The sequence below is a fragment of the Pseudomonas sp. 58 R 3 genome (assembly GCF_900006605.1).
Classification (GTDB): Bacteria; Pseudomonadota; Gammaproteobacteria; order Pseudomonadales; family Pseudomonadaceae; genus Aquipseudomonas; species Aquipseudomonas salomonii.
Genome location: NZ_CVTT01000040.1, coordinates 57,672 through 173,014 on the forward strand (window position 1 = coordinate 57,672; position 115,343 = coordinate 173,014).

Below are 115,343 nucleotides of genomic sequence, written 5' to 3' on the forward strand. Positions count from 1 at the left end.
CGAACTGATCGCCGAGGCGCGCAAGCTGGGTTTCTACACCAACCTCATCACTTCTGGCATCGGCCTTACCGAGCAGAAAATCAGCGACTTCAAAAAGGCTGGCCTGGACCATATCCAGATCAGTTTCCAGGCCAGCGATGAGCAGGTGAACAACCTGCTGGCCGGCTCGAAAAAAGCCTTCGCGCAAAAGCTGGAAATGGCCCGCGCGGTGAAGGCCCACGGCTACCCGATGGTGCTGAATTTCGTTACCCATCGGCACAATATCGACAAGATCGATCGCATTATTGAATTGTGCATTGCCCTGGAGGCAGACTTCGTCGAACTCGCCACTTGCCAGTTCTACGGCTGGGCGCAGCTCAATCGTGTGGGCTTGCTGCCGACCCGGGAGCAACTGGTACGCGCCGAACGCATCACCAACGAATACCGCGCCAAGCTCGAAGCCGAAGGCCATCCGTGCAAGCTGATCTTCGTGACACCGGATTACTACGAGGAACGCCCAAAAGCCTGCATGAACGGCTGGGGCAGTATTTTTCTGACAGTCACACCGGACGGCACCGCCCTGCCTTGCCACGGCGCCCGACAGATGCCGGTGCAATTTCCCAATGTGCGCGACCACAGCATGCAACACATCTGGTACGACTCGTTCGGCTTCAACCGTTTTCGCGGCTACGACTGGATGCCCGAGCCGTGCCGTTCATGCGATGAAAAGGAAAAGGACTTCGGCGGCTGCCGTTGCCAGGCGTTCATGCTCACGGGTGATGCGAGCAACGCCGACCCGGTGTGCAGCAAGTCCGAGCAGCACGGCATCATCCTCAAGGCGCGGGAAGAAGCCGAGCATGCCACCCAGACCATCGAGCAGTTGGCCTTTCGCAACGAGCGCAATTCACGGCTCATCGCAAAAGGCTGACGGCCTCAGCGCTTGGCGATGATGTACACCGCGTGGATGATGCCGGGGAAGTAACCGCACAGGGTCAGCAGGATGTTCAGCCAGAACGCCCCGCCGAAACCCACTTGCAGGAACACACCCAATGGCGGCAGCAGAATGGCGATGATGATACGAATGATGTCCATGGGTAAGCTCCAAAAAATCGGCTCGTGTGAGCCGTGTAGCTAATCGACCTTGGGCGTTCGTGAGGGTTCAGTGGGATCTGGCGTTGGGCCATCCTGAAGAGAGCAGACAAAAAAACGCCCCCAGCCAAAAGAATCAGGCTGGGGGCGCCGCGTATGCCGCGAGACGGTTCAGGAATATGAGGTTAAACGGCGATGCCCTTGCGACATTGCAGTTGGGCGGTACGCACGCGGGAGAACGCGCGCGCCAGGCGCAGGAGCATTTCGTCGATGTGGCTTTTGCTCACGTTCAAGGCTGGAGTAAAACGCAAACAGTCGGGTTGCGGGGCGATAAGGATCAGGTCTTCGTGCAATGCAGCCTTTACCACGGCATCCGCAGAATCATCTGACAGTGTCAGGCCCCACAGGAGTCCGTTGCCGCGTAGTTGCCCATGGCCGTAGCGGTAGGCCAGCCGGGCAAGGCCTTCTCCCAGGTACAGGCCGGATTCACGTACCTGCTCAAGAAAACCGCTTTCCAGCACGGTGTCGAGTACGGCAACACCGGCAGACGCCATCAGTGCATTGCCGTGATGCGTCCCCGCCAATTCCCCCGCTTCGAAACAACAAGCCTTGCCGCGCGCCAGCAACGCCGCCAGCGGCACACCGCCGCCCAGGCCTTTGCCGAGGGTGATGATGTCGGCACGCACGCCGTACTGTTGTTCGGCCAGCAGGCTGCCGCAACGCCCCATGCCGGTTTGCACTTCATCGAGGATCAGCAGGATCCCCAGTTCACGGCACAGCCGCTCGACTCCCTTCAAATAGTGCTCGGTGGCAGGAATAACGCCAGCTTCACTCTGGATCGGCTCCAACATGATGGCAACCGTTTGGGCATCGACGGCGGCGTGCAGCGCCGGCAAGTCGTTGAAGGGCACATGGCTGAAACCCGCCAGTTGCGGCTCAAAACGGTTGCCGCCGGCACTCGTCGAGGCTGCCAACGCCGCAAAGCTTCGCCCATGACAGCCGCCGCTGGCGCTGATAATGCGATAGGCACCACCGCGATACAGCTGGCCCCATTTACGCGCCAGTTTGATCGCGGCTTCACAGGCTTCCGAGCCGCTGTTGAGCAAGTAACCCTGGTCGCTGCCGGTGTGGTCGCACAGCTGGTCGACGAGGTTCAGTTGGGCGCGGTTGTGCAGGCCATTGCCAGGGTTGATGAGCATATGAGTCTGATCGGCCAGGGCTTTGATCAATACCTGCGGGCTATGGCCGAGGCTGTTGGCGGCGCTGCCCTGGCTGAAATCCAGGTAGGCGCGCCCGTCGCTGTCCCACAGCCACGGGCCCTGGCCACGCACAAACACCTGCGCGGGCCTTGCCACAGTCGGCATCAGGGATTTACTCGAGCCGTCATGGCGCGTATCCACGATCAAATCGTCCAGGCTCGGCGCAGGGCGACGAAACAGATTCACAGCTCACCCCCGATGGCAACCGGACCTTGGTCGATGCCCCGTACAAACACACCCTTGAGGTTTTTTGCCTTGCCTATGTAAACGCCATCAACATAAACGCTATTCATTGCCCGATCCGGCCCTGTAAGCCCTGCGAATAGGCGCTAGACTAGGCGCCCGAGGGGCCATCGGCCATTTCGATTTTCCAGCTTTTTCGATAAGTAAGTCTTATGGATTTCAAGCAACTGCGTTATTTCGTCGCGGTGTATGAGGAAGGCCACGTGGGCCGTGCTGCGGAGCGCCTGTCGATCTCGCAACCGGCCCTGTCACAACAGATTCGCCAATTGGAACAGAACCTGGATGTCAGCCTGTTCGAGCGCAGCAGCAAGCGCCTGTTGCCGACATTGGCAGCACACACCTTGTACAACCACGCATTGCCGCTCATCGATGGTATGCAGCAAGCCGTCGAGGCCTTGCGCAACTTCAAGGGCCAGGCGATGCGCACCTTGGCCATTGGCGTGCTGCAAACCGTGCACACCAGCCTGGTCCCGCAGATGCTCGAGCGCGTGCGCAAAGCCCAGCCGCACCTGGTCGTGCAGATCTATGAATTGACCGGGCTTGAGATCGAGCGGCGCTTGCTCAACGGCTCGTTGGATATCGGCATCAGCTACCTGCCACCCCGCCAGCCGGGGTTAACGGGCGTGTTGCTGTACGAAGATGAACTGAAGGTGGTCATTCCCGAAGACCATCCACTGCGCGAATTCAAGAAAGTCTCGCTGAAACAGGCGGCCGAGCTGCCGATGCTGCTGTTGGGGGAAGAGTTCCAGGTGCGGCAGATCTGGCAAGGCCAGTTATCCAATTTAGGACGACGGCCTCAGGTGCAGGCGGAGTTGAATACGATGGTCGGGATTCTCGACAGCCTGCCTCATACCCAGCTCGCCACCGTATTGCCGGGGCGCTCCCAGGATGAGCACAACAGCAAGGCGCTGCTGTGGAAGCCGTTGAGTGAACCAAGAGTGCCGCTGAAGGTGGGCCTGGTGTGCCGCGACGTCCAGCGCCAGCAAGCGACGGTAGCGTTGTTGCGCACCTTGCTGGAAGACGTGATGAATGCCCCGCAGGCAAGCGCCTGACTTTTTCGCGGGCAAAAGAAAACCCCGCCGAAGCGGGGCTTTGCAGACTGTTTCCCTGACATCCATTTCACTCCGCCGTCCTGGCAGAATCCTACGTGTCCGTGTTGTTGCTTTGCGCTTCCTGCGCGACGTCCATGTGAAGTAGATTATCCGTGGATCCAATTTGGCGATAGAGGACGAATAGCAGCACGTCATGTAAGAGAATGCTTACACGCCCTCCAAGCCCTTAGAACAGTGCTTCATCCAGCAAAAACAATGATTCGCTACCGGCTTTTACCGAAGCACTCAGCGAATGAATACGCGGCAGCAGGCGGGCAAAGTAGAAGCGCGCGGTGCCCAGCTTGCTGGCGTAGAAGTCTTCTTCAGCCTCTTTGCCCAACGCGGCCTTGGCCATGCGTGCCCACATATAGGCATAGGCCATGTAGCCAAAGGCATGCAGGTACTCAACCGAAGCCGCGCCGATTTCATTCGGGTTGGTTTTGGCGCGGTCCAGTACCCAGGCGGTCAACTCATCCAGGTTATCCACGGCAGCGCTGAGCGGTCGGGTGAATTCAGCCAGCTCGGCGCCTGAAGCCGCGATGAACTGGCGGATCTCGTCAGCAAACAAGGTGTAGAACGCCCCGCCGCTGCCGACGATCTTGCGCCCCATCAAGTCCAGCGCCTGAATGCCGTTGGTGCCTTCGTAGATCTGGGTGATGCGCACATCACGCACCAACTGCTCCTGGCCCCACTCGCGGATGTAGCCGTGGCCGCCAAAGATCTGTTGGCCGAGCACGGTGGTTTCCAGGCCAAGGTCGCTGAGGAAGGCTTTGGCAACAGGTGTCAGCAGCGCCACCAGGTTGTCCGCACGTTCGCGGGCGGCGGCATCTTCACTGAACTTGGCGATGTCCAATTGGGTGGCCACGTAGGTGGAGAACGCGCGACCGCCTTCGTTCGACGCTTTCATGGTCAGCAACATGCGGCGCACATCCGGGTGCACGATGATCGGGTCGGCCACTTTGTCCTTGGCCTGGGCGCCGGTCGGTGAGCGGCTCTGCAGACGGTCGCGCGCGTATTCAATCGCGTTCTGATAAGAGCGCTCGCCCGACGCCAGGCCCTGGATACCCACGCCCAAACGCTCATAGTTCATCATGGTGAACATCGCCGCCAAGCCACGGTTCGGCTCGCCCACCAGGTAACCCACGGCTTCATCGAAGTTCATCACGCAGGTCGCAGACGCCTGGATGCCCATCTTGTGTTCGATGGAGCCGCAGCTCACCGGGTTGCGAGCGCCCAGGCTGCCATCGGCATTGACCATGAACTTCGGCACCAGAAACAGCGAGATGCCCTTTGGCCCGGCCGGCGCATCCGGCAGCTTGGCCAACACCAGATGAATGATGTTGTCGGTGAGGTCATGCTCGCCGCCGGTGATAAAGATCTTGGTGCCACTGATGGTATAGGAGCCGTCCGCCTGAGGTTCAGCCTTGGTGCGGATAATGCCCAGGTCGGTCCCGGCGTGCGCTTCGGTCAGGCACATGGAACCTGCCCACTCACCCGAATACATTTTCGGCAGGTAGGTGGCTTTGAGCGCTTCGCTGGCGTGGGTGTTGATGGAAACACAGGCGCCGGAGGTCAGCATCGGGTACAGGCCAAACGCCAGGCTCGACGAGTTGATCATCTCTTCAACCTGGGCCGACACTGCCTTGGGCATGCCCATGCCGCCAAAGATCGGGTCGCCGCCTACGCCCACCCAGCCACCTTCGGCGTAGGTCTTATAAGCCTGTGGGAAACCATCCGGGGTGCTGACGGCAGTGTCCGCCCAACGGCAACCTTGTTCGTCGCCATTACGGCTGAGCGGCGCGATGGATTTGGCCGTGACCTTGCCGGCTTCCTCAAGGATCGCCTCAACGGTTTCGGCATCTACGGTGTCTGCCAATGCCGGCAATTGGGCCCAGGTGTTGGCGACCTCAAAAACTTCGTTGAGGACGAAGCGCATATCACGCAGCGGCGCTTTGTAATCAGCCATGGCAAACCTCGTGAGAACAGGAAAAGTGATTCGATAGGATCGGTTTTACAGGCTCCGAGTGTACCCGAACAACATTTGAGACACATAGGGTCTGTTAGTGACCAGCAAGTATTTTCGGGTCACACGAAGAGCTAATGTGGGAGCTGGCTTGCCTGCGATGCGAACACCTCGGTACATCAGTTACACCGAGTTGATGCCATCGCAGGCAAGCCAGCTCCCACATTTTGACCACAGTGAATCAGTCGCCTTTACAGCGCAAACAACTGCGCCGGCAAGCTCATCAGGCACTCACTGCCCGCCTCCACAGCGGCGCGGTGCGTTGCAGTACGCGGCAACAGGCGCTTGAAGTAAAAATCACAGGTGGCCAATTTGGCTTGGGCAAACTCGGCGTCGTCATGCGACTGGGCCGCAATGGCCATGCGCAACCACAGATACCCCAGAATGATGTAACCGCTGTACATCAAATAATCCACCGCCGCCGCGCCCACCTCATCCGGGTTTTTCATGGCGGCCATGCCAACCTTCATCGTCAGCTCGCCCCATTGCTGGTTCAGTTGATTGAGCTGCTCAACATGGGCCTTGAGCTGCGGGTGCTCGGCATTCGCCGCGCAGAACTTATGCACAAGCTTGGTAAACCCGCGCAGCAACTTGCCCTGGCTGCCCAGCACCTTACGGCCCAGCAAGTCGAGGGCCTGAATGCCATTGGTGCCTTCATAGATCGGCGCAATCCGCGCATCACGCGCCAGTTGCTCCATGCCCCATTCGCGAATGTAGCCATGGCCGCCGAACACCTGCATACCGTGGTTGGTCACCTCCAGCCCGGTTTCGGTCATAAAGGCTTTGCAGATAGGGGTGAGGAACGCCAACAGGTCTTCGGCCTCCTGGCGTTGGGCGGCGTCACTGTTCAAGTGCGCGGTGTCGAGCAGTTGGGCAGTGAAGTAGGTCAGCGCCCGATTGCCTTCGTTGAAGGCCTTCATGGTCAGCAACATGCGCCGCACGTCGGCGTGCACGATGATCGGGTCGGCGGCTTTATCCGGGGCCTTGGCGCCGGTCAGCGAGCGCATTTGCAGGCGGTCGTTGGCGTATTTGATCGCGCCCTGAAAACTCGCCTCACCATTGCACAAACCCTGCATGCCTGTACCCAGGCGCGCGTGGTTCATCATGGTGAACATGCAATTGAGGCCCTTGTTCGCCTCGCCAATCAAAAAGCCCTTGGCGCCGTCGAAGTTCAGCACGCAGGTGGCCGAGGCCTTGATGCCCATCTTGTGCTCGATGGAACCGCAGTGCACCGCGTTGCGCTCGCCTGAATCAGCATGGAACTTGGGCACGATAAACAACGAGATGCCCTTGGTGCCCGCCGGTGCGTCCGGCAGTTTGGCCAGCACCAAGTGAATGATATTGGCGCTCAGGTCGTGCTCGCCGGCCGAGATGAAGATCTTGCTGCCGGTGATCGCATAACTGCCATCCGCCTGGGGCACGGCGCGGGTCTTGATCAGGCCCAGGTCAGTGCCGCAGTGGGCTTCGGTGAGGCACATGGTGCCGGTCCATTCGCCGGCGGTGAGTTTGCTGAGGAACGTGGTTTTCTGCTCCTCGGTGCCGTGGGCGTGGATCGCCGACATGGCGCCGTGGGTGAGACCCGGGTACATGCCCCAGGAGGTGTTGCTGGAGCCGATCATCTCGCTGAGCACCAGCCCCAGGGACAGCGGCAAGCCCTGGCCACCGTAGGCCGGGTCCGCCGCTACGCCATGCCAGCCACCTTCCACGTACTGGGCGAAGGCTTCCTTGAAGCCCTTGGGCGTGGTGACCACGCCGCTGTCGAAGTGGCAGCCCTCTTCATCGCCACTGCGATTAAGTGGCGACAGCACGTTTTCGCAGAATTTGGCGCCTTCTTCGAGGATCGCGCTGACCATATCGGGGCTTGCGTCGGTCGCGCCCAACGCGGCGTAGTGGCCGTGAAAATCAAACACGTTGTCGATCAGAAAGCGCATGTCGCGCAGGGGAGCTTTGTACTCAGGCATGGCAATGTCTCCGGCAGCAGATGCCTTCAACCTACTGCCGGCCACCGCCTCGAACAATCACTGTAGAACCGCTGAATACACCGCCATCACTCAACCGGCAGCGCTCTCCATGCGCACCGCGCCACGGCGGTTCTGGCCGGAGGCGACCACGCAGTTACGCCCGGCGCCCTTGGCGGCGTAGAGCGCCTGGTCGGCGGACTTGAGCACTTCTTCGGGCGTGCGCTGTTCGGCCTGGCGCTCGGCCACGCCGATGCTGACCGTCACCGACACACTCGAGGCGCCACTGCCCGCCCGGCGTTGGCGGCCCTGTTGGTCATCGTGGGGGCGGTCCGGGTTGCGCAACTTGATGTCGTAGTTGGCGATGATCTCGCGGATCTCTTCCAGGTGCGGCATGCACTCGTCCAACGTCTTGCCGGCGAACACCACGGCAAACTCCTCCCCGCCATAACGATAGGCACGCCCGCCGCCATTGACCTTCGACAATTTGCTGGCCACCAGCCGCAGCACCTGATCACCGACATCATGGCCGTGGGTGTCGTTAAAGCGCTTGAAGTGATCGACGTCACTCATCGCCAACACATAATTGCGCCCCAGCCGCTGCATGCGTTCGTTGAGCGCGCGCCGCCCCGGCAAGCCGGTGAGTTCATCCCGGAAGGCCATCTGATAAGCCTCGTGCGCCACGCCCGCGGCAATCATCAGCATTACCTGGCTGCACATGATGTTCAGGGTGAACGGCAGGATGAACGTTTGCGGCAGCATCCAGAACAGCCCCAGCAAACCCACCAGTTGTGCGGCGTGCAAGGGCCGTGGCTGATACCAGTACTGCGCCGCCAGGGTGACAAAACCCATCAGGAACATCGGGTACGACAGCTGGATCAGGCTCATCCAACTGCCATGCAGCGCCGGCCAGCGAATCTCCGCCAGCCAGTTCAGCAAGGCCTGGGGAAAACTCTGCTCAAGTGCCAGGGCCACGCTGCAAAAGGCAAAGAGCACGGCGCAGCGCGCCACGAAGTCGCGGAACAGGTGGGTTTTCTCCTGCCACAGCGCGTAGATGCTGAACAGCAGAGGCAACAGCAAGCAACACAGATGGAACACCACGGCGGCGTCTTCGCGCACGCGGCCGTTGTCGCGGTAGTAGTCGGTCTGGGTGTCGAGCAGGAAGTAAACGACGTACACCGTGATCATCAAAAACAGCTCGCGCTGGCGCCGATACACCGCGCAGTAGGCACCGCCGAGCAACAGCACCAAGGTCGGCAACACATTGAACAGCGAGGTGAAAAACACGCTGAGGTCTTTGATATACGCAGCCGAGAGCCCGGCCAGCAACAGCAGTAACGAAGGAAGAAAATGACTGAAACGAACAGCGGACACGCGTGACAAGGGTAAAGCTCCGACCCGCTCAGAAAGATGGCACAGTGCCTTCACTGAGCACAGTTAAGCACATTCAATGTGACCTGTATCACATTGCCATCACTGTAACGGCAGCCAGGCGCAATCCCTGAGTGCTGTGCTGTGTTTTTTATCGGCGCATAAAAAAACCGCCGCTTCCAAAAGAAGCGGCGGCTTTCAAGAGACCGGCAGGGCTTAGTAAGCCAGGCCGAAGTCTTCTTCTTTCATGTCCATCAGGTTGTTGGCGCCCGACAGCATGGTGACCTTATGGGTCTGGGTACGCGGCAGGATGCGCTGGAAGTAGAAGCGCGCAGTCTGCAGCTTGGCGGTGTAGAACGCCTCTTCGGTGGTGCCGGCAGCCAGTTTTTCGGCTGCCAGGCGTGCCATGTCGGCCCAGAAGTAAGCCAGGCACGCGTAGCCGGAGTACATCAGGTAATCCACCGAGGCGGCACCGACTTCTTCACGGTCTTTCATCGCGGCCATGCCGACCTTCATGGTCAACTCGCCCCACTCTTTGTTCAGCGCTGCCAGCGGTGCAACGAATTCCTTAACGGCTTCGTTGCCTTCGTTGGCCTGGCAGAACTTGTGCACGATCTTGGTGAAGCCTTTGAGCGCTTCGCCTTGAGTCATCAGCACTTTGCGGCCCAGCAGGTCGAGTGCCTGGATGCCGGTGGTGCCTTCGTACAGCATCGAGATGCGGCTGTCGCGAACGTTCTGCTCCATGCCCCACTCGGCGATAAAGCCGTGGCCGCCGTAGATCTGCACGCCGTGGTTGGCCGATTCAAAACCGACTTCGGTCATGAACGCCTTGGCGATTGGGGTCATGAACGCCAGCAGGCCGTCGGCTTGCTTCTTGGCTTCGTCGTCGGTGCCGTACTTGACGATGTCCACTTGCTTGGCGGTGAAGTACACCATCGCACGGTTGCCTTCAGCGAAGGCTTTCATGGTCAGCAGCATACGGCGCACATCAGGGTGCACGATGATGGGGTCAGCGGCTTTGTCTGGCGCTTTCGGGCCGGTCAGGGAGCGCATTTGCAGGCGGTCGCGAGCGTATTTCAGGCCGCCCTGGAAGCCGATTTCAGCGTGGGACAAGCCTTGCAGCGCGGTGCCCAGGCGAGCGGTGTTCATAAAGGTGAACATGCAGTTCAGGCCTTTGTTCGCCGGGCCGATCAGGAAACCGGTGGCCGCGTCGAAGTTCATCACGCAGGTGGCGTTACCGTGGATGCCCATTTTGTGTTCCAGGGAGCCACAGGTCACCGCGTTGCGCTCGCCGATCGAACCGTCTGCGTTCGGCAGGAATTTAGGCACGATGAACAGCGAAATGCCTTTGGTGCCGGCCGGTGCGTCCGGCAGGCGGGCCAGTACGATATGGACGATGTTGTCGGCCATGTCGTGCTCACCGGCCGAGATGAAGATCTTGGTACCGGAGACTTTGTAGGAACCGTCGGCCTGAGGCTCGGCCTTGGTGCGCAGCATGCCCAGGTCGGTGCCGCAGTGCGGCTCGGTCAGGCACATGGTGCCGGTCCACTCACCCGAAACCAGCTTGGTCAGGTAAGCGTCTTGCTGTTGCGGGGTGCCGTGCTCGGAGATGGTGTTCATCGCACCGTGGGACAGGCCAGGGTACATGCCCCACGACCAGTTGGCGGCGCCGACCATTTCGCTCACGACCAGGCCCAGGGATTCCGGCAGGCCTTGACCACCGTGCTCCACGTCGTGGGCCAGGCTCGGCCAGCCGCCTTCAACGAACTGTTTGTAGGCTTCTTTGAAACCAGTAGGGGTTTTTACGCCTGACTCGCTCCAGGTGCACCCTTCGATGTCACCCACGCGGTTCAACGGTGCCAGCACTTGCTCACAGAACTTGGCGCCTTCCTCAAGAATGGCGTCAACCATGTCCGGGGTAGCGTCCTGGCAAGCCGGCAGGCTCTGATAGTGCGCTTCATAACCAAGCAGTTCGTCACGAACGAAGCGAATATCACGCAAGGGGGCCTTGTAGTCAGGCATAGCGATAAACCTCTGCTGATGTATCTGGGATGAACAACCGCGTGGATTTGTTATGGCGGTCAAACAGGTGTTTGAAACATACGTTTACGACCTGGGGTTGTCAAGCATCGCGCCGACGCCGTTTGTCATGACGCGCATCAATGCCATGCACGGCAAGGCCTGCGGCGCAGTGCAACGTGATTTTGAAAGTGTAGAGGTTCCCAGGGGCGAATCAGCACAATGTGGGAGCGGGCTTGCTCGCTCCCACAGTAGAGCCCTATACAGACAGAGAGAGGGGATTAAGCGTAGGTATCGATCAAGGTGCCGAGCATTTCATCCGAAGCCTTGGCGACTTTCGCGCCCAGCTCCACTTGAAACTTGCCTTGGGCCATTTCGACCATGTTGCTCGCCGAGTTGGACGGCTGGGCGCGATCGTTGGCTTGCAGACGATCACTTTGTGCATCCGAGGGCTGGGTAGTCGCGGCGCCGGCGATTTTTCCGGCGGCCTGGTCGACGCGGTTCTGCCCGGCCTGAATGGTGCTCAGCCCCGAATAAAACGCGCTGCTTCCAGAGATTTCCATGGCGTAAGCCTGCCTTTAGAGAATCGTGAACTTGAATTGAAGCAGACATCCTGGCAAAACGCCCGTCAAAAACACTAATGGCATAATGCCTTAGCGATAGCCAAAATCAGTCAAGCAGGTCCAATTCCAGGTACTCGGCCACCACTTTCGCGCTGGCCTGCTTGAGCTTTGGCACCCGCCCCAGGCACGGCGCAGGCAACCGCTCAGCCAGGGTGGCGAGGTTTTCTTCCAGACGAGAGGTCTTGGGGTCGATGATATTCGCCACCCAGCCCGCCAACGGCAAACCGTCTCGCGCGATGGCTTCGGCGGTGAGCAGCGCATGGCTGATACACCCCAGACGCACGCCCACCACCAGAATCACCGGCAGCTTGAGCGCAATGGCCAGGTCCGACAGGTTGTCCTGATCGGCCAACGGCACTCGCCAGCCGCCCGCGCCTTCAATCAAGGTGAAATCCGCGCGCTGCGCGAGTATGTGCTGCATCGGTTTCAACAATGATTGCACTGTAAGCGCCGCACCCGCTTCCCGCGCGGCCAAGTGCGGCGCAATCGCGGGCTCGAAGGCCACCGGGTTGACCTCGGCATAGGTCAGCGGCAGCGAACATTCGGCCAGCAGTGCCAAGGCGTCGGCATTGCGCAAGCCTTTTGGGGTGACCTGGCAGCCTGAGGCCACCGGCTTTCCGGCGGCGGTGCTTTTACCCGCCAGCCGTGCGGCATGCAGCAGCCCGGCGGCGACGGTGGTTTTGCCCACATCAGTGTCGGTGCCGGTGATGAAATAAGCGGCGCTCATAAAGGTTTCTCCAGTACGGCGTACACCACTTGGTACGTGGCGGGCAGGCCCTGGGCCTGACGAAACTGCTCGTAAGCGTGCACCAGTGCAACAATCCGCGCGCGGCCCGTCAACCCTCCCGGTCGGCCGGGGTTGAGGTTATGCGCGCCCAACGCCTTGAGCTCATGGGTCAGGCTGCGCACATCCGGGTAATGCAGTACGTGAGGCTGGCGCTCCAGGCTCAGCACCCGTAAACCGCTGGCGGCACACAGCTGTTGGTAAGCCTCGAAGGTGCGAAAGCGGTTGACGTGAACCAGGCCATCCGCCGCACGCCAGCTTTGGCGCAACTCATCCAGGGTGCCCACGCACAAACTCGCAAATGCCAGCACGCCACCGGGTTGCAGCACGCGACAAGCCTCGCTGAGCACCGCATCGAAATTCGCGCACCACTGCACCGCGAGGCTGGAGAACAGCAGGTCGAAGCGCTCAGTTACCAGCGGCAAGCGTTCTGCATCACCCGCGATAAAGTGCTGCGCGCCACCCAAAGGCCGCGCATGGCTGAGCATGCCTTCGGCGATATCCAGCGCCACCCCTTGGCTTGCCGGCAACAAATCGCCCAGCACACGGCTGAAATAACCCGTGCCGCAACCCACATCCAGCCAGCGTCGGGGTGCGATGGCAGCGGGCAGGCGCGACAACAGCTCATGCCCGACTGCGCGCTGCAACTCGGCGACGCTGTCGTAACTGGCGGCGGCGCGGGAAAACGAGGCCGCCACCTGGCGCTTGTCCGGCAAGCCGCCCGGCAGTAGCGGCTGGGATAAATCAGTCATCAACACACTCATGCAAAAAAGCCTGGATGGCCCCCGCTACTCCGTGAGGGTCTTCCAGAAGAAAAGCGTGACCGGCCTGTTCAATCAGGCCGATTTCTACATCAGGCAGCAGGGCCAACAGGTCACTCGCAGCTTCGGCGGGCACCAACCCGTCCAGCCCCGCAAACAGGTGCAGTTGCGGGCCGCGATACGCCTGCAAAGCGGCGCGGGTATCCAGTTGAGCAAGCAGTTCCAGGCCAGGCATCAACACGCTCGACGACGTATTCGGCGCCCCGCTGACCAACAGGCGCGACAGCCCGCGCGGGTCTTCGGCACCTTTGGCGCATAACAAACCGAAACGTTTAAGGGTGACTTGAGAGTCGGCGTGGCAACCCGCGAGGAACGCGTCGAACGTCTCGGCAGGCATCGCACTGGGCCAGCCTTGATGGGCGACAAAACACGGGTTGCTCGCCAACGTCAGCAGGCCGCAGCAACGCTCGCCGCGCCGCGCCGCCAACTCGGAGGCGAGCATGCCGCCCAGGGACCAGCCGCCCAGCCAGGCGTTGTCCGGCAGCGTGGCGTCGAGTTCGTCGAGCCATTCCTCCAGATCGCTGGAAGCCAGCACCGGCAACGGTTCGATATGCACGTGCAGGTGTTCGTCCAAACCCTGCAAGGCGGCAGCCAAAGGCTCCAGCGGTGACACGCCGAGCCCCCAACCGGGCAGCAATACCAGTCGATCACGCATGGTCGGGCTCCGTAATACTTAACAACCGGAAACACTCATCCAATGCGCTTAACAATAGCTGCACCTGCGCCGCGCTGTGGGCCGCCGTCAGTGTCACGCGCAAACGCGCACTGCCGGCCGGTACGGTCGGTGGGCGGATGGCCGTCACCATCAGGCCGCGTTCGCGCAACATCTGCGACAGGCGCATGGCGGTGGCGCTGTCGCCAATCAGGATCGGCTGGATCGGCGTGAAGCTGTCCATCAAGCGCAGGCCAAGCTGCTCGGCGCCCTGGCGGAACTGGCGGATCAGGCCATTGAGGTGCTCACGTCGCCAATGCTCGGTACGCAGCAGCTCCAGGCTTTTCAAGGTGGCGCAGGCCAATGCCGGTGGCTGGCTGGTGGTGTAGATGTAGGGCCGGGCGAACTGGATCAGGCTTTCGATCAGCGCTTCACTGCCTGCCACAAACGCCCCGGCGGTGCCGAACGCTTTGCCGAGGGTGCCGACCAATACCGGCACGTCTTCCTGGCTCAAGCCGAAGTGCTCGACAATTCCGCCGCCCGTAGCACCTAACGGTCCGAAGCCATGGGCGTCATCGACCATCAACCAGGCGCCTTTGGCGCGGGCCTCACGGGCCAGCGCAGGCAAGTCGGCCAGATTGCCGTCCATGCTGAACACCCCATCGGTGACCACCAACGTATTGCCGGTAGCCTTCTCCAGGCGCTTGGCCAGGCTGCTGGCGTCGTTATGCAGATAGCGATTGAAACGCGCCCCGGACAGCAAGCCGGCATCCAGCAGCGAGGCGTGGTTGAGCCGGTCCTCCAGTACCGTATCGCCCTGCCCCACCAACGCGGTGACCGCGCCCAGGTTGGCCATATAGCCGGTAGTAAACAGCAGCGCACGCGGGCGCCCGGTGAGGTCGGCCAGCGCTTCCTCGAGTTCATGGTGCGGCGTGGCATGGCCGATCACCAGGTGCGAAGCGCCACCGCCCACGCCCCAGCGGGACGCACCGGCGCGCCAGGCTTCGATCACTTGCGGGTGATTGGCCAGGCCCAGGTAGTCGTTATTGCAGAACGCCAACAGCGGTTGCCCATCCACCACCACTTGCGGGCCTTGCGGGCTCTCAAGCAAAGGGCGTTGGCGATAGAGGTGTTCGGCACGGCGGGCAGCGAGGCGCGCGGCGAGATCAAAAGACATGCAGGCCTCGGCAGATCAAAGAACTTGAGACTGAATGCGGTCCCACAGTTGGATTGCATTCCAAAGGTTGGAGCTGGGCGTTAAACCACCGCGTTATAGAACTGCTCGCTGCTCTTTTGCTCCACCAACGCCTGCTCAATCGCCGCCTGATGCACTTCGTCGGCGTGCTCTTCACGGGCTTCCGGCAAGATCCCCAGGCGCGAGAACAGTTGCATGTCCTTGTCGGCCTGCGGGTTGGCGGTGGTCAGCAACTTGTCGCCGTAGAAAATCGAGTTGGCACCGGCAAAAAACGCCAGGGCCTGCATCTGCTCGTTCATCGCCTCACGCCCAGCCGACAAGCGCACATGGGATTGCGGCATCAGGATGCGCGCCACGGCGAGCATGCGGATAAAGTCGAACGGGTCGATGTCTTCGGCGTTTTCCAGCGGCGTACCGGCGACCTTCACCAGCATGTTGATCGGCACCGACTCCGGATGCTCCGGCAGGTTGGCCAGCTGGATCAGCAGGTTGGCGCGGTCGTCGAGGGACTCGCCCATGCCGAGGATGCCGCCCGAGCAGATCTTCATCCCCGAATCACGCACGTAGGCCAGGGTTTGCAGGCGCTCGCCGTAAGTGCGGGTAGTGATGATGCTGCCGTAGAACTCCGGCGAGGTATCGAGGTTGTGGTTGTAGTAGTCCAGGCCGGCCTGGGCCAGGGCTTCGGTCTGGTCCTGATCGAGACGGCCGAGGGTCATGCAGGTTTCCAGGCCCATGGCCTTCACGCCTTTGACCATCTGCAGCACGTAAGGCATGTCTTTGGCCGAAGGGTGCTTCCAGGCGGCGCCCATGCAGAAGCGCGTCGAGCCGATGGCCTTGGCGCGGGCCGCCTCTTCGAGGACCTTCTGCACTTCCATCAGCTTTTCTTTTTCCAGGCCGGTGTTGTAGTGGCCCGACTGCGGACAATATTTGCAATCTTCCGGGCAGGCGCCGGTTTTGATCGACAGCAAGGTCGACACCTGCACGCGGTTGGCGTCGAAATGCGCGCGGTGCACGGTCTGCGCCTGGAACAACAGGTCATTGAAGGGTTGCACAAACAGCGCTTTGACTTCGGCTAAAGACCAATCGTGACGCAGGGTTGCAGAGGTGCTGGCGCTCATGGGCGATTCCTTGATTATGCTTGGGCTTACGCTGTGGGAAGGGCAATAGCGGCAATACCCGCAATACCCACAGTCAGTCACGACACGGATGCTCGGCATATTTAAGGAAGATTCATGCACTGTCAACTTGGATACAAACATCAGGTTTACATCTGGTTAGAAAACAACCAGATCTGTTTAATCTGCGATGAAGCGACAAACTCCAGCCACAACCTGTGCAATGTCTGCGAAATCGAACTGCCCTGGCTGTTGGAGCACTGCGAGGTGTGCGCCCTGCCACTGCCGATGGAGGGTTTGATCTGCGGCCCCTGCCAAAAAAAACCGCCGGCCTATAAACAGGTGATCGCACCCTGGACCTACAGTTTCCCCGTCGACACCCTTATCAGCCGCTTCAAACACCAGTCGCGCTGGCCGCTGGGCCATCTGCTCGCACGCTTGCTGGGGCAGTATCTGCAACACCGTTTCGACAACACCGAACTCACCCGTCCCGACTGCCTGCTGCCGGTGCCCATGGCGCGCAAGCGCCTGCGTGAGCGCGGCTTCAACCAATCGTTGATGTTGGCCCGCTGGCTCAGCGCAGACCTCGACCTCCCACACGATGAACACCTGTTGTTACGCCCCCATGAAACCGTCGCGCAACAAGACCTCGATGCCAAGACCCGCCAACGCAACCTGCTCACGGCGTTTGCGCTGGCGCCCGACGCCCAGGTGCGGGGCCGCCACTTTGCGCTGGTGGACGACGTACTCACCACCGGCGCCACCGCTCACAGCCTGGCCCGGCTGTTGATGGACGCCGGCGCCCGTCAGGTCGATGTGTACTGCCTGGCCCGCACGCCAAAACCGGGCACATGACTTGACTCACGTGCGTGGCGCCTGCAACGTCCGCTGACCTTATCGAAGCGTATCCACATGTCTCTGCCGACCTCCTTGAGCCAACACATCATCCGCCGTCCCCAGCGCATCGCCTTGCTGGCGCATATTGCCGAGCAGGGTTCGATCACCCGCGCGGCCAAGAGCGCCGGCCTGAGTTACAAGGCTGCATGGGATGCGATCGACGAGCTGAACAATCTCGCGCAAAAACCGTTGGTGGAGCGCAGCGTCGGCGGCAAAGGCGGCGGCGGCGCCAAGCTGACGGCCGAAGGAGAACGGGTGCTGCGCCTGTACCAACGCCTGCAAGTGTTGCAAGCCGAGGTGCTCGGTTCGGATGAGGACGCGAGTGACTTCAACCTGCTCGGCCGCTTGATGCTGCGCACCAGCGCGCGCAACCAATTGCATGGCCAGGTCAGCACCATCGAACACCAGGGCCGCAATGACCTGATTCGCCTGCAACTCTCGGGTGGCTTAAGCCTGAGTGCGCAGATCACGCACGACAGCACGCAACGGCTGGAGCTGGAGACCGGCGTTGAAGTGGTCGCCTTGATCAAGGCCGGATGGCTGGAATTGCTCGCCATCGGGCAGGCTGCAACACCTGGACACAATTGCATGAGCGGTGTGATCGAAACGATTCTCGAGGCCGATGACGGCCCCAGCGAAGTGCGCATCGCCCTGCCCAGCGGCCAGGTTTTATGCGCCCTGGCGCAGCCCGCCGCGCTTAAGGCACTGGCTGCGGTCGAAGGCGCAGCGGTCCGGGTGCAGTTCTCGCCCAACAATGTGCTGCTCGGCACACCGGCCTAGGCGCCCGCCGTCTTCAAGCTGCAACAAATTCGTCACGAGCGCTCCTTAAGGTGTCTGCAAAAACCGCAGGGAGCCTGAAATGAGCCTACTAGAAGAAAACCAAGCCACCGACCTTGAACAGATGGTCGGCCTCACCCGCCGCCGTTTTATCGGCGCCGGTGCCCTGTGCGGTGCCGCGATGTTCCTGGGCGGCAACCTGCTCACCCGCAGCGCAATGGCCGTGAACGCAGCCACCGCCAGCCCCTTGCTCGGCTTTACCAGCATCGCCGCCGCCACCAGCGACGCCATCACCTTGCCGCCGGGTTACTCCGCCTCGGTGCTGATCAGTTGGGGCCAGCCGTTGCACAAGAACGCACCGGCCTTCGACCCGTCCGGCAACGGCACCGCCAAGGCCCAGGAACAACAGTTCGGTGACAACAACGACGGCATGAGCCTGTTTGCCTTCCCCGGCGACAACAACCGTGCGCTGATGGCCATCAACAATGAATACACCAACTACCGCTACCTCTATGCCCACGGCGGCGCACCGCAATCGGCTGAAGACGTGCGCAAGGCCCAGGCCAGCGAAGGCGTATCGGTGATTGAGGTGCGGCGCAAGGGCGACACCTGGCAGTTCGTGCAGGACTCGCGCTACAACCGCCGCATCCACGGCAATACGCCGATCCGCCTGAGCGGCCCCGCTGCCGGCCATGCCTGGCTGAAAACCAGCGCCGACAACACCGGCAAAAAAGCCCTCGGCACCTTCCAGAACTGCGCCAACGGCAAGACCCCGTGGGGCACTTACCTGACCTGCGAAGAGAACTTCACCGACTGCTTCGGCAGCAGCAACCCGCAACAAAACTTCGACGCCGGGCAAAAGCGCTACGGCGTGGTGGCCGCCAGCCGCGAGATCAACTGGCACCTGCACGACCCGCGCTTCGACATGGCCAAGAACCCCAACGAACTCAATCGCCACGGCTGGGTGGTGGAAATCGACCCGTTCGACCCGCAGTCCACGCCGGTAAAACGCACCGCCCTGGGCCGCTTCAAACATGAAAACGCCGCACTGGCAGAAACCCGTGATGGCCGCGCCGTGGTGTACATGGGCGACGACGAGCGTGGCGAGTTCATCTACAAGTTCGTCAGCCGCGATCCGATCAACCACCACAACCCCAAAGCCAACAAGAACCTGCTCGACCACGGCACCTTGTACGTGGCGATTTTCGATGCTGGCGACGGCAATGCCGACCACCCCAAGGGCAAGGGCGAATGGGTCGAACTCACCCACGGCAAAAACGGCATCGACGCCAGCTCGGGTTTCGCGAGCCAGGCCGAAGTGCTGATCCACGCGCGCCTGGCCGCCAGTGTGGTGAAAGCCACACGCATGGACCGCCCGGAATGGATCGTGGTCAGCCCCACCGACGGCCAGGTGTATTGCACGCTTACCAATAACGCCAAACGCGGCGAAGACGGCCAGCCGGTGGGCGGGCCGAACCCGCGCGAGAAAAACGTCTACGGGCAAATTCTGCGCTGGAAAGCCGATGCGGATAACCACGGCGCCAACACCTTCACCTGGGACTTGTTTGTGGTGGCCGGCAACCCCGGTGTGCATGCGGGTACGCCGAAGGGCGGCTCGTCCAACATCAACCCGCAAAACATGTTCAACAGCCCCGACGGTCTCGGCTTCGACAAGGCCGGGCGCTTGTGGATCCTTACCGACGGCGACTACAGCAACAAGGGCGACTTCGCCGGCATGGGCAATAACCAAATGCTGTGCGCCGACCCCAACACCGGGGAAATCCGCCGCTTCATGGTTGGGCCGGTGGCGTGCGAGGTCACGGGTATCAGCTTTTCGCCGGACCAGAAGACCCTGTTTGTGGGGATTCAGCATCCAGGGGAAACCGGCGGTTCGACCTGGCCGGAGCATCTGCCCAATGGCAAGCCGCGCTCGTCGGTGATGGCGATTCGGCGGGATGATGGTGGAATAGTCGGCGCCTGACAGGACCTTGTGGCGAGCGGGCTTGCCCCGCGTTGGGCTGCGCAGCGGCCCCAAAACAGCGGGAGCGCTGCGCACTCCAACGCGGGGCAAACCCGCTCGCCACAACAGCCACCACCTGGCTATGCTGTTACCATACCCGGCCGGACGCGGCGCCCTGCTGCGCGCAGGAGTTCGCATGGCCCACCCGTTTGAAACACTCACCCCTGATTTAGTACTCGACGCCGTCGAAAGTATCGGCTTCCTCAGCGATGCGCGCGTGTTGGCGCTCAACAGCTACGAAAACCGTGTGTATCAGGTGGGCATCGAAGACTCCGAGCCGCTGATCGCCAAGTTCTACCGCCCGCAACGCTGGACCAACGAAGCGATCCTGGAAGAACACCGCTTCACCTTCGAACTGGCCGAGTGTGAAGTGCCGGTGGTTGCGCCGCTGGTCCACAACGGCGAAAGCCTGTTCGAACATGCGGGTTTTCGCTTCACCCTGTTCCCACGCCGTGGCGGCCGGGCGCCGGAGCCGGGTAATCTCGACCAGCTGTATCGCCTTGGGCAATTGCTCGGGCGCTTGCACGCCGTGGGTTCCACCCGCCCGTTTGAACACCGTGAAGCCTTGGGCGTGAAGAACTTCGGTCACGATTCCCTCAACACCTTGCTCGAAGGCAATTTCATTCCCAAGAGCCTGTTGCCCGCTTACGAGTCGGTCGCCCGCGACCTGCTCAAGCGTGTGGAAGAGGTGTACAAGGCCACGCCACACAAGAACATCCGCATGCACGGCGACTGCCACCCCGGCAACATGATGTGCCGCGACGAGATGTTCCACATCGTCGACCTGGATGACTGCCGCATGGGCCCGGCCGTGCAGGACCTGTGGATGATGCTCGCCGGTGACCGCCAGGAATGCCTGGGCCAATTGTCGGAATTGATGGACGGCTATCAGGAGTTCCACGACTTCGACCCACGCGAACTGGCCTTGATCGAACCCCTGCGCGCCTTGCGCCTGATGCATTACAGCGCCTGGCTGGCCCGCCGCTGGGATGACCCGGCGTTCCCCCACAGCTTCCCGTGGTTCGGCAGCGAGCGGTATTGGGGCGACCAGGTGTTGGCGTTGCGCGAGCAACTGTCGGCGCTCAATGAAGAACCCCTGAAACTCTTCTGACTACCGATCGTCCCCACGCTCCGCGTGGGAATGCATCCTGTGACGCTCCGCGTCACGCACCTCAACTGCGGACGCAGAGCGTCCAACACGGCATTCCCACGCAGAGCGTAGGAACGATCATCCCATTGCCTGACAAAAATCCTTACAATCGCGCTTTGTAAGCTGCCTGAGCAAGGATTCTGCAATGCACGCCGCCAACCCCCGCAAGGGGTACATCCTGGGCCTGAGTGCCTATGTCATCTGGGGTCTGTTCCCACTTTATTTCAAAGCCATCGCCAGTGTTCCCGCCGCCGAAATCATCGTGCACCGCGTGTTGTGGTCGGCGCTGTTCGGCGGTTTGCTGCTGATGGTGTGGAAGCACCCCGGCTGGTTCCGCGAACTGCGTGACAACCCCAAGCGTCTGGCGATTCTGGCACTCAGCGGCTCATTGATTGCGGCCAACTGGCTGACCTACGTGTGGTCGGTGAACAGCGGGCGCATGCTGGAGGCGAGCCTGGGTTACTACATCAACCCGTTGGTGAATGTGCTGCTCGGCATGCTACTCCTTGGCGAGCGCCTGCGCCGCCTGCAATGGATCGCCGTCGGGCTGGCGGCGGTGGGTGTGGCGCAGCAAGTGTGGCAAGTCGGCAGTCTGCCGTGGGTGTCGCTGGTGCTGGCGCTGACCTTCGGCTTTTATGGTTTGATCCGCAAACAGGCGCCGGTCAAGGCACTGCCAGGGCTGGTGGTGGAAACCTGGATGCTGGTGCCCATCGCCGTCGCCTGGTTGTTGTTCAACCCGTCGGCCCACAGTGCGCAACTTGAGTTTTGGAGCACCTCCGAAGCCTGGTGGCTGGTGGCCGCAGGCCCGGTGACGCTGATCCCGCTGGTGTGCTTCAACGCCGCCGCACGGCATCTGCCCTACACCGCGCTGGGCTTTCTGCAGTACGTGGCGCCGACGCTGGTACTGCTGGAAGCGGTGCTGCTGTTCGGCGAACACCTGGCGACCAGCACGCTGATTGCCTTCGCGTTCATCTGGGCAGGCCTGGTGGTCTACAGCCTGGATGCCTGGCTGACGGTGCGCAAACGCTGATCAAATAACGTACAAACCTCTGCAAGCCACAGTGCACGTGGCTTGCAGGCATTCACCCCAAGGTTATCCACAGCCTGATCCCCGCCATTTGTGCACAAGCCCTTGAAACTGCTCGTTTTTTGCTCAACCGACGAAGAGGCCCGGTCAGCTTGGCCTGGCGCCGGGTCTCTACAGGTTATCCACAGGCCCATGCAAGATTTCCATGCATAACCCAGTGGACCGATTATTCCTCGTGGTGCAGTTCCACCATCAAATCATCGGCCAAGGTTTCCAGGGACAGCTGCAGGGTATCCAGGGACAACGCGGTCGGCACTTGCAGCAGCGCTTCGGCACTGAACAGTGGATCACCGCTCATGGGCGCCGGACGTACATCCGTGCTCAGGCTGGCCAGGTTCACGCCTTGTTTGCTCAGCAGCGCTGTGATTTCGCGCACGATGCCCGCGCGGTCATTACCTACCAGCGTCATCATGATCGATTTGGACGCCGAGGCCTGCCCGCTGCTGCCCTCGCCCACCAGCACACGGATTCCGTGTGTGGATAAGTCCTCCAGCGCACCCACCAGCGCCTGACGCTGTTCCGTCGGCACACTGACCCGCAAGATCCCGGCAAACTGCCCGGCCATATGCGCCATGCGGCTTTCCAGCCAGTTGCCGCCGTGGGCAGCAATGTTCTGCGCGATGCGTTCAACCAGGCCGGGTTTGTCGGCGGCGATAATAGTGAGTACAAGATGGTCCATGGCGAAGCCCTCGGTGGGTCGATCATCGATTATAGGCACACACCCTGTGGGAGCGGGCTTGCCGCGATGGGGCCTGTCAGTTACACATCGGTTGGCTGAGCTATCGCTATCGCGGGCAAGCCCGCTCCCACACACAGCCAAGGCCTGGAGAAGTGGCCAGGAACAAATCGTGTACCATTTTTATATTTATCTGGAACAATCCAATAGTTTTTTGAGAACATCCGATTCTCCGCTGTGACCGTACGACCAAAATGAGTCGCTAAACGACGTATTTAGTCTAATTTTCACAACCGCAAGTCATCATGTAGTATGCCCAACCGTGCACTACATAATGAAAATCTGAAACAGCGCATAAGCTCCGCAGAGTGAGGCAAGCAATGACTGAACACGTTCAAGTCGGTGGCCTGCAGGTCGCCAAAGTCCTGTTCGACTTCGTGAACAACGAAGCCATTCCCGGCACCGGCATTACTGCCGACCAGTTCTGGGCCGGCGCCGACAAGGTCATCCACGACCTGGCACCGAAGAACAAAGCCCTACTCGCCAAACGCGATGATTTCCAGGCGCGGATCGACACCTGGCACCAGACCCACGCCGGCAAGGCCCACGACCCAGTGGCTTACAAAGCCTTCCTGCAAGATATCGGCTACCTGCTGCCGGAAGCCGCAGACTTCCAGGCCTCGACCCAAAACGTCGACGACGAAATCGCCCGTATGGCCGGCCCGCAGCTGGTCGTGCCGGTCATGAATGCCCGCTTTGCCCTCAACGCCTCCAATGCCCGCTGGGGCTCGCTGTACGACGCGCTGTATGGCACCGATGCCATCAGCGAAGCCGACGGCGCCGAGAAGGGCAAGGGTTACAACAAAGTGCGTGGCGACAAGGTCATTGCCTTCGCCCGTGCTTTCCTCGACGAAGCCGCGCCGCTCACCGCCGGCAGCCACGTCGACTCCACCGGTTACAAGATGGTGGATGGCAAGCTCATCGTCAGCCTCAAGGGCGGCAGCAACAGCGGCCTGCGCGACGATGCACAGCTGATCGGCTTCCAGGGCCCTGCGGCCGAGCCGATTGCGATCCTGCTTAAACACAACGGCCTGCACTTCGAAATCCAGATCGACGCCAGCACCCCCGTCGGCCAGACCGACGCCGCCGGCGTCAAAGACGTGCTGATGGAAGCCGCGCTGACCACCATCATGGATTGCGAAGACTCCGTCGCCGCCGTGGATGCCGATGACAAAGTGGTGATCTACCGCAACTGGCTCGGCCTGATGAAGGGCGACCTGGCCGAGGAAGTGGCCAAGGGCGGCAAGACCTTTACCCGTACCATGAACGCCGACCGTGTCTACACCGGCGCGGATGGCCAGGACGTGACCCTGCACGGCCGTTCGCTGTTGTTCGTGCGCAACGTTGGCCACTTGATGACCATCGACGCGATCCTGGATAAAGACGGCAACGAAGTGCCGGAAGGCATCCTCGACGGCCTGCTCACCAGCCTGGCGGCGATCCACAGCCTCAACGGCAACAGCAGCCGCAAGAACAGCCGTACCGGCTCCGTGTACATCGTTAAACCGAAGATGCACGGCCCCGAAGAAGCCGCGTTTACCAATGAGCTGTTCGGCCGCATCGAAGACGTGTTGAACCTGCCGCGTAATACGCTGAAAGTCGGGATCATGGACGAGGAGCGCCGCACCACGGTCAACCTCAAGGCCTGCATCAAGGCGGCGAGCGAGCGTGTGGTGTTTATCAACACCGGCTTCCTCGACCGCACCGGCGATGAAATCCACACCTCCATGGAAGCCGGCGCGATGGTGCGTAAAGCTGCCATGAAGGCGGAAAAATGGATCGGCGCCTACGAAAATTGGAACGTCGATATCGGCTTGAGCACCGGCCTGCAAGGTCGTGCGCAGATCGGTAAAGGCATGTGGGCCATGCCCGACCTGATGGCGGCGATGCTTGAGCAGAAAATCGCCCACCCATTGGCTGGCGCCAACACCGCCTGGGTGCCATCGCCGACGGCAGCTGCGCTGCACGCGCTGCACTACCACAAGGTTGATGTGTTCGCCCGTCAGGCCGAGTTGGCCAAGCGCGAACGCGCCTCGGTGGACGACATTCTGACCATCCCTCTGGCCAGCAACACCGATTGGTCCGAAGAAGAAATCCGCAACGAGCTGGACAACAACGCCCAGGGCATCCTCGGCTATGTCGTCCGTTGGATCGACCAGGGCGTCGGCTGCTCGAAAGTGCCGGACATCAACGATGTGGGCCTGATGGAAGACCGCGCCACCCTGCGCATCTCCAGCCAGCACATCGCCAACTGGTTGCGCCACGGCATCGTCAACGAAGCCCAGGTGATGGAAAGCCTCAAGCGCATGGCGCCGGTGGTGGACCGTCAAAATGCCGGGGATGCGTTATATCGCCCGCTGGCACCGGACTTCGACAGCAACATCGCGTTCCAGGCGGCGGTGGAGTTGGTGATTGAAGGGACCAAGCAGCCGAACGGGTATACGGAGCCGGTGTTGCATCGCAGGCGTCGTGAGTTCAAAGCCAAGAACGGGCTTTGATTAAACGCTGAACAAAACAAAGCCCTGTTCGTAAGATCAGGGCTTTGTTCTTATCAGGCGGGTAATCACGCAAACACAAACGTGGCTTCTCCTGTACCGTTAATCGTAACTTCCATCTCCTCATGGACAAACGTCAAATTCATGTAGGTAATATAATTTGTATACGTATTCGGGGAACCCGCGTCTTTGGAAATAACCATAAATTTCCCGGACGTAGGAGCAATAAAATAATTACCCGACTCGTCTCTATAATCGATGTTTCCTCGATGCTTATCTATATCTCGCGGGAAGCTGAATTCATACGCTGCCTCGCGTGGAAACAGCGTATTCCCGTACTCAGCTGTCAACGAACCCGCCCCGTCGGTGATAACCGAAAAATCTCTCAGACTTGCTCTCAGATTAGAAGGCTTTACAAGGCGTGCCTTTCCATCCCTGAGAATTAGAATACTTGCGTCGTCGCTATTTGCTTGATCATTAGACTTTTTAATAGGCATAACGAGCTCCTGTGGAGGATGTAAGGTCCTGGCTGAAAACCAGAACTCTCCGGCCAAGTAAACAACCCGCCCACCTGCTTGCCTACTGTGAGAACTGACAGTTCAAATAAAAAAAGATAAACGGCAGTTATTGAGCCATCCCCAACTCGCGCTTGACCATCTTCGCCAACTTCACGCTATCAATCGGCTTGAGCAAAAAATCCACCACGCTCAAATGCATCGCATCGATCACATCCGGCGCTTCCGCGTCCCCCGACATGATGATGATCGGCAACGCCGCACGGGTTGAATCGCGCACCTTGCGAATCAATTGCAGGCCGTTGCTCGGCGCCATGCGCAAATCGGTGATCAGCAAACCGATGGAACTGCTGGAGCTCAACAAATCCCACGCTGCCTCACCACTGGCGGCGGTCATGCAGCGAATGCCATCCAGGCCCAGAATTTCTGCCAGCAATTCACGTGCGTCCTTGTCGTCATCGACAATCAACACCCGTTGTGGCGGCAGATCGGGCTCCAGCATCACGGCGCTCAGCGCCTCGCGCTCGGCATCACTCAAAATATCGTGGTCGGACATACGTTTCTCAGCAGTTCTATTCAAGCTCCCAGCACACTCGTCAGACATCTGCGGAAGGGCGAACAATGTGCACTTCGTCGGAAAGTTTGCCTAGTGGGCGTTCTACGGGGTTTGGACGATAGTCATGTAAGGTTTTTCCCTAGTTGTGGTGGGTTTTACCGAGACCTAGACTTACGTCCAATGGGCACCCGCCGCGCGGGAGTCGACCATGCAGGACGATAACGACAAAAAAACTGCGGTCACTGTTATGAGTAAAGCTGATGCTTTCACGCAGGCGGGAAAAACCGCCGTGTTGCAGAACATCCACGGCACTTTGCAATTCCTGCAACGCTTCCCTCCGTTTAACCAGATGGAAAACGCCCACCTGGCGTTTTTGGTCGAACAGTGCCAACTGCGCTTCTACGGCCCTGGCGACAGCATTCTCAAACCGTCCGGCGGGCCGGTGGAGCACTTCTATATCGTCAAGCAGGGCCGCGTCGTCGGCGAACGGCCGGACTCGACGCAAGCCACTTTCGAAATCACCACCGGCGAGTGCTTCCCCCTCGCCGCGTTGCTGGGTGAGCGTGCCACCCGCACCGAGCACAAAGCCGCCGAAGACACCTTTTGCCTGCAACTGAACAAGCCGGCGTTTATCAAGCTGTTCGCCCTTTCCAGCCCGTTTCGCGATTTTGCCCTGCGCGGTGTCAGCAGCCTGCTGGATCAGGTCAACCAGCAGGTGCAGCAAAAGGCCGTGGAAACCCTGGGCACCCAGTATTCGCTGAACACCCGCCTGGGTGAATTGGCCATGCGCCATCCGGTCACCTGCAGCCCGACCACGCCCCTGCGCGAAGCGGTGACGCTGATGCATGAGCAACAAGTGGGCAGCATCGTGATCGTCGATGCGCACAAGGCGCCGCTGGGGATTTTCACCTTGCGCGACCTGCGCCAGGTGGTCGCCGACGGCACCAGCGATTTCAATCAAGCCATCGCCGGCCACATGACCCAGGCGCCGTTCTTTTTAAGCCCGGACCACAGCGCCTTCGACGCGGCCATCGCCATGACCGAGCGGCATATCGCCCATGTGTGCCTGGTAAAAGACCAGCGCCTGTGTGGCGTGGTGTCCGAGCGCGACTTGTTTTCTCTGCAACGGGTCGACCTGGTGCACCTGGCCCGCACCATCCGCAACGCGCCTCGAGTGGAAAACCTGGTGGTGATTCGCGGCGAGATCGGCCAACTGGTGGAACGCATGCTGGCCCATGGTGCGTCGTCCACCCAGATCACCCACATCATTACCCTGCTCAATGACCACACCGTGTGCCGAGTGATCGAACTGACCCTGGCCGACAAAGGCGACCCTGGCGTGCCCTTCAGCTGGCTGTGTTTCGGCAGCGAAGGGCGCCGTGAACAAACCCTGTTTACCGACCAGGACAACGGCATCCTGTTCGAAGCCACGGACGCCGCCGAAGCCGCCGAGATCCGCGGCCGCCTGCTGCCACTGGCGCAGCAGATCAACCAAAGCCTGGCGCTGTGCGGCTTCAGCCTGTGCAAGGGCAATATCATGGCCGGCAACCCCGAGCTGTGCCTGTCGCGGGCTGAATGGGCGCGGCGCTTTGGTGCCTTTATCCGCGAAGCCACGCCGGAGAACCTGCTGGGCTCAAGCATCTATTTCGACTTGCGCGTGGTGTGGGGCGACGAGCGCGGGTGTGAGCAACTGCGCCAGGGCATTCTGGATCAGGTGGCCGATAACCGCTTGTTCCAACGTATGCTGGCCGAAAATGCCTTGCGCCAGCGCCCGCCGGTCGGGCGTTTCCGCGACTTTGTGCTGACGCGCAAAGGCACCGAAAAGGCCACGCTCGACCTCAAGGTGCAGGGCCTTACACCTTTTGTGGATGGCGCACGCCTGTTGGCCCTGGCCAATGGTATTCACACCAACAACACCCTGGAGCGCCTGCGCCAACTGGTGGCCAAGGAGGTCATCGAACCGCTGGACGGCGCCGCCTATGAGGAGGCGTATCACTTTATCCAGCAAACGCGCATGCAGCAGCATCAGCTGCAAACCCGCGAGAACCTGCCGTATTCCAACCGTGTCGACCCCGACAGCCTCAACCACCTGGACCGGCGCATCCTGCGCGAATCCCTGCGCCAGGCCCAACGCCTGCAAAGCAGCCTGACGCTGCGGTATCAGCTGTGAGCCTGTTCGGTTGGCTGCGTAAGAAAAAACCCGGGCTCGACGCAACCCAACAGCAGCGCCTGGCGCACTTGCCCAGGCCCGCAGCCTTGGGCGACGGGTCTTTACGCAGGCAACGCTGGGTGGTGGTCGACCTGGAAACCAGCGGCCTGAACCTCAACCGCGACCAGGTGCTGTCCATCGGTGCAGTGATCATCGAGGATGGCGCAGTGGATTTTTCGCAGATGTTCGAGCGCACCCTGCTACGGGCCAACACCAAGGTTGGCCCCAGCGTGTTGATCCACGGCCTGGGCCCCAGTGCGATTGCCGCCGGCAGCGACCCGGCCGAAGCCTTGCTGGATTTTATGGCCTTTGTCGGCGACAGCCCGTTGCTGGCGTTCCATGCGCCGTTCGACCAACACATGCTGTGCCGGGCGCTCAAGGACAGCCTGGGTTATCGGTTGACCCACCCGTTCCTTGATGTCGCCGACATCGCCCCGCTGTTGTGCCCCGACGCGAATATCCGTGAAGCCGGGCTCGATGACTGGATCAGCCACTTCAAGCTGCACGTGGGCGAACGCCATCACGCCAGCGCCGATGCATTGGCCACGGCAGAGCTGATGCTCATCCTGTTCAGCCGTGCGCGCCAACAGGGAATCGACAGCCCACAGGCGCTGCAAGAGCGCTTGAGCCAATGGACACGGCGCAAACAAACACCCTCTTTCTAGCGAAACGCGGAGCGTCCCAGGAGGCATTCCCACGCAGAGCGTGGGAACGATCGTCCGACAGACGCCAATTGCGCCCACTCCCGGCCTCTGACACAATCGCGAATAATTCTCGTTAGTTTAAACCCCTTGTTTATTCGGTGATGCCTTGTCGTCGGTCCAAACCCCACACAGTCAGCTTGTTGGCGCGTTGTATCGCGACCATCGCGGCTGGCTGTTGGCGTGGCTGCGACGCAATGTGGCCTGCCCGAGCCGCGCCGAAGACCTGAGCCAGGACACCTTCATGCGCCTGCTGGGCCGCGACGAACTGCGCGAACCCCGCGAGCCGCGCGCGTTTCTGGTGGCCATCGCCAAAGGCTTGCTGTTCGACTACTTCCGCCGCGCGGCACTGGAACAGGCCTACCTCACCGAACTGATGCTGATCCCGGAAAGCGAACACCCTTCGCCCGAACAACAGCAACTGATCCTCGAAGACCTCAAGGCCATCGACCGCCTGCTCGGCAAACTGTCGAGCAAGGCCCGCGCCGCCTTCCTCTATAACCGCCTCGACGGCCTGGGCCACGCCGAAATCGCCCAGCGCCTTGGCGTGTCGGTGCCGCGTGTGCGCCAGTACCTGGCCCAGGGCATTCGCCAGTGCTACATCGCGCTGTATGGCGAGCCGCTGTGACCGGCGCCAAACCGGTCACCGCCCGTGTGCTGGATGCGGCGATTGCCTGGCAACTGTCGCTGGGCTCGGGCGACGGCAGCGCTGTGGAACAAGAAGAGTTCGGCAAATGGCTGGCCAGCGATGAAGAACACGCGCGCGCCTGGCGCCAGCTGGGCATGCTCGACCAGCGTTTCAGCCTGGCCTCGGGCCCGGCGCGGGCGGCGTTGTTGCAGTCACGCCAAGGCATTCGCCAGCGCGTGCGCAAGTTGGGCAGTGGTTTGGCCAGCATCGCGCTGGTGATTGGCCTCGCGCTGTTTGCCGGTGAACGTTACGTGCCCATCCACTATTGGCTGGCCGACCAACGCACGGCCACCGGCGAACAACGCACGCTGAAGCTGGCCGACGGCACGCTGATCAACCTCAACACCCACAGCGCCATCGACGTGCGCTTTGATGAAAAACGCCGATTGATCGTGTTGCAGGAAGGCGAAATCCTGGTCGAAACCGGCCACAACGATGCGCGGCCGTTCTACGTGCAAACCCGCGACGGCAGCCTGCGCGCCCTGGGCACGCGGTTTATCGTCAGGCGCGAAGACGACGCCACGCGCCTGAGCGTGCTGCAATCTGCTGTGGCCGCCCAGCCTGAGGCGCTGCATCAGGAACAGATTTTCAAGCAAGGCCAGCAAGTGCTGATGCGCAGCGACGGCCTCGGCCCTGCGCGGGTGCTCACACCCGCCGCAGACGCCTGGACGCGCGGCATGCTGGTGGTCGACAACGCCCGCCTGGGCGATGTGGTTGCCGAACTTGGCCGCTATCGCACCGGCTACCTGGGCGTGGACAAAAACGTGGCCGACCTGCGCATCACCGGCAGCTTCCCGCTGCACGACACCACGCTGGCGCTCAATGCCCTGCTGCCGACCTTGCCGGTGCAGATCGAGCAGCACACGCCGTGGTGGGTGACCGTGAAGGCTACGCCTTAGGTTTTTCAGTGCCTGGGCGATCGCCTTCGCGAGCAAGCCCGCTCCCACAGTTGACCGCGTTTTTCCAGTTAGAACACGGTCAACTGTGGGAGCGGGCTTGCTCGCGAAGAGGTCCTCAAAAACACCATAACGCTTCAGAGCAAAAATATTTCCACCCAGCCCTATCACTTTTTGATTCTCGTCCGGCACCTAGGCAATTGAGAAATATTTTCATTCAGGAGCCGCCCCATGTCCCGCACGCTAGACACCTTGTTGCGCCCCAGCCTGTTAGCCGTGGCCATTGCCCTCAGCGCCCCGCTGACGAGCACCGCGCTGATCGCCGCCGAGCAAGCCAGCAACGTGCGCGCCTACAACCTGCCGGCTGCGCCATTGGCCAGCACCCTGAACCAGATCGCCAGCCAGGCCGGTTTGGCGCTGACGCTTAACCCATCGCTGGCAGCGGGCAAGACCTCGGCACCGGTCAAAGGCCAGTTCGATGCCCAGGATGCGTTGCGTGAGGCGTTGCGTGGCACGGGGTTGCAGTTGGAGCAGAGCAGTGCGGGGACGTTTACGCTGGTGGCCATTCCTGAAGGTGTCGTGGCGTTGCCAGAGACCAGCATCATTGCCCAGGGCAGCGATGAAAGCGCTTGGGGGCCCGTCGACGGCTACCTGGCCAAACGCACCGCGGCCGGCACCAAGACCGACACCGCGCTGGTTGAAGCGCCGCGCTCGATCTCCGTCGCCACCCGCGAGCAGATGCAGGACCGCAACGTTCAGAACCTGGATGACGCGGTTAAATACATGCCCGGCATCGTGTCCGCCAGCTACGGCAGCGACACCCGCTACGACTGGATGCGCGTGCGCGGCTTCGAGCCCACGCAATTCCTCGATGGCCTGCCACTGCCACGCGGCGTGTACGCCAACCCGAAAGCCGAAACCTGGAACCTCGACCGCCTCGCCCTGCTGCGTGGCCCGGCCTCGTCGGTCTACGGCCAAACGCCGCCGGGCGGCCTGCTGGACATGGTCAGCCGTCGTCCCAGCGAAGAACAAAGCAGCGCCATCCAAGTGCAATACGGCAGTGACAATTACCGCCAGATCAACTTCGCCAGCACCGGCAAGATCGATGATGAAGGGCAGTTTCTGTATGGCCTCAGTGGCGTGGTGCGCGATGCCGGCACCCAGATCGATCACATCGACAACAAGCGCTACAACATTGCGCCGAGCCTGACCTGGAATATCGACCCGGATACCAAGCTGACTTTTCTGTCGCAGTTCACCCGTGACGATACCGGTGCCACCAGCCAGTTTTTGCCCATCCAGGGCACCAAGCTCAAATCACCCCTGGGTGATATTTCCCATCACAAAAACCTGGGCGACCCGGATTACGAGTACTACGACCGCACCTACTACGCGTTGGGCTATGCATTCGAGCATCGCATCAATGACACCTGGCAGTTCCGTCAGAACCTGCGCTACACCAAGTCGGAGTTGTCATTTCAGACACTCACCGTAGGTGCGTATCCCTACACGATGGTTGACGCAGACGGCAACGTCGGCCGCACCTCGACAAACGTGGACGAGAACATCGGCCAATTGGCCCTGGACAACCACTTCCAGGCCGACTTCACCACCGGCGACATCTCCCACACCCTGTTGCTCGGCCTGGATCACCAGCGCACCGATACCTCTTACCTGTCGATTTACGGCGATGGCCTGAAGACCAACGTCAACAATCCGATTTACGGCCAGCCCATCGTTCGTCCCGCTCGCTCCGGGGCTTATTACGACTACAACCAGAAAACCGTGCAGACCGGCCTCTACGCTCAAGACCAGATGGCGCTTGACCAATGGCGCCTGACCTTGGGCGGCCGCGAAGACTGGGTGCATCAGGGCACCACGTACTTCAACCAGAAAGATGCGACCAATACCGACCGAATCAAACATTTCAGCGGCAACGCCGCACTCAGCTACGTATTTGATTCCGGCTTCGTACCCTATATTTCCTACGCTGAATCCTTCCAACCGGCGAGCAATGCCAGCGTCTCGGCGACCGAGTCCTACAAACCCACCGAAGGCAAACAGTGGGAACTGGGTATCAAGTACCAGCCACCGGGCTCGAACACTTTGCTCAGTGCCGCCGTGTATGACCTGACCCAGAAAAACGTGCTGGTAACCACCACTACCGCCGGCAGCATTCCAGTCACCAACCAGACCGGTGAAGTGAAGGTCAAAGGCCTGGAACTGGAGGCCGTGTCTGATGTGACCGACAACCTCAAAGTCATCGCTTCCTATACCCTGGCCAAATCCGAGGTGCAAAAAGGCGACTACAAAGGTAATCGTCTGCAACTGATGCCAAACCAGCAAGCAACCCTGTGGACAGATTACACCTGGCACACGGGTGTCCTCGACGGCTTCGGTATTGGCTTGGGTGCGCGCTACACCGGCAATACCTATGGCGACCAAGGCAATACGTGGTTGGGCAAGGCCGACGCCTACACCGTGTTCGATGCGGCCGTGCACTACGACCTCGGCCGTCTGGACAACAGCCTCAAAGGTGCCTCGGTAAAATTCAACGCGACCAACCTGTTCGACAAGGACTACATTTCAACCTGCGATGGTTTCTATTGCTACTACGGCGACCAACGCAGCGTCGTCGCCAGCGCCACCTATCAATGGTAATCGGCTGAGTTAACAACCGGGCCGCCCCTGTGGGCGGCTTCGGTGTGTCTGAAGGCTAGAAAATGAAAAGCAAAACCATCCGCCGCTGGTCCTTCATCCACACCTGGACCAGCCTGATCTGCACGGTATTCCTGCTGCTGCTCGCCCTTACCGGCCTGCCGTTGGTGTTTCACCACGAGATCGACCACCTGCTGGGCAACGAGCCTGAACTGGCACAGATGCCTGCCGATACGCCGCAACTGAACCTTGAGCAGTTGGTGGCCAAAGCCCAGGCCCATCGCCCCGGCGAGGCCATGCAGTACCTGGCGTGGGACGAAGACGACAAGAACGGCGTGATCGCGATCATGGCCGCCACGGCCGGCACCGAGCCCAACTCGTCCCACACCTTCATGCTGGATGCGCGCACCGGCGAGGCCGTGGAAACCCCGGCGGCCAATGGCGGGTTGACCCTGTTCCTGCTGCGTTTGCACGTGGACATGTTCGCCGGGCTGCCGGGCAAGTTGCTGCTGGCGTTCATGGGCATTCTGTTTGTGGTGGCAATTGTCTCGGGCACGGTGCTGTACCTGCCGTTTATGCGCCGGTTGAAGTTCGCCACCGTGCGTAAAGACAAGTCCACTCGCCTGCGCTGGCTCGACCTGCACAACCTGATCGGCGTGGTCACGCTGACCTGGGCGCTGGTGGTGGGCGTCACCGGCGTGATCAGCGCCTGCGCCGACCTGATCATCGCCGCCTGGCGCCAGGACAGCCTCAGCGCCATGATCGAGCCTTACAAAAACGCGCCGCCGCTGACCCAACGCGCACCGGCCACCGAATTGCTGAGCATCGCCGCCAAGGCCGCGCCCGGCATGGAGCCGGACTTTATCGCCTTCCCCGGTACGCGCTTTTCCAGCGAACACCACTACGCGGTGTTCATGAAGGGCAGCACGCACCTGACCTCGCACCTGCTCACGCCGGTGCTGATCGACGCCGGCACCCTGGCCGTCACCGCCATCACCGAACGGCCGTGGTACATGGACGCCATGGGCATGTCCCAACCGCTGCACTTTGGCGACTATGGCGGCATGCCGATGAAAATCCTCTGGGCGGTGCTGGATGTGCTGACCATCATCGTGTTGGGCAGCGGGGTTTACCTGTGGATTGTGCGGCGCAAGGCGGCCAAGCCATGAAGCCGCGCCAGTCGAGTTTCTGGAAGGTGTTCGGCATTCCGCTGGGGGTTGGCCTGCTCAGCGCGGCGGGTTTGTTTGCGGCGCTGTTGGGTGACGGGTTGTGGGATTCGTTGAGTTGGGTGGGGTTGGGTGTTCCGGCTGCCATTGGGGCTTGGGGGTTGTTTAAGCGGCGCGGCTGAAGGCGCTATCGCAGGCAAGCCAGCTCCCACCTTTAACGGTGTTCACAATTCAACAGGTGGGAGCTGGCTCGCCTGCGATTAGGCCTTCAAAAACAACCACAATCCCTCTAGGCTAGCCCCTGCCTTTTCCGAGGAATGCCCATGTCCGCGCCCAGCATGACCTTGTTTCACAACCCCGCTTCACCCTTTGTTCGCAAAGTCCGCGTGCTGCTGATCGAGACCGGCCAGCAGGACCGCGTGGCCTTGCATGGCTGCATGCCGACGCCGGTCAACCCCGATGCACAGGTGGTGCAGGACAACCCCGTGGGCAAGATCCCGGCCCTGCGCCTGGCCGATGGGTCGGTGCTGCACGACAGCCGGGTGATCCTCGATTACTTCGACCACCAGCACGTCGGAAACCCGCTGATCCCGCGTGACGGCTCGGCCCGCTGGCGCCGCCTCACCCTCGCCTCGATGGCCGACGGCATCTTGGATGCCGCCGTGCTGGTGCGTTACGAAACCGCCATGCGCCCGGTCGAAAAACACTGGGACCAATGGCTGCAAGCGCAGCGCAACAAGATCCACCGCGCCCTCGCCGAGCTGGAAGCCGAAGCGATTGCCGAACTGGCCAGCCACTTCGACATCGCCGCCATCGGCGTGGCCTGCGCCCTGGGTTACCTGGACTTTCGCCACCCCGACCTGCAATGGCGCGCCGGCAACCCCAAGCTTGCCGATTGGTATGCCGAGGTCAGCCAACGGCCTTCAATGCTTGAGACCCAGCCGCCCCACTAACTTTCATCCACATTCCCTGTGGGAGCGGGCTTGCTCGCGAATGCGGTGGCTCTGTTGGAACTACTGTGACTGACACACCGCTTTCGCGAGCAAGCCCGCTCCCACATTGAAGAGTGGTGCTGCTGAGGAAGGTGGCAATCCTTGCTACCAGTTGCGCCCGCACCTGCTGATCTTCACGCAACCCAATCATTGCGCCACCTCCCGAACCTTGCGTTTACCCACGCCATACCAATCCAGCTTGCGCGTCAGCACCATCACTGTACCCAGCAAACCAAACAGCAACAGCGAGCCCATCAGCAGCGCGTAATCCTCAGCGCTCAACAGCCCGTACAACAAGCCATACAACGCCGCCAACCCCGCCGAAAAGCCCAGACCATGCACAACACTGCGCAGCACGTGGCACACATAAAAACCAATCAACAACACACAGGCACTCGCCGAGATCAGGTAGGCCAATGCAAAGCCCAGGTGTTCGGACAACGACAACAACAGCAGGTAGAAAAACGCCAAGGCAAAGCCCACCAATGCGTACTGAATCGGGTGCACCGCGAGGTTTTTCAGCACTTCAAACAAGAAGAAACCGGCAAACGTCAGGGCGATAAACAGCAGCGCATATTTGATCGCGCGGTCGCTCTTGAGGTACTGGTCCACCGGGTCGATGAAGTTCACGCCAAAGCTGCGGCTGGTGAAGTCTTCGCAGCCCTGGCGGTCCAGGCAGGTTTGCAGGGCTTGTTCGAGGTTGGTGGAGAAAAACGAGGTCTGCCAGCTGGCGCTGAAGCCCTTGGCGGTGACCTCGCGCTGCGCCGGCAGGAAGTTGCCGATAAAGCTTGGGTGCGGCCAGTTGGAGGCGAGTGACACCTGGCTGGTCTTGCCCACCGGCACCACTTGCAACTGTTCGGTGCCTTGCAGGCGCAGGTCAAAAGCGAAGTCCACCACGCCCGGTTGTTTGCTGTCCTGCGCGGGCAGCGTTACATGCACGCCCTCGCCCAACCAGTCCACTTGCGAGCCGGGCGAGAAGGCCAGGCGTTGGCTGCCCAGCTCAAGCTTCAGGGCGTTTTCGATGCCACGAATATCGCTGATACCCACCGCCAGAAACGCCGGCTCGAAACGGTAATCGGCAAAGTTTTCGGTAATGCCCAGTTGCGCCGGCAACTCGAAACGCCCACTGATGCGGTTGTCTGCATGGAACAGTCGCGCCTGGTAGATGCCGCGCGAGCGCAGTTCGGTTTGCACCTTGCCGTCGAGTTCAAAACGGTCCGGCAGAAAATACAGACGGCCGCGCTCTTCACGGGTTTCCTCGTAGCGTTTGTTGAGCTTTTCATTGAGTTTCCACTCGCGCACGGTCTTGCGATACGGCACCACCATGACCGGGCCGGTAATGCGTTGGCTGTAGCTGGAGCTGCGGGCGATGTCCATCAGCACGCCGTCGCGCAGTTGCTGGCGGTCGCTGATGATGCCGTTAATCATCAGCAGCGGAATCAGCAACAGCAGGATCAGCAGCGCAATGGCGCCAAGTTTGAACAGCAAGCTTCGGTTCATGGGGCTCTCCCTGTTTGGATGGGCAGAGCGTGAACCGCGCCTGTGGGAGATTTATGTGGGCACGGTGGAGACTGTGTGGAGATGCAGCACCACCTGCACGCCGCCGTGCACATTGCCGATCTGCAATGCGCCGCCGTGCAGCTTCATCACCTCTTCGACAAAATTGAGCCCCAGGCCGGTGCTTTTGCGCCCGCTGATCGGGCGCGGCAACGAGTAGAAACGCTCGCTCAGGCGTGGCAAGGCGTAGTCGGGAATCGGCGCAGCCTGGTTGAACAAACTGACCTGCACGTCGTTGTGCTGCGTCTGTGCGCTGAATCGCAAGGTGCCGCCGGGCGGGGTGAAATCCAAGGCGTTATCGAGCAGGTTGCCCAGCGCCTGGCGCAGCAGGAAAGGCTCACCGAAGACCTTCACATCCGCCGCTATCGTCTGTTCCACCTGCAGGTCAGCGCCTTCGATTCGCGCACATTGCGCCTTGAGCACCTCGTCGACCAAAGCCGCCAACGGCATGCGAATCTGTTCTTCCAAACCCTGGCGTTGCTCCACCTGGGCCAGGTTGAGCAGCCGCTCGATCAACTGCTGCAAGCGCGCGCTTTCGCTGTCGATATTGCCGACAAAACGCTGCTGCTGCTCGCGGCTCATATCGCCCTGCAGCAATTCCGCCGCGCCGCGAATAGCCGCCAACGGGCTTTTCAATTCGTGGGTCAGGGTGTGCACGTAATGCTCGACGTAGGCCTTGCCTTCCAGTTGCGTGCGCATGTGCTCAACGGCAGTGGACAGCTGCTTGAGTTCGCCGCCTCGGTAATGCGGCAACTCGGCACGTCGCCCTTCACTCACCGCCTGGGCATACGCCGTGAGCCGATGCAGCGCCACGCTCAGCCACCACGACAGCAATGCACCCAGCAGCAGGCCCAACACCACCAACCCGGCGCCGTACCACAGCAGGCGGTTCTCGGTGCGATCCACATAAGGCTGCAACGAGCTGTTGGGCTTGGCCACCGTGACCACGCCGATGATTTGCCCGTTGTCGCGGATCGGCGCGCCCACGTGCATCACCGACGAAGTGGGATCGTCCAGTTCACTGCGGGTGGAACGCGCGCCGTACTCGCCGCGCAGGGTCAAATACACGTCGTTCCACTTGGAATAGTCCTGGCCCACCGCTTCACCCGTGGAGTCGAGCAGCACGATGCCATGGGCGTCGGTCACATAAATGCGGTGGTTAACCTGATTTTTCGGCAGGCCCCAGATGGTCGCGCCAGGCTGGCGACTGCCATAGGCTTTGAGCAACTCGGGCCAGTGGCTTTGGCCGAGGGTGCCGTTCTTTACGTCCAACCGCAGGATCTCGGCCAGCAGGTTGGCCGTGTCCACCAGGGTTTCTTCGGTGGACTGGCGCACGCCGGGGCGGATTTCCTTCATCACCGTGTTGAGCACAAAGTAACCGGTGAGGCCGATAAACAGCGCATACACCAGGAAGATCCGCAGCCCCAGGCGCATCAGCTGTGGCTCGGGCTGTAGCTGTAGCCGAGGCCGCGATGGGTTTGGATCGGCTCGGCATCCGCCACAATGCCCCGCAGTTTGCTGCGCAGGCTTTTGATATGGCTGTCGATATTGCGCTCGTAGCCGGCATCGGCCGGCACGCCCACCGCGTCGAGCAATTGTTCGCGGCTGAACACCCGCTCGGGCTGCTCCAGCAGGCTTTGCAGCAGGCGAAATTCATGCCGGGTGAGGCTCAAAGCCTGGCCGCGATAACTGATCTGCATGCGCTCCAGGTCGACCTGGAACACGCTCGGCGCGGCGCTTGGGCTTACGCGCTTGAGAATCGCCCGAACCCGCGCCGCCACTTCCCGTGGGCTGAACGGCTTGACCACATAATCGTCGGCGCCTATCTCCAGGCCCACCACGCGGTCGATCTCGCCATCACGCGCACTGAGAAACATCACCGGCACTTCGCTGAAACGGCGCAGTTGCTTGCAGGTTTCAAAGCCGCTGATGTCCGGCAGGCCGATGTCGAGGATGATCAGGTCGGCAGGCGTCTGACGTTGATGGGCCAACGCCTCCTGGCCAAGGCTCAGCCAGGTGGTGGTGAAGCCCTCGCCTTGCAGGGCAAAGATCAGCGTATCGGCTATCGCCGCTTCGTCTTCGACAATCAGGATGTGCGGCATAGGCTCGATCAGCAGTCCGGTTTGTCAGCAGTGTAGCGACGGGCCGGGTTTACCGCCGCCCCGAACTCACGCAGGGCCTTGGCACCGATCAGCAACGGATAGTTGAAGCTGCTGCGGTCGGTGAGGTTGACCTCCACGGTGCGCTTGACGTTGCCCAGGCACATTTCCAGGTCGATCACCGGGCGCTTGGCCACAGTGGCTTCGTCCTTGTCGTCGTCCTCGTCGGCGCGGCTTTTGATTTTGCTGATGCGCGAGACTTTATGCTCATAGACCTTGTCGCTGGCGTCCTTGCCGCCGAGGCGGAAGCGCACCCAGTCATCGCCATCGCGCTGGAATGTTTCGATGTTGCGGGCCGACAGCGAGGCGGTCAGCGCACCGGTGTCCATCTTGGCCTTGAAGGTTTGGCCGATCTCCGGCAGTTGGATGTATTCGTAGCGACCGTAGAGGGTCGGTTCGGCGGCCATGACGGGCACGGCAACCAGGGCGAGCGAGGCAAGGAGCAGTTTCACGAAGTGATTTCCTCGGAAAGAAGTAGGCGGATTCTAGACCGCAAAAGCGTTGTTTAGTTAGATCGTTCCCCCGCTCTGCGTGGGAATGCAGCTCTGGGCGTTCCGCGTCAGCTCACATTCGTGCGGCAATTTGCGATTTGGCCTCTAGACTCAGCTTGCTTATCATGGCCCGCCCACCCGATTCCAAGAGTTACTTATGCGCCGACTGCTCACCGGCTGTTTTGTCACACTGCTGTTATTGCTCAACACCCTGGTGCTGTTCGGGCCGTTGATGGTGTTTGCCCTGCTCAAGCTGGTAGCGCCCGGCCGCTTTCGCGACTATGCGTCCCGGGCCGTGATGTGGATCGCCGAAACCTGGGCCGAGATCGACAAGCTGATTTTCGCGCTGTGCATCCCCACCCAATGGGATATTCGCGGCGGCGACGAGCTACGCGGCGACACCTCGTACCTGGTGATCAGCAACCACCAATCCTGGGTCGACATTCCCGCGCTGATCCAGGCGCTCAACCGGCGCACGCCGTTCTTCAAATTCTTCCTGAAAAAAGAGCTGATCTGGGTGCCCTTCCTGGGCCTGGCCTGGTGGGCGCTGGATTACCCGTTCATGAAGCGTTACACCAAGGCGTTCCTGGCCAAGCACCCGGAGCTGGCGGGGCAGGATTTGAAGATCACCAAAGAGGCCTGCGAGCTGTTCAAGCGCCAGCCGGTAACGGTGGTCAATTACCTGGAAGGAACACGGTTCAGTGAGGCCAAACGCAAGCAGCAGCAATCGCCATTTGCCCGTCTGCTAAAGCCCAAGGCAGGCGGCGTGGCGTTTGTGCTGGCGGCAATGGGTGAGCAGCTGGACGCGATTCTCGACGTGACCGTCGTCTATCCGCAGCAAAAGATCCCCGGGTTCTGGGACTTGATCAGCGGCGCCGTGCCGAAGGTGATCATCGATATTCGCACCCGCGAGTTGGACCCGGCATTGTGGCAAGGGGACTACGAGAATGATCCGGCGTTTCGCCAGACCGTCCAGAACTGGGTGAACCAGCTCTGGAAGGAGAAGGACCAGAGAATTGACACACTTCTCAAATAAAGCTGCCCGTGGTGTCTAAAACCTGTTCATTCAATACGGGCCGTGCGTTATTGAATCAAGGTGAGTACTGACTAACGGGGAAAACATTCGCCCCAAACGTTAAGTGCCCTATCATTGGGTTCTTCGGGGCCCTGTGCGTTGGAGGCACTGGCCGTTCCATTCTGGTCTCTGACGCGCCGCTCCAGATGGTCCTTATAACTGGTACCTGTGCGCGAATACATTTCCTGGGCCGGGTCCGGCCTGAGGTTGGGAGGAATGAGCGCCAAGGTGTTAGTTGGAAAACGTAGATTTATCATAGAGTCACCACCTAAAGTTCATGACAGGAAACCTTCCAGGCGCGTTATGGAGAACACTTGGAAGGTCACAATCAGTGGCTCTGCCTTTGCTGTGGTTCCCTACAAATCAATACCTTTGATTGCGGGTATTTTTTCATTTTCACCCTCAATAAAGTTACGCACCTTGTACGAACTACCCATTAAAAGAAGTTAGCTACCAGTGCCCCACGCCGAGGCCAGCTTGCCCAGCACCGACTCGTTGGCACCCTGGCCGCCCAGGTATTGCAGAATCACCGGCGCAAACTTGCCGATCATGCTGTTATCCATGCCCAGTGCACTGAAAGCGGTGTTCAGGTCGCCGGTGTCCTTCACGTTACCCAACAAACCATCCAGGCCGCTGGTCTTGCTGCCGCCGCTCTGGCCGAGCATCCCGCTCAAGGCGCCAAGGCTGCCCAGGGCGTTGTTCCCCGAGAGTTGATCCAGGCCCGGCACACTCTTGCCCAGTTGCGAGTAGTCGGTACCGCTCAGTTTGTTCTTGGCCAGGCCCAGCATGGCGCCGGTACCGCCCACGGCTTGTTCGGGGGTGATGTTCAATTGCGAGGTCAGGGCGCTCAGCAGGCCGGCGGTCTCAGAGCTCGGCGCTGCAGCCGCCGCCTTGTTGTTGCTGCCCTGGGCACCGGAGACGGCATTGGCCACGTCACCGAGGCTGAAACCTGCGGCAAACACCGGGCTGGCGGCCATGGTCAACAGGCAGGACAAGGCAAAACCGCGTGAAATCTTCATCAAGACAACCTCTGAATGTAGGAGCTAAAAGCAGGCGTTTGACTGACAGTCCCGAAGGAATGTTCCCACTTGCACATGAGTTCAGAAAAATCCGCATCCAAATGTTCCCTGCGCGCGTATATCCAGACATGCACCGCCCGGAGTCGGATGGAATGAATGCTCAAGCTGGACTACCCTCTGCCTACCGTGCGCCGTCCCGTCGCCCTCGAACGAGAGCCTGGAGAAGCCCTATTTCCGTCCACGATGCTGACCCATTGCGGCCCCTGCTGGCCCAATGCGCCCTGGGCAACCGCCAGGCGTTCGAGACCCTATACCGCAGCGTGTCGCCGCGATTGCACGGCGTTGCTTTTCGTTTCATGGGGCGCTCGGACCTCGCCGAAGAGGTGTTGCAGGAGGCTTTTGTGCGCATCTGGTACAACGCTTCGCGCTACGAAGCCCATTTGGCCGCGCCGATGACCTGGATGGTCAACATCACCCGCAACCTGGCCATCGACCAATTGCGCAAACACCGCGAACAGCCCTTGGCCGACGGCCAGCAGGACGCCCTGCTCGACGACGGCCCCAGCGCCCACGAGCAACTCGCCAGCGAGCGCGAAGCCCGCGCCCTCAACCGCTGCCTCGACACGCTCGACGGCATGCAGCGCCAGTCGATCAGCGTGGCTTACTTCCAGGGCCTGTCGTGCTCGGAGCTGGCCGAACACTTGGCCGCGCCCCTGGGCTCGGTCAAATCCTGGATTCGCCGTGGCATGGAGCGCCTGCGCAGGTGCCTTGAATCATGAACTACCAAACCACCACCCTGCGCCGCGCCCTGGCTGCCGACTATGCCATCGGCTTGATGCCCGCCACTGCGCGTCGGCGCTTTGAAAACCTGCTGCGGGACGATGCCGCGCTGCGCGTCGAACTCGGCCATTGGCAGGATGCTCTGGCCAGCCTGACGGGCGCCGTGCCCGAGCGGCCAGTGCCGGAGCATGTGTGGGCCGGCATCAAGGCGCGCATTGAGCCGCAAGTGCTGCATGTGCCGGCGAAGAAACCGTTCTGGATGAATTTCCGCCTGCTGGCCGCTGCCTGCGCGATCGTCGTGGCGGTGCTGGTGGGCGTGCTGTATCAGCGTGATATCGGCGCCGAGTACAACGCCACGTTAGTGGCCGCCAACCAGCAGCCGGCGCTGCAGGTGCAGGCGTTTGGCGATCACCTGCAAGTCGAGCCGCTCACATTGGCGGCTGTAGAGCCGACGCGTGCCCTGGAACTGTGGGTCATTGCGGCCGGTGGCAAACCCGTTTCCCTGGGCCTGGTGCCGAGCTCGGGTAAAGGCCGAATCGAGCTGAGCAAGGAGCAGCAAGCGCTGCTGACCGCACCCGCGACCCTCGCCGTCAGCCTGGAGCCACAAGGCGGCTCGCCCACCGGACAACCCACCGGCCCCGTGCTGTACCAGGGCGCCCTGGCCACTCGCTGACACCCCGCACCTGTGTGGGAGCTGGCTTGCCTGCTCCCACATTTGATCTGCATTGGCCGGGCGACTTGCTCCTGGCGATGGATGGCGCTTATAGTTCGGCGGTCGTCCATATGGCGACACGGGTTTGGCGACTCGATTGAAATAATGCATGCAAAAGCACCTGCTCCTTTGCAGGTGCTTTCGCACGCGTAAGGCTGCTTTATGGCGGCTGTGCGCGGGAGACCTTCGGGTCTGCCGGCCTTTGCTTTATTTCACCGGTTCGCCAACCTGCGTACAGCTGCCACCCATTCGTTTGGCGACGTGTGAGTGGTAGCCTCACTCTCTGAAATAAAGGTTAAAACATGAACCGATACATGCAGCTTACCGGCCACGACGCCACCACGCCCTCCCTGCTCATCGACACCCAAGTGCCGCTCGACGTACTCCAAGACGCCGCCGTCTACCGCATCCGCGCGGTCACCCAAGTCATGGAAAACCTGGCGTTTCGTGAAGGCCTGAACACCGACAACCTCGTCCTCCAGGACTTCGCCCTGCTCTGCGCCATTCCGTTGCGCGATGGCTGCGATTTGCTTGATGTGATCAGCAGGCGTTTGCAGGCTTAAAACAGCACCAAAGGGCGACGCCCTGTCGCCCTTTCCTTACCTGCATAGGCAATTCCCGGCAGCTTCAAATACGCCGAGTTTCCATATAAGACGAATTTCTTATAATGGATAATTATAAAAAACTGTCATTTCTCACAGTACCCCACGTTAGTAAACCTACTTAGCATTCAGACTCCACCTCACAGTTCAATATTAAGGATCAAATATGAATTATAAATTCGCCGTAGGGATGCTGGCTGCTTGTGTATTGGCCGGGGGCGCTCATGCAGCTGATATCAAGGACTGCCCGGCACCTGGCACCATTAAATCTGAAGCATTCCAGGAAACCATCCAGGGCAATACCGTCGACGGTTTCAAATACACTGCCAAGAGCGGCGGGAAGGAGTGGACGGGCCAAACGGGTGCTACTAAAGATGATTACCTGGCCGCTAAATATGAACTTCAGGCAGAGACGTTCAATGTAGTGAATGGAAAGCTGCGCTGTGACTACGGCGGCAAAACGCTGGTAGAAAATGGTGAAACGGCTGTTCCTAACTTAAGACTCACAGCACCGCAATAATTAATAAGGGCGACTTTGCGGTCGCCCTTATCATTTCCCTTTTATTTACGCCGCACTAAACATCTTATGCGGATCAATCACAAACTTCTTCGGCACGCCCGCATCAAACTCGCCATACCCACGCGGCGCGTCATCCAGGCTGATCACCTGCACACCGACAATGTCCGCAATGTTGATACGGTCCCACATGATCGCCTGCATCAGTGCGCGGTTGTACTTCATCACCGGCGTTTGCCCGGTGTGGAAGCTGTGGGATTTGGCCCAGCCCAAGCCAAAGCGAATGCTCAGGCTGCCCATTTTGGCGGCAGCATCCACAGCACCTGGGTCTTCGGTAACGTACAGGCCAGGGATACCGATTTTGCCCGCCACGCGCACCACGCCCATCAGCGAATTGAGCACGGTGGCCGGGGCTTCGGCCTTGGCGCCTTCATGGCCGTGGCCACGGGCTTCGAAGCCTACGGCGTCTACCGCGCAGTCCACTTCCGGCTCGCCCAGCAAGGCGGCGATTTGTTCGTGCAGTGGGGTGTCTTTGGACAGGTCGGCAATCTCGAAACCCTGGGCCTTGGCGTGGGCCAGGCGGATTGGGTTGACGTCGCCGATGATCACCACCGCTGCGCCGAGCAGGCGGGCGGAAGCGGCAGCGGCCAGGCCAACGGGGCCGGCGCCTGCGATGTAGACGGTGCTGCCAGGGCCAACGCCGGCAGTGACGGCGCCGTGGTAGCCGGTCGGCAGGATGTCGGAGAGGCAGGTCAGGTCACGGATTTTCTCCATGGCCTTGTCGCGGTCCGGCAGTTTGAGCAGGTTGAAGTCGGCATACGGCACCAGCACGTATTCGGCCTGGCCGCCGGTCCAGTCGCCCATGTCGACATAGCCGTAGGCGCCACCGGCACGGGCCGGGTTGACGGTGAGGCACACGCCGGTGTGCTGCTCTTTGCAGGAGCGGCAGCGGCCGCACGCCACGTTGAATGGCACCGACACCAGGTCACCGATCTTCAGGTTCTCGACGTCGCTGCCCTTCTCGATCACTTCGCCGGTGATTTCATGCCCCAGTACCAGGCCGGTCTGGGCAGTGGTGCGGCCGCGCACCATGTGTTGGTCGGAGCCGCAGATGTTGGTGGAGACCACGCGCAGGATGACGCCGTGCTCAATCTTCCTGCCACGGGGGTCCTGCATTTTGGGATAGTCGATTTTCTGTACTTCGACCTTGCCGTTGCCGAGATACACGACACCACGATTACCAGACATGCTTTCACCTCGCTGTTGTTTTTATGGAACCGCGTCGCCCAGGCAGGCGGCGCGTTTAAGTGCTCGGGTACAGATGCTGTTTTTGCGTTGTTTGTCAGGGCCCCTTCGCGGGCTTGCTCGCGAAGACGTCAGTCAGAGCACCACGGTTCTATTGGCGTTTAGAAACACCCGCCGCTCAATGTGATACCCCACCGCACGCGCCAACGTCAGCCCTTCGATATCGCGCCCCTTGGCAATCAAGTCCTCGGGATAGTGGCTGTGGTCCACCACCTCCACGCCCTGGGCGATGATCGGGCCTTCATCCAGATCGTTGTTGATGTAATGCGCCGTGGCGCCCACCAGTTTCACACCCTTGTTGTAGGCCTGGTGATACGGCTTGGCGCCTTTGAAACCGGGCAGCAACGAGTGGTGAATGTTGATGGCCTTGCCATCGAGCTTGCGGCACAACTCCGGCGACAGCACTTGCATATAGCGCGCAAGAATCACCAGTTCGGCGCCGGTTTCTTCAATCACTTGCCACACCTGACGCTCCTGGGACGGTTTGTCGTTGGGGTCGAGGGGGAAATGGTAGTAGGGAATCTGGTGCCAGTCGGCCAAAGGTTTCAAATCAGGGTGGTTGGACACCACCGCGACCACGTCCATCGACAGTTGGCCGATGCGCTGGCGGTAGAGCAAATCGTTGAGGCAGTGATCGGCCTTGGAGACCATGATCACCACTTTTGGCCGGTAGTTCGGCGCCGTCAGCTCGAAGATCATGCCAAAGGCTTCGCCGCGAGTAGCCAGGCCATCGCGGAACGCCTGCTCGTCAAAGCCCTCGGGCTGACGGAATTCCACGCGAATAAAAAACCTTCCCGAGAGGCGGTCATCGAACGAATGGTGCTCGGTGACGTAGCAGCCCTGCTCGAACAGGTAGCGGGTGACCGCGTCCACCGTGCCGAGCACGCTGGGGCAGTCGGCGGTCAAAATCCATGTATCGGGTGCGCGGCTCATTGTGCGTGACTCCTTGATCGTTCCCACGCTCTGCGTGGGAATGCCGCCATGGACGCTCTGCGTCCGCTCTTGGGACGCGGAGCGTCCCGGGATGCATTCCCACGCAGAGCGTGGGAACGATCGTTATGCAACGACACTCAGGCCGAATTCGGCGGACGCATCCTGCAGCCACAACCACCAGTAATCCGAGAAGCTGCGGCGGATCAGCAGCTCCCAGGTGTCTTCAGCCGTGTGACGGATCACCAACTGCGACTTGGCGAACACCGTGCCCACCGCCTTGCCCACCGGGAAGTTATTAGGGTGCACGTCGTAGCTGGTGGACTTCATCAACACGTCGCGCACATTAGGGCCGCTGAGTTCGAGGATCTGCTGGCCGCCGCTGACGTTGACGATCTGGATATGCAGCTCGCCCAGAGCAGCGCGCAGGTTTTGTTCGGCGGCAAATTCTTCGCCGCTTGGCACGATTAACAGCCACTCGTCCGGGCCTAGCCATTGCAGGCTGGTGTCGCCTTTGACGATGACCTGGAGTGCGCCGGGCAGTTCGATGCCGAGGGCTTTGTGCACACCGGCGGCGAACGCGGCGTCATGGCCATCGCCACGAATCGTCAGGTGGCCGAGGAGTTTCTTTTCCCGCACGGTCACGCCGGCGTTCTTGCGGCCCTTGCCGACCAGGCTGGCGAGGTCGGCATGGTGCAGCGACGACTCGGCCTTGGCGCCGGAGGTGGGGCGTTGTGGGTAAACATTGGCTGCTGTCATAAAGCACCTTGTCTCTTAAGTTGATCGTTCCCACGCTCTGCGTGGGAATGCCGCCATGGACGCTCTGCGTCCGCTCTTGGGACGCGGAGCGTCCCGGGATGCATTCCCACGCAGAGCGTGGGAACGATCAGTTTCAGATGTTCTGGCGATCGCCTTTCGGGTCAAAGAACACCGAGGACACAATCTCTGCCTCGATCACGCTGCCATCCGCCTGCGGTGAGAACACTCGCTCACCCATGCGCTTCAAACCGCCCTTGACCACCGCCATCGCAAACGAATAACCCAGCGAGTTGTGCGCATAGCTTGAGGTCACATGGCCGACCATCTTCATCGGGATCGACTGTTTAGGGTCGAACACCAATTGCGCGCCTTCCGGCAGCCATACATTCGGGTCAATCGGCTTCAAGCCCACCAGTTGCTTACGCTCTTCACGCACGCAGTCTTCACGGTTCATCCCGCGCCAGCCGATCCACGAGAACGGTTTGGTGCGGCCTACGCACCAGCCCATGTTCAGGTCGTCCGGGGTCATCGAGCCGTCGGTGTCTTGCCCGACGATGATGAAGCCCTTCTCGGCGCGCAATACGTGCATGGTCTCGGTGCCGTACGGCGTGAGGTTGTACTTCTTGCCCGCCGCAACGATCTGTTCGAGTACGCCCATGGCGTAGTCGGCCTGCACGTTGACTTCGTACGACAGCTCGCCGGTAAACGAGATACGGAACACCCGCGCCGGTACGCCGCCAACCAGGCCTTCTTTCCAGGTCATGAACGGGAAGCCGTCCTTGTCCAGGTCGATGTCGGTGACTTCCGCCAGCAGCTTGCGGCTGTTGGGGCCGGACAAGGTCATGGTCGCCCAGTGGTCGGTGACCGAAGTGAAGTACACCTTGAGGTCTGGCCATTCGGTTTGCTGGTAGATTTCCAGCCACTGGAGTACGCGCGCCGCGCCGCCGGTGGTGGTGGTCATCAGGAAGTGGTTGTCGGCCAGGCAGGCGGTCACGCCGTCGTCGAAGACCATGCCGTCTTCCTTGCACATCAGGCCGTAGCGGGCCTTGCCCACGTCGAGCTTGGTCCAGGCGTTGCTGTAGATGCGGTTGAGAAACTCGCGGGCATCCGGGCCTTGAATGTCGATTTTGCCGAGGGTGGACGCATCCAGCAGGCCGACGCTGTCGCGCACGGCCAGGCATTCGCGCTTCACGGCGGCGTGCAGGTCTTCACCGTTACGCGGGAAGTACCAAGGGCGTTTCCATTGGCCGACGTCTTCAAACTCGGCGCCGTTTTTAACGTGCCAGGCGTGCAGCGCGGTGTAGCGCACCGGCTCGAAAATGTGCCCACAGTGACGGCCTGCTATGGCGCCAAAAGTGACCGGCGTGTAGTTGGGGCGGAACATGGTGGTGCCCATCTGCGGGATGGTCACGTTCAGCGAGCGGGCCGCAATGGCCAGGCCGTTGACGTTGCCGAGCTTGCCCTGGTCGGTGCCGAAGCCCAGCGCGGTGTAGCGTTTGACGTGTTCGACCGACTCGAAGCCTTCGCGGGTCGCCAGCTCAATGGCGGCAGCGGTGACGTCGTTTTGCAGGTCGACAAATTGCTTCGGCGCCCGTGCGGTCGGCTTGTCATGGGGCACCTGGTAAATGCCCAGGGTCGGCTCTTCCAGACGGCTCAAGGCTTTTGGCAGCGTGCCTTCCACCGGCGCAAACCCGGCTTCGCTGGCTGCGCGCACGCCGCCTTCAAAACCATCGGCCAGGGAATCGCCGAGGCCGTAGACGCCATTGATGCCACCGACACACACGCGTTTTTGCGGGGCTTCACCCGGCACGAAACCGAGGATGTCTTCGCGCCAGGTCGGCTTGCCGCCCAGGTGCGAGGCCAAGTGAACCACTGGGCTGTAGCCGCCGGAGCTGGCCACTAGGTCGCAGTCCAGCCATTCGCCTGGGCTGGTGACTTTGTGCGCTTTGACGTCAATCGCCGCCACACGCGCAGCGGTCACATGTTTGCTGCCACGGGCTTCGATCACGGCGCTGCCGGTGAGGATACGAATGCCTTTGGCGCGGGCTTCTTCCACCAGCGCGCCACGTGGGTTGTGACGCACATCAGCCACGGCGACCACTTGCAGGCCCGCATCGAGCCAGTCCAGCGCCACGCGGTAGGCGTGGTCGTTGTTGGTCGACAGCACCAGTTTTTTGCCAGGTGCCACGCCGTAGCGGCGCACGTAGGTAGAGACCGCACCGGCGAGCATATTGCCCGGCACGTCGTTGTTGCCGTACACCAGCGGACGCTCGCACGCACCGGTCGCCAGCACCACGCGCTTGGCGCGCACACGGTGGATGCGCTGGCGCACCTGGCCGATGGGCGCACGGTCACCGAGGTGGTCGGTGAGGCGTTCGTGGATGGTCAGGAAATTGTGGTCGTGGTAGCCGTTGACGGTGGCTCGCGGTAGCAACACCACGTCCGGCAGGGCCTTGAGTTCCGCGATTACGCTGGCAACCCACTCGGCCGCCGGCTTGCCGTCGAGGCTTTCACGCGAGTCCAGCAAGGAGCCGCCGAATTCTTCCTGTTCGTCAGCAATGATCACGCGGGCACCGCTGCGCGCAGCGGCCAGTGCGGCGGCCAGGCCGGCAGGGCCGGCACCGACAATCAGCACGTCGCAGTGACGGTTGAAGTTGTCGTAGGTGTCCGGGTCGTTCTCGGTTGGCGAGCGGCCCAGGCCCGCAGCCTTACGAATGTACTTTTCGTAGGTCATCCAGAACGATTGCGGGTACATGAAGGTTTTGTAGTAGAAGCCCGGCGGCATCAGCTTGCCGCCGACCTTGCCGAGAATGCCCATCACGTCATTGTTGACGTTCGGCCAGCCGTTGGTGCTGGTGGCGACCAAACCCTGGTACAGCGCCTGTTGCGTGGCACGCACGTTGGGGATCTGGGTGGCTTCGGTGGCGCCGATCTGCAGCACTGCGTTCGGCTCTTCGGCACCGGCGGCAAAGATGCCGCGCGGGCGCGAATACTTGAAGCTGCGGCCGATGATGTCGACGCCATTGGCCAGCAATGCTGCGGCCAGGGTGTCGCCCTCAAAGCCTTTGTAGCTCTGGCCGTTGAAGGTAAACGTCAGGGCTTTGTTGCGGTCGATGCGACCACCGTTGGACAGGCGATTGATCTGGCTCATACCTTCTCTCCAGAAGCCTTGGCGGTGAATTGCGGCTTGCTGCCAATCTTGTAGGTTTCAAGAATTTCGTAGGTCAGGGTGTCGCGGGTGGCGTTGAAGTACTGACGGCAACCGGCGGCGTGAATCCACAGTTCGTGGTGCAGCCCGCGAGGGTTGTCACGGAAGAACATGTAGTCGCCCCACTCTTCATCGGTGCAGGCATTCGGGTCCAGCGGGCGCGGGATGTGCGCTTGGCCGGATGCGTGGAATTCCTCTTCGGAGCGCAGTTCGCCACAGTGAGGACAGAAGATATGCAACATAGGGAATTTCTCCTGTTAGTGGGCGACGGCCGCAGCGCCGTGTTCGTCGATCAACGCACCGTTGTGGAAACGGTCGATGGAAAAAGGTGCTGCCAATGGGTGCATTTCACCCTTGGCGAGGCTGGCGGCAAACACGTTGCCTGAGCCTGGAGTCGCTTTAAAACCACCAGTACCCCAGCCGCAGTTGAAGAACATGTTCGGCACCGGCGTCTTGGAGATGATCGGGCAGGCGTCCGGCGTGGTGTCGACGATGCCGCCCCACTGGCGGTTCATGCGCACCCGCGACAGCACCGGGAACATCTCGACGATGGCCTGGATGGTGTGTTCGATCACCGGGTACGAGCCGCGCTGGCCATAGCCGTTGTAGCCGTCGATACCGGCGCCGATCACCAGGTCGCCCTTGTCGGACTGGCTGATGTAACCGTGCACGGCGTTGGACATGATCACGCTGTCGATAATCGGCTTGATCGGCTCGGACACCAGCGCTTGCAGCGGGTGGGATTCGATCGGCAGGCGAAAGCCTGCCAGCGAGGCCATATGCCCGGAGTTACCGGCGGTGACCACACCGACGCGCTTGGCGCCGATAAAACCCTTGTTGGTTTCGACGCCGATGCACACGCCGTTTTCCTTGCGAAAGCCGATCACTTCGGTCTGCTGGATCAAATCCACGCCGAGCGCGTCAGCCGCACGGGCGAAGCCCCAGGCCACGGCATCGTGACGGGCCACGCCGCCGCGCCGTTGCACGGTGGCGCCGAGTACCGGGTAGCGGGTGTTTTTTGAGCAGTCGAGGTACGGAATCTCGTCGGCCACCTGTTCGGCGTTGAGCAGTTCGCCGTCCACACCGTTGAGGCGGTTGGCGCTCACGCGGCGCTCCGAATCCCGGATGTCCTGCAAGGTGTGGCACAGGTTGTAGACGCCGCGCTGGGAGAACATCACGTTGTAGTTCAGGTCCTGGGACAAGCCTTCCCACAGTTTCATCGCGTGTTCGTACAGGTGCGCCGACTCGTCCCACAGGTAGTTGGAACGCACGATGGTGGTGTTGCGCGCGGTGTTACCGCCGCCCAGCCAGCCTTTCTCGACCACGGCCACATTGGTGATGCCGTGTTCTTTGGCCAAATAGTAAGCCGTCGCCAGACCATGCCCGCCGCCGCCGACGATAACCACGTCGTAGACCTTTTTCGGTGTGGGCGTGCGCCACATCTTCTGCCAGTTTTCGTGGTGGCTGAGTGAGTGCTTGAAGAGGCCGAAGCCCGAGTAGCGTTGCATAGTCATTACTCCAAAACCGCGCTCAGCGATAAACCGGGAAATCAGCGCACAGGGCAGACACGTGCTTGGCCACGTTGGCCTCGACATCGGCGTCGCCGAGGTTGTCGAGGATGTCGCAGATCCAGCCGGCCAGTTCGATGCATTGCGGCACCTTGAAACCCCGCGTGGTCACCGCCGGGGTGCCGATGCGCAGGCCCGAGGTCACGAACGGCGACTGCGGGTCATTCGGCACCGCGTTCTTGTTGACGGTGATGTGAGCGCGACCGAGGGCGGCGTCCGCCTCTTTGCCGGTGAGGCCCTGGCGGATCAGGCTGACCAGGAACAGATGGTTATCGGTGCCGCCGGACACCACGTCATAGCCGCGCTTGATGAACACGTCTGCCATGGCCTGGGCGTTGTCGATCACCTGTTGTTGATAAGCCTTGAAACCTGGCTCCAGCGCTTCCTTGAAGCACACAGCCTTGCCGGCGATCACGTGCATCAGCGGGCCGCCCTGGGCGCCGGGGAACACCGCAGCGTTGAGTTTCTTCTCGATGGCTTCGTTGGCCTTGGCCAGGATCAAGCCGCCACGCGGGCCGCGCAGGGTCTTGTGGGTGGTGGTGGTGACCACATCGGCGTAAGGCAGCGGGTTCGGGTACAGGCCCGCGGCAACCAGGCCGGCGACGTGGGCCATGTCGACGAACAGCAGCGCCCCCACTTTGTCGGCGATCTGGCGAAAGCGCGGGAAATCCAGGGTCTTGGAGTAAGCCGAGAAGCCGGCGACGATCATTTTCGGTTGGCACTCGACGGCCAGGCGCTCAACTTCGTCGTAGTCGATCAACCCGGTGTCGGTGTTGATGCCGTACTGCACGGCGTTGTACAGCTTGCCCGAGGACGACACTTTGGCGCCGTGGGTCAGGTGGCCGCCATGGGCCAGGCTCATGCCGAGGATGGTGTCACCGGCATTGATCAGCGCCAGGTACACCGCGCTGTTGGCGGATGAGCCGGAGTGCGGCTGCACGTTGGCGTAATCGGCGCCGAACAGTTGTTTGGCGCGGTCGATGGCCAGGGCTTCAACCTTGTCCACATGCTCGCAGCCGCCGTAATAGCGCTTGCCGGGGTAGCCTTCGGCGTATTTGTTGGTCAGGCCACTGCCCTGGGCTTCCATGACGCGTTTGCTGGTGTAGTTCTCTGACGCGATCAGCTCGATATGATCTTCCTGACGCTGCTCCTCGGCATTCATCGCCGCCAGCAATGCGTCGTCATACCCTTGGATCTGGTCTTTTTTGCTGAACATCGCGTCTCTCCCAGCCTTTCGTATTGTTGAGGCCCTCGCAGGGCCCTTTGATGCGATGGTAGGGCTGGCGCAGAGAGGTCAAATGCCTACGCACGCCACGCAAAGGTGCGTTTACGACATGGCACGAACAACGCAGGACAAATGTGGGAGCGGGCTTGCTCGCGAAGGCGGTGAGTCAGCTTGCACATGTATTGGCTGACCCACCGCCTTCGCGAGCAAGCCCGCTCCCACAAGGGGTTAGGCGAGCGCCTGGCGGACGAGTAATAGCAACAGAAAATGCAGCGGATACAGCGAATACGCCCAGCGACGCATGGCCGGTGGCGAGGCGTTTTTGGCATGTCGCAACAAGAGCAAACCCGCCAATGGCGCAATCAGGCAAGCGGCCAACCCCATCAGCGCCACAGGCGTGCCGCTATTGAGCAGAATCTGCCATTGGTTGGCGGCCAGGCAGACCAAACCCGGCAACAGGCTGAAATACCATGGCCGGGTGAACACCAGCAGCATCGCCAACGGCAGCAACACACCGAAAAACCCGAACATCAGCTGGGCAGACAACAGGGCCGCGATGACTAGGGCGATCAGCGCCAATCCTCGATCAAACAGCGCCTTCTGCTGCCATCCTCGGGCAACCAGCAACCCCAGCGCCAACGTCGGCAAGACGTTCAACGTATCGGCATCCTCGATAAACAGCCGGTAGGGCACTTCACTGATCACACTGAACAGCAACAGCCAGCCCAGGTAGCGCCATTGGCCGGTGACGGGCGTATTGGCGAGCCGGTGCACATTGGCCGCAATCGCCAGGCAAAACCACGGGAACGCCAGACGCCCCGGCACATACAGGCCGTCCAGGCTCAAACCGACATAGCGCAAGTGGTCCAGCACCATGCTCAGCAACGCCAGCCACTTGAGCAGATCCTGTGCGCCATCGCGGACGCGTCCGACAGCCAACGTGTGTGTACCGTGCATAATTCCCCAGTGACTTTGCATTTACAGTGCGTGCGCACCCGCGACAATCTTGGTTACAGTGCGCACCAACATCGACCACAGGAATGGGCCATGACTGACAAGAGCCAACAATTCGCCAGCGACAACTATTCCGGCATCTGCCCGGAAGCCTGGGCCGCCATGGAACAAGCCAACCAGGGCCATCAACGCGCCTACGGCGATGATGAATGGACCCACCGTGCCGCCGACGGCTTCCGCAATTTGTTCGAAACCGACTGCGAAGTGTTCTTCGCCTTCAACGGCACCGCAGCCAACTCACTGGCGCTGTCTTCGCTGTGCCAGAGCTACCATAGCGTGATTTGCTCGGAAACCGCCCACGTCGAAACCGACGAATGCGGCGCGCCGGAGTTTTTCTCCAACGGCTCCAAGCTGCTCACCGCCCGCACCGAAAACGGCAAGCTGACCCCGGAATCGATCCGCGAGATCGCCCTCAAGCGCCAGGACATCCACTACCCCAAACCGCGCGTGGTCACCCTCACCCAAGCCACGGAAGTGGGCAGCGTGTACACCCCGGAAGAAATCCGCGCCATCAGCGTCACCTGCAAAGAGCTGGGCCTGAACCTGCACATGGACGGCGCGCGTTTTTCCAACGCCTGCGCGTTCCTGGGCTGCTCGCCGGCCGACCTCACCTGGAAAGCCGGTGTGGATGTGCTGTGTTTCGGCGGCACCAAAAACGGCATGGCCGTCGGCGAAGCCATACTGTTCTTCAACCACAAACTGGCTGAAGACTTTGATTACCGCTGCAAACAGGCCGGCCAGCTGGCCTCGAAAATGCGCTTTCTCTCCGCCCCCTGGGTCGGTCTGCTGGAAAACGACGCCTGGCTCAAACACGCCCGCCACGCCAACCACTGCGCGCAATTGCTCAGCAGCCTGGTGGCGGACATTCCCGGCGTGGAGCTGATGTTCCCGGTACAGGCCAACGGCGTGTTCCTGCAACTCTCGGAACCGGCTATCGCGGCGCTGACGGCCAAGGGCTGGCGCTTCTACACCTTCATTGGCAAAGGTGGCGCACGGTTCATGTGCGCGTGGGATACAGAGGAAGAACGTGTAAGAGAATTAGCCGCAGACATCAGGGAAGTGATGAACGCGTAAGCCTCTCGAATACTGGCGCATTGCCGAGTCTGTTATTTGGTGTTTCTGACAGCATCACAGCCCAATTTCATCGACTAGCCTCTTGGAACCCGAAAGGAAAACGCCGCTGCAGCGGCCACCTTTCGGGAACAACTGCCTGCCGAATAATCGGCCGGAAACGGAAATCCAGCAGAGGGCTAAACCTATGGAATATCAATGCGACGGCAGTAACCTCAGAATCGACGGCGCTACCAGCACCACCGTCATCGACTGGGATGAATTCCGGAGGATCGCCAACGTCGGCGACACCATCCGCGAGCCATCAAGGACGCTGAGGATCTACGACAAAGCCTATGAATTGACAGCATCAGGCCAGCATTTTGTCGTCCATGTCTACGCGCAGTAACCGTTAACACCTGTGGGAGCGGGCTTGCCCGCTCCCACAGGTGATCGTTCCCACGCTCTGCGTGGGAATGCCTCCCCGGACGCTCCGCGTCCACCCCGCACCCCGATTCAAGGACGAATCCATGGGCAGAAGCCGCTACGTCATCACCGAACCTGAAAAGCCGCACTTCCTCACCTGCACCGTCATGGAATGGCTGCCGCTGTTCACCCGTGACTACATCGTTGGTCATCTTTTGGACTGTTGGCGATATCAACAAAGCCACCATGCCTTGAATCTCTTCGGCTACGTCATCCTCGAAAACCACTTGCACTTCATCGCTCAGGCGCCCGACCTTGGCAAATGCGTGAACCAATTCAAATCCTTTACCGCCCGTACCATCATTGACGATTTGCAGCGCCGAGGCGCAGAGCGTTTATTACAACGCCTGCGGTTCAGCAAACGGGCGCACAAGATAGACCGGGTTTATCAACTTTGGCAGGAAGGCTCACACGCTGAGTTGGTGTACAGCGAGCGGGTGATGCACCAAAAGCTTGATTACATTCACCACAACCCGGTGAAACGAGGATATGTGGACTTAGCCGAACACTGGCGGTATTCCAGTGCGCGCAATTACGCAGGACAAGAAGGGCTCATCGATATTCAACGCTGGCACTAATGCTCGCTCCCACACGCTCCGCGTCCCGCCCTTTGGGCATGGCTTGAATACCGAGCACTCTGTGACGCGGAGCGTCACGGGCTGCATTCCCACGCGGTGCGTGGGAACGAGCGTTTAGAACTCGATACGCACGTCGCCCTTCGGCACGCTGCAGCACGACAGGATGTAGCCTTCGGCTTCGTCTTCCTCGGTGATCCCGCCGTTGTGGTCCATCTCGACCTCCCCGCCGAGCTTCATGACCTTGCATGTCCCACAAATGCCCATGCCGCATGCTTTTGGAATCAGCAGGCCAAGCTTGGCCGCGGCCGCGTGCACGGTTTCGCCCGGCGCCACACGAATGCTTTTGCCGGAGGCGATGAATTCCACTTGATGCAGGTCTGCCAGGTCGATCTCTGGCGCGTCCGCGGCTTGCTCGGCTTGCTCCACCGCATCGGCGCGGGCTTCCGGCGGCGTGGCGCCGAAGGATTCCTCGTGGTAACGCGTCATGTCGAAGCCGGCGGCCTCCAGCAGGCGTTTCACCGCGCTCATGTACGGCGTAGGGCCGCAGCAGAACACTTCGCGCTCCAGGAAGTCCGGCACCATCAATTCCAGCATCTTGTGGTTCAGGTAACCGCGATACCCGGCCCACGGCTCGCCCAACCCGTGTTTTTCACAGATCAGGTGCAGGCTGAAGTTATCGATCCGCGACGCCATGTGCTCCAGCTCGCGGTGGTAAATGATGTCTTTGGGCGAGCGGGCGCTGTGGACAAACGTCATGTCGACATTCGCGTTGGTGTCGTAAAACCAGCGCGCCATGGACATCACCGGCGTGATGCCGACGCCGCCGCTGAGGTACAGCACTTTAGGGCTTGGGAAGTCGATGGCATTGAACAGCCCGACCGGCCCGTGCACCGCCAGCTCCTGGCCTTCATGCAGGGTGTCGTGCAGCCAGTTGGAAACCCGCCCGCCCGGCACGCGCTTGATGGTCACCGAGAAGCTGTAGGGCACCGACGGCGAACTGGAGATGGTGTACGAGCGCATGATCGGCTGGCCTTCGATCTCCAGCTCCAGGGTGACGAACTGCCCTGGCTTGAAAAAGAACAAAATCGGCTGGTCGGCCATGAAGCAAAAGGTGCGCACGTCCCAGGTTTCCTGGATGACTTTGACGCAACGGACGATGTGCCGACCATTGGCCCAGGTCTGGGTGGTTACCGGGTTCAGGAAATTGTTGGACATGCTTGCTCTCCACTGCCGATGCTCGGCTTTATGGTGGCGATTCTGCGTAACGCCGCAACCGCCCATTTACCTATCTGCGACATTCACATACTTATCGCGACCAGCCCCCATACCACGGGGCTTGCGCGTCGGGATCAGAGTGGGCCATGTCGCTAATGGACAAGGTTCGGTGCATCGGCGGCCCCACACTCGCTTCCAACAACGACGCTTTCTTTACGCCTTGCTGCAAAACCTGATCAGCCACTTTCGCCGGCCACACAGAATGGCCATGAGGACACACACGATGGACGTCACCGCAACCTTAAGCTTGGGCGATCCGCTGGAACCCGCACGCAAGGCCACCGCGCAAATGCTGCAAGAGCGCGAACGCACTTTTTCGCTGCCGCAGCCGTTCTACTCTGATGAGCGGTTGTTTGATATCGACATGCAGGAGATCTTCCAGAAAGAGTGGTTGATCGCCGGCATGACCTGCGAGATCCCCACCAAGGGCAACTACATCACCCTGCAAATCGGCAAGAACCCGATCATCGTGATCCGTGGCGCCGACGGCGTGGTGCATGCCTTCCATAACGTGTGCCGCCACCGGGGCTCACGCCTGTGCACCAGCGACAAGGGCAAGGTCGCCAAGCTCGTGTGCCACTACCACCAGTGGACCTACGAGCTGGACGGCCGCCTGCTGTTCGCCGGCACCGAGATGGGCGCCGACTTCGACATGAAGCAGTACGGCTTGAAGCCTGTGAACGTAAAAACGGCGGGGGGCTACATCTTCATCAGCCTGGCCGAAACCCCGCCGGCCATCGATGATTTCCTGTCGACGCTGAACCACTACATGGAACCCTACGACATGGAGAACACCAAGGTGGCGATTCAAACCACCTTGTTCGAAAAGGCCAACTGGAAGCTGGTGCTGGAAAACAACCGCGAGTGCTACCACTGCAACGCATCGCACCCGGAACTGCTGAAAACCCTGCTGGAATGGGACGACGTCACCGACCCGCGCGCCGACCAGGCGTTTAAAGATCACGTCGCCGCCTCCGCCGCCGCGTGGGACGCCGAAAAGATCCCTTACGCCCACGCCAGCTTCGGCCTGCGTAATCGCATCGTGCGCATGCCGCTGCTCAAAGGCACCGTGTCGATGACCCTGGATGGCAAACAAGGCTGCGCCAAGCTCATGGGCCGCATCAAGAACCCGGACCTGGGCTCGATGCGTATCCTGCACCTGCCGCATTCGTGGAACCACTGCATGGGCGACCACATCATTGTGTTCACTGTGTGGCCGATCAGCGCCCAGGAAACCATGGTCACCACCAAGTGGATCGTGCACAAGGACGCTGTGGAAGGTGTGGACTACGACGTGGAGCGTATGCGCCAGGTCTGGGACGCCACCAATGACCAGGACCGCCGCCTGGCGGAAGAGAACCAGCGCGGGATCAACTCCACCGCGTACCAGCCGGGCCCGTACTCCAAGACCTATGAGTTTGGTGTGGTGAACTTTGTCGACTGGTACAGCGAGCGTCTGCTGAACAACCTGGGCGCGGCGCCAGCGCCGTATCTCAAGGGTGTGGCGGCGCACGAGTAACTGACACACCGTCGATCAAACGGTGGGAGCGGGCTTGCTCGCGAATGCGGTGGTTCAGCAATGAATGAATTGACTGATACACCGCAATCGCAGGCAAGCCAGCTCTCACATGTAACTTGGTCACTGTTCAAATTTCGATCAACCCCCTCACAGCCCTTTACCAGTCTACCCTCCAGCCTTCGCCCAACAACTTATCCACAAAGCCACCCACAGCAATTGTGGGCAAGTGTGCTCAACCCTCGAAATTAACTGAAGAAAATCCGTGACTTATTCAAGTCGTGCGGTTTTAGCCACACCTGATCACTTATTGATCAACCCCGTGAAAGCCCCTGAATACGTGGCCTACAGCAGTAGGCGAACACCTTATCCACAGAAGCACCAACAGACTTTGGGGGCAACTTCGCAAGTCTTGTGGAAAACCACCTCAAACCTTCATAAATCGGGGCATTCAGGGGTTTCAGCGAGCCAACAAGGCAAATTGATCATATTTTGATCAAGCCACTGAAAGCCTTTATCTATAAGGCTCCCAGCCGAGAGCGAACATCTTATCCACAGAAGCGCCAACAGACTTTGGGGGCAAGTTTGTGCCTGGCTTCAAACTTATTCAGGAAAAAACCAAGCAAAAACCGTCAGTTAGCCTGGTTGTTTTTCGTACAGAGGGCTGCAGGGCTTGATCAGCCGGGGGTGTGGACAACCGCGAACAGGTTATCCACAGGCGGATCAACAGGGATTGTGGGTAATCCTTTAGCGCACCACGCCTTCTTCGATGAGTAGCTTCAGAATCGCTTCCGCGCCCGCTTCAGGGGTAAGCCCCTTGAGCACCTGCCCACCGCCGCCGCTGGCCTTGGCAGTCGCCGCCTTCATCCGATCGGCGCCGCTCTTGGCCTTGATTACCTTCAGGCGCTTGGGCCGTGGCTTGGCCGGTTGCAGCACCGCACCTGTGAATAACTCATCGTGTTCAACCTCGACCTCATGGGCCGCCAGCTCGCCGCGTTGCGCAGGGCCATAGGCGCTTTGCCGTGGCTTGGGCGCGGCGTTATCCACAGTCGCCAGAAACGGCAGGCGCACCTTCAGGCGCCGCCGCTGCCCGCGCGGCAAGGCTTGCAGCACACAGGCAATGCCGCCCTCGATAGACTCCACTTGCGCCAGCCCGACGATCAACGGCCAGCCCAATTGCTCGGCCAACAGGAACGGCAACATGCCCGAGCCTTCGCCGGTTTCCGCCTGGCTGCCGGTGAGCACCACGTGAGCGCCGGCCTCACGCAGATAATCACTGAGCACCGGCAAAGCGTCGCTGCCCGCCGGTTGTTCGAGCACATGCAACTGCGGCAGGCCCATGCCCAGGTAGCTGCGCAACGTCGGCTCGTTAACATCACCGGCATGCAGCACCTGCAAACTATCCCCAGCCAACTGCAGGCCCAGCTCGACGGCGCGGGCATCCTGCTCGGCGCGGCGTGGGCGGCCGGAAGTCGGGTGGGCGCCGATGGACACCAAGCTGATTACATTCGTGGTCATGGTCATGTCCTTAAGCCGCATCGCGCTTGGCGCCGTTGCGGTACACCTGCACCGCCTCGATCAAGGCTTGCAGAATCGCGGCGCTTTCGCCGATCACCGACAGGTCGGCACGCTTGATCATGTCGCAGCCAGGGTCGAGGTTGATCGCTACCACCTTGTCGCAGGCACCGATGCCTTGCAGGTGCTGGATCGCCCCGGAAATGCCCACGGCCACGTACACCCGTGCCGTGACCCAGGTGCCGCTGGCGCCGACCTGGCGATCACGCGCCATAAAGCCATCGTCCACTGCCACCCGTGACGCGCCTTCGGTGGCGCCCAAGGCGGCTGCGGTCTGGTGGAATAATGCCCAATCCTTGACGCCATTGCCGCCAGAGAAAATGAACTCCGCCTCGGCCATCGGAATTGCCCCAGGGTCCACCGCCACTGCGCCGAGATCCTCGATACGCGGCAGGCTGCGCGCCAGAGTTGTGGATAACTCCACCGGCAAGGCTTCGTGACGGGTTTCGCTGACCGGCTCGGCGCATTCCACCGCGGCCAGAATCAGGCGCGGCAGTGGCCGGGCCAAATCCTCCTGGCCCGCACCGGCGCGGCCGATGCACTCCTCGCCCTTGATCTGCCACACGCGTGTGGCCGGGCGTTCCTTGAGGCTCGCGGCAAAACGCCGGCCCAACTCGCCGCCGCCACTGCGGCTGTCGGGCAGCAACCAATGGCGCGGGTTGAACTGGTTATCCACAGCCCGCAAGCCCTGGATGCGTTGCTCCGGTGAATAACCCTCGAATTCCTGGCCATCCAACACCAGCAGGCGATCGACACCCGCCGTGGCAAAAGCACTTTCTTTGTGCTCGCCAAACACCACCGCCAGCACTGCTCCGTCGCTGCCGGCGAGTTGCCGGGCCAGGCCGAGCAAGTCGCGGTCATGGCTGCTCAGGCGGCCGCCGACCATGTCCGGTACCACGTTGATATAGAACGCCGGCGCTGTTACCTGGTGCAACGGCAACTGCACTTCCACTGCCGCCGTGCGCTTGGCCGCGCCGCCCTGCTGGGCGCCGCTGCGGTCGATACGCTTGATGCCGTTGGGGCCGATAAAACCCACGCCATGCACGTTTTTGCGGATGACGCCGTTCGGCCCCATCCAGCTGTGTTGCAGCGGCTGCATGGCGGCGTGCAACGGGTGCAGGCGGTTACGGGCGATCCATTCGGCCCGTGGGTCGCGGCGGATAATGTCGCTCATCAGTGCACCTCCGCAGGTTGACGCTTGATGGGTGCCTTGGCCTGTGTGGCGTCTTCAAGTAACGCGTCGGCCACCAGTTCAGCGATGTCCTTGATCAGTGGCCGTGGCTCGACCACGCCCTCAAGCATCGCCGTGCATTGTGGACAACCCACGGCCACCAGCTCGGCGCCGGTTTCGCGGATGTCGTCCATGCGCATATCCGGGATGCGCTGCTTGCCGGGAATATCGGTGATCGGCGCGCCGCCACCGCCGCCGCAGCAGCGCGAACGGAAGCCCGAGCGTTGCATCTCCTTGACCTCGATACCCAACGCCCGCAGCACTTGGCGCGGCGCCTCGTATTCGCCGTTGTAGCGGCCCAGGTAACAAGGGTCGTGGTAAGTCACGCTGTTGCCCTTGTGCTGGCCCAGGTTCAGCGCGCCCTCGCCGATCAGTTCGGCCATGAAGGTGCTGTGGTGCTGCACGACATAATTACCGTTGAAGGCGCCGTATTCGTTTTTCAGCACGTGAAAGCTGTGCGGGTCGCAGGTGACGATGCGCTTGAAGCTGTACTTTTCCAGTGTGCGGATATTGCGCGTGGCCAGCAGTTGGAAAGTGGCTTCATCGCCCAGGCGCCGCGCCACATCACCGCTGTCGCGTTCTTCCAGGCCCAGCACGGCAAAGTCGACTTTGGCCGCTTTGAGCACTTTGACGAAGGCGCGCAAGGTGCGTTGGTTACGCATGTCGAACGCGCCGTCACCGACCCAGAACAATACGTCGCAGCTGGCTTTTTCGCTGAGCAATGGCAGGTTCAGGTCCGCTGCCCAGTTGAGGCGACCGCCCGGTGCGAAACCGCCGGGGTTATCGGTGGCAATCAGGTTTTCCAGGACTTCGGCGCCCTTGTTCGGCGTGGCGCCTTTTTCCAGGGTGAGATGGCGGCGCATGTCGACGATGGCGTCGACGTGCTCGATCATCATCGGGCACTCTTCCACGCAGGCGCGGCAGGTGGTGCACGACCACAGGGTTTCGGCGTCGACCAGGCCATTGACGATCGGCTGGTGCGGGTTGCCGCTGTGTTCGCCCACCGGTTTGCCTGGGTAAGGGCTGCCGGCGAACTTGGCATCGGTGCCACCAGCCAGGCCGACCACCATGTCCTGAATGAGTTTTTTCGGGTTCAGCGGCTGGCCGGCGGCGAACGCCGGGCACGCCGCTTCGCACTTGCCGCACTGCACGCAGGCGTCGAAACCGAGCAGTTGGTTCCAGGTGAAATCCTTGGGTTTTTCCACGCCCAATGGCGCGGTTTTGTCGCTGAGGTCGAGCGGCTTCAAACCTGTAGAACGGCCACCACCAAAACGCTCGGCGCGACGGTGCCAGGCCAGGTGCAGGGCACCGACAAAGGCGTGTTTCATCGGCCCGCCCCAGGTCATGCCGAAGAACATTTCGCTCACGCCCCACAGCACGCCCAGGCTCAAGAGCGCGGCGAGCAGCCAGCCGCCAAAGTCGGCAGGCAAAATTCCGGCCACCGGCAAGGTCACCACAAAGAAGCTGACCGAGAACGCCATGAGGCTTTTCGGCAGGCGCATCCACGGGCCTTTCGACAGGCGCGCGGGTGGGTTGCGCCGACGCAGGTAGACGAAGGTGGCGCCGACGAACATCAGCACCGAGGCCAGCAGCAAGGCATAGCCGAGGATACGGTTATGCAGGCCAAAACCGTGCACCAAAATAGCCAGCAGCGCCGACAGCACAAAGCCCAGGGCGGTGGCGACGTGGGTGTTGGCGATGTATTTGTCGCGGGCCACCACGTGGTGCAGGTCAACCATATAGCGCTTGGGCATGGCCAGCAGGCCGCCGAGCAGGTCGACCTTGGACGCGCGGCCACGGCGCCACATGTTGACCCGGCGCAGGGCGCCGAGGGCGGCGAGGCCGATGGCTGCAAACAAAAGAATAGGAAGCAAGGTGTTCAACATGGTGAAGCTCCCACAATGATCGTCCCCACGCTCTGCGTGGGGATGCATCCTGTGACGCTCTGCGTCACGACCTTAAGAGCGGACGCGGAGCGTCCAGGGCAGCATTCCCACGCAGAGCGTGGGAACGATCAGGTGCGTCAGAAATCCTTGCACAAGCGCAGGGCGTCATAGATCGCGGCGTGGGTATTACGCTGCGCCACACAGTCACCGATGCGGAACAGCAAGTACCCCTCACCCGCCTCGCTCAAGCACGGCTGCGGTTTGATCGCGAACAAGGCTTCGACGTCGATCTGGCCCTTGTTGCGCGAACCTTCCTTGAGCCCGTAGTAGATGGCCTCGTCCGGGCGCACACCGTTCTCGACCACCACCTGGTCAACCACGCGTTCTTCCTTGGCGCCGGTGTATTCGTTCTCCAGCACCGCCACCAGCTTGTCGCCCTCGCGATAGACCTTTTCCAGCATCATGTCGCCGGTCATGATCACTTCTTTGGGGTACATGCTGCGGTAGTAAGTCGGGAACGACGTACCGCCAATCGCCACGCCTGGCTTGATGTCGTCGGTGACGATTTCCACCTGGCAGCCTTTGTCGGCCAGGAAGTCGGCCACCGACATGCCGGTGAACTCGCAGATGGTGTCGTACACCAGCACGTTCTTGCCCGGCGCCACTTTGCCGTCGAGCACGTCCCAACTGCTCACCACCAACCCTTCAGCGGCGCCCCAGTGTTCGTTCTGCTCGATAAACGGATGCCCGCCAACGGCCAGCACCACGATGTCAGGGCGCAGGTCGAGGATGGTCTCGGCATCGGCCGCCACGCCCAGGCGCAGGTCGACCTTCAAGCGCGCCAACTCCAGCTGGAACCAGCGCGTGATGCCGGCGATCTGGTCACGCTGCGGGGCTTTGGAGGCCGTGGTGATTTGCCCGCCGATAAACTCTTTCTTCTCGAACAGGGTCACATCGTGGCCACGTTCGGCCGCGACCCGCGCCGCTTCCATGCCGGCCGGGCCGGCACCCACCACCACGACTTTGCGTTTGACCCCGGTGGATTTCTCGATGATGTGCGGCACGCCCATGTATTCACGGGAGGTCGCGGCGTTCTGGATGCACAACACATCCAGGCCCTGGTATTGGCGGTCGATGCAGTAGTTGGCGCCGACGCATTGTTTGATCTGGTCGATCTGGCCCATCTTGATCTTGGCGATCAGGTGCGGGTCGGCGATGTGCGCACGGGTCATGCCGACCATGTCCACATAGCCGCCTTCCAGAATGCGCGTGGCCTGGTTCGGGTCCTTGATGTTCTGCGCGTGCAGCACCGGAACCTTGACCACTTCCTTGATACCGGCCGCCAGGTGCAGGAACGGCTCCGGGGGGTAGCTCATGTTGGGGATCACGTTGGCCAGGGTGTTGTGAGTGTCGCAACCCGAGCCCACCACGCCGATAAAATCGAGCATGCCGGTGTCATCGTAATACTTGGCGATCTGCTTCATGTCCTCGTGGGACAGGCCGTCCGGGTGGAACTCGTCGCCACACAGGCGCATGCCCACGCAAAAGTCGTCACCGACCTCGGCGCGCACGGCTTTGAGCACTTCCAGGCCGAACTTCATGCGGCCCTCGAAGGTGCCGCCCCATTCGTCGGTACGCTTGTTGACCCGTGGGCTCCAGAACTGGTCGATCATGTGCTGGTGCACCGCGGACAGTTCCACACCGTCCAGGCCACCGGCCTTGGCGCGCTTGGCGGCGCTGGCGTAGTTGCCGATTACGCGCCAGATTTCTTCCGGCTCGATGGTCTTGCAGGTCGCACGGTGCACCGGCTCACGCACGCCGGACGGCGACATCAGGGTCGGCCAGTTAAAGCCGTCCCAGCGCGAGCGACGGCCCATGTGGGTAATCTGGATCATGATCTTCGCGCCATGCTTGTGCATGGCATCGGCCAGGTTCTGGAAGTGCGGGATGATGCGGTCGGTGGACAGGTTCACCGAGCTCCACCATTCCTGCGGGCTGTCGATGGCCACCACCGAGGAGCCGCCACAGATCGCCAGGCCGATACCGCCCTTGGCTTTCTCTTCGTAATACTTCACATAGCGGTCAGTGGTCATGCCGCCGTCGGTGGCATACACCTCGGCGTGGGCGGTACTGAGCACGCGGTTGCGGATGGTCAGTTTGCCGATCTGGATCGGCGCAAACATTGCTTCGAAAGCCATGGCACGGTTCCTCGACTTACAACGGCTTGACGGTGAACAGGCCGTCGTCATGGCCCTCTTCGGAGCCTCCGTAAACTTGCTCGGCTACGGTGCGAATCTGGCTGCCGCGCGCCTGCAGAATCTGGTCCATGGCACCGGCAAACCAGCCGGTGAACATGTAGTCCACTTTGCGCCCGACCTTGCCGTACACGTAGACAAACGCCGAGTGTTCGAGCTTGACGCTGGCGGTGCCTTTGTCGAGGTCGATGTCCTGGATCTTGAACAGGCCCCAGCCGCGTTGCGACAGGCGCTTCATGTAATGCTCGAACACTGCAACGCCTTCCAGGCCGTGGCATTCAGCTTCTTTTTCGCACCAGTGCCAGGCAGATTTGTAGCCGGCCTTGTAGAGGATCTCGGCGTAGGCGTCGGCGCCCAGCACTTCTTCGATGCCCATGTGGTTGTTGACGAAGAAATGCCGTGGCACATACAGCATCGGCAGGGCGTCGGAAGTCCAGACACCGGTTTCGCTGTCGACTTCGATAGGCAATTGCGGGGCGATTTTGGCCATGGAAACTTAACTCCAGAAAATTCTCAGGTATGCCCCGACGCGAACGGTCGGGGAGAAATGCGGTGGCTTATTCGCCCCAGACGTCTTTCAAGACGTTGACCCAGTTCTCGCCCATGATCTTGCGCACCACACGCTCGCTGTGGCCGCGTTTGAGCAGGGTCTCGGTGAGGTTGGGAAACTCGCCCACGGTGCGGATGCCCAGCGGGTTGATGATCTTGCCGAAGCTGGTCAGGCGGCGGGCGTAACCCTTGTCATGGGTCAGCATCTCGAAGAAATCCTGGCCATGGCCCTGGGTGAAGTCGGTGCCGATGCCGATCGCGTCTTCGCCGACGATGTTCATGGTGTATTCGATGGCTTCGGCGTAGTCGTCGATGGTCGAATCGATGCCCTTGGCCAGGAACGGCGCGAACATGGTCACGCCGACAAAACCGCCATGGTCGGCGATGAACTTGAGTTCTTCATCGGACTTGTTGCGCGGGTGCTCTTTAAGGCCCGACGGCAGGCAGTGGGAGTAGCACACCGGCTTTTTCGATTCGAGGATGACTTCTTCGCTGGTCTTGGAACCGACGTGGGACAGGTCGCACATGATGCCGACACGGTTCATCTCGCCGACGATTTCACGACCAAAGCCCGACAGGCCGCCATCACGCTCGTAGCAACCGGTGCCGACCAGGTTCTGGGTGTTGTAGCACATCTGCACCACACCCACGCCGAGCTGCTTGAAGATCTCGACATAGCCCAGTTGGTCCTCAAACGCATGGGCGTTCTGGAAGCCGAAGATGATGCCGGTCTTGCCCTGCTCTTTTGCGCGGCGAATGTCGGCGGTGGTTTTCACCGGGATCACCAGGTCGCTGTTTTCACGGATCAGGGTCTGGCTGGCAACGATGTTGTTGATCGTGGCCTGGAAGCCTTCCCACACCGACACCGTGCAGTTGGCGGCGGTAAGGCCACCTTTGCGCATGTCTTCGAACAGGTCGCGGTTCCACTTGGCAATAATCAGACCGTCGATAACGATGCTGTCGGCGTGCAACTCGGCTGGGCTCATCAGGCGTCCCCTTATTGGCGATTCATGCGCCGAATCGTCTGCCGGCGCTTTGGGGCCAGCATATGCTCAGGGGCCGACAGAGCCGGGTGCAAAAACGACAGGGGAATTGCCGAAAGCGTCAATCAGCGACAAAGGCCTACATGACATCGCTGACGGGTGGCTGTTCTTTGTCCCACGCTTGAGCCAGAATTTGCTCATCACCTGATATGAGACGGCGCAATGAAATCGATTTTCCTGGCTTTGGCACTCATCGCAACCGGCGTCCACGCCGCCGAAGACACCGACAACACGCCTTGCGATGGCATCGAAAACGACAAACAAACCCTGGAATGCGCCACCTATAACAAAACCACCGCCGAGCAATTGCTCAAGGATAACTATCAGGGCTTGCTCGAACGCATGGGTTCAACCTATGGCAGCAACAAATCGCAACTGGCCGACATTACCGCTCGTCTGAAGGATGCCCAGCAGAAGTGGGAAAAACTTCGCGATGCCGATTGTGCGGTGGACACCTTCCCGGCGGTGAATGGCAGCAAGGACTACGCGATTCAACAGAATGACTGCCTGGCGCGGATGAGTGATGAGCGGTCGGAGTTTTTGGAGTCGATTGGGCAGGAATAAGCGACAATCCCGTCACTTTCTCTCTGAAACAAGGCTCTTGCATGACTATCTGCGGCATCGAAATCAAAGGCAGCGAAGCCATCATCGCCCTCGCTTCCCAGGATGGCCTGACGCTGACTCACGTGGCGCTGGCCACCAAGAAAATCGCGCTTGAAGACGACGATGAGGCGGCCAACGTCAAAGCCTTCGCCGCCCAGGTGAAGGCCTTTGTGCAGGCAAACGCCATTACCCGCATCGCGATCAAAAAACGCAGCAAGAAAGGCGAATTCGCCGGTGGCCCGACCACGTTCAAGATTGAAGGGGTGTTTCAGTTGCTCGACGGCGTTGAAGTGACGCTGCTGTCGCCGCAGACCATCAATGCGCAGAACAAGAAGCACGATTTTGAGCTGCCGGCGACGCTGAACAAGTATCAGCATGAGGCCTTCAAGGCGGCGTGTTCGGCGCTGGTAAAGAAATAAGCCACACCAAAAATCCCCTGTGGGAGCTGGCTTGCCTGCGATGGCGGTTTGTCAGATAACGCTGTACTGCCTGATCTACCGCTATCGCAGGCAAGCCAGCTCCCACAGTTGATTTATGGTGTCTTTGAATTCGCTGTACGGCTTCTGTGCAGCAGCCAATCGCCAAAGGATTTGTCTTCCAGGGCATACCCGCCGCGACTCGACTTCCACACCAATTCTTTGTCACGCAAGGCATCGATACAGGCCTGAATGGTCTGGGTGCCCGGCACCACGTCGCTGCCCATGTCCTCCAGTGCCTTGCTGACCGCCGTGAGTGTGCTATCGGTAAACGGCGCAAAAGGCTCGTTGTTCTGCGAGCGCTCCACCATCACCGCCAACACAGCACGCTGGGGAACGGTGAGGTTGTTCCACGCGCTTTCAAATTCGGTCCACACGCCGGCACGCAACAGTTCGGCGCGGCTGTGCAGCAGTTGGCCCAGGTTGCTCGCCTCGCCCAATTCCAGCGCCACTTCGCCGATGATGGTACGCAGCATCTCCGGGCGACGGCCGACCAGTTCGAAGGCTTCGTCGATATCCGCAGCGTTGAACTGATTGGTGCTGGCCAAATGCGCGTTGAGGTGCAGGGTGTAGGCCTGAGTGAACGCTTTGCCGAGTAAGGGAAAGGGCGTGATGCTGGAGCCGAAGAATGGCTGGCTTTTACCGAGGACCAAATGCGCGAGCTTGTCGCGATTGGAGCCGGTGAACACCAGGCGCAAGCCACTGCCCTCCTCGTCACGGCCTTGGTTGAGCTGATCTCGGGCAGCTTTCAACGCGAACATCGCGTTGATGCCGGACTCGGTGGTCAGTGCGTGCTGCGCTTCATCAATCACCAGCACGACGGGCTTTTCGGCAGCGCTGTGGAGCAACTCCAACGCTTGAGTCAGCGTCGCACCCACCGGCAATTGTGGCGTGCTGAAGTCCCAGGAAAGGGTACGCAGGAAGCTTAGCTTCTCGATTCCAATGTTCTTGGCCAGCTTGCGAATACCCTTTTCATAGGGCACCAGAGCCGCGCCAATGGCGCTGGCGATCAACTCCGCCGGATCTTTCTCTTTGTCAGCCCAGAGATCCACGTAAACCGCCAGCCAACCCCGCAGTTGACACTCCGGGATCAGGTCTTCGCGCAAAAAGGTACTTTTGCCGGTGCGTCGAGGTGCTGCGAGGAACAGGCCTGAGGTGAAATCCTGAATTCCGGCGCCGACCAAGCCATCAGCAATGCTGCGAGCCAGCGCCGGGCGGCGAAACACAAAGCCGCTGTGCTTGGACATGGTTTTATACTCAATTATTGGAAAAGCTATAAATTATAGTCGCAAGTATAATTGACTATAATTGCTCGTCAAACCACTTCCCGTCGCCGGTCCTCTCTCGGGCACTTGGCAAACCGCGCCCTGTAGCTGCGGGTGAAGTACGACGGCGACTCAAACCCGCACGCAATGCTCACTTCCAGCACACTCATGTCGCTTTGGCGCAATAGCTGCCGGGCTTTTTCCAGGCGCAGGCCGAGGTAGAAGTTGCTCGGTGTGTCGTTCAGGTGCAGACGGAACAGGCGCTCCAGCTGGCGCCGCGTGACCTTGATGGCCTCGGCTAACGCCAACGTGCTCAGCGGCGGCTCGCTGTGTTGTTCCATCTCGCCGATCACCTGCACCAGCTTCTTGTTGTTGATGCCGTAACGCGTGGCGATCTGCATGCGCTGGTGGTCTTTGCGCGGGCGGATGCGCCCGAGCACGAACTGCTCGGACACCTGGATGGCCAGGTCCGGGCCGTGGGCCTGGGCGATCAGGTCGAGCATCAGGTCGATGGAGGCGGTGCCACCGGCGCAGGTGATGCGCCGGCGGTCAATCTCGAACAGCTCCTGGGTTACCGTGAGCTGTGGATAGGACTCCTTGAACGCGTCGATGGCTTCCCAGTGCAGGGTCAGGCGGTGACCGTCGAGCAAACCGGCTTCTGCGAGCACACAGGCGCCGGTGTCGATGGCGCCGAGGGTCACGCCATCGTGATCAAGGCGACGCAGCCAGTGTTCCAGTGCGGGCGTGGTGAACTTCAAGGGTTCGAAGCCGGCGACCACCATCAGCGTCGCGCCTTTTTTCAGCGGCTCCAGCGCGGCGTCGGCGTTCACCGACATGCCATTGCTCGCCAGCACCGCGCCGCCATCGGCACTCAACACGTGCCAGCGGTACAACTCGCCGCGAAAGCGGTTGGCCACGCGCAGCGGTTCCAGCGCGGAAATAAAGCCGATGGCCGAGAAACCCGGCATCAGCAGAAAGTAGAAATCCTGGGACATGGTGGCGCTCTCGTAGGACGGGCAGCGTGCTCACTGTGATACGCCAGTTCAACCGGCCATTCAAGAGCACAGGTCGCTGCAGTGCAAGAGCTGGTCGCCGCCGTGCGCTTTGCCTCCCCTCAAGCTGCGTAACGTGATCCCACGGCGCACAAAGACGCCGGCCCCCACAATAACGACCTGCCGAGGAATCCACCATGAACCGACTGATCAGCCGCTGCGTGCTTGCACTCAGCGCCATCTTGAGCACCAGCGTACTCGCGGCCGACGCAGAATCTTGCCGGAACGTGCGCATGGGTGTGGTGAACTGGACCGACGTAATCGCCACCAGCGCCATGACCCAAGTATTGCTCGACGGCCTCGGCTACAAGACCAAACAAACCAGCGCCTCCCAGCAAATCATCTTCGCCGGTATCCGCGACCAGCGCCTGGACATGTTCCTGGGCTACTGGAACCCGCTGATGACCCAGACCATCACGCCGTTTGTCGACGCCAAGCAAGTCAAAGTCCTCGACAAACCGAGCCTGGAAGATGCGCGCGCCACCCTCGCCGTGCCGACTTACCTGGCGGACAAAGGCCTGAAAACCTTCGCCGACATTGCCAGGTTTGAAAAAGAACTGGGCGGCAAGATCTACGGCATCGAGCCAGGCTCGGGCGCCAATACCCAGATCAAGGCGATGATCGCCAAGAACCAGTTCGGCCTCGGCAAGTTCCAGTTGGTGGAGTCCAGCGAAGCCGGGATGCTCGCCGCCGTCGACCGCGCCGTGCGCCGCAAAGAGGCCGTGGTGTTCTTTGGCTGGGCGCCGCACCCGATGAACGTCAACGTCGCCATGACTTACCTCACCGGCAGCGATGACGCCCTTGGCCCGAACGAAGGCATGGCCACGGTGTGGAGCGTGACTTCACCGACCTACGCCGAGCAGTGCCCCAACGTGCACAAACTGCTGACCAACCTGACTTTCACCGCCGCCGACGAGAGCCGAATGATGCAGCCGTTGCTGGATCACAAGGACGCTCTCGAATCGGCGAAGCAATGGCTCAAGGATCACCCGCAAGACCAGCAGCGCTGGCTTGAAGGCGTGACCACCTTCGACGGCAAACCGGCCGCAGCCAACCTGCAACTGACCAGCAAATAACCTGATTCGCATCACCGTATCGCAGCCGCTGTTGGCTGCGAACGGCATCACTACGCCCGCCTGTAAGGAACCGCCTCATGAACCACGACGTCATCATCACCTGCGCACTCACCGGTGCTGGCGACACGACCAGCCGCAGCCCGCATGTGCCGGTCACTCCCAAACAAATCGCCGCCGCCGCCGTGGAAGCCGCCAAGGCCGGCGCCACCGTGGTGCACTGCCATGTGCGTGACCCGCAAACCGGCAAGTTCAGCCGCGACGTGGCGCTGTACCGCGAAGTGATGGAGCGCATTCGCGAGGCCGACATCGACATCATCGTCAACCTCACCGCCGGCATGGGCGGCGACCTGGAGATCGGCGGCGGCGAGAACCCGATGGAGTTCGGCCCCAACACCGACCTGGTCGGCCCGCTGACGCGCCTGGCCCATGTTGAAGAGCTGCTGCCAGAGATCTGCACCCTGGACTGCGGCACGCTCAACTTTGGCGATGGCGACACTATTTACGTCTCTACCCCGGCGCAGCTGCGGGCGGGTGCCAAGCGTATTCAAGAGCTGGGCGTTAAGGCCGAGCTGGAAATTTTCGACACCGGCCACCTGTGGTTCGCCAAGCAGATGATCAAGGAAGGCTTGCTCGACAACCCGCTGTTCCAACTGTGCCTGGGCATCCCATGGGGCGCGCCGGCCGACACCACCACCATGAAGGCCATGGTCGACAACCTGCCTGCCGACGCCGTGTGGGCCGGTTTCGGCATCGGCCGCATGCAAATGCCGATGGCGGCGCAAGCGGTGCTGCTGGGCGGCAACGTGCGGGTCGGCCTGGAAGACAACCTGTGGCTGGACAAGGGCGTACTCGCCACTAACGGCCAACTGGTGGAGCGCGCCAGTGAAATCCTCAGCCGCCTGGGTGCGCGGGTCATGACCCCGGCGGAAGGCCGAATCAAGATGGGCCTGACCAAGCGCGGCTAATCCCCTGCCGAAACCGGATCAAAAATGTGGGAGCGGGCTTGCTCGCGAATGCGGTGAATCAGTCACCGAATGCATCAACTGACACACCGCATTCGCGAGCAAGCCCGCTCCCACAGGGTTCTTCACATTATTCAGGGATTGTCGACATGAGCTTTATCACCGAAATCAAAACCTTCGCCGCCCTCAGCAGCGGCGTTATCGGCAGCGGCTGGGTGTCCCGTGCCCTGGCCCACGGCCTGGATGTGGTCGCCTGGGACCCGGCGCCCGGCGCTGAAGCAGCGCTGCGCAAACGTGTCGCCAACGCCTGGGGCGCCTTGGAGAAACAAGGCCTGGCGCCGGGTGCCTCCCAGGATCGCCTGCGCTTTGTCACCACCATTGAAGAATGCGTAAAAGACGCCGACTTCATCCAGGAAAGCGCCCCGGAACGCCTGGAGCTGAAGCTGGAATTGCACAGCAAAATCAGCGCCGCCGCCAAGCCGAACGCACTGATTGGCTCCAGCACTTCGGGCCTGTTGCCGAGTGAGTTCTACGAGGGCTCGACGCACCCGGAACGCTGCGTGGTCGGGCACCCGTTCAACCCGGTTTACCTGTTGCCGCTGGTGGAAGTGGTGGGCGGCAAGAACACCGCGCCGGAGGCGATTCAAGCGGCGATCAAGGTGTATGAATCCCTCGGCATGCGCCCGCTGCATGTGCGCAAGGAAGTGCCAGGGTTTATTGCCGACCGTTTGCTTGAAGCGCTGTGGCGTGAGGCGTTGCACCTGGTCAATGATGGCGTGGCAACCACGGGCGAGATCGATGACGCGATTCGTTTTGGTGCCGGTTTGCGCTGGTCGTTCATGGGCACATTCCTGACCTACACCCTGGCCGGCGGCGATGCCGGAATGCGCCACTTCATGGCCCAGTTCGGCCCGGCACTGCAGTTGCCGTGGACGTATTTGCCTGCGCCGGAGCTGACCGACAAGTTGATTGATGATGTGGTCGACGGCACCAGCGATCAGCTGGGTAAACACAGCATTTCGGCGCTGGAGCGCTATCGTGATGATTGCTTGCTGGCGGTGCTTGAAGCAGTGAAGACCACTAAAGAAAAACACGGTATGACTTTCGCTGAATAACCAATGTGGGAGCGGGCTTGCTCGCTCCCACATTTCTGACCGTGCACATTTTCGGAATCCACGCCATGCCCGCACTGACCACCTACACCACCAAAATCCAGCCCGACTGGGTCGATTACAACGGCCACCTGCGTGATGCGTTCTACCTGCTGATCTTCAGCTACGCCACCGACGCGCTGATGGACACCCTCGGGCTGGACAGCGAAAACCGCGAAGCCAGCGGCCACTCGCTGTTCACCCTGGAACTGCACCTCAACTACCTGCACGAAGTGAAACTCGGCGCAGAAGTAGAGGTGCACACCCAACTGATCGCCCACGACGCAAAGCGCCTGCACCTCTATCACAGCCTGCACCTTGTGGGCGATGCGAAGGAATTGGCCGGCAACGAACAGATGCTGCTGCACGTCGATCTGGCCGGGCCGCATTCGACGCCGTTTACCGAGGCCACCCTGGAAAAGCTCGCGGGCATCAGCGCCGAACAGGCCGACCTGCCCCGCCCTGCCTTGCTGGGCCGAGTGATTGGATTACCACCCAAAAAACCATAAGGAACCGCCATGCAAACCGCCGCCGCTGTTGCCGATTTCCGTACTTACCCGAAGATCTGCGACCTTGCCGGGGCGCAGGTGCTGGACGATCAGATTCGCGTGCAGTGGGCCGATGGGCGGGTCAGCCCGTTCCATCATCAGTGGCTGCGGGACAACTGCCCTTGCAGCGAATGCGTGTACAGCGTGACCCGTGAGCAGGTACTGGAAATTGTCGATGTGGACGAGCATCTGCGCGCAGTCAGCGCGCACATCGATCAAGGTTTTCTGTGCGTGGAATGGTACGGCGGCCATCGCAGCCAGTACGACCCAGGCTGGTTGCGCGCCCACGCCTATGACGATCAATCACGCGCCGAACGCCGCGCAGCCAAACCCCAGTCGCACCTGTGGCACAGCACCTTCGCGCTGCCTGTCTTCGACTATGCGACGGTGATGGAAGACCCCAAAGCCCTGCTGCAATGGCTGCTGGCCTTGCGCGACGGCGGCCTTACGCAAATCCGTGGCGTACCCACCGAGCCGGGCTCGCTTGCACTGGTCGCCAAGCGCATTTCATTTATTCGCGAGAGCAACTTCGGCGTACTGTTCAACGTGCAATCCAAGGCCGATGCCGACAGTAACGCCTACACCGCTTTCAACCTGCCGCTGCACAGTGATTTGCCGACACGGGAGCTGCAACCCGGGCTGCAATTTTTGCATTGCCTGGTGAACGACGCCGACGGTGGCGAGAGCATTTTTGTCGATGGTTTTGCCATCGCCCAGGCGCTGCGCAGCGAAGACCCCGAGGCGTTTCGCGCACTGTGTGAAATTCCGGTGGAGTTTCGCAATAAAGACCGGCACAGCGACTACCGCCGCCTGGCACCGATTATTGCGCTGGACGCCTTGGGTGATGTGGCAGAGATTCGCATGGCCAACTTTTTGCGTGGGCCGTTTGAGGCCAGCGTGGAGCAGATGCCGTTGTTGTACCGGGCGTATCGGCGCTTTATCGCGATGACGCGCGAGGATCGTTTCCGGCTGGTCAAACGCCTGAATCCGGGGGAGTTGTGGTGCTTTGATAACCGCCGCACCTTGCATGCGCGTAATGCGTTTGACCCGGCTTCGGGGGCGCGGCATTTTCAGGGTTGTTACATTGATCGGGATGAGTTGTTGTCCCGGATATTGGTGTTGCAGAGGTAGACCGAGGTGCGGCCATCGCAGGCAAGCCAGCTCCCACATTTGACCCCATTTCAAAGGTAAAACCAGGTTAAGTGTGGGAGCGGGCTTGCTCGCGAAGAGGCCGGCATATCCACCACAAACCCCAGCCAAAAAAAGCCCCGGGCCAGCCGTGACTGGATCGGGGCAGAGTGCTTGGTGTGAGCGTGACATCCCGAGGGTGACCAAACCGTCAAGGTGCGTGCCTGGCCTCCAGTGTGCCTATTGTTGCTATCGGTAAATGACCCGAAAACGACCTGTTCATAGCCATCTGAGCCATTCGCCGATTCTGCCCTTGCCGACCGGCCGAGGGCCTACCAGAATCCCATTCAATCCCGCTCCCTACACCAGGATAAACGTCATGATGCACGCGGACTTGATAGACCAGGATGACCTGCTGAGCCAACTGCGCTCGCTGGGTTTCGAGGTATCCAGCGGCGCCAGCGCCGAACAGGCTTGCGAATGTGCGGTACGCGGTTTGAGCGCTGCGCGGGCCAAGGCGCTCAAGGGCATGGTGGAGCAGATGTACACCGGCAGCGCGACGATCTTGCCGGCGGTGCGCCAGGCGATCGACAAGCAGTTGTTGCCGGCTTTGGTGCAGTTCAAGCAAAGCTCTGGTGCCTGATAGATCGCTATCGCAGGCAAGCCAGCTCCCACATTTGGAATGCATTCCCCTGTGGGAGCTGGCTTGCCTGCGATGAAGGCGACTCGGTCTAGAGCCTTACACTCGCAAACGTCGACTCATTACGCGCCTGGCTCAACGCCGACATCGGCCCCGACAACGGTGACAGCACCAGCGCCTGCGGAATCGGCATCATCGCCACTTGCTGGGTGGTGTTGGAACCTACGCGCTCATCCCGTGGCGGAATGCCGAAGTATTCGCGGTAGCACTTGGAGAAGTGCGGCGTGGACACAAACCCGCACACCGACGCCACTTCGATGATCGACATCGGCGTTTGCTTGAGCAACTGCCGTGCACGGATCAGGCGCAACTTGAGGTAGTAGCGCGACGGTGAGCAGTGCAGGTATTTCTGGAACAGCCGCTCCAGTTGGCGGCGCGACACGGCGACATACACCGCCAGCTCATCCAGGTCGATTGGCTCTTCCAGGTTGGCTTCCATCAGCGCAACGATTTCCTGCAGCTTCGGCTGGTTGGTGCCGAGCATGTGCTTGAGCGGCACACGCTGGTGATCCTGTTCATTGCGGATGCGTTCGTACACAAACATCTCGGAGATGGCGGCCGACAATTCACGGCCGTGGTCGCGGCTGATCAGGTGCAGCATCATGTCCAGCGGCGCGGTGCCGCCCGAGCTGGTGAAGCGGTTACGGTCGAGGGTGAACAGGCGCGTGCTCATGGCCACGCGCGGGAAGGCTTCCTGCATCGAGGCCAGGCATTCCCAGTGCACGCTGCAATCAAAGCCGTCGAGCAACCCGGCGCAGGCCAAGGCCCAACTGCCGGTGCAGACCGCGCCAAGGCGGCGCGATTGGCGCGCCTGGCTTTGCAGCCACGACACATGTTCACGGGTCACGGTGCGCTGGATGCCCACGCCGCCGCACACAATCACAGTGTCCAGGGCCGCAGCTTTGTGCATGGAGGCATCGGGGGTGATTTGCAGACCGTCGCTGGCCCAGACCTGGTTGCCGTCGACACTCAGGGTTGTCCAGCGATACAGCTCGCGGCCGGACAGCTGGTTGGCCATGCGCAGCGGTTCCACTGCCGAAGCCAGGGAAATCAGCGTGAAATTGTCCAGCAGCAAAAAGCCGATGGATTGAGGCGCACGGTTCTGGGGTTGGGCCCCGGAGTTGAACGACGTCATCGCGGTATCTCCTCACACAAAGCGGGTGATGGCCTCAGGCGAGGCTCTTGTTATTGCGTTCGTCTCCAGCAAGGAGAGAGGCTTTGAATGGATAGAGCAAATGCCATGCCTAAAATTGAATGGCCGTCCAATAAATCCTAAAAACGACCTGATGACGCGTCTATATAAGCCCACGCAGGGAGTGCGGGATATGGCCGGAAATGGACGTCAGACCGGCCCTGCTCGAGGGGTGTGAGCAGATCGGTAGCACTTGTGGGAAGGCGCTTTGCGGGTGTGGGAAAGGTCTGTCACCGCACGCACGGGTGACGGGTGGGAAGGCGCGGGATCGTTCGCAAGCTACTTATCTATTTGCGACGCGCTAAAAGGTGGCGCGTTTGGATTTGGATGTTCACTTTTTGAGCAGTGTTGCTCGGACTAGCGCTTTCGCGAGCAAGCCCGCTCCCACACTTGACCGTGTTCACAAATCAAAATGTGGGAGCGGGCTTGCTCGCGAAATCAGGCAACTCGGTCTCAACACTCTACTGCGCTGACCGCCAAGCCCCCTCGCGATGTCTCTTTGTACTTGTCATGCATATCCGCGCCGGTATCGCGCATGGTGCGGATCACCCGGTCCAGGGAAATAAAGTGCTGGCCATCACCGCGCAGCGCCATCTGCGCCGCGTTGATCGCCTTCACCGCCGCAATCGCGTTGCGCTCAATGCACGGCACTTGCACCAGCCCGCCCACCGGGTCGCAGGTCAGGCCGAGGTTATGTTCCAGGCCGATTTCAGCGGCGTTGCACAGTTGCTCCGGCGTGGCGCCGAGGATCTCGGCCAGTCCGGCAGCCGCCATGGCGCAAGCAGAACCGACTTCGCCCTGGCAGCCGACTTCGGCGCCGGAGATCGAGGCGTTTTTCTTGCACAGAATCCCCACCGCCGCAGCGCCCAGCAAGTAGTCGACCACGTTGGCTTCGGTGACCTCTTCGCTGAACTTCATAAAGTAGTGCAGCACCGCCGGAATAATCCCCGCCGCGCCATTGGTGGGGGCGGTGACCATGCGCCCACCGGCGGCGTTTTCTTCATTGACCGCCAGGGCGAACAGGTTGACCCATTCCATGGCGCTCAAGGTTGAGCCGATCACATTCGGTTTGCCCAGCTCCTGCAAACTGCGGTGCAGCTTGGCCGCGCGACGTCGCACATTCAGGCCGCCGGGCAGGATGCCTTCGTGCTTGAGGCCCTGCTCCACGCAGTCCTGCATGGCGCGCCAGAGCTTCATCAGGCCGCTGCGGATTTCTTCTTCGCTGCGCCAGGTTTTTTCGTTGGCCAGCATCAATTCGGCAACGCGCAGGTTGTGGGTCTTGCACAGCTGCAACAGCTCCACCGCGCTGGAGAAATCATAGGGCAACTCGGTGCGGTCCATGTCCGCCACGCCGCTCTGCGCCTGGGCCTCATCCACCACAAAACCGCCGCCGACTGAATAGTAGGTGTCGCGGTGCAGCTCGCCGTCATCACCAAACACCACCAGGGTCATGGCGTTGGGGTGGAAGGGCAGGTTTTCATCGAGCAGGCGCATGTCGCGCGCCCAGATAAAGGGCACCGGCAAACGCCCGTCGAGCAACAAGGTGTCGGTCTCGCGCAGGGTGTGAATACGCAGGCCGATCTGCGACGGGTCAATTGCGTCCGGCCATTCGCCCATCAAGCCCATGATGGTAGCGGTGTCGCTGCCGTGGCCGATGCCGGTGGCCGACAACGAGCCGTAGAGCTGAACTTCGACGCGACGTACTTGTTCCAACATTCCACGTTCACGCAAGTGCTGAACGAACAACGCCGCGGCGCGCATGGGGCCGACGGTGTGAGAACTCGAAGGCCCGATGCCGATCTTGAACAGGTCGAAAACGCTGATAGCCATTGCCGTGAAACTCCTCGATGGGCACGGGCGACCTGCTACGCTGAACTCGCCCGAATAGCGGCATCATCAAGCTTTTGTTGCCCCTCACGGCGTCTCACACCGACGTGACCATGCTCAGCAGCGCCGCCCTCGCGCGAACGGGCGTTTTGGCCGTTTTTAGCGGTGCAGAGCGGCAAAAAATGCAGTTTTGCCGTTGAAAAAATCTGTAAGCGACGTCACCGACACTGGATACGACCATCCCTGTACTGGATACGACGCCCCCTGTAGGCGTCAGATTTTCACTGGTACATGATCAGTCTCGACTCGTTTGCAAGGCATCGTGCCGTCAGCTTGAAGCACGCCCCAACCGCAACACTTATAAAGCGCGGCACAAGCCGTCAGAAAAAAGACACAGGAGTCTACCCAGATGAAAGGTTCACCCTCGTTGTTGTTGGCCGCCATGTTGAGTCTGCCAGCCCTGGCGCACGCTGCAGAACCGGCACAATGTCAGACCGTCAATTTCTCCGATGTCGGCTGGACCGACATCACCGTCACCACCGCAACCACCAGTGAAATCCTCAGAGGCTTGGGCTACAAGCCACGTACCACGATGATTTCAGTGCCGGTGACCTACAAGTCGCTGGCCGACGGCAAGAACATGGACATCTTCCTCGGCAACTGGATGCCGACCATGGAAAACGACATCAAGCAGTACCGTGATGCCGGCACCGTGGAAACCGTGCGCGCCAACCTGGAGAACGCCAAATACACCCTGGCCGTACCCGAGGCGCTGTATAACAAGGGCCTGAAAGACTTCGCCGATATCGCCAAATTCAAGGATGAGCTGGGCGGCAAAATCTACGGCATCGAGCCGGGTAACGACGGCAACCGCACCATCCAGACCCTGATCGACAAAGACGCCTTCGGCTTGAAAACCGCCGGTTTCAAAGTGGTGGAGTCCAGCGAAGCCGGGATGCTCTCGCAAGTGGAACGCGCCACCAAACGCGACCAGGCCATCGTGTTCCTCGGTTGGGAACCACACCCGATGAACACCCGCTTCAAGATGAAGTACCTGACCGGCGGTGACGATTCGTTCGGCCCCAACTATGGCCAGGCCACCATCTACACCAACGTTCGCAAGGGCTACACCCAGGAATGCAGCAACGTCGGTCAGTTGCTGAAAAACCTGTCGTTCACCCTGAACATGGAAAGCACCCTGATGGGTAAAGTCCTGGACGACAAACAAAAACCGGATGTAGCCGCCAAAGCCTGGCTCAAATCCAACCCACAAGTACTCGACACCTGGCTTGCCGGTGTCACCACCATTGATGGCAAACCAGGGCTGGACGCCGTTAAAGCTTACCTCGCCAAATAATTAACCCGGCAACATCGCTGACCCCAGGCCGGTGCGCTGGCCTGGGATGTTTTCCCCTTCGCATGTGGACATTCACTACCATGCTGACTGAACAGAAAATCCCACTAGGCCAGTACATCGCTGCCTTCGTCGAATGGTTGACCAAACATGGTGCCAACTATTTCGACGCAATCGCATCGACCCTGGAAACGATGATCCACGGCGTGACGTTCGCGCTGACCTGGTTCAATCCGCTGGCATTGATCGGTCTGATTGCGCTGCTGGCTCACTTTATTCAACGCAAATGGGGCCTGACCGTTTTTGTCATCGCCTCCTTCCTGCTGATCCTCAACCTGGGGTACTGGCAGGAAACCATGGAAACCCTCGCCCAGGTGTTGTTCGCCACCCTGGTCTGCGTGGTCATCGGTGTGCCGCTGGGCATTGTTGCCGCGCACAAACCGCTGTTCTACACCATGATGCGGCCGGTGCTCGATCTGATGCAGACCGTGCCGACCTTCGTCTACCTCATCCCAACCCTGACCCTCTTCGGGCTGGGTGTGGTGCCTGGCTTGATCTCCACGGTGGTGTTCGCGATTGCCGCGCCTATCCGCCTGACCTACCTGGGTATCCGCGATGTACCGCAAGAGTTGATGGACGCGGGCAAGGCCTTTGGCTGCTCGCGCCGTCAGTTGCTCTCACGCATTGAACTGCCCCACGCCATGCCGAGCATTGCCGCCGGCATTACCCAATGCATCATGCTGTCGTTGTCGATGGTGGTGATCGCGGCCCTGGTGGGCGCCGACGGCCTCGGCAAGCCGGTGGTCAACGCACTCAACACCGCCGACATCGCCCTGGGCTTTGAAGCCGGCCTGGCAATCGTATTGCTGGCCATCATGCTCGACCGCATCTGCAAACAACCCGACGCCAAAGTAGGGGGTGATGCATGAGCATTATCCGATTCGACAATGTCGACGTGATCTTCTCCAAAGACCCACGCGAAGCGCTCAAGCTGCTGGACCAGGGCATGAGCCGTAACGAGATCCTGAAAAAGACCGGGCAGATCGTCGGCGTTGAAAAAGCCAGCCTGGACATTGAAAAAGGCGAGATCTGCGTGCTGATGGGCCTGTCCGGCTCCGGCAAATCAAGCCTACTGCGCTGCATCAACGGCCTCAACACCGTAAGCCGTGGCCAACTGTTTGTGGAGCATGAAGGCCGTCAGATCGACATCGCTTCGTGCACACCGGCCGAGCTGAAAATGATGCGCACCAAGCGCATCGCCATGGTGTTCCAGAAGTTCGCGTTGATGCCGTGGCTGACGGTGCGCGAGAACATCAGCTTTGGCTTGGAGATGCAGGGCCGCCCGGAGAAAGAACGGCGTGCGCTGGTGGATGAAAAACTCGAACTGGTGGGCCTGGCCCAATGGCGTAACAAGAAGCCCGACGAGCTGTCCGGCGGCATGCAGCAGCGCGTCGGCCTGGCCCGCGCCCTGGCGATGGACGCCGATATCCTGCTGATGGACGAACCCTTCTCGGCCCTCGACCCGCTGATCCGCCAAGGCCTGCAAGATGAATTGCTGGAGCTGCAACGCAAGCTGAGCAAGACCATCGTGTTCGTGAGCCACGACCTCGATGAGGCGCTCAAACTCGGCAGCCGCATCGCGATCATGAAAGACGGCAAGATCATCCAGTACAGCGTGCCGGAAGAGATCGTGCTGAACCCGGCGGACGACTATGTGCGTACCTTCGTCGCCCATACCAACCCGCTGAACGTGCTGTGCGGCCGCAGCCTGATGCGCACCGTAGAGAACTGCACCCACGTCAACGGCTCCATCAGCCTGGACCCGGGCGGCGATTCGTGGCTGGACCTGGCCGAAGGCAATGTGATCAAGGGCGCACGCCAGAACGGCACGCCGTTGAACCTGCAGAACTGGGCGCCGGGGCAACCGGTGGAAGGTTTGGGCCGGGTACCGACGCTGGTGGATTCCAATATCGGCATGCGCGATGCGTTGCAGATCCGGTATCACACGGGGAACAAGCTGGTGTTGCATAACAACAACCAGGTGGTGGGGATTCTGGGGGATAGCGAGCTGTACCATGCCCTGCTGGGCAAGAACCTGGGTTAGTCGCCTGATCGTTCCCACGCTCCGCGTGGGAATGCCGCCCTGGACGCTCTGCGTCCGCTCTTGAAATCGTGACGCGGAGCGTCACAGGAGGCATTCCCACGCGAAGCGTGGGAACGATCATTCAAGCTCAACCATCAGCTATAGACACGGCCAAGGAGCTGCCGATGGCTTTCAAACTGATCGAGCACGTCCCGGGTGATCTGCTCCTGGGCGAAGCCCATCAGGTCATATTCCTGAGGTCCGTTGTGCAGGTAGACCTCGGCCCGGTAGTAGCGGGTGCGCTCTTCTTCGGGCAGGTCGCTCGGTGCCGAGGAGTAAGCATCCAGGCTCACTTCATAGACAAACGGGTTGCCCTCTTCCATCTCGATACGCACACCGATGCAGCGCTTGGATTTACCCAGCAGCGTCTGCACCTCCAGCCCTTGCTCACGCAAGGTTGCCGCCGCCTCTTCCAACGCCGGCGTAACGTGCTTGTCCATAAAGCGCTGCACAGTGCCCTGGCTCGGTTGCAGGTCCAGGGCGGTCAAACGCTCGCTGAAACCACGACGACCACGTTCGGCCAATTGCGCCTGCTCCTGTTCGATGGCCACATCCTGGCGCATCGCCTTGTGCAAACCGAACATAAACAGAATCAGCACCACCGAGAACGGCAGCCCCGCCAGCACCACCATGGTTTGCATGGCTTCGAAGTTACCCGCGAACAGCAGGCCGATGGTCACCAGAGTGATCACCGCCGACCAGAAGATCCGCAACCAGTGCGGCGCATCTTCATCCACATTGCCGCCCTTGCAGGACAGGTTGGCCATCATCACCGCGCCGGAATCCGCCGGGGTCAGGAACAGCACAAAGCCCACGAAGATCGACACACCGATCACGATTTTCGACGCCGGGTAATGCTCAAGCAGTTGGTAGATGGCCATCGACGGTTGTTCCAGCGCCGTCTTGCCCAACTCCACCGCACCGTGGTTCAACACCAGGTCCAGCGCCGAGTTACCGAAGATCGACAACCACGCCAGGGTGAAGCCCAGCGGGATCAGCAGCACGCCGGCCACCAGCTCACGCACCGTACGACCACGGGAAATACGCGCGATGAACATGCCGACAAATGGCGCCCAGGAAATCCACCAGGCCCAGTAGAACAGGGTCCACAGGCCCATCCAGCGCTCGGTCTTGTCGGCATCGCCTTCGTACACATACAGGTCGAATGTTTTCAGGATGATGCCGTTGAGGTAGTCACCGGTGTTCTGCACCAGGCCATTGAGCAGGTGCAGGGTCGGGCCAAACAACAGCGCAAAGATCAGCAAGCCGCTGAACAACACGATGTTGAGGTTGGACAGGCGGCGAATGCCGTTTTCCACACCCGACACGGCGGCGATGGTCGCCACGGTGCTCATCACGATGATCACGATCAGCAGGTTGGTGTTGCTGTGTTGCATGCCGAACAGGTTTTCAAGGCCCGACGACACCTGCATCGAACCAATCCCCAGGTTCGTCACCAGGCCCAGCAGGGTCACGAACATACCGAAACCGTCCACCGCGTGGCCGGCTGCGCCTTTGACCCAACGCTCGCCCACCAGCGGGTACAGGGCCGAACGCAAGGCCAGCGGCTGGTTATGACGGTACGCGAAGTACGCCACGGCCAGGCCGACCAGCGCATAAATCGCCCAGCCGTGCAGGCCCCAGTGCAGGAACGTCAACTGCAACGCCTGGCGGGCTGCGCCATTGCTGGCGGCGGCGCCTTCGGGCGGGTTGAAGTAGTGATCCAACGGCTCGGAAGCCCCGAAATACAGCAGCGAGATGCCGATGCCGGACGAGAACAGCATGCCGGCCCAGGCGCCGTAGCTGAAGTCCGGGGTATCGTCCTTGCTGCCCAGTTTCAATTTACCGTAGGACGAAAACGCCAGGCCGACCACAAACACCAGGTAGGCAGCGATGACCACCATGTAGTACCAGCCGAAGCTTTTCGACAGCCACGCCTGGGCTATACCGAGCATGCGCCCGGCCTCCTGCGGGGCGATGATCAGAATGGCGGTCAACAACAGAATGAGCGCGGTGGAGGTGTAGAACACCCAACCGTTGACCCTGACCTTTTCCGGCGGGGTCTTTATAAGAGAGGCAGAACTCATGGCGCAGATGCTCCGGGCAGTGCGAGAGAGAAACACAAGGCAACGGTTATCCCGGGACATCGATTTTTCGGCAGTCGACGGACGGGTGTTATAAAGACACCCCGAAAATTCTTGAGCCGCGCCGAGGCAGTGGCCAGGCCCTGATTCGGCCTGTTTCAAGGGTTTTTGCAGGTGTCAGAGGACGTCGCTCACAGGTAGGAAAAATCTGTAGGCAGCGACCATTTGTCGCAGATCTTATTCTTTGTTGATTGAACGTTCAATCAAAACAAAATAGACTGGCCATCAAGCCGACGGGCGTTTATCGCCCAACGGCAGGCCTAAGGAGAGGTGCTACATGCCCAAGGTCGGTATGCAACCCATACGCCGCCAGCAGTTGATCGAAGCCACTTTGACGGCCATCGATCAGGTTGGAATGGGAGATGCCAGCATTGCGCTGATCGCCCGTTTGGCCGGCGTCTCGAACGGCATCATCAGTCACTACTTTCAGGACAAGAACGGCCTGATCGCCGCAACGATGCGGTACTTGATGAATGTGCTGATCGAGAACGTCCACGAACGCAGGCAAGCGTTGAAAGACGACAGCCCCCGTGCCCACCTTCGGGTGATCATCGAGGGCAACTTTGACGCCAGCCAGGTCAACGGACCGGCAATGAAAACCTGGCTGGCCTTCTGGGCCGCCAGCATGCACCACCCGTCATTGCACAGGTTGCAGCGGATCAACGATCAACGTCTGTATTCCAACCTGTGCTGCCAGTTCCGCCGAGTGCTGCCGCTGCCGCACGCACGCAAAGCAGCCAGAGGCCTGGCGGCCCTGATCGACGGTTTGTGGTTGCGCGGCGCCCTGTCGGGAGACGCTTTCGACACGGAGCAGGCGCAACGGATCGCTTACGAATACATGGATTTCCAATTGGCCAAGCAGGTGAGTTAGAGCACACATAACCGCTCAACCCCTGAACGTCTGCCGCCCAGTGTTGCCACAACCCCATGGCCCACTGGCGGCGGGTAACGCCAACCACTTATGCACTTGCGAGGACTTTATGGCCCGTTTCGAACTGCAAAAACTCTACATTGACGGCGGCTACAGCGACGCTGGCAGCGATGCCACCTTCGAAGCCATCAACCCGGCTAACGGTGAAGTTCTCGCCCAAGTGCAACGCGCCACCAAGGAAGACGTGGAACGTGCCGTGGTCAGCGCCGAAAAAGGCCAGAAAATCTGGGCTGCCATGACCGCCATGGAGCGTTCGCGCATCCTGCGTCGTGCCGTCGACATCCTGCGCGAGCGCAACGATGAGCTGGCCGCCCTGGAAACCCTGGACACCGGTAAAGCCTTCTCCGAAACCCAATACGTCGACATCGTCACCGGCGCCGACGTGCTGGAATACTACGCAGGCCTGGTGCCAGCCATCGAAGGCGAGCAGATCCCGTTGCGCGACACTTCGTTCGTCTACACCCGCCGCGAGCCGCTGGGCGTGGTGGCCGGTATCGGCGCGTGGAACTACCCGATCCAGATCGCCCTGTGGAAATCCGCACCGGCCCTGGCGGCGGGTAACGCAATGATCTTCAAGCCAAGCGAAGTCACTTCGCTGACCACCCTGAAACTGGCCGAGATCTACACCGAAGCCGGCGTACCGGCTGGCGTGTTCAACGTATTGACCGGCAGCGGCCGTGAAGTCGGCACCTGGCTGACCGAGCACCCGCGCATCGAGAAAGTCTCGTTCACCGGCGGCACCGACACCGGCAAGAAGGTTATGGCCAGCGCTTCGAGCTCTTCGCTCAAAGAAGTGACCATGGAACTGGGCGGCAAGTCCCCGCTGATCGTGTTCGAAGACGCCGACCTGGATCGCGCCGCCGACATCGCCATGATGGCCAACTTCTACAGCTCCGGTCAGGTCTGCACCAACGGCACTCGCGTGTTCGTGCCCAAGCACCTGCAAGCGGCGTTCGAAGCCAAGATCGTTGAGCGTGTTGCGCGCATTCGCGTCGGCAACCCACAAGACGAAAACACCAACTTCGGCCCGCTGGTCAGCTTCGCCCACATGGAAAGCGTGCTCGGCTACATCGCCAAAGGTAAGGAAGAAGGCGCCCGCGTACTGTGCGGCGGCGACCGTCTGACCGACGGCGAATTCGCCAAAGGCGCTTATGTGGCTCCGACTGTGTTCACTGACTGCACTGACGAGATGACCATCGTCCGTGAAGAAATCTTCGGCCCAGTGATGAGCATCCTCACTTACGAGACCGAAGAAGAAGTGATCCGCCGCGCCAACGACACCGATTTCGGCCTGGCCGCAGGTCTGGTGACCAAGGACCTGAACCGCGCCCACCGCGTGATTCATCAGCTGGAAGCGGGTATCTGCTGGATCAACGCCTGGGGCGAGTCCGACGCCAAGATGCCGGTCGGTGGCTACAAGCAATCCGGTGTGGGCCGTGAGAACGGCATCAGCTCGCTGAACAACTTCACCCGCATCAAATCGGTACAGGTTGAGCTGGGCGACTACGCCTCGGTGTTCTAAATCCGAGCGTTGTATTGCCCGCGAGGCCGCCATCGCGGGCAAGCCCGGCTCCCACATTTTGTGCTGTATGAACCCAATCAAATGTGGGAGCCGGCTTGCCTGCGATGAGGCCCGACCTGACCATCTCAAAAGAGGGTGCATCCAATGTCCCAAGAATACGATTACATCATTGTGGGTGCCGGCTCCGCCGGTAACACCCTGGCGACCCGTCTGACCGAAGACGAAGGCGTCACCGTCCTGCTGCTGGAAGCCGGCGGCCCGGACTACCGTTTTGACTTCCGTACCCAAATGCCGGCCGCGCTGGCGTTCCCGCTGCAAGGCCGTCGCTACAACTGGGCCTACGAAACCGACCCGGAGCCACACATGGACGGCCGTCGGATGGAATGCGGTCGCGGCAAAGGCCTGGGCGGTTCTTCGCTGATCAACGGCATGTGCTACATCCGTGGCAACGCCCTGGACTACGACAACTGGGCAAAACTGCCCGGTCTGGAAAACTGGACCTACCTCGACTGCCTGCCCTATTTCCGTAAAGCCGAAACCCGCGACATCGGCCCCAACGACTACCACGGCGGCGACGGCCCGGTCAGCGTGACCACGCCGAAAGCCGGCAACAACCCGCTGTTCCACGCCATGGTTGAAGCCGGCGTACAGGCCGGTTACCCGCGTACCGACGACTTGAACGGCTACCAGCAAGAAGGCTTCGGCCCGATGGACCGTACCGTCACGCCTAAAGGCCGTCGCGCCAGCACCGCACGCGGTTACCTGGACACGGCCAAGAAGCGTTCGACCCTGACCATCGTCACCCACGCCCTCACCGACAAAGTGTTGTTTGAAGGCAAGCGTGCCGTAGGCGTGCGTTACCTGATCGGCGCCGCTGAAGAGCGCGTTGAAGCCCGTGCGCGTAAAGAAGTACTGGTGTGCAGCGGCGCCATCGCTTCGCCGCAACTGCTGCAACGCTCCGGTGTGGGCCCGGCCAAACTGCTGGAAAGCCTCGACATCCCGGTGGTCCACGACCTGCCCGGCGTCGGCGAAAACCTGCAGGACCACCTTGAGCTGTACCTGCAATACGCCTGCACCCAGCCAGTGTCGCTGTACCCGTCGCTGCTCTGGTACAACCAACCGGCTATCGGTGCCGAATGGCTGTTCAACGGCACCGGCATCGGCGCCAGCAACCAGTTCGAAGCGGGCGGTTTTATCCGCACCCGTGAAGACTTCGATTGGCCGAACATCCAGTACCACTTCCTGCCGGTCGCGATTAACTACAACGGCAGCAACGGTGTGAAAGAGCACGGTTTCCAGGCGCACATGGGCTCCATGCGTTCGCCAAGCCGTGGCCGCGTGCAATTGAAGTCGAAGAACCCTCGGGACTACCCGAGCATCCTCTTCAACTACATGGCCACCGAACAGGACTGGCAGGAATTCCGCGATGGCATCCGCCTGACCCGCGAAATCATGCAGCAGCCGGCACTCGACCAATACCGTGGCCGTGAAATCAGCCCAGGTATTGACGTGCAAACCGATGAGCAGCTGGACAAGTTCATCCGCGAGCACGCCGAAACTGCGTTCCACCCGTCCTGCTCGTGCAAAATGGGCACCGACGAGATGGCCGTAGTGGACGCCGAAGGCCGCGTGCATGGCATGCAGGGCTTGCGTGTTGTGGATGCGTCGATCATGCCGATCATCACCACCGGCAACCTCAACGCGCCGACGATCATGATCGCCGAGAAAATCGCCGACAAGATCCGTGGCCGCCAGCCGCTGCCGCGCAGCACGGCGGATTACTACGTGGCAGGCGATGCGCCGGTGCGTGGCAAGCCGATGCGTGAAGTCGGCCCTACCGCGCAGTAACCCGTTGATCGTTCCCACGCTCTGCGTGGGAATGCATCCTGTGACGCTCTGCGTCACGACCTTCAAAAGCGGACGCAGAGCGTCCAAGGCGGCATTCCCACGCAGAGCGTGGGAACGATCACCTATGCTAGCCTCTGGGACTGCGCTGCCCTCAAGGAGGTCCCGATGTTCGACGCCCACCCCACCCTCAAACAACACTTCAGTGCCCTGCGCACCCGTGCCGAATTTTTCTCGCTGCGTTATGTGCGCGAATCCGGCCAGTACCTGTCGGTCCGCAAGAACGTCGCCGAACCGCCACACCTGAGCCATGACGAGGGCGCGATGCTCACGGTGCGCCTCAATGGCGTGGAAGCCTACGCCGCAACCAACGATATTTCCCTCGCCGGCCTGCAAGCCGCCCTTGAGCGCGCCGAGCAGCAAGCCCGGCAGATTTCGCCCCACGCCCTGCTCGACCTGCACCAACAGCAGGTTTCCAGCGACGTGGCCGACTACCTGTCGCCCGACCTCGACCAGCCCTTCCCATCCCTGAGCGACTGCTACCAACTGCTCGGCGATGAATCCGCCAGCGTGCCCAAGGATGAGCGTCTGGTGAGTTGGGAAGTCAGCCTGGGCACCACGCACGTTGAGCAGATCTACCTCAACAGTGCCGGTGCCGAGCTGCGCCAGGCCCAGCGTTTCGTCTTTCCGGGCCTGAGCGTCACCGCGTTCGACGGCAACGACAGCCAGACCCGCACCCTGGGCGGCACCAACTTCGGCCAGCAAGGCAGTGCGAACGTGATTCGCCGCTTCGGCCTGGCCGGCGCCGCCCGTACGGTCGCCGACGAAGCCCTGCAATTGCTGCTCGCGCCGAACACGCCCCACGGCCCACGCGACCTGCTGCTGATGCCCGACCAGATGATCCTGCAGATCCACGAGTCCATCGGCCATCCGCTGGAACTGGACCGCATTCTGGGCGATGAGCGTAACTACGCCGGCACCAGTTTTGTGAAAGCCAGCGACTTCGGCCACCTGCAATATGGCTCGCCCTTGCTCAACGTGACCTTCGACCCGAACATCCCCGAACAGCTCGCCAGCTATGGGCATGACGACGACGGCACGGCCGCCAGCAAACAATTTCTGATCCGCGATGGCCTGTTGCTCAAGCCCTTGGGTGGCGCGCTGTCGCAATTTCGCGCGAACCTGCCAGGCGTGGCCAACAGCCGCGCGTGCGGCTGGAATCGGCCGCCCATCGACCGCATGGCCAACCTCAATATCGAGGCAGGCGACAAGACCCAGGCCGAACTGGTCAGCGGCATCGAGCACGGCATTCTGATGAGTACCAACCGTTCCTGGTCCATTGATGACGCGCGCAATAAATTCCAGTTCGGCTGCGAGTGGGGCCAGTTGATCGAAAACGGCGAACTCAAGGGTGTGGTCAAAAACCCCAACTACCGTGCCATCTCCGCGCAGTTCTGGCGCAACCTCAGCGCCGTCGGCGACGCCAGCACCTTCCAGGTGTTAGGCACGCCCAACTGCGGCAAAGGCGAACCCAACCAGGTGATCCGCGTGGGCCACGCCTCACCGGCCTGTGTGTTCAGTGATATCGACGTGTTCGGGGGAGATGCCTGATGAACAACTTCAAGGCACTGGTGAACTGGCTCAAACAGGCCATCACCGACAAGGAACAGTTTCACCTGGGCTACGCTGACGAGTCGTCGGAGTTTGTGCGTTTCAACCACGCCAAGGTGCGCCAAGCCGGCCAGGTGCAACAGGCCAGCCTCAACCTCAAGCTGATCAACGATGGCCGCCACGCCGACCTCGGCATCACCCTGGCGGGCGAGCCGGAGCTGGATCGCCAGCGCCTCGCCGATGGCCTGCAACAACTGCGCGAAACCCTGCCATTGTTGCCGCAGGATCCGTACCTGCTGCTGAACCACAACGCCTGGCAAAACCACAACGAACAACTGCGACCGTTGCCGGAGCTGGCTCAGGTGCTGGCAGATATCAGCCAGGCCGCCGACGGTGTGGACCTGGTGGGCTTCTATGCTGCCGGCCCGATCAGCCGTGGCTTTGCCAGCTCCGACGGCGCGTTCGGTTGGCACCAGGCCAATAGTTTCAACTTCGATTTCAGCCTGTTCCACGCCAATGGCGAAGCGGTAAAGGCCAGCTACGCCGGGCACACCTGGGACAGCGCCGCGTTCATTGAGCGTTTCCAGCGGGCGCGCGAGCAGCTTGAGTTCCTCGGCCGCCCGCTGCATAAGCTGCCTCCCGGCCAGTACCGCGCCTACCTTGCCCCGGCGGCGCTGGAAGAAATCTTCAGCATCGTCACCTGGGGCGGGTTTTCCGCCCAGGCCATCGCCAGCAAAGGCAGTTGCTTGCAAAAGCTCTACACGGGTGAGCAGTCGCTGAGCCCACTGGTGAGGGTCGATGAGCAGATCAGCGGTTCCCTGAGCCAGGCATTTTCCACCGAAGGCTACCCGCGCAGCGATGTCACGCTGATCAACGCCGGTAAAGCCCAGGGCCAACTGATCAACTCGCGCAGCGCTGCCGAATATGGCCTGAGCACCAACGGTGCCGGCAGCGACGAGTCGCCCAGCGCCTTGCAGATGGCCGCCGGCGACCTGGGCCAGGCCGATATCCTCAAGCAATTGGGCACTGGCTTGTACATCAGCAACCTGTGGTACTTGAACTACTCGGACTTGCCGGCGGCACGCCTGACCGGCATGACGCGCTTCGCCACGTTCTGGGTCGAAGACGGTGAAATCAAGGCGCCGGTGAGCACCATGCGGTTTGATGACAGTGTCTACAGCCTGCTCGGTTCGCAGCTTGAGGCGCTGACCTCGGAACGGGAACTGCTGCTGTCGGCGAGTACGTACAGCCAGCGCAATACCTCGTCCAATCTATTGCCTGGCGCGCTGGTCAAGCGCCTTACTCTCACGCTGTAAATACAATTCCCCCTGTGGGAGCGGGCTTGCTCGCGAAGGCGTCGTGTCAGTCTCCGGATGAATTGACTGACACACCGCTTTCGCGAGCAAGCCCGCTCCCACAAAGTTTTGCGTCGTTTTCAGGCACCCGGTTTCATCCCTTCCTACCGCAAAATCCCATCTGACACTTCTCCCCGTGCGGCCTGTTGTCGCCCGCAAAAAACCTCGTTATAACGGTTAGTGGCAACCCGCCACCTATCCCACGAGAGCACGACCTTGCCCGGGAAGGGCAAGCTGGAGCGTTGACATGAATCATGGAAGTTTTGTCATAGAGAAGCTGTTCAAGCACTACAACGTTCATGTTGAGCAGCTAGGAAACGATTCGGGAAAAAAGACCGTGTTGATGGTCAACGGCGCGCTGTCTACCACCCGCTCTTTCGCGCGAACCAGCAAATGCCTGGCGGAGCATTTTAATGTGCTGCTGTTCGACCTGCCCTTCTCCGGCTATTCGCGCGAGCACAACACCGACCTCGACCTTGTGACCAAGGACGACGAAGTGCAAATCCTGCGCGCTCTGGTGGAGCGCTTCGAGGTCAACCATCTGGTGTCGGCCTCGTGGGGCGGCATCTCCACACTGCTGACCCTGGCCCACAACCCGCCGTCCATCGAAAGCTCGGTGGTGATGGCCCTGGCGCCCAACCTCAACCAGGCCATGCTCGACTACGTGGAGCGCGTGCGCGTGCTGATCGAGGCCGATGACAAATCCGCCGTCGGCCACTTGCTCAACGAGACCGTCGGCAAATACCTGTCGCCGCGCCTCAAGCGCAACAACCATCGGCATCTGTCGAACATGGCCACCACCGAATACCGCCAGGCGCGTTTCCATATCCATCAGGTGCTGGCCTTGGGCGATGGCAATTACCTGCCGACGCTGACCCGGATCGAAACCCCGGTGCACTTCCTCAACGGCGCCCTGGATGAATACACGCCGGCGGCCGAGGCCCAGTTGTTCAAGCACTATGTCGGCCGCAGCAGCTTTGCGGTCGCCGAACACACCGGCCATCTGCTCGACCTGGAGTCGCGCGAAGCGGCCATGGCGGTGCACCGTGCGCTGTTGGATTTCCTGGTGGGAGAGCACGCAACACTGTCGGAATTAGACGAACCGCCAGTGGGAAAAGGGGCGACGGATGGCGCATAATCGCCAACACATAGCCTGCTAATAAAAAGGGTTCATATGCCGAATCGCGCCCCTCTCGATGCCAAGACCGCCCGCTGGCTACCCTGGGTGGTAGCGATTGCCTTCTTCATGCAGTCGCTGGACGGGACGATTCTCAACACTGCCCTGCCGGCCATGGCGCGGGACTTGGCGGAAAACCCGCTGCGCATGCAAGGGGTGGTGATCGCCTACATGCTCACCGTCGCCTTGCTGATCCCGGCTTCGGGCTGGGTGGCCGACCGCTTCGGTACCAAAAAAATCTTCTTCGGCGCGATCATGCTGTTCAGCATCGGCTCCTTGCTGTGCGCCTTGTCGAGCAGCTTGACCATGCTGGTCGGCGCGCGGGTTATCCAGGGCTTGGGCGGTGCGCTGATGCTGCCGGTCGGGCGGCTGGTGGTCCTGCGCGCTTATCCGCGCTCCGAACTGGTGCGCATCATGGGTTTCATCACCATTCCCGGCCTGCTCGGCCCGTTGCTCGGCCCGACCATGGGCGGCTGGATGGTGCAATACCTGACCTGGCACTGGATCTTCCTGATCAACCTGCCGGTGGGCATGGTCGGTTGCTACGCCGTGTGGAAACTCATCCCCGACTTGCGCGGCAGCGAACGCACGCGCTTTGACAGTGTGGGGTTTGTGCTGTTTGGCGCGGCGATGGTGCTGATCACCATCGCCATGGAAGGCCTGGGCGAATTGCACCTGCCGCACCTGCGGGTGATGTTGCTGCTGTTCGGCGGGCTCGCCTGCCTGGCCGCGTACTGGCTGCGTGCCGGGCATATCGACAACCCACTGTTCTCGCCGGTACTGTTCAAAACCCGCACCTTTGCCGTGGGTATCCTCGGCAACCTGTTCGCCCGGTTGGGCAGCGGCGCACTGCCGTTTCTGGTGCCGTTGCTGCTGCAGGTGGCACTGGGTTATTCGCCCTCCGAAGCCGGGATGAGCATGCTGCCCCTGGCGGCGGCGGCGATGTTTGCCAAGTCCATCGCGCGGCCACTGATCGAGCGCCTGGGCTATCGCATTGTGCTCACCGGCAACACCCTCGCGCTGGGCATCATGCTGGCCAGCATGGGCCTGGTCAGCGAACACACGCCCTACCCGCTGCTGCTGTGCATGCTGGCGGTGCTGGGGGCGATCAACTCGCTGCAATTTACCGCGATGAACACCGTCACCCTGATCGACCTCGACGACGCCCAGGCCAGCAGCGGCAACAGTTTGCTCTCGGTGGTGGCGCAATTGTCCTTGAGCCTGGGCGTAGCCTGTGCCGGTGCCTTGCTCGGCGGCTTCACTGCCGAAGCGGGCAACGACGGCGTGGAAAGCGTGTTGGGCGCGTTCCAACTGACCTTCCTTACCGTCGGCATCATGGCCATGCTGGCGGCGGCGATCTTCCTGCAACTGTCGCCAAAAGACGGCAAACGGGTGGTCAGCCGCGAGCACGACCTTGAGCATTAACAGGCTTCTCGTCTAGAACTTGCAGGGAAAATCCCACAGGGCTGGTACACTGCGCGACATTTTGTTTTGCAGAGCCAGTCCCGTGACTACCATCGCCACCGCTTTTAATACTTTGCCCCTGTCCGCCGCCATGCTGGCTAACCTCGACTCGCTGGGTTACGTCGAGATGACGCAGATCCAGGCGCAAAGCTTGCCGGTGATCCTCAAGGGGCTGGACCTCATCGCCCAAGCCAAGACCGGCAGCGGCAAGACCGCCGCCTTCGGCATCGGCCTGTTGAACCCGATCAACCCGCGCTACTTCGGCTGCCAGGCGCTGGTGATGTGCCCGACCCGTGAGCTGGCCGACCAGGTCGCCAAGGAAATCCGTCGCCTGGCGCGTGCCGAAGACAACATCAAGGTACTGACCCTGTGCGGCGGCGTGTCCCTCGGCCCGCAAATCGCCTCGCTGGAACATGGCGCCCACGTCATCGTCGGCACGCCAGGCCGTATCCAGCAGCACCTGCGCAAAGGTTCGCTGGTGCTGGACGGCCTGAACACGCTGATCCTCGATGAAGCCGACCGCATGCTCGATATGGGCTTCTACGACGCCATCGAAGACATCATCAGCAAGACCCCGCCACGCCGCCAGACCCTGCTGTTCTCGGCCACCTACCCGGTGAGCATCAAGCAGCTGGCCTCCAAGTTCATGCGCGCGCCGCAGCAAGTGAAAGCCGAAGCCTTCCATTCCGACGACCAGATCGAGCAGCGTTTCTACGAGATCTCGCCGGAAGAGCGCATGGACGCGGTGACCAAGGTGCTGGCGCACTTCCGCCCGGCGTCTTGCGTGGCGTTCTGCTTTACCAAGCAGCAAGTGCAGGAAACCGTGGATCACCTGACCGCCAAAGGCATCTCCGCCGTCGGCCTGCATGGCGACCTGGAACAGCGCGACCGTGACCAGGTACTGGCGATGTTCGCCAACCGCAGCACCTCGGTGCTGGTGGCGACCGACGTCGCCGCCCGTGGCCTGGACATTGATTCGCTGGACATGGTGATCAACGTCGAACTGGCCCGCGACTCGGAAATCCATATCCACCGCGTGGGCCGTACCGGTCGCGCCGGTGAGACGGGCATTGCGATCAGCCTGGTGGCACCGTCCGAAGCGCACCGCGCCCAGGCCATCGAGCAACTGCAAAAGTCGCCGCTGAACTGGGACCAACTGGACAACCTCAAGCCGCAAAGCGGCGGCCCGTTGCTGCCGCAGATGAGCACGCTGTGCATCGCCGCCGGCCGTAAAGACAAGGTTCGCCCAGGCGACATCCTCGGCGCACTGACCGGTGACGCCGGGATTCCGGGTGCTCAGGTCGGCAAGATCGCGATCTTTGATTTCCAGGCGTTCGTGGCTGTTGAGCGCGGGATCGCCAAGCAGGCGTTGCAGCGTTTGAATGACGGCAAGATCAAAGGCCGCTCGTTGCGCGTGCGCATCCTCTGACCTGATCGTTCCCACGCTCCGCGTGGGAATGCATCCCGTGACGCTCTGCGTCACAAAGCGGACGCAGAGCGTCCATGGCGGCATTCCCACGCAGAGCGTGGGAACGATCTGATGAACATGAGGACACCGTTTTGCGCTCGACCGAAGTTGTGATCATTGGCGCCGGCGCCGCAGGCTTGATGTGCGCACTGACCGCCGCCGGGCGTGGGCGCAAGGTGATGCTGATCGACCACGCCAACAAGGCCGGCAAAAAGATCCTGATGTCCGGCGGCGGCCGCTGCAATTTCACCAACATGTACACCGAGCCGGCCAACTTCCTCTCGCACAACGCGCACTTCTGCAAATCCGCCCTGGCCCGCTACACCCAGTGGGATTTCATCGGGCTGGTGGCCAAGCACGGCGTGCCGTACCACGAGAAAAAACTCGGCCAGCTGTTCTGCGACAACAAGTCCAGCGACATCCTCGGCATGCTGCTCGATGAATGCATCCAGACCGGCGTGAGCCTGCACCTGGACACCTCCATCGAGGAAATCGCCAAAGTCGACGGCGGCTATCAGTTGCAAACCACCTTGGGCGAACTGCACTGCGAATCCCTGGTGATCGCCACGGGCGGCCTGTCGATTCCGACCCTGGGCGCCACCGGTTTTGGTTACCAGGTGGCCAAGCAATTTGGCCACGAACTGCTGCCGACCCGCGCAGGTTTGGTGCCGTTTACCATCACCGACCAGCTCAAGGAGTTGTGCGGCGAGCTGTCCGGTACATCCGTGGATTGCCTGGTGAGCTGCAACGACCAGAGCTTTCGCGAGAACATCCTGTTTACCCACCGTGGCCTCAGTGGCCCGGCGATTCTGCAGATTTCGTCCTACTGGGAAACCGGCGACACGGTGGAAATCAACCTGCTGCCCGACCACGACGCGCACAGCTGGTTGCAACAGCAACAGGTCGAGCACCCCAACAGCGAGCTGAAAACCCTGCTGGGTGAGATCTTCACCAAGAAGATGGCCAACCTGTTGGCGCAGAGCTGGTTTGTGTCCAAGCCGATGAAGCAATACACCCACGCCGAAGTGGCCGACATTGCGCAAAAGCTGTCGAGCTGGCAGTTGGTGCCCGCGGGCACCGAAGGCTATCGCACGGCCGAGGTGACGCTGGGTGGCGTGGACACGCGGGAAGTGTCGTCCAAGACCATGGAATCGCTGAAAAGCCCAGGGCTGTACTTTATTGGTGAAGTGTTGGATGTGACCGGTCACCTGGGCGGGTTCAACTTTCAGTGGGCCTGGGCTTCCGGCTATGCGGCCGCGCAATACGCCTGACACAACGCGGAAAAAAATGTGGGAGCGGGCTTGCTCGCGAAGGCGGTGTATCAGTATCAGATGTGCTGACTGACACTGCGCATTCGCGAGCAAGCCCGCTCCCACATTGATTGCATTCCACATTTAGAATGCAGGCTCTGGAATAAATTTCGCTGTTACATGTGATCGCCACGCTTGCCGTGGCGTCATTACTGGCTCAATTTAGCGGCATCGTCCCGGAAGACTCCAGACTTCATGTCATCGACCTCGTTCAAGCAGTCCATGCGGCGCCTGTGGGCGCTGGATAAATTCAGTTACAGCGTTCGGGTATTCATCGCCCTCACCGGCAGCATGGCGCTGTGCTGGTATCAGAACGAAATGACCCTGCTGATCCCGCTGTTCCTGGGGATTATCGCCAGCGCCCTGGCCGAGACTGATGACAGCTGGCAAGGCCGCCTGAATGCACTGGCGGTGACGCTGGTGTGTTTCAGCGTCGCCGCGCTGTCGGTTGAGCTGCTGTTTCCCTATCCCTGGATCTTCGCCATCGCCCTGGCCCTGGCCAGCTTCTGCCTGACCATGCTCGGCGCGTTGGGCGAACGTTATGGCGCGATTGCTTCAGCGACGTTGATTCTGTCGGTGTACACCATGATCGGCGTGGACCAGCGCGGTGGCGCCGTCACCGACTTCTGGCATGAGCCGTTGCTGCTGGTGGCCGGTGCGGCGTGGTATGGCGTGCTGTCGGTACTGTGGCAGGTGCTGTTTTCCAATCAGCCGGTGCAGCAAAGCCTGGCGCGGTTGTTTCGCGAGCTGGGGCGTTACCTCAAGCTCAAATCGTCGCTGTTCGAGCCGATCCGCCAACTGGATGTGCAAGCCCGCCGCCTGGAACTGGCCCAGCAAAACGGCCGGGTGGTGGCGGCGCTGAATGCCGCGAAAGAAATCATCCTGCACCGCGTGGGCAATGGCCGCCCAGGCTCGAAAGTCAGCCGCTACCTGAAGCTGTACTTTCTGGCCCAGGATATCCACGAACGCGCCAGCTCGTCCCACTACCCTTACAACGCCCTGGCCGAAGCCTTCTTCCACAGCGACGTGCTGTTCCGCTGCCAGCGCCTGTTGCGCCAGCAAGGCAAGGCCTGCCAAGCCCTGGCCGAATCAATCCAGCTGCGCCAGCCGTTCATTTATGACGACAGCTTCGCTGAAGCCCTGGGCGACCTGAACGCCTCCCTGGAGCACTTGCGCATCCAGAGCAACCCGGCCTGGCGCGGCCTGTTGCGCTCGTTGCGGGCGTTGGCGGCCAACCTGTCCACCCTCGACCGCCTGCTCGGCGATGCCAGCAACCCCGACTCCCTGGCCGACGCCACCGACAGCAGCCTGCTGGACCGTGCCCCGCGCAACCTCAAGGAAATGTGGACGCGCCTGCGCACGCAACTGACGCCGACGTCACTGCTGTTCCGTCACGCCCTGCGCCTGCCGCTGGCACTGAGTATCGGCTATTGGATGGTGCACCTCATCCACCCCTCCCAGGGTTACTGGATCATCCTCACCACCCTGTTTGTGTGCCAGCCCAACTACGGCGCCACGCGGCGCAAGCTGGGCCAGCGGATCATCGGCACCGCCATCGGCCTGACCGTGGCCTGGGCGCTGTTCGACCTGTTCCCAAGCCCGCTGGTGCAGTCGATGTTCGCCATCGCCGCAGGCCTGGTGTTCTTTATCAACCGTACCACCCGCTACACCCTGGCCACGGCGGCGATCACCCTGATGGTGCTGTTCTGCTTCAACCAGGTGGGCGACGGTTACGGGCTGTTCCTGCCACGCCTGTTCGATACCTTGCTGGGCAGTTTGATTGCAGGCCTGGCGGTGTTCCTGTTCCTGCCGGACTGGCAAGGCCGGCGTCTGAACAAGGTGCTGGCCAACACCCTGACCTGCAACAGCATTTACCTGCGCCAGATCATGCAGCAATACGCCGCCGGCAAGCGCGACGACCTGGCCTACCGGCTGGCGCGGCGCAATGCGCACAACGCCGATGCGGCGTTGTCCACCACGCTGGCGAATATGCTCATGGAACCTGGGCATTTCCGTAAGGAGGCCGATGTGGGTTTCCGCTTTCTGGTGCTGTCGCACACCTTGCTCAGCTACCTTTCCGGGCTGGGTGCGCATCGGGAGACTCAATTACCGGCCGACGTGCGTGAACATCTGATCAACGGCGCCGGTAACAGCCTGGCGGCGAGTATCGACGAAATCGCCACGGGGCTGGCCAACAAGCAGCCGATCGCGATTCAGAGTGATGCCGAAGAAGCATTGGCGGCGGACCTGGAGCAGATGCCCGATGAGATTGATGAGGGGCAGCGCTTGGTGCAGACGCAACTGGCGTTGATTTGCCGCCAGTTAGGGCCGTTGCGCACACTGGCGGCGCACCTGATCAAAGACACCAGCGCGGCGTAGACCGCCAAAACACTACATCCCATGCTCCTTCATCAACCTTGCATAACTACCATCTGCCTTCATCCTGGCAATCTCCCGATCAAAGCTGGCCACGATCTGCTCATGCTCGGGGTTCTTCAGGCTCACCAGAATGTGCAGGCTGTTCTCGCTCAGCGGCTTGGGTAAAAACTCCACCGCATTGCGCACCCGGGGTGACTCCCGCGCCAGGTAATAGCGGGCTACAAACTCATCTTCCAGCGTCAGCCTGACGCGTCTGGCCGCCAGCATACGCACCGCCATGGCGAAGTTATGCACCGGCACTTTCTGCAACTGCGCATCCTGCTCGAACGCCGCCGAGTAGGCGTAGCCGCGCACCACGGCGATGGGATCGTCGTGCAGTTGCTCCAGGTTCTGATAGTCGATGGGGTCGTCGCGGCGCTTGATAAACCGCACGCGATTCATCAGGTATTCGCCGGAAAACTGGCCCAGCCTGGTGCGGGCATCGTCGTACCAGGCGTTGATCAACACGTCATAACGGCCATCGCCCACGCCCATCAACGCCCGCGCCCAGGGCACCTGCTCAAAATCACTGGCATACCCTGCGCGGGCCAGCGCGGTACTGACAATGTCAGTGGCCAGGCCGCCGTTAATCAAGGTGGAATCGGTAAACGGTGGCCATACATCCGCTACCAGGCGCAAGCGCTGCGCCACCGCGGGCTGGGCCAGCAGCAACACTCCAATCAAAGCAACGGCACGAGAAAATCGCGGCATGCTCAAGGTCCTTGGCGGGCAGGCAGGCAGTGGCCTGATAACAGTAGCTCATCAATGAGCCCGTATTGCAGATTACACAAAGAAGCCAGCAGCGATCGAACTGAATGATGGCAAATTGACGCCATTCACAAAAATGCTCGCTTTAGACAGGGCGGCCGGTGGCGCTTACTATCGGCAACAAACATTAATAAGGGAAAACGCCATGACGGTTGAATGGGTCTGCAAACATCACGAAGACCTCGGCAAAGAGCAGCTGTACGCCATTATGCGTCTGCGCAATGAGGTGTTCGTCGTCGAGCAAAAATGCGTGTATCAAGACCTCGACGGGCAGGATCTTTCGGGCGATACCCACCACTTGATGGCCTGGCAAGATGACGTGCTGGTGGCTTACCTGCGCCTGCTGGACCCGGAATCACAGGGCGGTGACGTGGTAATTGGCCGAGTGATCGTGGCACCGGTGGCACGCGGTACCGGGCTGGGGCACCAGATGATGGAAGAAGCGCTCAAGCGCATTGAAGACATCTGGCCGCAGACGCCGATTTATCTGTCAGCCCAGGCTCATCTGCAAGGGTATTACGGGCGGTATGGGTTTGCGGTGGCGGGTGAGGAATACCTGGAGGATGACATTCCCCATATTGGTATGCGGCGTAGCTGAGGGCCTCTTCGCGAGCAAGCCCGCTCCCACATTTAACCGCGTACATACTTTGAAATGCGGTCGAATGTGGGAGCGGGCTTGCTCGCGAAGGCGTCAGACAATTCACCACAAGCCTCAGGGATAACCCAACACCTGCTTGACCACCCCAAGGTTCGCCTCGATCCAGCGCCGATCAATCGCGCCCCAGCTGCGAATCCGATAACACCCGGCATGATTACGCGCACCGTCCTCCTGCTCGAATTCACACACAATATCCAGATCAGCCAACGCCGCAATCGTGTCCTGCGCCGTGCGCCGTGGCATGCCGGTGGCGTCGGTCAGTGCCGGCACGCTGCTGGCCTGGCCGCTGTCGATCAGGTAAGCCACATACAGGCGGCGGTAGAAACTGCTTTTGGTCTTGCTCACATCCATGCTCGAACGCCTTGTGAAGTTAGGGCTTGCCCTGCAAGTCGCGATACGTGAGGTACACCCGCAGGTCGAATTCCACCTGATGGTAGCCCGGCATCATGTACTCACAGAGTTTATAGAACGCCTTGTTGTGGTCCGATTCCTTGAAGTGCGCCAGCTCGTGTACCACGATCATGCGCAGAAACTCCGGCGCGGCTTCCTTGAACAGCGCGGCAATGCGGATCTCTTTCTTGGCTTTGAGGTTGCCGCCCTGCACCCGTGAAATCGTGGTGTGCAGGCCCAGAGCGCGGTGGGTGAGGTCCAGGCGGTTGTCGAACAGCACTTTGTCGATGGCCGGCGCGTTGCGCAGGTGTTCCTGCTTCAACGCCAGGGCATAGCTGTATAGCGCCTTGTCGCTCTGCACGCCGTGGCGCTCGGGGTAGCGTTGCTCCAGGTAGGCGCCCAATTGGTCCTTGGCGATCAACTGGCGCACTTGCTCTTGAAGCGCTGCGGGGTAGGCCTGGAGGTATTTCAGCGCGGTCATGGGGCTCTGCAACAGGGTTCGAATGGCCGCCAGTGTAGCGAATTCACAGCAGACGAGGGGGGGACCACGTGGCCATTTCCTCGGCCACCAACGGCTGCGCCGCCCACGGCCCCTGGATAAACGCGCAGCCATTGGCCTTGAGCCACTGTGATTGTTCGAGGGTTTCCACACCCTCGGCGATCACCAACACATCAAAATGAGCGCATAACTGGATGATACTGCGCGCCATCGCCGCATCCCGCACCGAGCCCGGCAGGCGCGCCACCAGTTGCGGGTCGAGCTTGAGCGTGTCGAACGCCAGGTCCCGCAGGTGGGCCAGGGAGCATTGGCCCAGGCCGAAATCATCCAGGGCAATGCGCACGCCGATCTGGCGCAGTAACTTGAGCTGCTTATGGGTCTCGTCGAGGTTACTCATCAGGCTGTCTTCGCTGATTTCCACCTCCAGCTGGCGCCCCTGCAACCCATGTCGCTCAAGGACCTGCTGCAGTTGGCTGGCGAGGTTGGGCATGTTGAACTGGCTGGCACTCAAGCTCACGCTCAGCACCAGCGCTTGATCGAACGTGGCTTGCCAGGCCTGGCGCTGGGCAGCGACTTGCTGGTAGATCCAGGCGCTCAACTGGCTGATCAGCCGCGCCTCTTCAAGCAGCGGCAAAAACAAGCCCGGCGGCACATCGCCGACGCTGGGGTGCTGCCAGCGCAACAGCGCCTCGACACCACGCAAGCGCCCGTCTTCCAGCGAGACCTGGGGTTGGTACACCAGGGTGAAATCCTTGTTTTGGATCGCGGTGCGCACGCTGTCTTCCAGCATCAGCCGCGAACGGGCACGGCCGTTCATTTCCTGATCGTAATAGCGATATTGCTGACGCCCCGCGCGCTTGGCTTCGTACATGGCGATATCCGCCGCACGCAACAGACCACTCAGGTCGGAGCCGCAGTCCGGGAACGTGGCGATGCCGATGCTGACGCCGAGCATCACCTCCAAACCGTCCACTTGCTGGCACACAGACACTCTTTCGATCAGTTTTTCCGCAATCTTGGCGGCCTGCTCCGGAAACTCCAACTCCAGCAACGCGGTGAACTCATCCCCGCCCATGCGCCCAAGAATGTCGTAGGAGCGCAGACACGCCTGCATCTGCTCCGAGACCCAGCGCAGCACACGGTCGCCCGCGTCGTGGCCCAACGAGTCATTGACCCGCTTGAAACCGTCCAGGTCCAGGTACAGCAACACCAGCGATTGTTCGTTACGCTCGCTGCGCGACAAGAGGTTCTCCACCGCCTGGTGAAAGCCACGCCGGTTCAACAGCCCCGTCAACGGGTCGGTCACCGCCTGGAACTCCAACTGCTGATGCAGATGGCGTACCTCGGACATGTCCAGCACGGTCACCACCATGGCCTTCTGCTCGGCGGGCAGCGGTGCACAGGACAACGCCACGGGCACCTGCTGACCACGCCCGGTGCGCAAGATTGCGTCATGCTGGCGCCACGTTTCGCCCCGCCGGTACGCCTCGTACATCGGGAAACTCAACCACGCGGGCACATGGGGCTTTTGCAGGAAGCTCAAGAAGCTCTCGCCCTGCAACTCGGCCATGGTGGCGTTCAGCAAGCGTGAAATGGCCGGGTTGGCGTACTCGATCACACTGCCCTCGCCCACCACCAGCAGGCCTTCGGCGGCGTTGTCGAGCACCGAGGCGTTAAAGGCACGCGCCAGCTCCAGGTCATGGCTCAGCCGCTGCAAGGCCCGGCGGTTGCGTTGGTGTTCCAGCAGGGCCTGAACCTTGGGCTTGAGGATATGGGGGTCGAAAGGTTTGAACAGATAGTCGATCGCGCCGCTGGCGTAGCCTTCCTGCACGGCGTCGGACGATTGGGCGTGGGCCGTCAGAAAGATAATCGGCGTCATGCGCGTACGCTGGCTGCCGCGCATCAGGCGTGCGACTTCAAAGCCGTCCATACCGGGCATGCGCACATCCAGCAACACCAGGTCGACCTCGTGGGCGAGCAGCAATTCCAGGGCTTCCAGCCCGGAGGCGGCCGTGATCACGTGCCAGTCTTCACGCTGCAAAAGCGCACGCATGCTGATGAGGTTCTCGGGGTAGTCATCAACTACCAGAAGAACCGAACTGCCATCGCCGGGGTGTGGAGCGCAATCCATGCTACGTCTCTTCCTTGAGGGGCTGCACCGGTCACTTCTGCTACAAAAACCGGACAAACACAGAGGGCTCACTCTAGCCCCGCTTTAAAAAAAGCAGAAGTGACGTGGGTGCCATCATTGCGCCAAAGCTCAGGAAGCCGACTAACGGTCAAGCCCTACAGCCCACGGCCTGTGGGAAACATGGCTTTTTGGCATTTAGCTGACGCCAATAATTTGCCAGCGCTTAATTAACAATTTGGTTACTACCGCTTATAAAGAACCTGCGCAGCCCTCGGGCTAAAGCCTTCATTCTCTGTAAAAGGCCAACACCATGATCGACCTTTCCACCTGGAACCTGAGCATTCCGGTCGGCTCCCCGCCCACGACCATCGACACCCCCAAGCTGCTGAGCGGCTTCAAAGACCAGTACTTCCAGGCCGAAGGCAGCAACGTGCAATTCTGGACACCCGTGACCGGCACCCGTACCGAAAACGCCATCTACCCACGTAGCGAGTTGCGCGAAACCTACGCCGATGGGCGCCTGCGCAACTGGACTTACAACGAGGCCAACAACTTCCTGCGCGCCACCGTGACCGTCAACCAGGTGCCCTCCAGCGGCAAAGTGGTCATCGGCCAGATCCACGCGTATGACAGCCAGAAACCGCTGATCAAGCTGGAGTACCAGTTCAAGGAAAAAACCCAGACCGGCAACATCGTCGCCAAGGTGCGCATGCGCCCGGATGATGGCGAGGGCCGTGTGATTACCGTCGCCAGTAACGTGCCATTGGAGAAGAGCTTCACCTATGTGATCAACCTCAATAAGGCCGGCTTGCTCAGCGTATCTGCCGCAGACGGCCAATGGAACGAGCGCATAGGCGCCGCGTGGGGTGCGAAGCCGCTGTACTTCAAGGCAGGGGTTTATGTGCAGGACAACAGCGGCGACAGCAAAGAAGGCGCGCGAGTGACGTTTGCCAAATTGGATATTGATCACCAATAGTGCGTGAGAGACGCCCCGTTAATGGCGGGGCTTCTTAGAAGGTTTATTCAACGAACATCAGCATAAAGCCCATCGAGGAGTCACCGGCGGGTTTGTTATCGCCGACTTTAAGCGTCAATACATTAATGTAGTTGATGGCCGGAATACTGCCCAACTTGGCATGACCATAGAAGATATGTTCGTTGGAACTGACATCCCTCAGGCTGCGCGATCAACGCTACCTCTTTCAGCCACTTGGGCGACTGTGCAGTGACTTGCCCCTTTTCGTTAACAGATGCGGTGAATATTCGGCCCTCGGCGTGGGCAAAAGATCCTGCTGCGAGTAACGCGATGATAGCGCCAGCGACTTTAACCAACTTCATTATCAATTCTCCATCATTGAATACATTTAACGATCAACCTTAAATGATCAGAGACTGATAAAAGCGCACTTTTAATGGCGCACCAATAAAACAGAAAAACTATAAAGACACAGGGAATTCTACTGACTGGTTCAGGAGACTTCCGATTGCAAAGCACTTTTGAGCCGATGATATTCGTAGGCAAACTCCGACAGATACAAAGACTATTCTCAGATTAATCCAACCTCTTAAACACACCACCGAACCCTGTGGGAGCCGGGCTTGCCCGCGATGGCGGTGCATCAGCCACCATCAGCAGTGCCTGACACACCGCCATCGCGGGCAAGCCCGGCTCCCACATTGGATCTGCATCGATTCAAAGGTCCAGGTTGGTCCTACACGACCGTTGCGGGCAAACAGATCGCCGCTTATAGTTCGCCGGTCGCTGAGAACAGCGATAGGGTTTCGCAGCCCTACCGAGTTAATACCGCACCCGTCACAAACGGCCCCGGCGCTCCGCCGACGGCCGTCCTTGTTATGGCGGCTGTGCGTGGGAGACCTTCGGGTCTGCCGGGTCTTAACTCCTCGGTCTGCGAACCCGCGTACAGCTGCCACCCAATTTGTTTCGCAGCAAACGGTGGTCATTCTTTTCTTGAGTTAAGGATTTACCATGACCGACCCATTACCACCCCGCCGCTTCTACCCCTGCACCGAGTCCGCCACCGACTCACCCGTGCTCTTGATCGACAGCGCCGCCCCACTGCCCGACCTCCACGCCTGCCTGCGCGAACGCCTCAACGCCGCCCTCGAACACCTCAACCTGATGGCCTGCTCCAGCCTCCCGGACTTCGCCGAGCGCGACCTGAATAACGTGGCCAATACCGCACGTATTCTGGTGCAGGACGTGAGCGACGTGTTCCGCGTCATTGAGCACCGAGGTTTCGATACCGCTGCCTGATCAAATCCCGGCCACAAAAAAGCCCGCATCGCTGCGGGCTTCTTTGCAGGCACTTATGGCGCCCGTTTTTCCACTGGCTTTCGTCTCATCCCCGATACCACCGAATCATGCAGCGCCATTGCGCGGCCGGCGTCCCACTCCTTCTGCATCGTTGAAAACAGCTCAACGTCTATGTGTACTTTATGTGCGCTTAGCGCCTCAGACATGGCATCGCTAATTTGCTCAATAATCGCGCCTGGGTTTGCAACACCACAGTGCTTGCGACCGAACTCGACCAGTTGCTGGCGATCCGGGTAGGCCTTTGCCTTGTTCATCTTGATCGCCAAGGTACGGTCGACCAGTGACTGACCAGACTTGGGGTTGTAATTTTCATACACAGTAGTCGTTGTGACATCGAACACAGGGGCTAACTGCACGGTTTCCAGCGCACCGGGATGGGTGTAGAGCACACCGAAATTTTTCAGATGAGCATCGCCATTGCGCACCATGACCGACAAGCACACAGATGAATAAAAACGTTCGAGTTCACGCAGCACATCACCCTGCCGGCACACCTCATTTATCACTGCAGCAAGCGTTTCGTAACTTTGGGAATATTTGTAGTTGTCGTGAGGATCTTTGTTCAGTCCCAACAGCACTGCCATATCCTCGAACCCCAACCTGCCAGACTCCGTCAGATCAAAGCGCTCCATGACAAACAGATCACCCCGTTCCGACAGCCAGAAACGCGGAGTTTGCATGCCGGCAAGGCGAGCAGCTTCCAAACAGAGGAATTCGTTCTGAGCCAAGTGTGCATATTCATCAGCGCCGGACTTCACGATTAAGTCAGAACTGAGCATGGTTTTGCGACTGCCTGTCAGCTTATCCAGATCGGGTACCAGCACCTTCGGCTGCACCCCGGAAATACCTGACTCAAAGTAGGTCTCGACCAGGAAATCGAATACGCCTTGTGAGGCATCCGCAGAAAGGATTTCCTGCAACCCCACTTGCGCTTTCACCGGTGCAGACGCTTCAACGGGGTTCTCGTAACTCAACCGACCGATCTGATTGCCACCAATGATCGACAGCAAACGCATGTCGTCCACCTGCATATGCTTGGCCATGCGACGTTTAATCTGATCAGCCAGGAAACCCTCCGGCACATTCATATCAAAAATCGGATGCAGGACGTTGCTGACCGCAGGCGTCGGGTCATAGGGCATTACCAATGACACTTCAGACGAAGCCTGCGCCGAGGCATAGGCGAACGAAAACTGTGAGCCTTTGGACAGCACGCCTGCCAAGCCCTGGGGCGTGGTTATGTTGAGCAGCTTGACCCTACTCATCGTACTCCACCAGTTCGGCAAGGGATTTGAGGTCGATGCGCCGATCAACCACCTCCAGCGCCATTCCCAACGCGGTAATGACCCTGAATACGGTATACATAGCCACGTTTTCCCCTGCCTCAAGATCGATGATCGTCTTGCGACTGCACCTGGCTTTTTCCGCGAGCTGTTGCTGACTGTATTGCTTCGCCCGCCGCAGCTGCCTCAGCCGTTCGCCAAATGAGGGAGGATTGGTGATAAGCAAAATGTCACCCATATAGGACTTTTTAAGTATTAATCATAATTATGTCCACTATAGCGGACATTTCAACCACCTTCCGTCTGCAACGCGCGGCCACAAAAAAGCCCGCATCGCTGCGGGCTTCTTTTTAAACGCTTAAGGCTCAGTTCACCTTGGCGTTCAACTCACCTTTCAGGTAACGCTGGTACATGGCTTCCAACGAGATCGGTTTGATCTTCGAAGCATTACCGGCAGTGCCAAAGGCTTCGTAACGCGCGATACACACATCACGCATGGCCGTTACGGTGGCGCCGAAGAACTTACGTGGGTCAAATTCGCTCGGGTTGGTGGCCATCAGGCGACGCATTGCGCCGGTGGACGCCAAACGCAGGTCGGTGTCGATGTTGACCTTACGCACGCCATACTTGATGCCTTCGACGATTTCTTCAACCGGCACGCCGTAGGTTTCTTTGATGTCGCCGCCGTACTGGTTGATGATCGCCAGCCACTCTTGCGGTACCGAGGAAGAGCCGTGCATCACCAGGTGGGTGTTAGGGATGCGCTTGTGGATTTCCTTGATGCGGTCGATGGCCAGCACGTCGCCGGTAGGTGGCTTGGTGAACTTGTAGGCGCCGTGGCTGGTGCCGATGGCGATGGCCAGGGCGTCCACTTGGGTCTTTTTCACGAAGTCAGCGGCTTCTTCCGGGTCAGTCAGCATCTGGCTGTGATCCAGCACGCCTTCGGCGCCGATGCCGTCTTCTTCACCGGCCATACCGGTTTCCAGGGAACCCAGGCAGCCCAGCTCGCCTTCAACCGACACACCACAGGCGTGAGCCATGGCCACGGTTTGTTGGGTGACGCGTACGTTGTACTCGTAGTCGGTCGGGGTCTTGCCGTCTTCGCCCAGGGAGCCGTCCATCATTACCGAGCTGAAGCCCAGTTGGATGGAGCGCTGGCACACGTCAGGGCTGGTGCCGTGGTCCTGGTGCATGCACACCGGGATGTGCGGGAATTCTTCGATCGCGGCGAGGATCAGGTGACGCAGGAACGGGGCGCCGGCGTATTTGCGCGCACCGGCCGAAGCCTGGACGATCACGGGGGAGTCGGTCTTGTCAGCGGCTTCCATGATGGCGCGCATCTGCTCAAGGTTGTTGACGTTAAAGGCTGGGACGCCGTAGCCGAACTCGGCTGCGTGGTCCAGCATTTGACGCATGCTGATAAGTGCCATTGTGTTGTCTCTCCCGGTCGAGGGTCGTTAATCGTGCAAGCCTGCCGTAGCGGCGGCTGCTATTCAAGTTATTGCAGATCAAGGGGTTAAGCTTGAGCTGCTGAATCGTTATTGCAGTGTCCGGTTCGCATTCATTTCGATTTGGAACCGGCTCTACTGTGGGAGCGGGCTTGCTCGCGAATGCGGTGTACCAGTCACCGAATTCGTCAGCTGAACCACCGCTTTCGCGAGCAACCCAGCTCCCACATTTTGATCTCATGTATTTCGAGATCGTGTTCTTACTGAGCCTTACAGCCGCGCCCAATCAAATCATCGGTGGCGACCCAGTAAACCAGGCCTTCCTCACCTTTTGTGTGAAACGCCAGTTGGCCGTCGCTGTACAGCACGCCCGAGGCGGCGACCTCTTGCTTGAGGCGATAAACCTGGTCCGCACCGCCGAGGCGTACATCCACTTCAGAACGGGCCGGGTTGGCAAAGCGCCAGTTGACCTCGGCCTTGCTGTCGCAGGTCCAGGTGGTCCACTTGTCTGCCGGCTCAGCCGCCTTGTTGAACATGTTCATGCTGCTGCAACCGGCCAACAAGGCCAGGGCTGCCAGGGCGAAAACGCCTTTCATTGCCACTCCTCGAACGACGGCCCCAAGGGCCGCCACTGCTGTCGGTTAGTTGATCAGACCCGTCATGGGCAACCCTGTTCCTGACCGTTGGGCGCGGCGTCGTATTGTTCCAGCCGTTCATTGCCGATGCGCTTGTTGATCACCGGCATGGTTTCGGCTTGCCAGTCGGCCTGGTAGCAGCTTTTTTTCGGCGCCGCCCCAGGCGCTTGCGCCTCGGGCGCAGCGCTTGGCGTGCTGCCGCAGCCGGCCAACAGGCCCGCTGCGATCACCAGTGCCAACGACTTGATCATGGGAATGCTCCTTTTCCGGATCACGAGCCTTAACCTTTGGCTCGGGTTTCCAGCACTTCAACGGCCGGCAGCACTTTGCCTTCGACGAATTCGAGGAATGCGCCACCACCGGTAGAAATGTAGGAGATCTGGTCAGCAACGCCATATTTATCGATGGCGGCCAGGGTGTCACCGCCGCCGGCGATGGAGAATGCCGAGCTGTCGGCAATCGCCTTGGCCAGCACTTTGGTGCCGTTGCCGAACTGGTCGAACTCAAACACACCGACCGGGCCGTTCCACAGAATGGTCTGGGAGGCTTTCAGCAGTTGCGCGAAGTTAGCCGCCGTTTGTGGGCCGATATCCAGGATCATGTCGTCAGCCGCCACGTCAGCAATCAGCTTGACGGTGGCTTCGGCGCTTTCGGCGAATTCCTTGGCAACCACCACGTCCACCGGCAGCGGCACGCTGACTTTGGCGGCGATGGCGCGGGCGGTGTCGAGCAGGTCCGGCTCATACAGCGATTTGCCCACCGGGTGCCCGGCTGCGGCGAGGAAGGTGTTGGCGATGCCGCCGCCGACAATCAGCTGATTGCAGATGGTGCTGAGGCTGTTGAGCACGTCCAGCTTGGTGGACACTTTGGAGCCGGCAACAATGGCCGCCATCGGTTGGGCCGGTGCGCCCAGGGCCTTGCCCAGCGCATCCAGTTCAGCGGCCAGCAACGGGCCAGCAGCGGCGACTTTGGCAAACTTGGCCACGCCGTGAGTCGAGCCTTCGGCGCGGTGCGCGGTGCCGAAAGCGTCCATCACGAACACGTCGCACAGGGCCGCGTATTGCTGGGCCAGCTCGTCGCTGTTCTTTTTCTCGCCTTTATTAAAGCGCACGTTTTCGAACAGCACGATGTCGCCAGGCTTGAGGTCAACGCCGCCCAGGTAGTCGGCTACCAGCGGCACGTCACGGCCCAGGGCCTTGCTCAGGTAGTCGGCTACAGGCTTGAGGCTGTTTTCGGCGCTGAACTCACCTTCGGTCGGGCGACCCAGGTGGGAGCAGACCATCACGGCCGCGCCTTTTTCCAGGGCCAGCTTGATGGTCGGCAGCGAGGCCAGGATTCGCGCATCGCTGGTGACAACACCGTCCTTGACTGGGACGTTGAGGTCTTCGCGAATCAGTACGCGCTTACCTTGCAGATCGAGGTCGGTCATCTTCAACACGGTCATGGGTCGCAGTTCCTGAATTACTGTTGAGGTTGTTTAGTGGCGATGTGCAGATAGTGCCCTGCAACATCCAACATGCGGTTGGCAAAGCCCCATTCGTTGTCGAACCACGCCAGGATGTTCACCAGCCTGGGGCCGGAAACGCGGGTCTGGCTGGCATCGACAATCGCCGAATGCGGGTCATGGTTGAAATCACAACTGGCGTGCGGCAACTCGGTGTAGGCCAGCAGGCCCTTGAGCGGGCCGCTGGTGGCGGCGTCGCGCAGGATCCGGTTGACCTCCGTCGCGTCAGTGTCGCTGACGGTTTGCATGGTGATGTCCAGACAGGACACGTTCACCGTCGGCACCCGTACGGCTTTGGCCTGGATTCGCCCGGCAAGTTCCGGCAACAGTCGCTCGATGCCACGGGCCAGGCCGGTAGACACCGGAATCACTGACTGGAACGCCGAGCGCGTGCGGCGCAGGTCTTCATGATGATAGGCGTCGATCACCGGTTGGTCGTTCATCGCCGAGTGAATGGTGGTGATAGACACGTAATCCAGGCCAATCGCCTGATCCAGCAGGCGCAACAGCGGCACGCTGCAGTTGGTGGTGCAGGAGGCGTTGGACACCAGCAGCTCATTGCCGGTCAGGCAATCCTGGTTGATGCCGTAGACGACGGTGGCGTCGACATCCGCCTCGCTGGCCATCGGCTGGGAAAACAGCACACGCGGCGCGCCGGCGTCGAGAAAACGCTGGCCGTCGGCACGGGTGTGATAGACACCGGAACATTCCAGCACCAGGTCAACGCCCAGTGCTTTCCAGTCGATGCCTTCGGGGGTGGCACTGCGCAAGACCTTCACGCAGGCGCCGTTAATATGCAGACAATCGCCCTCAACCCTCACTTCGCCGGGGAAGCGGCCGTGGGTGGAGTCAAAGCGTGTCAGGTATTCGATGCTGGCCATGTCGGCCAAATCGTTGATCGCCACAATTTCAAACCCGGCCGCCGCCCCTCGCTCGAACAGCGCACGCAAGACGCAACGACCAATGCGGCCGTAGCCGTTGAGTGCAACTTTGTAGGGACGCGGTTGAGGCATGGGGTTCTCGATTACCTTGGGTAATGGGGTGGCGGTTAGACCGCTTTCGCGAGCAAGCCCGCTCCCACACTTGAATGGGTTCACAATTGCAACTGTGTGAACCCGGTCAAATGTGGGAGCGGGCTTGCTCGCGAAGAGGCCGGCACAGCCACCTCAATCTACAGCCTTAGTCTTCCAGCAGCTCTTCAGCCTGACCCAGGATGTTTTCCAGGGTGAAACCGAACTCTTCGAACAAGGCTGGCGCCGGCGCCGACTCACCGTAGGTGGTCATGCCGATCACGCGGCCTTCCAGGCCCACGTACTTGTACCAGTAGTCGGCGTGCGCCGCTTCGATGGCGATACGCGCGCTGACCTGCAACGGCAGAACCGATTGCTTGTAGTCCGCGTCCTGGGCTTCGAACAGGCTGGTGCACGGCATGGACACCACGCGCACGTTGCGGCCCTGGGCAGTCAGCTTGTCGTAGGCTTGAACCGTCAGGCCGACTTCGGAACCGGTGGAGATCAGGATCAGCTCCGGCTCGCCGATGCAGTCCTTGAGCACATAACCGCCACGGCTGATGTTGGCGATCTGCGCGTCGGTACGCACCTGGTGTTGCAGGTTCTGACGCGAGAAGATCAGCGCCGAAGGGCCGTCCTTGCGCTCGATCGCGTGCTTCCAGGCCACCGCGGATTCCACCGCGTCGGCCGGGCGCCAGCAATCGAGGTTCGGCGTGGTACGCAGGCTGGTCAGTTGCTCGACCGGCTGGTGCGTCGGGCCGTCTTCGCCCAGGCCGATGGAGTCGTGGGTGTACACGTGGATCACGCGCTTCTTCATCAGCGCGGCCATACGTACGGCGTTACGCGCGTATTCCATGAACATCAGGAAGGTCGCGCCGTAAGGCACCAGGCCACCGTGCAGGGACACGCCGTTCATGATGGCGCTCATGCCGAACTCGCGCACACCGTAGTACATGTAGTTGCCGCTGGCGTCTTCGGCCGAAACACCTTTGCAACCTTTCCACAGGGTCAGGTTGGAACCGGCCAGGTCAGCCGAACCGCCGAGGATCTCAGGCAGCAATGGGCCAAAGGCGTTCAGGGTGTTCTGGCTGGCTTTACGGCTGGCGATGGTCTCGCCCTTGGCCGCGACTTCGGCGATGTAGGCCGAGGCTTTTTCCGAGAAGTCGGCAGGCAGGTCACCGGCCAGGCGGCGTACCAGCTCGTTGGCCAATTCCGGGAATTCGGCGGAGTAGGCAGCAAAACGCTGGTCCCACTCGGCTTCGGCGGCCAGGCCTTTTTCCTTGGCGCTCCACTCGGCGTAGATGTCCGCCGGGATTTCGAACGGGCCGTGGTTCCACTTCAGCGCTTCGCGAGCCAGGGCGATTTCCGCGTCACCCAATGGGGCGCCGTGGCAGTCTTCTTTACCTTGCTTGTTCGGCGAGCCGAAACCGATGATGGTCTTGCAGCAGATCAGGGTCGGCTGCTCGCTCTTGCGGGCGGTGTCGATGGCGGTCTTGATCTCTTCCGGATCGTGGCCGTCAACGTTGCGGATCACTTGCCAGTTGTAGGCTTCGAAACGCTTTGGCGTGTCGTCGGTGAACCAGCCTTCGACTTCGCCGTCGATGGAGATGCCGTTGTCATCGTAGAAAGCAATCAGCTTGCCCAGGCCCAGAGTGCCGGCCAGGGACGCGACTTCGTGGGAAATGCCTTCCATCATGCAGCCATCACCCAGGAACACATAGGTGTGGTGGTCGACGATGTCGTGGCCAGGGCGGTTGAACTGCGCGCCCAATACTTTTTCAGCCAGAGCGAAGCCCACGGCGTTGGCCAGGCCTTGACCCAGCGGACCGG

Annotated in this window: 101 protein-coding genes and 1 pseudogene (2 of these 102 cut by a window edge); 50 read left to right on the forward strand and 52 right to left on the reverse strand. The window is 60.7% G+C overall.

Annotation, left to right across the window (positions count from 1 at the left end):
• On the forward strand, positions 1–907 hold the 3' portion of the coding sequence (pqqE, locus tag BFP92_RS10250) for a pyrroloquinoline quinone biosynthesis protein PqqE (RefSeq protein WP_065929398.1). Its footprint begins 245 nt before the window's first position; only the last 907 of its 1,152 coding nucleotides appear in the window; the start codon falls outside the window, past its left edge; its stop codon occupies positions 905–907.
• A 5-nt stretch (positions 908–912) separates the two neighbouring features.
• Here the strand turns inward: pqqE and BFP92_RS10255 are convergent, their stop codons facing one another.
• Both BFP92_RS10255 and BFP92_RS10260 read right to left on the reverse strand, forming a co-directional pair.
• Positions 913–1,071 carry a YqaE/Pmp3 family membrane protein gene (locus tag BFP92_RS10255; RefSeq protein ID WP_003194776.1) on the reverse strand — a complete coding sequence of 53 codons (159 nt, stop codon included), beginning with the start codon at positions 1,069–1,071 and terminating at the stop codon, positions 913–915.
• A 182-nt stretch (positions 1,072–1,253) separates the two neighbouring features.
• Complete coding sequence (locus tag BFP92_RS10260; protein WP_065929399.1) at positions 1,254–2,513, reverse strand: aspartate aminotransferase family protein; 1,260 nt, start codon at positions 2,511–2,513, stop codon at positions 1,254–1,256.
• Positions 2,514–2,722: 209 nt separating this feature from the next.
• Between BFP92_RS10260 and BFP92_RS10265 the strand changes: the two genes are divergently transcribed.
• Positions 2,723–3,622 carry a LysR family transcriptional regulator gene (locus BFP92_RS10265; protein WP_065929400.1) on the forward strand — a complete coding sequence of 300 codons (900 nt, stop codon included), beginning with the start codon at positions 2,723–2,725 and terminating at the stop codon, positions 3,620–3,622.
• Between the two features lie 226 nt (positions 3,623–3,848).
• Here the strand turns inward: BFP92_RS10265 and BFP92_RS10270 are convergent, their stop codons facing one another.
• The 10 genes from BFP92_RS10270 to bioB form a co-directional block, all read right to left on the reverse strand.
• On the reverse strand, positions 3,849–5,627 hold the full coding sequence (locus tag BFP92_RS10270) for an acyl-CoA dehydrogenase C-terminal domain-containing protein (RefSeq protein WP_065929401.1): 1,779 nt from the start codon (positions 5,625–5,627) through the stop codon (positions 3,849–3,851).
• A 248-nt stretch (positions 5,628–5,875) separates the two neighbouring features.
• Positions 5,876–7,645, reverse strand: a complete 1,770-nt coding sequence (locus tag BFP92_RS10275; protein WP_065929402.1) for an acyl-CoA dehydrogenase C-terminal domain-containing protein — start codon at positions 7,643–7,645, stop codon at positions 5,876–5,878.
• A gap of 90 nt (positions 7,646–7,735) precedes the next feature.
• Positions 7,736–9,025 (reverse strand): GGDEF domain-containing protein, encoded by a 1,290-nt coding sequence (locus BFP92_RS10280; RefSeq protein ID WP_065929403.1) that lies wholly within the window; start codon positions 9,023–9,025, stop codon positions 7,736–7,738.
• Between the two features lie 204 nt (positions 9,026–9,229).
• Positions 9,230–11,035: a phenylacyl-CoA dehydrogenase gene (locus BFP92_RS10285; RefSeq protein ID WP_065929404.1), complete on the reverse strand. Its 1,806-nt coding sequence runs from the start codon at positions 11,033–11,035 to the stop codon at positions 9,230–9,232.
• Positions 11,036–11,313: 278 nt separating this feature from the next.
• Positions 11,314–11,595: a hypothetical protein gene (locus BFP92_RS10290; RefSeq protein WP_017138029.1), complete on the reverse strand. Its 282-nt coding sequence runs from the start codon at positions 11,593–11,595 to the stop codon at positions 11,314–11,316.
• A gap of 106 nt (positions 11,596–11,701) precedes the next feature.
• A complete protein-coding gene (bioD, locus tag BFP92_RS10295) occupies positions 11,702–12,382 on the reverse strand; it encodes a dethiobiotin synthase (protein WP_065929405.1) in 681 nt (226 codons plus the stop codon).
• Positions 12,379–13,191: a malonyl-ACP O-methyltransferase BioC gene (gene bioC / locus BFP92_RS10300; RefSeq protein ID WP_065929406.1), complete on the reverse strand. Its 813-nt coding sequence runs from the start codon at positions 13,189–13,191 to the stop codon at positions 12,379–12,381. The genes bioD and bioC overlap by 4 nt, the downstream gene beginning before the upstream one ends.
• The gene (locus BFP92_RS10305; protein WP_065929407.1) at positions 13,184–13,915 is read right to left on the reverse strand and encodes an alpha/beta fold hydrolase; all 732 of its coding nucleotides are present in this window, start codon (positions 13,913–13,915) and stop codon (positions 13,184–13,186) included. Before BFP92_RS10305 ends, bioC begins: the two co-directional genes overlap by 8 nt.
• Complete coding sequence (gene bioF, locus BFP92_RS10310; RefSeq protein WP_065929408.1) at positions 13,908–15,089, reverse strand: 8-amino-7-oxononanoate synthase; 1,182 nt, start codon at positions 15,087–15,089, stop codon at positions 13,908–13,910. Before bioF ends, BFP92_RS10305 begins: the two co-directional genes overlap by 8 nt.
• An 80-nt stretch (positions 15,090–15,169) precedes the next feature.
• Positions 15,170–16,225 (reverse strand): biotin synthase BioB, encoded by a 1,056-nt coding sequence (gene bioB / locus BFP92_RS10315; protein WP_017138024.1) that lies wholly within the window; start codon positions 16,223–16,225, stop codon positions 15,170–15,172.
• A 114-nt stretch (positions 16,226–16,339) separates the two neighbouring features.
• Here bioB and BFP92_RS10320 point away from each other — a divergent pair, with 114 nt between their 5' ends.
• The 5 genes from BFP92_RS10320 (at position 16,340) to rarD (ending at position 22,096) form a co-directional block, all read left to right on the forward strand.
• Entirely contained in the window at positions 16,340–17,077 is a 738-nt protein-coding gene (locus BFP92_RS10320; RefSeq protein WP_065929409.1) for a ComF family protein, read from the forward strand.
• Positions 17,078–17,134: 57 nt separating this feature from the next.
• Positions 17,135–17,899: a TOBE domain-containing protein gene (locus tag BFP92_RS10325; protein WP_065929410.1), complete on the forward strand. Its 765-nt coding sequence runs from the start codon at positions 17,135–17,137 to the stop codon at positions 17,897–17,899.
• A gap of 79 nt (positions 17,900–17,978) precedes the next feature.
• Complete coding sequence (locus tag BFP92_RS10330) at positions 17,979–19,877, forward strand: PhoX family protein (RefSeq protein ID WP_065929411.1); 1,899 nt, start codon at positions 17,979–17,981, stop codon at positions 19,875–19,877.
• A 175-nt stretch (positions 19,878–20,052) separates the two neighbouring features.
• The gene (locus tag BFP92_RS10335; protein ID WP_056857817.1) at positions 20,053–21,027 is read left to right on the forward strand and encodes a serine/threonine protein kinase; all 975 of its coding nucleotides are present in this window, start codon (positions 20,053–20,055) and stop codon (positions 21,025–21,027) included.
• Positions 21,028–21,211: 184 nt separating this feature from the next.
• A complete protein-coding gene (gene rarD, locus BFP92_RS10340) occupies positions 21,212–22,096 on the forward strand; it encodes an EamA family transporter RarD (protein ID WP_065929412.1) in 885 nt (294 codons plus the stop codon).
• Positions 22,097–22,319: 223 nt separating this feature from the next.
• Here rarD and BFP92_RS10345 read toward each other — a convergent pair whose 3' ends face one another.
• Positions 22,320–22,832, reverse strand: a complete 513-nt coding sequence (locus BFP92_RS10345; RefSeq protein ID WP_065929413.1) for a glycine cleavage system transcriptional repressor — start codon at positions 22,830–22,832, stop codon at positions 22,320–22,322.
• A gap of 377 nt (positions 22,833–23,209) precedes the next feature.
• On the opposite strand from BFP92_RS10345, the gene BFP92_RS10350 reads away from it, so the two are divergent.
• Positions 23,210–25,387: a malate synthase G gene (locus BFP92_RS10350; RefSeq protein ID WP_065929414.1), complete on the forward strand. Its 2,178-nt coding sequence runs from the start codon at positions 23,210–23,212 to the stop codon at positions 25,385–25,387.
• 65 nt (positions 25,388–25,452) lie between these two features.
• Here the strand turns inward: BFP92_RS10350 and BFP92_RS10355 are convergent, their stop codons facing one another.
• Positions 25,453–25,881: a hypothetical protein gene (locus BFP92_RS10355; RefSeq protein WP_065929415.1), complete on the reverse strand. Its 429-nt coding sequence runs from the start codon at positions 25,879–25,881 to the stop codon at positions 25,453–25,455.
• 127 nt (positions 25,882–26,008) lie between these two features.
• Positions 26,009–26,455, reverse strand: a complete 447-nt coding sequence (locus BFP92_RS10360; RefSeq protein ID WP_065929416.1) for a response regulator — start codon at positions 26,453–26,455, stop codon at positions 26,009–26,011.
• Positions 26,456–26,702: 247 nt separating this feature from the next.
• Between BFP92_RS10360 and BFP92_RS10365 the strand changes: the two genes are divergently transcribed.
• The 8 genes from BFP92_RS10365 to BFP92_RS10400 all read left to right on the forward strand — a co-directional run bounded on the left by BFP92_RS10365 (position 26,703) and on the right by BFP92_RS10400 (position 35,726).
• Entirely contained in the window at positions 26,703–28,625 is a 1,923-nt protein-coding gene (locus tag BFP92_RS10365; RefSeq protein WP_170875832.1) for a putative nucleotidyltransferase substrate binding domain-containing protein, read from the forward strand.
• Positions 28,622–29,329, forward strand: a complete 708-nt coding sequence (locus BFP92_RS10370; RefSeq protein ID WP_065929418.1) for a 3'-5' exonuclease — start codon at positions 28,622–28,624, stop codon at positions 29,327–29,329. Before BFP92_RS10365 ends, BFP92_RS10370 begins: the two co-directional genes overlap by 4 nt.
• 145 nt (positions 29,330–29,474) lie before the next feature.
• Positions 29,475–29,993, forward strand: a complete 519-nt coding sequence (locus BFP92_RS10375) for an RNA polymerase sigma factor (RefSeq protein ID WP_065929419.1) — start codon at positions 29,475–29,477, stop codon at positions 29,991–29,993.
• Positions 29,990–30,952: a FecR domain-containing protein gene (locus BFP92_RS10380; protein WP_065929420.1), complete on the forward strand. Its 963-nt coding sequence runs from the start codon at positions 29,990–29,992 to the stop codon at positions 30,950–30,952. Before BFP92_RS10375 ends, BFP92_RS10380 begins: the two co-directional genes overlap by 4 nt.
• A gap of 228 nt (positions 30,953–31,180) precedes the next feature.
• Positions 31,181–33,610 (forward strand): TonB-dependent siderophore receptor, encoded by a 2,430-nt coding sequence (locus BFP92_RS10385; protein WP_065929421.1) that lies wholly within the window; start codon positions 31,181–31,183, stop codon positions 33,608–33,610.
• A gap of 62 nt (positions 33,611–33,672) precedes the next feature.
• The gene (locus tag BFP92_RS10390) at positions 33,673–34,776 is read left to right on the forward strand and encodes a PepSY-associated TM helix domain-containing protein (protein ID WP_065929422.1); all 1,104 of its coding nucleotides are present in this window, start codon (positions 33,673–33,675) and stop codon (positions 34,774–34,776) included.
• A complete protein-coding gene (locus BFP92_RS10395) occupies positions 34,773–34,955 on the forward strand; it encodes a hypothetical protein (RefSeq protein WP_065929423.1) in 183 nt (60 codons plus the stop codon). The genes BFP92_RS10390 and BFP92_RS10395 overlap by 4 nt, the downstream gene beginning before the upstream one ends.
• 141 nt (positions 34,956–35,096) lie before the next feature.
• Positions 35,097–35,726, forward strand: coding sequence for a glutathione S-transferase (locus tag BFP92_RS10400; protein WP_065929424.1), 630 nt, complete (start codon positions 35,097–35,099; stop codon positions 35,724–35,726).
• A 186-nt stretch (positions 35,727–35,912) separates the two neighbouring features.
• Here BFP92_RS10400 and creD read toward each other — a convergent pair whose 3' ends face one another.
• Genes creD through BFP92_RS10420 form a run of 4 tightly spaced genes read right to left on the reverse strand, consistent with a single transcriptional unit; the run spans position 35,913 to position 39,933 of the window.
• Complete coding sequence (gene creD, locus BFP92_RS10405; RefSeq protein WP_065929425.1) at positions 35,913–37,265, reverse strand: cell envelope integrity protein CreD; 1,353 nt, start codon at positions 37,263–37,265, stop codon at positions 35,913–35,915.
• A 51-nt stretch (positions 37,266–37,316) separates the two neighbouring features.
• A complete protein-coding gene (gene creC / locus BFP92_RS10410; protein WP_065929426.1) occupies positions 37,317–38,756 on the reverse strand; it encodes a two-component system sensor histidine kinase CreC in 1,440 nt (479 codons plus the stop codon).
• A complete protein-coding gene (creB, locus tag BFP92_RS10415) occupies positions 38,756–39,424 on the reverse strand; it encodes a two-component system response regulator CreB (RefSeq protein ID WP_065929427.1) in 669 nt (222 codons plus the stop codon). Before creB ends, creC begins: the two co-directional genes overlap by 1 nt.
• 8 nt (positions 39,425–39,432) lie before the next feature.
• Entirely contained in the window at positions 39,433–39,933 is a 501-nt protein-coding gene (locus BFP92_RS10420; RefSeq protein ID WP_065929428.1) for a retropepsin-like aspartic peptidase RloA2, read from the reverse strand.
• Positions 39,934–40,129: 196 nt separating this feature from the next.
• Between BFP92_RS10420 and BFP92_RS10425 the strand changes: the two genes are divergently transcribed.
• Positions 40,130–41,008, forward strand: a complete 879-nt coding sequence (locus BFP92_RS10425; protein ID WP_065929429.1) for an acyltransferase — start codon at positions 40,130–40,132, stop codon at positions 41,006–41,008.
• Between the two features lie 485 nt (positions 41,009–41,493).
• Here BFP92_RS10425 and BFP92_RS10430 read toward each other — a convergent pair whose 3' ends face one another.
• A complete protein-coding gene (locus BFP92_RS10430) occupies positions 41,494–42,066 on the reverse strand; it encodes a DUF2780 domain-containing protein (protein ID WP_065929430.1) in 573 nt (190 codons plus the stop codon).
• Between the two features lie 152 nt (positions 42,067–42,218).
• On the opposite strand from BFP92_RS10430, the gene BFP92_RS10435 reads away from it, so the two are divergent.
• From BFP92_RS10435 to BFP92_RS10450, 4 genes are all read left to right on the forward strand, one after another.
• On the forward strand, positions 42,219–42,845 hold the full coding sequence (locus tag BFP92_RS10435) for a sigma-70 family RNA polymerase sigma factor (protein WP_065929431.1): 627 nt from the start codon (positions 42,219–42,221) through the stop codon (positions 42,843–42,845).
• The gene (locus tag BFP92_RS10440) at positions 42,842–43,519 is read left to right on the forward strand and encodes an anti-sigma factor (protein WP_065929432.1); all 678 of its coding nucleotides are present in this window, start codon (positions 42,842–42,844) and stop codon (positions 43,517–43,519) included. Before BFP92_RS10435 ends, BFP92_RS10440 begins: the two co-directional genes overlap by 4 nt.
• A gap of 341 nt (positions 43,520–43,860) precedes the next feature.
• Positions 43,861–44,121, forward strand: coding sequence for a hypothetical protein (locus BFP92_RS10445; protein WP_239694249.1), 261 nt, complete (start codon positions 43,861–43,863; stop codon positions 44,119–44,121).
• A 205-nt stretch (positions 44,122–44,326) separates the two neighbouring features.
• Positions 44,327–44,680 (forward strand): hypothetical protein, encoded by a 354-nt coding sequence (locus BFP92_RS10450; protein ID WP_065929434.1) that lies wholly within the window; start codon positions 44,327–44,329, stop codon positions 44,678–44,680.
• Between the two features lie 45 nt (positions 44,681–44,725).
• Here BFP92_RS10450 and fdhA read toward each other — a convergent pair whose 3' ends face one another.
• The 8 genes from fdhA to BFP92_RS10490 all read right to left on the reverse strand — a co-directional run bounded on the left by fdhA (position 44,726) and on the right by BFP92_RS10490 (position 54,629).
• Positions 44,726–45,925, reverse strand: coding sequence for a formaldehyde dehydrogenase, glutathione-independent (gene fdhA, locus BFP92_RS10455; RefSeq protein WP_065929435.1), 1,200 nt, complete (start codon positions 45,923–45,925; stop codon positions 44,726–44,728).
• Positions 45,926–46,057: 132 nt separating this feature from the next.
• Positions 46,058–46,915 (reverse strand): formyltetrahydrofolate deformylase, encoded by an 858-nt coding sequence (gene purU / locus BFP92_RS10460; RefSeq protein WP_056857793.1) that lies wholly within the window; start codon positions 46,913–46,915, stop codon positions 46,058–46,060.
• 123 nt (positions 46,916–47,038) lie between these two features.
• Entirely contained in the window at positions 47,039–47,671 is a 633-nt protein-coding gene (gene soxG, locus BFP92_RS10465; RefSeq protein WP_065929436.1) for a sarcosine oxidase subunit gamma, read from the reverse strand.
• Between the two features lie 133 nt (positions 47,672–47,804).
• Positions 47,805–50,822: a sarcosine oxidase subunit alpha gene (locus BFP92_RS10470; RefSeq protein WP_065929437.1), complete on the reverse strand. Its 3,018-nt coding sequence runs from the start codon at positions 50,820–50,822 to the stop codon at positions 47,805–47,807.
• A complete protein-coding gene (locus BFP92_RS10475; RefSeq protein WP_056857790.1) occupies positions 50,819–51,121 on the reverse strand; it encodes a sarcosine oxidase subunit delta in 303 nt (100 codons plus the stop codon). Before BFP92_RS10475 ends, BFP92_RS10470 begins: the two co-directional genes overlap by 4 nt.
• Positions 51,122–51,136: 15 nt before the next feature.
• A complete protein-coding gene (locus BFP92_RS10480) occupies positions 51,137–52,387 on the reverse strand; it encodes a sarcosine oxidase subunit beta (protein WP_065929438.1) in 1,251 nt (416 codons plus the stop codon).
• 22 nt (positions 52,388–52,409) lie between these two features.
• On the reverse strand, positions 52,410–53,663 hold the full coding sequence (gene glyA, locus BFP92_RS10485; RefSeq protein WP_065929439.1) for a serine hydroxymethyltransferase: 1,254 nt from the start codon (positions 53,661–53,663) through the stop codon (positions 52,410–52,412).
• 237 nt (positions 53,664–53,900) lie between these two features.
• Entirely contained in the window at positions 53,901–54,629 is a 729-nt protein-coding gene (locus tag BFP92_RS10490) for a TraX family protein (RefSeq protein WP_065929440.1), read from the reverse strand.
• Positions 54,630–54,719: 90 nt separating this feature from the next.
• Here BFP92_RS10490 and BFP92_RS10495 point away from each other — a divergent pair, with 90 nt between their 5' ends.
• The 3 genes from BFP92_RS10495 to BFP92_RS10505 all read left to right on the forward strand — a co-directional run bounded on the left by BFP92_RS10495 (position 54,720) and on the right by BFP92_RS10505 (position 56,800).
• Positions 54,720–55,760 carry a threonine aldolase family protein gene (locus BFP92_RS10495; RefSeq protein ID WP_065929441.1) on the forward strand — a complete coding sequence of 347 codons (1,041 nt, stop codon included), beginning with the start codon at positions 54,720–54,722 and terminating at the stop codon, positions 55,758–55,760.
• 184 nt (positions 55,761–55,944) lie between these two features.
• A complete protein-coding gene (locus BFP92_RS10500) occupies positions 55,945–56,145 on the forward strand; it encodes a hypothetical protein (RefSeq protein WP_065929442.1) in 201 nt (66 codons plus the stop codon).
• Between the two features lie 121 nt (positions 56,146–56,266).
• Positions 56,267–56,800, forward strand: coding sequence for an REP-associated tyrosine transposase (locus BFP92_RS10505; RefSeq protein WP_065929443.1), 534 nt, complete (start codon positions 56,267–56,269; stop codon positions 56,798–56,800).
• A gap of 114 nt (positions 56,801–56,914) precedes the next feature.
• Here the strand turns inward: BFP92_RS10505 and gbcB are convergent, their stop codons facing one another.
• Positions 56,915–58,015, reverse strand: a complete 1,101-nt coding sequence (gene gbcB / locus BFP92_RS10510) for a glycine-betaine demethylase subunit GbcB (RefSeq protein ID WP_017139359.1) — start codon at positions 58,013–58,015, stop codon at positions 56,915–56,917.
• A 283-nt stretch (positions 58,016–58,298) separates the two neighbouring features.
• On the opposite strand from gbcB, the gene gbcA reads away from it, so the two are divergent.
• On the forward strand, positions 58,299–59,594 hold the full coding sequence (gene gbcA / locus BFP92_RS10515) for a glycine-betaine demethylase subunit GbcA (protein WP_065929444.1): 1,296 nt from the start codon (positions 58,299–58,301) through the stop codon (positions 59,592–59,594).
• Positions 59,595–60,338: 744 nt separating this feature from the next.
• Here gbcA and BFP92_RS10520 read toward each other — a convergent pair.
• The 6 genes from BFP92_RS10520 to BFP92_RS10545 form a co-directional block, all read right to left on the reverse strand.
• Positions 60,339–61,109, reverse strand: a complete 771-nt coding sequence (locus BFP92_RS10520) for an electron transfer flavoprotein subunit beta (RefSeq protein ID WP_065929445.1) — start codon at positions 61,107–61,109, stop codon at positions 60,339–60,341.
• Between the two features lie 10 nt (positions 61,110–61,119).
• The gene (locus BFP92_RS10525; protein ID WP_065929446.1) at positions 61,120–62,340 is read right to left on the reverse strand and encodes an electron transfer flavoprotein subunit alpha; all 1,221 of its coding nucleotides are present in this window, start codon (positions 62,338–62,340) and stop codon (positions 61,120–61,122) included.
• Complete coding sequence (gene dgcB, locus BFP92_RS10530; RefSeq protein WP_065929447.1) at positions 62,340–64,283, reverse strand: dimethylglycine demethylation protein DgcB; 1,944 nt, start codon at positions 64,281–64,283, stop codon at positions 62,340–62,342. The genes BFP92_RS10525 and dgcB overlap by 1 nt, the downstream gene beginning before the upstream one ends.
• Positions 64,284–64,420: 137 nt before the next feature.
• Positions 64,421–66,481: a dimethylglycine demethylation protein DgcA gene (gene dgcA / locus BFP92_RS10535; RefSeq protein ID WP_065929448.1), complete on the reverse strand. Its 2,061-nt coding sequence runs from the start codon at positions 66,479–66,481 to the stop codon at positions 64,421–64,423.
• 16 nt (positions 66,482–66,497) lie between these two features.
• Positions 66,498–67,028: a DUF5943 domain-containing protein gene (locus BFP92_RS10540; protein WP_034116150.1), complete on the reverse strand. Its 531-nt coding sequence runs from the start codon at positions 67,026–67,028 to the stop codon at positions 66,498–66,500.
• Between the two features lie 67 nt (positions 67,029–67,095).
• Positions 67,096–68,073: a dipeptidase gene (locus tag BFP92_RS10545; RefSeq protein ID WP_014720245.1), complete on the reverse strand. Its 978-nt coding sequence runs from the start codon at positions 68,071–68,073 to the stop codon at positions 67,096–67,098.
• Positions 68,074–68,292: 219 nt separating this feature from the next.
• Between BFP92_RS10545 and BFP92_RS10550 the strand changes: the two genes are divergently transcribed.
• Entirely contained in the window at positions 68,293–68,694 is a 402-nt protein-coding gene (locus tag BFP92_RS10550) for a lysozyme inhibitor LprI family protein (protein ID WP_056857778.1), read from the forward strand.
• Between the two features lie 41 nt (positions 68,695–68,735).
• Positions 68,736–69,152, forward strand: a complete 417-nt coding sequence (locus BFP92_RS10555) for a DUF3010 family protein (protein ID WP_065929449.1) — start codon at positions 68,736–68,738, stop codon at positions 69,150–69,152.
• A gap of 113 nt (positions 69,153–69,265) precedes the next feature.
• On the opposite strand, the gene BFP92_RS10560 is transcribed toward BFP92_RS10555, so the two are convergent.
• Positions 69,266–70,456 (reverse strand): AAA family ATPase, encoded by a 1,191-nt coding sequence (locus BFP92_RS10560; RefSeq protein WP_065929450.1) that lies wholly within the window; start codon positions 70,454–70,456, stop codon positions 69,266–69,268.
• A 68-nt stretch (positions 70,457–70,524) separates the two neighbouring features.
• Positions 70,525–71,469 (reverse strand): GlxA family transcriptional regulator, encoded by a 945-nt coding sequence (locus BFP92_RS10565; RefSeq protein WP_065929451.1) that lies wholly within the window; start codon positions 71,467–71,469, stop codon positions 70,525–70,527.
• A gap of 194 nt (positions 71,470–71,663) precedes the next feature.
• Between BFP92_RS10565 and BFP92_RS10570 the strand changes: the two genes are divergently transcribed.
• From BFP92_RS10570 to BFP92_RS10595, 6 genes are all read left to right on the forward strand, one after another.
• Positions 71,664–72,602 (forward strand): choline ABC transporter substrate-binding protein, encoded by a 939-nt coding sequence (locus BFP92_RS10570; RefSeq protein WP_065929452.1) that lies wholly within the window; start codon positions 71,664–71,666, stop codon positions 72,600–72,602.
• A gap of 77 nt (positions 72,603–72,679) precedes the next feature.
• A complete protein-coding gene (locus tag BFP92_RS10575; protein ID WP_017139368.1) occupies positions 72,680–73,567 on the forward strand; it encodes a 3-dehydrocarnitine:acetyl-CoA trimethylamine transferase CdhC in 888 nt (295 codons plus the stop codon).
• A 146-nt stretch (positions 73,568–73,713) separates the two neighbouring features.
• Positions 73,714–74,679, forward strand: coding sequence for an L-carnitine dehydrogenase (locus tag BFP92_RS10580; RefSeq protein ID WP_065929453.1), 966 nt, complete (start codon positions 73,714–73,716; stop codon positions 74,677–74,679).
• A 65-nt stretch (positions 74,680–74,744) separates the two neighbouring features.
• A complete protein-coding gene (locus tag BFP92_RS10585) occupies positions 74,745–75,224 on the forward strand; it encodes a thioesterase family protein (RefSeq protein WP_065929454.1) in 480 nt (159 codons plus the stop codon).
• 9 nt (positions 75,225–75,233) lie between these two features.
• On the forward strand, positions 75,234–76,394 hold the full coding sequence (locus BFP92_RS10590) for a gamma-butyrobetaine dioxygenase (protein ID WP_065929455.1): 1,161 nt from the start codon (positions 75,234–75,236) through the stop codon (positions 76,392–76,394).
• Between the two features lie 376 nt (positions 76,395–76,770).
• A complete protein-coding gene (locus BFP92_RS10595; protein ID WP_017139371.1) occupies positions 76,771–77,034 on the forward strand; it encodes a hypothetical protein in 264 nt (87 codons plus the stop codon).
• 88 nt (positions 77,035–77,122) lie between these two features.
• Here the strand turns inward: BFP92_RS10595 and BFP92_RS10600 are convergent, their stop codons facing one another.
• A complete protein-coding gene (locus tag BFP92_RS10600) occupies positions 77,123–78,226 on the reverse strand; it encodes a choline metabolism transcriptional regulator GbdR (RefSeq protein ID WP_065929456.1) in 1,104 nt (367 codons plus the stop codon).
• A 510-nt stretch (positions 78,227–78,736) separates the two neighbouring features.
• On the reverse strand, positions 78,737–80,113 hold the full coding sequence (locus BFP92_RS10605) for an L-serine ammonia-lyase (protein ID WP_065929457.1): 1,377 nt from the start codon (positions 80,111–80,113) through the stop codon (positions 78,737–78,739).
• 406 nt (positions 80,114–80,519) lie between these two features.
• On the opposite strand from BFP92_RS10605, the gene BFP92_RS10610 reads away from it, so the two are divergent.
• The 3 genes from BFP92_RS10610 (at position 80,520) to choV (ending at position 83,568) form a co-directional block, all read left to right on the forward strand.
• Entirely contained in the window at positions 80,520–81,467 is a 948-nt protein-coding gene (locus BFP92_RS10610; RefSeq protein WP_065929458.1) for a choline ABC transporter substrate-binding protein, read from the forward strand.
• 80 nt (positions 81,468–81,547) lie between these two features.
• Positions 81,548–82,393, forward strand: coding sequence for a choline ABC transporter permease subunit (choW, locus tag BFP92_RS10615; protein WP_017139374.1), 846 nt, complete (start codon positions 81,548–81,550; stop codon positions 82,391–82,393).
• A complete protein-coding gene (gene choV / locus BFP92_RS10620; RefSeq protein WP_017139375.1) occupies positions 82,390–83,568 on the forward strand; it encodes a choline ABC transporter ATP-binding protein in 1,179 nt (392 codons plus the stop codon). Before choW ends, choV begins: the two co-directional genes overlap by 4 nt.
• A gap of 134 nt (positions 83,569–83,702) precedes the next feature.
• On the opposite strand, the gene BFP92_RS10625 is transcribed toward choV, so the two are convergent.
• The gene (locus BFP92_RS10625) at positions 83,703–85,637 is read right to left on the reverse strand and encodes a BCCT family transporter (RefSeq protein ID WP_239694252.1); all 1,935 of its coding nucleotides are present in this window, start codon (positions 85,635–85,637) and stop codon (positions 83,703–83,705) included.
• A 391-nt stretch (positions 85,638–86,028) separates the two neighbouring features.
• Here BFP92_RS10625 and betI point away from each other — a divergent pair, with 391 nt between their 5' ends.
• The 11 genes and pseudogenes from betI to yccS all read left to right on the forward strand — a co-directional run bounded on the left by betI (position 86,029) and on the right by yccS (position 100,813).
• Positions 86,029–86,622 carry a transcriptional regulator BetI gene (betI, locus tag BFP92_RS10630; RefSeq protein WP_065929460.1) on the forward strand — a complete coding sequence of 198 codons (594 nt, stop codon included), beginning with the start codon at positions 86,029–86,031 and terminating at the stop codon, positions 86,620–86,622.
• Positions 86,623–86,731: 109 nt separating this feature from the next.
• Positions 86,732–88,204: a betaine-aldehyde dehydrogenase gene (betB, locus tag BFP92_RS10635; protein ID WP_017139377.1), complete on the forward strand. Its 1,473-nt coding sequence runs from the start codon at positions 86,732–86,734 to the stop codon at positions 88,202–88,204.
• Positions 88,205–88,348: 144 nt separating this feature from the next.
• Entirely contained in the window at positions 88,349–90,052 is a 1,704-nt protein-coding gene (betA, locus tag BFP92_RS10640) for a choline dehydrogenase (RefSeq protein ID WP_065929461.1), read from the forward strand.
• Positions 90,053–90,217: 165 nt separating this feature from the next.
• Positions 90,218–91,660 (forward strand): TldD/PmbA family protein, encoded by a 1,443-nt coding sequence (locus BFP92_RS10645; RefSeq protein WP_065929462.1) that lies wholly within the window; start codon positions 90,218–90,220, stop codon positions 91,658–91,660.
• Complete coding sequence (locus BFP92_RS10650; RefSeq protein WP_065929463.1) at positions 91,660–92,976, forward strand: TldD/PmbA family protein; 1,317 nt, start codon at positions 91,660–91,662, stop codon at positions 92,974–92,976. Before BFP92_RS10645 ends, BFP92_RS10650 begins: the two co-directional genes overlap by 1 nt.
• A 5-nt stretch (positions 92,977–92,981) precedes the next feature.
• Positions 92,982–93,080, forward strand: a pseudogene (locus BFP92_RS32030) (metal ABC transporter ATP-binding protein); the annotation flags it as partial.
• Positions 93,081–93,262: 182 nt separating this feature from the next.
• Positions 93,263–94,153, forward strand: coding sequence for an alpha/beta fold hydrolase (locus BFP92_RS10655; protein ID WP_065929464.1), 891 nt, complete (start codon positions 93,263–93,265; stop codon positions 94,151–94,153).
• 36 nt (positions 94,154–94,189) lie between these two features.
• Positions 94,190–95,617, forward strand: coding sequence for a multidrug transporter subunit MdtD (gene mdtD, locus BFP92_RS10660; protein WP_065929465.1), 1,428 nt, complete (start codon positions 94,190–94,192; stop codon positions 95,615–95,617).
• A gap of 130 nt (positions 95,618–95,747) precedes the next feature.
• Positions 95,748–97,085, forward strand: coding sequence for an ATP-dependent RNA helicase DbpA (gene dbpA, locus BFP92_RS10665; protein WP_232626477.1), 1,338 nt, complete (start codon positions 95,748–95,750; stop codon positions 97,083–97,085).
• Between the two features lie 131 nt (positions 97,086–97,216).
• Entirely contained in the window at positions 97,217–98,395 is a 1,179-nt protein-coding gene (locus tag BFP92_RS10670; protein WP_065929466.1) for a BaiN/RdsA family NAD(P)/FAD-dependent oxidoreductase, read from the forward strand.
• Between the two features lie 234 nt (positions 98,396–98,629).
• Positions 98,630–100,813 carry a YccS family putative transporter gene (yccS, locus tag BFP92_RS10675; RefSeq protein WP_065929467.1) on the forward strand — a complete coding sequence of 728 codons (2,184 nt, stop codon included), beginning with the start codon at positions 98,630–98,632 and terminating at the stop codon, positions 100,811–100,813.
• A gap of 12 nt (positions 100,814–100,825) precedes the next feature.
• On the opposite strand, the gene BFP92_RS10680 is transcribed toward yccS, so the two are convergent.
• The gene (locus BFP92_RS10680; RefSeq protein WP_065929468.1) at positions 100,826–101,563 is read right to left on the reverse strand and encodes a substrate-binding periplasmic protein; all 738 of its coding nucleotides are present in this window, start codon (positions 101,561–101,563) and stop codon (positions 100,826–100,828) included.
• Positions 101,564–101,765: 202 nt separating this feature from the next.
• On the opposite strand from BFP92_RS10680, the gene BFP92_RS10685 reads away from it, so the two are divergent.
• Positions 101,766–102,218, forward strand: a complete 453-nt coding sequence (locus tag BFP92_RS10685; RefSeq protein ID WP_065929469.1) for a GNAT family N-acetyltransferase — start codon at positions 101,766–101,768, stop codon at positions 102,216–102,218.
• A gap of 114 nt (positions 102,219–102,332) precedes the next feature.
• On the opposite strand, the gene BFP92_RS10690 is transcribed toward BFP92_RS10685, so the two are convergent.
• The 3 genes from BFP92_RS10690 to BFP92_RS10700 are packed head-to-tail and all read right to left on the reverse strand — an operon-like array spanning position 102,333 to position 105,298.
• Positions 102,333–102,629: a winged helix-turn-helix domain-containing protein gene (locus BFP92_RS10690; protein WP_065929470.1), complete on the reverse strand. Its 297-nt coding sequence runs from the start codon at positions 102,627–102,629 to the stop codon at positions 102,333–102,335.
• Between the two features lie 19 nt (positions 102,630–102,648).
• Positions 102,649–103,149 (reverse strand): M48 metallopeptidase family protein, encoded by a 501-nt coding sequence (locus tag BFP92_RS10695; protein WP_017139389.1) that lies wholly within the window; start codon positions 103,147–103,149, stop codon positions 102,649–102,651.
• 43 nt (positions 103,150–103,192) lie between these two features.
• Positions 103,193–105,298 carry a putative bifunctional diguanylate cyclase/phosphodiesterase gene (locus BFP92_RS10700; RefSeq protein WP_065929471.1) on the reverse strand — a complete coding sequence of 702 codons (2,106 nt, stop codon included), beginning with the start codon at positions 105,296–105,298 and terminating at the stop codon, positions 103,193–103,195.
• A 310-nt stretch (positions 105,299–105,608) separates the two neighbouring features.
• On the opposite strand from BFP92_RS10700, the gene BFP92_RS10705 reads away from it, so the two are divergent.
• Entirely contained in the window at positions 105,609–106,274 is a 666-nt protein-coding gene (locus tag BFP92_RS10705; RefSeq protein ID WP_065929472.1) for a polysaccharide lyase family 7 protein, read from the forward strand.
• Positions 106,275–107,285: 1,011 nt separating this feature from the next.
• Positions 107,286–107,573, forward strand: coding sequence for a hypothetical protein (locus BFP92_RS10715; protein WP_017139393.1), 288 nt, complete (start codon positions 107,286–107,288; stop codon positions 107,571–107,573).
• A gap of 53 nt (positions 107,574–107,626) precedes the next feature.
• Here the strand turns inward: BFP92_RS10715 and BFP92_RS10720 are convergent, their stop codons facing one another.
• The 8 genes from BFP92_RS10720 to tkt all read right to left on the reverse strand — a co-directional run.
• A complete protein-coding gene (locus BFP92_RS10720; protein ID WP_065929473.1) occupies positions 107,627–108,898 on the reverse strand; it encodes a type II toxin-antitoxin system HipA family toxin in 1,272 nt (423 codons plus the stop codon).
• Positions 108,891–109,154 (reverse strand): helix-turn-helix transcriptional regulator, encoded by a 264-nt coding sequence (locus BFP92_RS10725; protein WP_239694251.1) that lies wholly within the window; start codon positions 109,152–109,154, stop codon positions 108,891–108,893. Before BFP92_RS10725 ends, BFP92_RS10720 begins: the two co-directional genes overlap by 8 nt.
• 127 nt (positions 109,155–109,281) lie before the next feature.
• Positions 109,282–110,346, reverse strand: coding sequence for a class II fructose-bisphosphate aldolase (gene fba, locus BFP92_RS10730; RefSeq protein WP_003177554.1), 1,065 nt, complete (start codon positions 110,344–110,346; stop codon positions 109,282–109,284).
• A 278-nt stretch (positions 110,347–110,624) separates the two neighbouring features.
• The gene (locus BFP92_RS10735) at positions 110,625–110,960 is read right to left on the reverse strand and encodes an MliC family protein (RefSeq protein ID WP_056857744.1); all 336 of its coding nucleotides are present in this window, start codon (positions 110,958–110,960) and stop codon (positions 110,625–110,627) included.
• A 62-nt stretch (positions 110,961–111,022) separates the two neighbouring features.
• Entirely contained in the window at positions 111,023–111,250 is a 228-nt protein-coding gene (locus BFP92_RS10740) for a hypothetical protein (RefSeq protein ID WP_056857743.1), read from the reverse strand.
• A 29-nt stretch (positions 111,251–111,279) separates the two neighbouring features.
• On the reverse strand, positions 111,280–112,443 hold the full coding sequence (locus BFP92_RS10745; RefSeq protein WP_065929474.1) for a phosphoglycerate kinase: 1,164 nt from the start codon (positions 112,441–112,443) through the stop codon (positions 111,280–111,282).
• 17 nt (positions 112,444–112,460) lie between these two features.
• Entirely contained in the window at positions 112,461–113,516 is a 1,056-nt protein-coding gene (gene epd / locus BFP92_RS10750; RefSeq protein ID WP_065929475.1) for an erythrose-4-phosphate dehydrogenase, read from the reverse strand.
• A gap of 166 nt (positions 113,517–113,682) precedes the next feature.
• On the reverse strand, positions 113,683–115,343 hold the 3' portion of the coding sequence (gene tkt, locus BFP92_RS10755) for a transketolase (protein WP_065929476.1). The gene runs 337 nt beyond the window's last position; only the last 1,661 of its 1,998 coding nucleotides appear in the window; its start codon lies beyond the right edge, outside the window; the stop codon is at positions 113,683–113,685.

Bases quoted from the DNA above. Each gene is read 5' to 3' on its own strand.
- epd (WP_065929475.1), bottom strand. From the start codon at position 113,516: ATGCCTCAACCGCGTCCCTACAAAGTTGCACTCAACGGCTACGGCCGC.
- BFP92_RS10425 (WP_065929429.1), top strand. From the start codon at position 40,130: ATGCGCCGACTGCTCACCGGCTGTTTTGTCACACTGCTGTTATTGCTC.
- gbcA (WP_065929444.1), top strand. From the start codon at position 58,299: ATGGACGTCACCGCAACCTTAAGCTTGGGCGATCCGCTGGAACCCGCA.
- rarD (WP_065929412.1), top strand. From the start codon at position 21,212: ATGCACGCCGCCAACCCCCGCAAGGGGTACATCCTGGGCCTGAGTGCC.
- choW (WP_017139374.1), top strand. From the start codon at position 81,548: ATGCTGACTGAACAGAAAATCCCACTAGGCCAGTACATCGCTGCCTTC.
- BFP92_RS10520 (WP_065929445.1), bottom strand. From the start codon at position 61,109: ATGACCACGAATGTAATCAGCTTGGTGTCCATCGGCGCCCACCCGACT.
- BFP92_RS10395 (WP_065929423.1), top strand. From the start codon at position 34,773: ATGAAGCCGCGCCAGTCGAGTTTCTGGAAGGTGTTCGGCATTCCGCTG.
- BFP92_RS10745 (WP_065929474.1), bottom strand. From the start codon at position 112,443: ATGACCGTGTTGAAGATGACCGACCTCGATCTGCAAGGTAAGCGCGTA.
- BFP92_RS10495 (WP_065929441.1), top strand. From the start codon at position 54,720: ATGACTGACAAGAGCCAACAATTCGCCAGCGACAACTATTCCGGCATC.
- BFP92_RS10505 (WP_065929443.1), top strand. From the start codon at position 56,267: ATGGGCAGAAGCCGCTACGTCATCACCGAACCTGAAAAGCCGCACTTC.
- BFP92_RS10700 (WP_065929471.1), bottom strand. From the start codon at position 105,298: ATGGATTGCGCTCCACACCCCGGCGATGGCAGTTCGGTTCTTCTGGTA.
- BFP92_RS10605 (WP_065929457.1), bottom strand. From the start codon at position 80,113: ATGGCTATCAGCGTTTTCGACCTGTTCAAGATCGGCATCGGGCCTTCG.
- BFP92_RS10725 (WP_239694251.1), bottom strand. From the start codon at position 109,154: ATGGGTGACATTTTGCTTATCACCAATCCTCCCTCATTTGGCGAACGG.
- glyA (WP_065929439.1), bottom strand. From the start codon at position 53,663: ATGTTCAGCAAAAAAGACCAGATCCAAGGGTATGACGACGCATTGCTG.
- BFP92_RS10265 (WP_065929400.1), top strand. From the start codon at position 2,723: ATGGATTTCAAGCAACTGCGTTATTTCGTCGCGGTGTATGAGGAAGGC.
- BFP92_RS10430 (WP_065929430.1), bottom strand. From the start codon at position 42,066: ATGAAGATTTCACGCGGTTTTGCCTTGTCCTGCCTGTTGACCATGGCC.
- BFP92_RS10345 (WP_065929413.1), bottom strand. From the start codon at position 22,832: ATGGACCATCTTGTACTCACTATTATCGCCGCCGACAAACCCGGCCTG.
- BFP92_RS10285 (WP_065929404.1), bottom strand. From the start codon at position 11,035: ATGCCTGACTACAAGGCCCCCTTGCGTGATATTCGCTTCGTTCGTGAC.
- BFP92_RS10365 (WP_170875832.1), top strand. From the start codon at position 26,703: ATGAGTAAAGCTGATGCTTTCACGCAGGCGGGAAAAACCGCCGTGTTG.
- betB (WP_017139377.1), top strand. From the start codon at position 86,732: ATGGCCCGTTTCGAACTGCAAAAACTCTACATTGACGGCGGCTACAGC.
- creD (WP_065929425.1), bottom strand. From the start codon at position 37,265: ATGAACCGAAGCTTGCTGTTCAAACTTGGCGCCATTGCGCTGCTGATC.
- BFP92_RS10565 (WP_065929451.1), bottom strand. From the start codon at position 71,469: ATGTCCCAGGATTTCTACTTTCTGCTGATGCCGGGTTTCTCGGCCATC.
- BFP92_RS10440 (WP_065929432.1), top strand. From the start codon at position 42,842: ATGAACTACCAAACCACCACCCTGCGCCGCGCCCTGGCTGCCGACTAT.
- BFP92_RS10590 (WP_065929455.1), top strand. From the start codon at position 75,234: ATGCAAACCGCCGCCGCTGTTGCCGATTTCCGTACTTACCCGAAGATC.
- BFP92_RS10445 (WP_239694249.1), top strand. From the start codon at position 43,861: ATGAACCGATACATGCAGCTTACCGGCCACGACGCCACCACGCCCTCC.
- BFP92_RS10275 (WP_065929402.1), bottom strand. From the start codon at position 7,645: ATGCCTGAGTACAAAGCTCCCCTGCGCGACATGCGCTTTCTGATCGAC.
- BFP92_RS10470 (WP_065929437.1), bottom strand. From the start codon at position 50,822: ATGAGCCAGATCAATCGCCTGTCCAACGGTGGTCGCATCGACCGCAAC.
- bioC (WP_065929406.1), bottom strand. From the start codon at position 13,191: ATGACTGATTTATCCCAGCCGCTACTGCCGGGCGGCTTGCCGGACAAG.
- BFP92_RS10685 (WP_065929469.1), top strand. From the start codon at position 101,766: ATGACGGTTGAATGGGTCTGCAAACATCACGAAGACCTCGGCAAAGAG.
- BFP92_RS10740 (WP_056857743.1), bottom strand. From the start codon at position 111,250: ATGATCAAGTCGTTGGCACTGGTGATCGCAGCGGGCCTGTTGGCCGGC.
- BFP92_RS10255 (WP_003194776.1), bottom strand. From the start codon at position 1,071: ATGGACATCATTCGTATCATCATCGCCATTCTGCTGCCGCCATTGGGT.
- BFP92_RS10645 (WP_065929462.1), top strand. From the start codon at position 90,218: ATGTTCGACGCCCACCCCACCCTCAAACAACACTTCAGTGCCCTGCGC.
- BFP92_RS10385 (WP_065929421.1), top strand. From the start codon at position 31,181: ATGTCCCGCACGCTAGACACCTTGTTGCGCCCCAGCCTGTTAGCCGTG.
- purU (WP_056857793.1), bottom strand. From the start codon at position 46,915: ATGAGCCGCGCACCCGATACATGGATTTTGACCGCCGACTGCCCCAGC.
- BFP92_RS10525 (WP_065929446.1), bottom strand. From the start codon at position 62,340: ATGAGCGACATTATCCGCCGCGACCCACGGGCCGAATGGATCGCCCGT.
- BFP92_RS10715 (WP_017139393.1), top strand. From the start codon at position 107,286: ATGACCGACCCATTACCACCCCGCCGCTTCTACCCCTGCACCGAGTCC.
- bioB (WP_017138024.1), bottom strand. From the start codon at position 16,225: ATGAGCGCCAGCACCTCTGCAACCCTGCGTCACGATTGGTCTTTAGCC.
- BFP92_RS10335 (WP_056857817.1), top strand. From the start codon at position 20,053: ATGGCCCACCCGTTTGAAACACTCACCCCTGATTTAGTACTCGACGCC.
- BFP92_RS10330 (WP_065929411.1), top strand. From the start codon at position 17,979: ATGAGCCTACTAGAAGAAAACCAAGCCACCGACCTTGAACAGATGGTC.
- BFP92_RS10355 (WP_065929415.1), bottom strand. From the start codon at position 25,881: ATGCCTATTAAAAAGTCTAATGATCAAGCAAATAGCGACGACGCAAGT.
- bioD (WP_065929405.1), bottom strand. From the start codon at position 12,382: ATGAGCGCCGCTTATTTCATCACCGGCACCGACACTGATGTGGGCAAA.
- BFP92_RS10305 (WP_065929407.1), bottom strand. From the start codon at position 13,915: ATGCGTGATCGACTGGTATTGCTGCCCGGTTGGGGGCTCGGCGTGTCA.
- BFP92_RS10705 (WP_065929472.1), top strand. From the start codon at position 105,609: ATGATCGACCTTTCCACCTGGAACCTGAGCATTCCGGTCGGCTCCCCG.
- BFP92_RS10650 (WP_065929463.1), top strand. From the start codon at position 91,660: ATGAACAACTTCAAGGCACTGGTGAACTGGCTCAAACAGGCCATCACC.
- BFP92_RS10550 (WP_056857778.1), top strand. From the start codon at position 68,293: ATGAAATCGATTTTCCTGGCTTTGGCACTCATCGCAACCGGCGTCCAC.
- dbpA (WP_232626477.1), top strand. From the start codon at position 95,748: ATGCTGGCTAACCTCGACTCGCTGGGTTACGTCGAGATGACGCAGATC.
- dgcA (WP_065929448.1), bottom strand. From the start codon at position 66,481: ATGGCTTTCGAAGCAATGTTTGCGCCGATCCAGATCGGCAAACTGACC.
- soxG (WP_065929436.1), bottom strand. From the start codon at position 47,671: ATGACAGCAGCCAATGTTTACCCACAACGCCCCACCTCCGGCGCCAAG.
- BFP92_RS10325 (WP_065929410.1), top strand. From the start codon at position 17,135: ATGTCTCTGCCGACCTCCTTGAGCCAACACATCATCCGCCGTCCCCAG.
- BFP92_RS10610 (WP_065929458.1), top strand. From the start codon at position 80,520: ATGAAAGGTTCACCCTCGTTGTTGTTGGCCGCCATGTTGAGTCTGCCA.
- BFP92_RS10450 (WP_065929434.1), top strand. From the start codon at position 44,327: ATGAATTATAAATTCGCCGTAGGGATGCTGGCTGCTTGTGTATTGGCC.
- BFP92_RS10290 (WP_017138029.1), bottom strand. From the start codon at position 11,595: ATGGAAATCTCTGGAAGCAGCGCGTTTTATTCGGGGCTGAGCACCATT.
- BFP92_RS10680 (WP_065929468.1), bottom strand. From the start codon at position 101,563: ATGCCGCGATTTTCTCGTGCCGTTGCTTTGATTGGAGTGTTGCTGCTG.
- BFP92_RS10435 (WP_065929431.1), top strand. From the start codon at position 42,219: ATGAATGCTCAAGCTGGACTACCCTCTGCCTACCGTGCGCCGTCCCGT.
- creB (WP_065929427.1), bottom strand. From the start codon at position 39,424: ATGCCGCACATCCTGATTGTCGAAGACGAAGCGGCGATAGCCGATACG.
- BFP92_RS10555 (WP_065929449.1), top strand. From the start codon at position 68,736: ATGACTATCTGCGGCATCGAAATCAAAGGCAGCGAAGCCATCATCGCC.
- BFP92_RS10570 (WP_065929452.1), top strand. From the start codon at position 71,664: ATGAACCGACTGATCAGCCGCTGCGTGCTTGCACTCAGCGCCATCTTG.
- creC (WP_065929426.1), bottom strand. From the start codon at position 38,756: ATGCGCCTGGGGCTGCGGATCTTCCTGGTGTATGCGCTGTTTATCGGC.
- BFP92_RS10695 (WP_017139389.1), bottom strand. From the start codon at position 103,149: ATGACCGCGCTGAAATACCTCCAGGCCTACCCCGCAGCGCTTCAAGAG.
- BFP92_RS10500 (WP_065929442.1), top strand. From the start codon at position 55,945: ATGGAATATCAATGCGACGGCAGTAACCTCAGAATCGACGGCGCTACC.
- mdtD (WP_065929465.1), top strand. From the start codon at position 94,190: ATGCCGAATCGCGCCCCTCTCGATGCCAAGACCGCCCGCTGGCTACCC.
- fdhA (WP_065929435.1), bottom strand. From the start codon at position 45,925: ATGTCTGGTAATCGTGGTGTCGTGTATCTCGGCAACGGCAAGGTCGAA.
- BFP92_RS10270 (WP_065929401.1), bottom strand. From the start codon at position 5,627: ATGGCTGATTACAAAGCGCCGCTGCGTGATATGCGCTTCGTCCTCAAC.
- BFP92_RS10360 (WP_065929416.1), bottom strand. From the start codon at position 26,455: ATGTCCGACCACGATATTTTGAGTGATGCCGAGCGCGAGGCGCTGAGC.
- BFP92_RS10490 (WP_065929440.1), bottom strand. From the start codon at position 54,629: ATGCACGGTACACACACGTTGGCTGTCGGACGCGTCCGCGATGGCGCA.
- BFP92_RS10655 (WP_065929464.1), top strand. From the start codon at position 93,263: ATGAATCATGGAAGTTTTGTCATAGAGAAGCTGTTCAAGCACTACAAC.
- BFP92_RS10575 (WP_017139368.1), top strand. From the start codon at position 72,680: ATGAACCACGACGTCATCATCACCTGCGCACTCACCGGTGCTGGCGAC.
- betA (WP_065929461.1), top strand. From the start codon at position 88,349: ATGTCCCAAGAATACGATTACATCATTGTGGGTGCCGGCTCCGCCGGT.
- BFP92_RS10720 (WP_065929473.1), bottom strand. From the start codon at position 108,898: ATGAGTAGGGTCAAGCTGCTCAACATAACCACGCCCCAGGGCTTGGCA.
- BFP92_RS10595 (WP_017139371.1), top strand. From the start codon at position 76,771: ATGATGCACGCGGACTTGATAGACCAGGATGACCTGCTGAGCCAACTG.
- fba (WP_003177554.1), bottom strand. From the start codon at position 110,346: ATGGCACTTATCAGCATGCGTCAAATGCTGGACCACGCAGCCGAGTTC.
- dgcB (WP_065929447.1), bottom strand. From the start codon at position 64,283: ATGTTGAACACCTTGCTTCCTATTCTTTTGTTTGCAGCCATCGGCCTC.
- BFP92_RS10390 (WP_065929422.1), top strand. From the start codon at position 33,673: ATGAAAAGCAAAACCATCCGCCGCTGGTCCTTCATCCACACCTGGACC.
- BFP92_RS10350 (WP_065929414.1), top strand. From the start codon at position 23,210: ATGACTGAACACGTTCAAGTCGGTGGCCTGCAGGTCGCCAAAGTCCTG.
- bioF (WP_065929408.1), bottom strand. From the start codon at position 15,089: ATGTCTTTTGATCTCGCCGCGCGCCTCGCTGCCCGCCGTGCCGAACAC.
- BFP92_RS10560 (WP_065929450.1), bottom strand. From the start codon at position 70,456: ATGTCCAAGCACAGCGGCTTTGTGTTTCGCCGCCCGGCGCTGGCTCGC.
- BFP92_RS10475 (WP_056857790.1), bottom strand. From the start codon at position 51,121: ATGTTGCATATCTTCTGTCCTCACTGTGGCGAACTGCGCTCCGAAGAG.
- BFP92_RS10400 (WP_065929424.1), top strand. From the start codon at position 35,097: ATGTCCGCGCCCAGCATGACCTTGTTTCACAACCCCGCTTCACCCTTT.
- BFP92_RS10580 (WP_065929453.1), top strand. From the start codon at position 73,714: ATGAGCTTTATCACCGAAATCAAAACCTTCGCCGCCCTCAGCAGCGGC.
- BFP92_RS10545 (WP_014720245.1), bottom strand. From the start codon at position 68,073: ATGAGCCCAGCCGAGTTGCACGCCGACAGCATCGTTATCGACGGTCTG.
- betI (WP_065929460.1), top strand. From the start codon at position 86,029: ATGCCCAAGGTCGGTATGCAACCCATACGCCGCCAGCAGTTGATCGAA.
- BFP92_RS10690 (WP_065929470.1), bottom strand. From the start codon at position 102,629: ATGGATGTGAGCAAGACCAAAAGCAGTTTCTACCGCCGCCTGTATGTG.
- BFP92_RS10320 (WP_065929409.1), top strand. From the start codon at position 16,340: ATGCACTGTCAACTTGGATACAAACATCAGGTTTACATCTGGTTAGAA.
- BFP92_RS10600 (WP_065929456.1), bottom strand. From the start codon at position 78,226: ATGACGTCGTTCAACTCCGGGGCCCAACCCCAGAACCGTGCGCCTCAA.
- yccS (WP_065929467.1), top strand. From the start codon at position 98,630: ATGTCATCGACCTCGTTCAAGCAGTCCATGCGGCGCCTGTGGGCGCTG.
- BFP92_RS10735 (WP_056857744.1), bottom strand. From the start codon at position 110,960: ATGAAAGGCGTTTTCGCCCTGGCAGCCCTGGCCTTGTTGGCCGGTTGC.
- gbcB (WP_017139359.1), bottom strand. From the start codon at position 58,015: ATGTCCAACAATTTCCTGAACCCGGTAACCACCCAGACCTGGGCCAAT.
- BFP92_RS10540 (WP_034116150.1), bottom strand. From the start codon at position 67,028: ATGGCCAAAATCGCCCCGCAATTGCCTATCGAAGTCGACAGCGAAACC.
- BFP92_RS10480 (WP_065929438.1), bottom strand. From the start codon at position 52,387: ATGCAACGCTACTCGGGCTTCGGCCTCTTCAAGCACTCACTCAGCCAC.
- choV (WP_017139375.1), top strand. From the start codon at position 82,390: ATGAGCATTATCCGATTCGACAATGTCGACGTGATCTTCTCCAAAGAC.
- BFP92_RS10585 (WP_065929454.1), top strand. From the start codon at position 74,745: ATGCCCGCACTGACCACCTACACCACCAAAATCCAGCCCGACTGGGTC.